Source organism: Marinifilum sp. N1E240, assembly GCF_009295825.1.
In the GTDB taxonomy this organism is placed as follows: domain Bacteria; phylum Bacteroidota; class Bacteroidia; order Bacteroidales; family Marinifilaceae; genus Marinifilum_A; species Marinifilum_A sediminis.
Map to the genome: position 1 here is coordinate 346,028 of NZ_WHKF01000003.1, position 115,343 is coordinate 461,370.

General features: G+C 35.5%; 76 protein-coding genes and 1 other RNA gene (2 of these 77 running past the window's edge). 23 read left to right on the forward strand and 54 right to left on the reverse strand.

Translation table 11 applies throughout. The features are described 5' to 3' along the window. The 3 genes from nifJ to rho all read right to left on the reverse strand — a co-directional run. Window positions 1-2,390, reverse strand: the 5' portion of a protein-coding gene (gene nifJ / locus GCQ56_RS10510) for a pyruvate:ferredoxin (flavodoxin) oxidoreductase (protein WP_152734421.1). Its footprint begins 1,150 nt before the window's first position; 2,390 of the gene's 3,540 nt are visible here — the first part of the coding sequence; it begins with the start codon at window positions 2,388-2,390; its stop codon lies beyond the left edge, outside the window. Between the two features lie 60 nt (window positions 2,391-2,450). Beyond that, a complete protein-coding gene (locus tag GCQ56_RS10515; protein WP_152734422.1) occupies window positions 2,451-3,638 on the reverse strand; it encodes an ATP-binding protein in 1,188 nt (395 codons plus the stop codon). 298 nt (window positions 3,639-3,936) lie between these two features. Then, window positions 3,937-5,682: a transcription termination factor Rho gene (rho, locus tag GCQ56_RS10520; RefSeq protein WP_152734423.1), complete on the reverse strand. Its 1,746-nt coding sequence runs from the start codon at window positions 5,680-5,682 to the stop codon at window positions 3,937-3,939. A 304-nt stretch (window positions 5,683-5,986) separates the two neighbouring features. Here rho and GCQ56_RS10525 point away from each other — a divergent pair, with 304 nt between their 5' ends. Beyond that, window positions 5,987-6,853, forward strand: a complete 867-nt coding sequence (locus GCQ56_RS10525) for an RNA polymerase sigma factor RpoD/SigA (RefSeq protein WP_152734424.1) — start codon at window positions 5,987-5,989, stop codon at window positions 6,851-6,853. A gap of 116 nt (window positions 6,854-6,969) precedes the next feature. After that, window positions 6,970-7,620, forward strand: coding sequence for a ribulose-phosphate 3-epimerase (gene rpe, locus GCQ56_RS10530; RefSeq protein WP_152734425.1), 651 nt, complete (start codon window positions 6,970-6,972; stop codon window positions 7,618-7,620). Window positions 7,621-7,661: 41 nt separating this feature from the next. Here rpe and GCQ56_RS10535 read toward each other — a convergent pair whose 3' ends face one another. Beyond that, window positions 7,662-8,894, reverse strand: coding sequence for an NAD(P)-dependent oxidoreductase (locus GCQ56_RS10535; protein ID WP_152734426.1), 1,233 nt, complete (start codon window positions 8,892-8,894; stop codon window positions 7,662-7,664). A gap of 249 nt (window positions 8,895-9,143) precedes the next feature. On the opposite strand from GCQ56_RS10535, the gene ssrA reads away from it, so the two are divergent. After that, window positions 9,144-9,545: a transfer-messenger RNA gene (gene ssrA / locus GCQ56_RS10540) on the forward strand. A gap of 64 nt (window positions 9,546-9,609) precedes the next feature. Here the strand turns inward: ssrA and GCQ56_RS10545 are convergent. The 12 genes from GCQ56_RS10545 to bglX (GCQ56_RS10600) all read right to left on the reverse strand — a co-directional run bounded on the left by GCQ56_RS10545 (window position 9,610) and on the right by bglX (GCQ56_RS10600) (window position 33,928). Then, window positions 9,610-11,181 (reverse strand): sulfatase, encoded by a 1,572-nt coding sequence (locus GCQ56_RS10545; protein WP_152734427.1) that lies wholly within the window; start codon window positions 11,179-11,181, stop codon window positions 9,610-9,612. Window positions 11,182-11,197: 16 nt separating this feature from the next. After that, entirely contained in the window at window positions 11,198-13,825 is a 2,628-nt protein-coding gene (locus GCQ56_RS10550; protein ID WP_152734428.1) for a glycoside hydrolase family 2 TIM barrel-domain containing protein, read from the reverse strand. 38 nt (window positions 13,826-13,863) lie between these two features. Then, on the reverse strand, window positions 13,864-15,669 hold the full coding sequence (locus tag GCQ56_RS10555; RefSeq protein WP_152734429.1) for a family 43 glycosylhydrolase: 1,806 nt from the start codon (window positions 15,667-15,669) through the stop codon (window positions 13,864-13,866). A gap of 27 nt (window positions 15,670-15,696) precedes the next feature. Further along, complete coding sequence (locus tag GCQ56_RS10560) at window positions 15,697-16,497, reverse strand: prolyl oligopeptidase family serine peptidase (protein ID WP_152734430.1); 801 nt, start codon at window positions 16,495-16,497, stop codon at window positions 15,697-15,699. Continuing rightward, window positions 16,487-17,872: a glucoamylase family protein gene (locus GCQ56_RS10565; protein WP_152734431.1), complete on the reverse strand. Its 1,386-nt coding sequence runs from the start codon at window positions 17,870-17,872 to the stop codon at window positions 16,487-16,489. The genes GCQ56_RS10560 and GCQ56_RS10565 overlap by 11 nt, the downstream gene beginning before the upstream one ends. A 12-nt stretch (window positions 17,873-17,884) precedes the next feature. Next, window positions 17,885-20,269, reverse strand: a complete 2,385-nt coding sequence (locus tag GCQ56_RS10570) for a glucoamylase family protein (protein WP_152734432.1) — start codon at window positions 20,267-20,269, stop codon at window positions 17,885-17,887. A gap of 215 nt (window positions 20,270-20,484) precedes the next feature. After that, window positions 20,485-22,212, reverse strand: a complete 1,728-nt coding sequence (locus GCQ56_RS10575; RefSeq protein WP_152734433.1) for a LamG-like jellyroll fold domain-containing protein — start codon at window positions 22,210-22,212, stop codon at window positions 20,485-20,487. A gap of 144 nt (window positions 22,213-22,356) precedes the next feature. Further along, window positions 22,357-23,898 carry a RagB/SusD family nutrient uptake outer membrane protein gene (locus tag GCQ56_RS10580; protein ID WP_227006047.1) on the reverse strand — a complete coding sequence of 514 codons (1,542 nt, stop codon included), beginning with the start codon at window positions 23,896-23,898 and terminating at the stop codon, window positions 22,357-22,359. 47 nt (window positions 23,899-23,945) lie between these two features. Then, window positions 23,946-27,023: a TonB-dependent receptor gene (locus GCQ56_RS10585; protein WP_227006048.1), complete on the reverse strand. Its 3,078-nt coding sequence runs from the start codon at window positions 27,021-27,023 to the stop codon at window positions 23,946-23,948. A gap of 100 nt (window positions 27,024-27,123) precedes the next feature. Then, entirely contained in the window at window positions 27,124-29,412 is a 2,289-nt protein-coding gene (bglX, locus tag GCQ56_RS10590) for a beta-glucosidase BglX (RefSeq protein WP_227006049.1), read from the reverse strand. Window positions 29,413-29,435: 23 nt separating this feature from the next. Next, on the reverse strand, window positions 29,436-31,664 hold the full coding sequence (locus GCQ56_RS10595) for a glycoside hydrolase family 97 protein (protein ID WP_227006050.1): 2,229 nt from the start codon (window positions 31,662-31,664) through the stop codon (window positions 29,436-29,438). A 14-nt stretch (window positions 31,665-31,678) separates the two neighbouring features. Beyond that, the gene (gene bglX / locus GCQ56_RS10600; protein ID WP_152734435.1) at window positions 31,679-33,928 is read right to left on the reverse strand and encodes a beta-glucosidase BglX; all 2,250 of its coding nucleotides are present in this window, start codon (window positions 33,926-33,928) and stop codon (window positions 31,679-31,681) included. Window positions 33,929-34,297: 369 nt separating this feature from the next. On the opposite strand from bglX (GCQ56_RS10600), the gene GCQ56_RS10605 reads away from it, so the two are divergent. Then, window positions 34,298-37,093 (forward strand): triple tyrosine motif-containing protein, encoded by a 2,796-nt coding sequence (locus tag GCQ56_RS10605; protein ID WP_152734436.1) that lies wholly within the window; start codon window positions 34,298-34,300, stop codon window positions 37,091-37,093. A 214-nt stretch (window positions 37,094-37,307) separates the two neighbouring features. Here GCQ56_RS10605 and GCQ56_RS10610 read toward each other — a convergent pair whose 3' ends face one another. The 24 genes from GCQ56_RS10610 to GCQ56_RS10725 form a co-directional block, all read right to left on the reverse strand. Then, a complete protein-coding gene (locus GCQ56_RS10610) occupies window positions 37,308-40,238 on the reverse strand; it encodes a GH92 family glycosyl hydrolase (protein ID WP_152734437.1) in 2,931 nt (976 codons plus the stop codon). A 24-nt stretch (window positions 40,239-40,262) separates the two neighbouring features. Further along, window positions 40,263-41,342: a basic secretory protein-like protein gene (locus GCQ56_RS10615; protein WP_193323765.1), complete on the reverse strand. Its 1,080-nt coding sequence runs from the start codon at window positions 41,340-41,342 to the stop codon at window positions 40,263-40,265. Between the two features lie 71 nt (window positions 41,343-41,413). Next, complete coding sequence (locus GCQ56_RS10620) at window positions 41,414-43,759, reverse strand: GH92 family glycosyl hydrolase (RefSeq protein WP_152734439.1); 2,346 nt, start codon at window positions 43,757-43,759, stop codon at window positions 41,414-41,416. 75 nt (window positions 43,760-43,834) lie between these two features. Beyond that, complete coding sequence (locus tag GCQ56_RS10625; RefSeq protein WP_152734440.1) at window positions 43,835-46,153, reverse strand: GH92 family glycosyl hydrolase; 2,319 nt, start codon at window positions 46,151-46,153, stop codon at window positions 43,835-43,837. 33 nt (window positions 46,154-46,186) lie between these two features. Continuing rightward, window positions 46,187-46,828 carry a basic secretory protein-like protein gene (locus GCQ56_RS10630; protein WP_193323766.1) on the reverse strand — a complete coding sequence of 214 codons (642 nt, stop codon included), beginning with the start codon at window positions 46,826-46,828 and terminating at the stop codon, window positions 46,187-46,189. A gap of 174 nt (window positions 46,829-47,002) precedes the next feature. Beyond that, window positions 47,003-48,505, reverse strand: coding sequence for a RagB/SusD family nutrient uptake outer membrane protein (locus tag GCQ56_RS10635; protein WP_152734442.1), 1,503 nt, complete (start codon window positions 48,503-48,505; stop codon window positions 47,003-47,005). Window positions 48,506-48,516: 11 nt separating this feature from the next. After that, window positions 48,517-51,720: a TonB-dependent receptor gene (locus GCQ56_RS10640; protein WP_152734443.1), complete on the reverse strand. Its 3,204-nt coding sequence runs from the start codon at window positions 51,718-51,720 to the stop codon at window positions 48,517-48,519. A 234-nt stretch (window positions 51,721-51,954) separates the two neighbouring features. Next, window positions 51,955-52,944 carry a FecR family protein gene (locus GCQ56_RS10645; RefSeq protein WP_152734444.1) on the reverse strand — a complete coding sequence of 330 codons (990 nt, stop codon included), beginning with the start codon at window positions 52,942-52,944 and terminating at the stop codon, window positions 51,955-51,957. Window positions 52,945-53,117: 173 nt separating this feature from the next. Beyond that, window positions 53,118-53,702, reverse strand: a complete 585-nt coding sequence (locus GCQ56_RS10650; protein WP_152734445.1) for an RNA polymerase sigma-70 factor — start codon at window positions 53,700-53,702, stop codon at window positions 53,118-53,120. Window positions 53,703-54,032: 330 nt separating this feature from the next. Next, complete coding sequence (locus GCQ56_RS10655; protein WP_152734446.1) at window positions 54,033-55,616, reverse strand: beta-N-acetylhexosaminidase; 1,584 nt, start codon at window positions 55,614-55,616, stop codon at window positions 54,033-54,035. A 134-nt stretch (window positions 55,617-55,750) separates the two neighbouring features. Then, the gene (gene galE, locus GCQ56_RS10660) at window positions 55,751-56,782 is read right to left on the reverse strand and encodes a UDP-glucose 4-epimerase GalE (RefSeq protein WP_152734447.1); all 1,032 of its coding nucleotides are present in this window, start codon (window positions 56,780-56,782) and stop codon (window positions 55,751-55,753) included. Between the two features lie 57 nt (window positions 56,783-56,839). Next, window positions 56,840-57,823 (reverse strand): ROK family protein, encoded by a 984-nt coding sequence (locus tag GCQ56_RS10665; protein WP_299993514.1) that lies wholly within the window; start codon window positions 57,821-57,823, stop codon window positions 56,840-56,842. A 47-nt stretch (window positions 57,824-57,870) separates the two neighbouring features. Further along, a complete protein-coding gene (locus GCQ56_RS10670) occupies window positions 57,871-58,512 on the reverse strand; it encodes a carbohydrate-binding family 9-like protein (protein WP_152734448.1) in 642 nt (213 codons plus the stop codon). 65 nt (window positions 58,513-58,577) lie between these two features. Then, a complete protein-coding gene (locus GCQ56_RS10675) occupies window positions 58,578-60,905 on the reverse strand; it encodes a glucosamine-6-phosphate isomerase (RefSeq protein ID WP_152734449.1) in 2,328 nt (775 codons plus the stop codon). A 130-nt stretch (window positions 60,906-61,035) separates the two neighbouring features. Beyond that, the gene (locus GCQ56_RS10680; protein ID WP_152734450.1) at window positions 61,036-62,139 is read right to left on the reverse strand and encodes a phosphotransferase enzyme family protein; all 1,104 of its coding nucleotides are present in this window, start codon (window positions 62,137-62,139) and stop codon (window positions 61,036-61,038) included. 87 nt (window positions 62,140-62,226) lie between these two features. Beyond that, entirely contained in the window at window positions 62,227-63,540 is a 1,314-nt protein-coding gene (locus GCQ56_RS10685) for a sugar MFS transporter (protein WP_152734451.1), read from the reverse strand. Between the two features lie 46 nt (window positions 63,541-63,586). Continuing rightward, window positions 63,587-64,966 carry a phosphoglucosamine mutase gene (gene glmM / locus GCQ56_RS10690; protein WP_152734452.1) on the reverse strand — a complete coding sequence of 460 codons (1,380 nt, stop codon included), beginning with the start codon at window positions 64,964-64,966 and terminating at the stop codon, window positions 63,587-63,589. Between the two features lie 12 nt (window positions 64,967-64,978). Then, on the reverse strand, window positions 64,979-65,881 hold the full coding sequence (locus GCQ56_RS10695; protein WP_152734453.1) for a sugar phosphate nucleotidyltransferase: 903 nt from the start codon (window positions 65,879-65,881) through the stop codon (window positions 64,979-64,981). A 195-nt stretch (window positions 65,882-66,076) separates the two neighbouring features. Beyond that, window positions 66,077-67,303 (reverse strand): ROK family protein, encoded by a 1,227-nt coding sequence (locus tag GCQ56_RS10700; RefSeq protein ID WP_152734454.1) that lies wholly within the window; start codon window positions 67,301-67,303, stop codon window positions 66,077-66,079. A 194-nt stretch (window positions 67,304-67,497) separates the two neighbouring features. Further along, on the reverse strand, window positions 67,498-70,677 hold the full coding sequence (locus GCQ56_RS10705) for a glycoside hydrolase family 2 TIM barrel-domain containing protein (protein WP_152734455.1): 3,180 nt from the start codon (window positions 70,675-70,677) through the stop codon (window positions 67,498-67,500). A 15-nt stretch (window positions 70,678-70,692) separates the two neighbouring features. Next, a complete protein-coding gene (locus GCQ56_RS10710) occupies window positions 70,693-72,177 on the reverse strand; it encodes a Gfo/Idh/MocA family protein (protein ID WP_152734456.1) in 1,485 nt (494 codons plus the stop codon). Window positions 72,178-72,382: 205 nt separating this feature from the next. Then, window positions 72,383-73,714: a DUF3472 domain-containing protein gene (locus tag GCQ56_RS10715; RefSeq protein ID WP_299993513.1), complete on the reverse strand. Its 1,332-nt coding sequence runs from the start codon at window positions 73,712-73,714 to the stop codon at window positions 72,383-72,385. A gap of 162 nt (window positions 73,715-73,876) precedes the next feature. Beyond that, window positions 73,877-75,580, reverse strand: a complete 1,704-nt coding sequence (locus GCQ56_RS10720) for a RagB/SusD family nutrient uptake outer membrane protein (protein WP_152734457.1) — start codon at window positions 75,578-75,580, stop codon at window positions 73,877-73,879. An 18-nt stretch (window positions 75,581-75,598) separates the two neighbouring features. Continuing rightward, window positions 75,599-78,625: a TonB-dependent receptor gene (locus GCQ56_RS10725; RefSeq protein ID WP_152734458.1), complete on the reverse strand. Its 3,027-nt coding sequence runs from the start codon at window positions 78,623-78,625 to the stop codon at window positions 75,599-75,601. 522 nt (window positions 78,626-79,147) lie between these two features. Between GCQ56_RS10725 and GCQ56_RS10730 the strand changes: the two genes are divergently transcribed. From GCQ56_RS10730 to GCQ56_RS10740, 3 genes are read left to right on the forward strand one after another with little or no spacing between them, the layout of a single operon-like run. Beyond that, entirely contained in the window at window positions 79,148-83,239 is a 4,092-nt protein-coding gene (locus GCQ56_RS10730; RefSeq protein ID WP_152734459.1) for an ATP-binding protein, read from the forward strand. Further along, a complete protein-coding gene (locus GCQ56_RS10735) occupies window positions 83,239-84,627 on the forward strand; it encodes a NapC/NirT family cytochrome c (protein ID WP_152734460.1) in 1,389 nt (462 codons plus the stop codon). Before GCQ56_RS10730 ends, GCQ56_RS10735 begins: the two co-directional genes overlap by 1 nt. A gap of 25 nt (window positions 84,628-84,652) precedes the next feature. Then, window positions 84,653-85,999: a Gfo/Idh/MocA family protein gene (locus tag GCQ56_RS10740; RefSeq protein WP_152734621.1), complete on the forward strand. Its 1,347-nt coding sequence runs from the start codon at window positions 84,653-84,655 to the stop codon at window positions 85,997-85,999. A gap of 316 nt (window positions 86,000-86,315) precedes the next feature. Here GCQ56_RS10740 and GCQ56_RS10745 read toward each other — a convergent pair whose 3' ends face one another. After that, window positions 86,316-87,296 (reverse strand): DUF4097 family beta strand repeat-containing protein, encoded by a 981-nt coding sequence (locus GCQ56_RS10745; RefSeq protein ID WP_152734461.1) that lies wholly within the window; start codon window positions 87,294-87,296, stop codon window positions 86,316-86,318. Window positions 87,297-87,463: 167 nt separating this feature from the next. Between GCQ56_RS10745 and GCQ56_RS10750 the strand changes: the two genes are divergently transcribed. Further along, a complete protein-coding gene (locus tag GCQ56_RS10750; protein WP_152734462.1) occupies window positions 87,464-88,135 on the forward strand; it encodes a ferredoxin--NADP reductase in 672 nt (223 codons plus the stop codon). 20 nt (window positions 88,136-88,155) lie between these two features. Beyond that, window positions 88,156-89,199 (forward strand): 23S rRNA (adenine(2503)-C(2))-methyltransferase RlmN, encoded by a 1,044-nt coding sequence (gene rlmN / locus GCQ56_RS10755; protein WP_152734463.1) that lies wholly within the window; start codon window positions 88,156-88,158, stop codon window positions 89,197-89,199. Between the two features lie 52 nt (window positions 89,200-89,251). Here the strand turns inward: rlmN and GCQ56_RS10760 are convergent, their stop codons facing one another. The 4 genes from GCQ56_RS10760 to GCQ56_RS10775 form a co-directional block, all read right to left on the reverse strand. Next, complete coding sequence (locus tag GCQ56_RS10760; protein WP_152734464.1) at window positions 89,252-90,271, reverse strand: LacI family DNA-binding transcriptional regulator; 1,020 nt, start codon at window positions 90,269-90,271, stop codon at window positions 89,252-89,254. A gap of 194 nt (window positions 90,272-90,465) precedes the next feature. Then, the gene (locus tag GCQ56_RS10765; RefSeq protein ID WP_152734465.1) at window positions 90,466-91,179 is read right to left on the reverse strand and encodes a pirin family protein; all 714 of its coding nucleotides are present in this window, start codon (window positions 91,177-91,179) and stop codon (window positions 90,466-90,468) included. Between the two features lie 175 nt (window positions 91,180-91,354). Continuing rightward, entirely contained in the window at window positions 91,355-92,746 is a 1,392-nt protein-coding gene (locus GCQ56_RS10770) for an aldehyde dehydrogenase family protein (protein WP_152734466.1), read from the reverse strand. Between the two features lie 24 nt (window positions 92,747-92,770). After that, window positions 92,771-94,411, reverse strand: a complete 1,641-nt coding sequence (locus GCQ56_RS10775) for an acetolactate synthase large subunit (RefSeq protein WP_152734467.1) — start codon at window positions 94,409-94,411, stop codon at window positions 92,771-92,773. 234 nt (window positions 94,412-94,645) lie between these two features. Here GCQ56_RS10775 and GCQ56_RS10780 point away from each other — a divergent pair, with 234 nt between their 5' ends. Next, window positions 94,646-95,350 (forward strand): LexA family transcriptional regulator, encoded by a 705-nt coding sequence (locus GCQ56_RS10780; RefSeq protein WP_152734468.1) that lies wholly within the window; start codon window positions 94,646-94,648, stop codon window positions 95,348-95,350. 264 nt (window positions 95,351-95,614) lie between these two features. Beyond that, on the forward strand, window positions 95,615-96,559 hold the full coding sequence (locus GCQ56_RS10785) for a DMT family transporter (protein WP_152734469.1): 945 nt from the start codon (window positions 95,615-95,617) through the stop codon (window positions 96,557-96,559). A gap of 11 nt (window positions 96,560-96,570) precedes the next feature. Here the strand turns inward: GCQ56_RS10785 and GCQ56_RS20285 are convergent, their stop codons facing one another. The 5 genes from GCQ56_RS20285 to dinB all read right to left on the reverse strand — a co-directional run bounded on the left by GCQ56_RS20285 (window position 96,571) and on the right by dinB (window position 101,124). After that, window positions 96,571-97,149, reverse strand: coding sequence for a hypothetical protein (locus tag GCQ56_RS20285; protein ID WP_193323767.1), 579 nt, complete (start codon window positions 97,147-97,149; stop codon window positions 96,571-96,573). A gap of 158 nt (window positions 97,150-97,307) precedes the next feature. Further along, a complete protein-coding gene (locus GCQ56_RS10795; protein WP_152734470.1) occupies window positions 97,308-98,186 on the reverse strand; it encodes a cation diffusion facilitator family transporter in 879 nt (292 codons plus the stop codon). A 37-nt stretch (window positions 98,187-98,223) separates the two neighbouring features. Further along, window positions 98,224-99,171: a bifunctional UDP-sugar hydrolase/5'-nucleotidase gene (locus tag GCQ56_RS10800; protein ID WP_227006051.1), complete on the reverse strand. Its 948-nt coding sequence runs from the start codon at window positions 99,169-99,171 to the stop codon at window positions 98,224-98,226. Continuing rightward, complete coding sequence (locus GCQ56_RS10805; RefSeq protein ID WP_152734471.1) at window positions 99,146-99,925, reverse strand: 5'-nucleotidase C-terminal domain-containing protein; 780 nt, start codon at window positions 99,923-99,925, stop codon at window positions 99,146-99,148. Before GCQ56_RS10805 ends, GCQ56_RS10800 begins: the two co-directional genes overlap by 26 nt. Before the next feature lie 134 nt (window positions 99,926-100,059). Beyond that, window positions 100,060-101,124, reverse strand: coding sequence for a DNA polymerase IV (dinB, locus tag GCQ56_RS10810; RefSeq protein WP_152734472.1), 1,065 nt, complete (start codon window positions 101,122-101,124; stop codon window positions 100,060-100,062). Window positions 101,125-101,278: 154 nt separating this feature from the next. Between dinB and GCQ56_RS10815 the strand changes: the two genes are divergently transcribed. The 6 genes from GCQ56_RS10815 to GCQ56_RS10840 all read left to right on the forward strand — a co-directional run bounded on the left by GCQ56_RS10815 (window position 101,279) and on the right by GCQ56_RS10840 (window position 105,952). Beyond that, window positions 101,279-102,796, forward strand: a complete 1,518-nt coding sequence (locus GCQ56_RS10815; RefSeq protein WP_152734473.1) for an MATE family efflux transporter — start codon at window positions 101,279-101,281, stop codon at window positions 102,794-102,796. Further along, on the forward strand, window positions 102,771-103,454 hold the full coding sequence (gene mnmD / locus GCQ56_RS10820; protein ID WP_152734474.1) for a tRNA (5-methylaminomethyl-2-thiouridine)(34)-methyltransferase MnmD: 684 nt from the start codon (window positions 102,771-102,773) through the stop codon (window positions 103,452-103,454). Before GCQ56_RS10815 ends, mnmD begins: the two co-directional genes overlap by 26 nt. Before the next feature lie 122 nt (window positions 103,455-103,576). Then, complete coding sequence (locus GCQ56_RS10825; protein WP_152734475.1) at window positions 103,577-104,179, forward strand: FKBP-type peptidyl-prolyl cis-trans isomerase; 603 nt, start codon at window positions 103,577-103,579, stop codon at window positions 104,177-104,179. Between the two features lie 25 nt (window positions 104,180-104,204). Next, window positions 104,205-104,906 (forward strand): FKBP-type peptidyl-prolyl cis-trans isomerase, encoded by a 702-nt coding sequence (locus tag GCQ56_RS10830; RefSeq protein ID WP_152734476.1) that lies wholly within the window; start codon window positions 104,205-104,207, stop codon window positions 104,904-104,906. Between the two features lie 215 nt (window positions 104,907-105,121). Continuing rightward, window positions 105,122-105,556 (forward strand): peptidylprolyl isomerase, encoded by a 435-nt coding sequence (locus tag GCQ56_RS10835; protein WP_152734477.1) that lies wholly within the window; start codon window positions 105,122-105,124, stop codon window positions 105,554-105,556. Between the two features lie 21 nt (window positions 105,557-105,577). After that, window positions 105,578-105,952, forward strand: coding sequence for a DUF3127 domain-containing protein (locus tag GCQ56_RS10840; RefSeq protein ID WP_152734478.1), 375 nt, complete (start codon window positions 105,578-105,580; stop codon window positions 105,950-105,952). Window positions 105,953-106,079: 127 nt separating this feature from the next. On the opposite strand, the gene GCQ56_RS10845 is transcribed toward GCQ56_RS10840, so the two are convergent. Beyond that, on the reverse strand, window positions 106,080-106,505 hold the full coding sequence (locus tag GCQ56_RS10845; protein WP_152734479.1) for a hypothetical protein: 426 nt from the start codon (window positions 106,503-106,505) through the stop codon (window positions 106,080-106,082). A gap of 22 nt (window positions 106,506-106,527) precedes the next feature. Continuing rightward, window positions 106,528-107,103: an RNA polymerase sigma factor gene (locus GCQ56_RS10850; RefSeq protein WP_152734480.1), complete on the reverse strand. Its 576-nt coding sequence runs from the start codon at window positions 107,101-107,103 to the stop codon at window positions 106,528-106,530. A gap of 367 nt (window positions 107,104-107,470) precedes the next feature. Between GCQ56_RS10850 and GCQ56_RS10855 the strand changes: the two genes are divergently transcribed. Continuing rightward, a complete protein-coding gene (locus GCQ56_RS10855) occupies window positions 107,471-107,806 on the forward strand; it encodes a DUF6249 domain-containing protein (protein ID WP_152734481.1) in 336 nt (111 codons plus the stop codon). 67 nt (window positions 107,807-107,873) lie between these two features. On the opposite strand, the gene GCQ56_RS10860 is transcribed toward GCQ56_RS10855, so the two are convergent. Further along, complete coding sequence (locus tag GCQ56_RS10860; RefSeq protein WP_152734482.1) at window positions 107,874-109,157, reverse strand: M64 family metallopeptidase; 1,284 nt, start codon at window positions 109,155-109,157, stop codon at window positions 107,874-107,876. A 117-nt stretch (window positions 109,158-109,274) separates the two neighbouring features. Here GCQ56_RS10860 and GCQ56_RS10865 point away from each other — a divergent pair, with 117 nt between their 5' ends. From GCQ56_RS10865 to GCQ56_RS10885, 5 genes are all read left to right on the forward strand, one after another. Beyond that, a complete protein-coding gene (locus GCQ56_RS10865) occupies window positions 109,275-110,513 on the forward strand; it encodes a mechanosensitive ion channel family protein (protein WP_152734483.1) in 1,239 nt (412 codons plus the stop codon). 18 nt (window positions 110,514-110,531) lie between these two features. After that, complete coding sequence (locus GCQ56_RS10870) at window positions 110,532-110,825, forward strand: PQ-loop repeat-containing protein (RefSeq protein ID WP_152734484.1); 294 nt, start codon at window positions 110,532-110,534, stop codon at window positions 110,823-110,825. A 27-nt stretch (window positions 110,826-110,852) separates the two neighbouring features. Continuing rightward, window positions 110,853-111,407, forward strand: coding sequence for a chalcone isomerase family protein (locus GCQ56_RS10875; protein WP_152734485.1), 555 nt, complete (start codon window positions 110,853-110,855; stop codon window positions 111,405-111,407). Between the two features lie 273 nt (window positions 111,408-111,680). After that, complete coding sequence (locus GCQ56_RS10880; protein WP_152734486.1) at window positions 111,681-112,766, forward strand: 3-oxoacyl-ACP synthase III family protein; 1,086 nt, start codon at window positions 111,681-111,683, stop codon at window positions 112,764-112,766. Between the two features lie 405 nt (window positions 112,767-113,171). Then, window positions 113,172-114,482, forward strand: a complete 1,311-nt coding sequence (locus GCQ56_RS10885) for a 4Fe-4S dicluster domain-containing protein (RefSeq protein ID WP_193323768.1) — start codon at window positions 113,172-113,174, stop codon at window positions 114,480-114,482. A gap of 227 nt (window positions 114,483-114,709) precedes the next feature. On the opposite strand, the gene rlmB is transcribed toward GCQ56_RS10885, so the two are convergent. Continuing rightward, window positions 114,710-115,343, reverse strand: the 3' portion of a protein-coding gene (gene rlmB / locus GCQ56_RS10890) for a 23S rRNA (guanosine(2251)-2'-O)-methyltransferase RlmB (RefSeq protein WP_152734488.1). It continues 107 nt past the right edge of the window; only the last 634 of its 741 coding nucleotides appear in the window; its start codon lies off the right edge, out of view; it ends in the stop codon at window positions 114,710-114,712.

Genomic DNA, 115,343 nt, shown 5'->3' on the forward strand with positions numbered 1-115,343 from the left:
TTAGGTAGCAATTCTTTGTAACCAACTGTTTGGTCCATATAGTGCCATCTTTCTTTCTCAGCAGTTTGAGTTTCCAAATGTTCCATAACCAAAGCTTTCTCCTTAGGAGCAGGACAAATATCAGCACAGTTACCACAACCAGTACAGTCTTCAACAGCAACCTGAATACGGAAATGTAATCCTTTAAGATCTTTTCCTGTTGCAGGCTTAACAGCAGTTCCTGCAGGAGCTGAAGCTAATTCCTCATCAGTTAATAAGAAAGGACGGATAGCAGCATGAGGACAAACGTAAGCACACTGGTTACACTGAATACAAGTTTCTTCTTTCCACTCAGGAACGTTAACAGCAATACCACGCTTCTCGAACTTTGTTGTTCCAGCAGGGAAAGTACCATCTTCACGACCTGTGAATGTAGAAACTGCAAGATCATCACCTTTTTGAGCGTTCATTGGATCAACAACCTTAGTGATAAACTCAGGACGATCGTTAGCAGCATCAGCAGCAACCTCATCTTTTAAGTTTTTCCAGTCAGCAGAAACAGCCACTTCAACAACATTTTCTCCACCTGCATCAACAGCCGCGAAGTTCATGTTAACAACTTTTTCTCCTTTGATACCATAAGACTTAACAATCGCTTTCTTCATCTCTTCAGCAGCTTGCTCGAAAGGAATCACGTTAGTGATTTTAAAGAAAGCAGCCTGCATAATAGTATTCGTACGATTACCAAGACCAAGCTCTTCACCCAATTTAGTACCGTTGATAATGTAGAATTTAATCTCATTTTCAGCCAAGTACTTTTTCATGCCATTAGGAAGATGCTTAATCGTCTCTTCAGCATCATAAATAGAGTTCAATAAGAAAGAACCACCTTTTTTCAATCCTTTTAATACATCGTAAAGATATACGTAAGCAGGAACATGACATGCAACGAAGTCAGGAGTAGTTACTAAATATGTTGAACGGATAGGCTCATCACCAAAACGAAGGTGAGAAGCTGTAAATCCACCTGATTTTTTTGAATCGTAAGCGAAATAAGCTTGACAATACTTATCAGTTGATCCACCAATAATTTTGATTGAGTTTTTGTTAGCTCCAACAGTACCATCAGAACCTAGACCATAAAATTTAGCTTCGTAAAGAGACTCTGAGTTCATCTTAACCTCTGGCAATAATGGAAGAGATTTGAATGTAACATCATCAACAATACCTAAAGTAAATTGATTCTTAGGCTCGTTCATTCCTAAGTTCTTGTATACAGCAACAATCTGAGATGGAGTTACTTCTTTAGAACCTAAACCATAACGACCACCAATTACCATTGGAGCATTCTCTGTTCCATAGAAAATTTCTCTTACATCAAGATACATAGGATCACCGTTAGCACCTGGCTCTTTAGTACGATCAAGTACACAAATACGTTTTACTGATTTAGGTACAACGCTTAAGAAATGCTTAGCTGAGAAAGGACGATATAGGTGTACACATACTAAACCTACTTTTTCACCTTTTGCGATTTTGAAATCAACAGCCTCTTTAATAGTTTCATTTACAGATCCCATTGCGATGATGATGTTCTCAGCATCTTCAGCACCATAGTAAACGAAAGGCTTGTACTCACGACCAGTAAGTTTTGTAATTTCTTTCATGTAGTCAGCTACGATATCTGGAACCGCATCGTAAAATGGGTTAGCAGCTTCACGAGCCTGGAAGTATACATCAGGATTCTGAGCAGTACCTCTTGTTACAGGAGTTTCTGGGTTCAATGCACGATCACGGAAAGCCTGAAGAGCCTCTTGGTCTACAAGTTCTTTCATATCTTCCATATCGATAGCTTCGATTTTCTGAATTTCGTGAGAAGTACGGAATCCATCGAAGAAATTCATGAAAGGAACACGTGATTTGATAGCTGTTAAGTGAGATACAGCAGAAAGATCCATTACTTCCTGAACTGAACCTGAAGCCAACATTGCGAAACCAGTCTGACGTGCAGAATATACATCAGAGTGATCACCGAAAATACTTAATGCCTGTGCAGCAAGGGCACGAGCACTTACATGAAATACACATGGTAATAACTCACCAGCGATTTTATACATGTTAGGAATCATCAACAATAATCCCTGAGATGCAGTATAAGTTGTAGTTAATGCACCAGCTTGTAATGCACCGTGAACAGCACCAGCTGCACCAGCTTCTGATTGCATTTCTACCAACTGTACTGTTTCACCAAAAATATTCTTACGACCTTGCGCAGCCCATTCATCAACATTTTCAGCCATAGGCGAAGATGGTGTGATTGGGTAAATACAAGATACCTCACTAAACATATATGCTACGTGAGCTGCAGCAGCATTACCGTCACAGGTAATGAATTTTTTTTCTCTTGCCATTTTACTCCTCCAATTAATTTTAATTAATGGTAGTTTAATTTATTTCTGTTATTTATTTCTCTAATACAAAAAACCGAACAACCACAAAGGAATTTTGTTTCCTTCACCGCGTTCGATCATATCGGCTGCCTCAAAATAATCTTCTGTTCTTAATTTTGATTCAGTAGGATTCGAATTGCCAGTAATGTTAAAATTATATTTATCATTTACCATGAAATGTCCCATATCGGTACTCGTAATCATTCTGCCCGGTCCAACCTGATTGTAAAAAAAGGTTTCACGTAAATTAGCTTCATCCATATTATCAGGAGAAATTGCATATAGAAGATTAGTATTGTGTAAATACACCTTATTAGGTTTCTTCGATGAATCTTTCTGACTCTCTTTAGAATTTAACAATCGAATTAATCTGGCATTCTTTAAATAGCGCAAATAATTCATGATTGTAGCTCGTGATGTTTCAACTTCATTTGCCAATTTACTAACATTAGGTTGAAATGGCACATTACTGGATATTATATATAGTAATTTCTTAAGTTTTGGCAGATATTTCAATTCAATTTGATTCAAGTAGGTAATATCAAACTCCAACATCAAATTGACGATTTTCAACAAGTTATCAATAAAGCTCTTTTCTTCCTGATAACAAGGATAATACCCATATTGCAAATAATCATTAAAATAAGCCAATGGACGTACTTTTTTTAATACATCCTCAACTATTTCTTCATGATTCTCAAGAATCTCCTCTAAAGTGTAACTCGTAAATCTATTTCCAGTTTCATAATTCAAAAACTCTCTAAACGATAAACCATTCAAATAATAAACCTTTACGAAATTTTTTAAAATTTCGTTGGTTTTTACTCTTAGAATTGAGGATCCTGTAAAAATAATCTTAAGATCTTCATATTGCTCATAGCAAATTTTCAAATCCTCTGCCCATTCCGGATATTTATGAATTTGATCAAGTAGCAATAACTTACCACCCTTTTTATAAAACTCATCAACAAATGAAACCAAACCTCTTTCAGTAAAAAAGAGATTGTTCATATTTATATACAAACAAGTTTTATCGTTAGCACAGTGTTCACGAATATAATCCAGCAGGAATGTAGTTTTACCTACACCTCTGGCACCTTTAATAGCAATCAAACGTTGGGACCAATCAATTTGATCAGCCAACTCTCGTCTAATGTTACTCTTTTTATTTTTCAACAAACTGTTGTGAGTCTGTAGTAAGGTGTTCATATTTTATCGAATTTACTTCGCAAATGTATAGAATTATAGCTTACTTTTGCTATCTAGAGATTACAAAACGATTCAGTTTTTGCAATTTATACTTATTTAAAATAAGATACAAAAAAACATTAACAAGCTATTGATGAGTACGTTTTCAGATTGCTAAAATAATATTTAATATATTTTAATTTGTTCAATTCTGACTCCTCCTTAATATCCAACAACACCATTATACAGGGTAAACTGACAAAAAAAAGGCAGTAGGTTTAAAACCTACTGCCTTTATATTTCTATGGAAATATCTTTCCTACTTATCGTTCATCGAAATTAAGAACTCTTCATTTGAACGGGTTTTACGCATTCTATCGCTAATAAACTGCATAGCTTCTACCGAATTCATATCCGTTAAGAAGTTTCGAAGAACCCAAATACGGTTCAACTGTGCTTCATCCAATAAAAGATCTTCACGACGAGTACTTGAGGCTGTAATATCAACAGCTGGGTAAATACGTTTGTTAGACAACTTACGGTCAAGCTGAAGTTCCATATTACCTGTTCCCTTAAATTCTTCGAAGATTACCTCATCCATCTTAGAACCAGTTTCAGTTAAAGCAGTAGCTAAAATTGTTAACGAACCTCCGTGCTCAATATTACGAGCAGCTCCAAAGAAACGCTTAGGCTTGTGCAATGCATTGGCATCAACACCACCCGACAATACTTTCCCTGATGCTGGAGAAACAGTATTGTAAGCACGTGCTAAACGAGTAATTGAATCCAAAAGAATAACAACATCGTGACCACACTCTACCATACGTTTTGCTTTTTCCAAAACAATATTTGCTACTCGTACGTGACGTTCTGCAGGCTCATCAAATGTTGAAGAAATAACTTCAGCATTTACACTTCGAGCCATATCGGTAACCTCTTCAGGACGCTCATCAATTAAAAGGATAATCATATAAGCTTCTGGATTATTGGCAGCAATTGCATTTGCAACTTCTTTCAATAATACTGTTTTACCAGTTTTTGGCTGTGCAACAATCAAACCTCTTTGCCCTTTACCAATTGGTGCGAACATATCAACAACTCTGGTCGACAATGAACTTCTTCCTTTTCCTGTTAATTCAAATTTCTCATCAGGAAATAAAGGAGTCAAATGATCAAAAGGAACTCTATCGCGAATTACCTCTGGCAAACGTCCATTAATTTTAGCAACCTTAATTAATGGGAAATATTTTTCACCTTCCTTAGGAGGACGGATTGTTCCATTAACTGTATCACCAGTTTTCAATCCAAACAATTTAATTTGCGATTGAGAAACGTAAATATCATCTGGAGAATTCAAATAGTTGTAATCCGACGAACGAAGAAAACCATATCCATCAGGCATGATCTCCAAAACTCCAGAACTGTTTATGATTCCATCAAATTCGAAAAGCTTTTCCTTTTCTCTTTTATCGAATCTTTTTCTGTTCTGATTGGATTTATCTTGTCTATCTCCTCTTTCTGGTCTTTCTGGTCTTTCCTGACGATCTTGTCTCTCTGGACGCTCTTGTTTTTCTTGTCTTTCCTGACGTTCAACTTTTTCCTGAACAGGCTTTTCTTCCTGCTTTGCCACAGGTACTTCTTTTTTAACAGGTGCCTCTTTTTTAACAGGAGCTTGTTCCTTTTCAGAATTTTGTTTCGCTTCAACAGGTTTCTGTTCTCTTCTGTTTTCCTTAACAGGAGATTCAACCTTTTCCACTTTTTCAATTTGCGCAGCAGCTTCCTTCACAACCTCTTTAACAGGTTGCTCAGTTTTTCTTCTTCTACGTAATTTCAATTTTGGTTGATCTTCCTCAACCTTTGTCTCTCCTTCTGCCTTCTTAACTCGTTTACGAGTAGGTTTTTTCTCAGAAGTTTTCATTTCAGAAGCTACAATTGCCTGTTGGTCAAGGATCTTATAAATTAAATCTTGCTTTTTGAACGACTCAATTTTTTTAATTTTGAGTTCTTTAGCGATTTCTCGCAATTCAGGCACAAGCTTCTTGTTTAATTCAAGAATATCGTACATAAAAAATTTATTAATATTTTTTGGGTAATGTTTTAGATAGAATTGTATTAGAATAATACAGAACCTGATCTTTCGACCTCTAAATGAGAAGAATCAATCGGAATTCAAATGCAATATTACACATTTACTTATAATTAGCAAAAAATAATCGCAGTTTTATCACTGTATTGATTTTAATCACATTTATATAACTGAATTTTAACAAATGACATCTCCAAGCAATTTCATTTTTTAAATCATTTTGCTATATTTAAATATTAATGAACAAGCTAGGCTTGAACATTTAATACCATTTAATCCCACTATGAGACAATTAAAAATTACAAAACAAGTAACAAACAGAGAGACTCCGTCGCTTGACAAGTATCTGCATGAAATTGGAAAAGTCGATCTAATTTCAGCGGAAGAGGAGGTAAAACTTGCCAGGTTGATAAAAAAAGGAGACAAAAAAGCTCTGGATCGACTGATTAAATGTAATCTACGTTTTGTTGTATCCGTTTCTAAGCAATACCAAAATCAAGGGCTTAGTTTACCGGATTTAATTAATGAAGGAAATTTAGGATTAATTAAAGCAGCCCAACGATTTGATGAAACTCGTGGTTTCAAGTTCATCTCGTATGCTGTTTGGTGGATTCGCCAATCTATTTTGCAGGCATTAGCCGAACAGGCAAGAATTGTTCGTTTGCCTTTAAATAAAATTGGATCCATAAATAAAATTAACAAAACATTCTCTCAATTAGAGCAAGAATATCAGCGTGAACCTTCAGCTGAAGAAATTGCCAATATTTTAGAAATGAGCCCTAAAGACGTAAAAGAAGCACTTAAAGCTTCCGGAAGACACGTTTCTATGGATGCTCCAATCAATCCGGACGAAGAAAATACTTTGTACGACATCTTATTAAGTAACGATGAGATAAGTCCGGATAAAGCTTTAATTAGGGACTCCTTAAGAAAAGAAATTGAAAGATCACTTTCTACCTTATCAAAAAGAGAAGCTTCCATTATCCGCTTGTACTTTGGATTAAACAGCAAACCTCCTTACTCACTGGAAGAAATTGGAAAAGAATTTGGGCTTACCAGAGAAAGAGTACGCCAAATAAAAGAAAAGGCGATTAAAAGAATGAAAACAACCTTTAGAAGTAAAATTCTAAAAACCTATTTAGGAGAATAAATCACACAACTACTAAGGATATTAAAAGGATAAGAGTTTTGAAATGTTAATTTTCATCTCTTGTCCTTTTTTAATTATATCTTTGCGCCAAATATAAAATTAATACTAAACAATCGATGCAAACAATTATTTCACCATCCCTTTTGGCAGCTGATTTTACAAATCTAAAAGCTGACATCGAGATGGTTAACAATAGTCAAGCAGACTGGTTTCACCTTGACATTATGGATGGAGTTTTTGTTCCAAACATTTCTTACGGTTTACCAGTTGTGCAACAGATAAACAAGATTGCTACCAAGCCTCTTGATATTCATTTAATGATCGTAGATCCAGACAGATATGTAGAAGCATTTCAAAAAGCTGGAGCGGATTACCTTACTGTTCATTACGAAGCTTGTACTCATCTTCACAGAACTATTCAGAATATTAAACAACATGGAATGAAAGCTGGTGTTTCATTAAATCCACATACACCTGTTTCTGTTCTTGAAGATATTATTGCTGATCTTGATTTAGTTCTGCTTATGAGTGTAAATCCAGGATTTGGTGGACAGAGTTTTATTGAGAACACTTATAAAAAAGTTGGACAGCTCAAAACTATGATTGCCGAACAAAACGCTAATACGATTATCGAAATTGATGGAGGCGTAAATACTGAAACCGGTAAAAAGTTAGTTGAGGCTGGCGCTGATGCTCTAGTTGCCGGAAGTTTTGTTTTTGGAGCAAATAATCCAAGCGAAACCATATCCGATTTGAAAAAACTATAAGACAAACAGAAAGACCAAATGAATTCATTTGGTCTTTTTATCTATACTGTTACTGCATCTTTTCCTTCCAAATAACTTTGCAGATAAGAAAACTTCGACGTCAACTTTCCTGCTTTGGTAATTGTTGCTCTTTCCAGAATTCCTTCCGAATCCTCATCGAACAACGCCTTATACACATTCCCATAAAGCCCTTCTCCAAAATCTATTGAAGAATCACGAGGCAATTCACCAGGCAAATTATCTACTGCCATAACTGTAACATTTCTCTTATCAACAAAAGGAATGGTTTCTTCTTCGTTAAAACGATCGTATCCGTAAAACGAGGAGGCAATTGTCGATGGTCTTAGAGTGGAAGGAATGGGTCCATTGATATCACAACTCACATCTGCAATTACTGATATGTTAAAATCATCCTCTTTATAATCATCAGGAGTTATAAATTTTGGTGATTTTGGATCCCAATAATGACAAGCAATGAATAAATCGGCAACTCTGGTAAATTTTTTAAAAGTGGATCGATACATACCAGGATTCTGGTAAAAATGATTCATATCAAATTCACTACCATCAATTCTTTCTACGTACTGATCCGGATCAATTCGACAAACCACAGGTTCAGCATAATCATTATTTAAAAACTCTACCGCACTTACCTCTCTCAAATTTAAAGTACGAATAGTTTGCATGGCACCATTAGCCACCCGACCGCCACCAGTCACCAAAATTTTAATCGGTTTTAGTGTAATATTTTTCAAATGCTCATACATTTCGTACATATCTTTGCACGATCGAGCAGGTGGCAAATCAAAAAAATCTGTTCTCATCCCTCTTGCACGCAAAGCCTTATATGCTCCAACTACTCCAGCCCAATGACCAAAAGCTACCAATCGTTTATTGCTCTTATCAGTTAGATATTCATAATCGATTAGTGTAATATTTCTCTTGATTGCTTGCCGTAATAATTCTCTATTATGAGGCTGTTCCTTTGCTGTATGAGAAAAAAACAAATAGGTTTTATTAGGAATTAAAGTGGGAATATTAACTTCTTTTACACCAATTAGAATATCACATTCTCGTAAATCCTCAGTTAAAAAGTATCCTTGTTCTCTATACTCAGCATCGGTATAACATCTAATATCACTTGGCTGAATAAAAATGCTAACATTTGGATATTTATCTAATACTTTCAATCCCGTTTGTGGCGGTATTGCCACTCTTCTATCTGGTGGATTCTTTGTTTCACGAAGTACGCCTACTCTAATTCTATTTTTCATTAAACTCGTTTTTAGGTGTGAGTAATAAAGCTTAAATGAAAGTTTTAATACTCTTCATTTTCTATAGTTTCGGGCTTGTACTTCTAATTTAATAAATTCTTAACGGATTTAAGGATTTTATTTAAAATTTTAACAATTTTCTACTTACTGATAGTAAAGAATGTAGCAGCTGGATGATAAATAAAAAGTGAATTCCTAGCCAAAAGCTTACGCAATGAATAGTTTTTTACTAATTTTGCATGAATTCTAGGGGCTGACGTGGTTTTGACAGCATGTAGAATTGATATGTAAGCATGTCGAGCGTTGTGATTCCAGCTCGTAAATATCGGATCTCACACTTTTTAATTGGCGAAAATAACTACGCTCTTGCTGCTTAATCGAATCATAGTAGATTAAAGCTTCATCATCACTCTAGGAGTGGAGACGAGACATCCAGCTTATGGTTCCACCTTGTTCCGGTAAGTAATTGGATGCTATCAATTCGAGGTTAGTTGATAATTTACTTCGGGTTATCGGCGAAATTTAGAAGATAAGCTAAGACTTCGGGTGTGATTTCCCTAACCTTGGTCGAAAATTAATAAATCACTAAGCGTGTAGAAAGCCTATTGGTCGCATGTTTGGACCAGGGTTCGATTCCCTGCAGCTCCACATAACATAAAAGCCCTTAAGTTGTTAACTTAAGGGCTTTTGTAATGTTATTTCAAATTCCTATTACTTATTGTTCAGAATATTTCAAACCTTCAAAATCTTTATAATATTTTTGAATCTCAATTAATCTCTTTTTCATGTTTTTAACAACATCTTCATAAGCAGGATCACCAAATACATTATGAATTTCATTAGGATCTTTTTCCCTGTCATATAGCTCCCATTCATCAACATCATTATAGAAATGTATTAATTTATATTCCTCAGTAACAATAGCATAATGACGTTTCACCATATGAATTGATGGATATTCATAGTAATGATAATAAACTGCATCTCTAAATCCTTCTGATTGACCTTTAAATAATGGCAACAAACTTTCTCCTTGCATATCTTCTGGAGGTGTAATTCCTGCAGCCTCAAGAAAAGTTTGTGCAAAGTCTAAATTCTGCACCATTTGAGTATTTGTGATTCCAGATTTTATCACATTTGGCCATTTTATTAGCAATGGTGTTTTAAAGGATTCATTATAAGCAAAACGCTTATCAAACCATCCGTGTTCTCCCAAGTAAAATCCTTGATCGGATGTGTAAACAACAATTGTATTTTCATCCAATTTATTCTCCTCTAGATAATCCAATACACGTCCCACTCCTTCATCAACAGCAGCAATACATCCGAGGTAATCTTGCATATATCGCTGGTATCTCCAATGCATTAAGGAAGTTTCATCCATATTCGGATACTCTTTCTTAAATCTCTCATTAATTGGACCATAATGTTTATCCCATGATTCTCTCTCCTCATCAGTCATTCGATTGTACTCTTTTAGGAAGGCAGATTTATCCCATTTCATGTATTCAGGAATACCCAATTCATCCATAACTTCCGGATATATCTTAGAGTCTCCAGCATAATTCATATGCTTTACTAGATTCATCTCTGCAGTTCGAGCGGCAGTTCCGCGATTATCAAACTGATCAAATAAAGTCTCAGGTTCCTTAAATGTCTTTGATGTATACTCAGCCTGGTGTCTTGGAGCTGGAAACCATTCCCTATGGGGTGCTTTATGCAAATACATCAATAAAAAAGGCTTAGTGTCATCACGATCTTTTTCAAGCCAATCAATAGTCATATCAGTTATTAAATCGGTAGTATAACCTGTAACATTAATTTTCCCTTCATGAGCTGTGAAAAAATCAGGAGCATAATAACTACCCTGATCGTCAAGAATTCTGAACTGATCGAATCCTTTAGGATTGTTTCCAAAATGTAACTTCCCGAACATAGCAGTTTGGTAACCTGCATTTTGTAATATTTGTGGAAAGGTTACCTGTGTCGTGTCAAATGGGACCTGATTATCAATTTTTCCATTTAAATGACTGTGTTTCCCTGTCAGAATAACAGCTCTCGATGGAGCGCATATTGAATTGGTTACACATGCATTTGTAAATCGAATTCCTTCGGATGCAATACGATCAATATTTGGAGTCTTCGTAAGATCTGAACTGTATGCACTAATAGCTTGATATGCATGATCATCTGACATGATGAACAGAATATTCGGACGTTTATCTTTGATTTTTTCTTCACAAGAAAGAAGTAAGACCAATATAACAATGCAAATAAAATATCTCATATAATGAATTTTTTAATTATCTGATTTTTCTTAAACTTATTCCACTCAGTATTGTTGTTCCCTCAATAGGTGCAAATTTCACTGTAATACCTTTATTATCTTTCACATGAACAACTATCTTTTTTTCAATTGCGGATCGAGCTCCGGCATTCTCCAAAATATTGAAGTCCTTTAATACGATCTGTCCATTTACCAACAAGTTAAAAACCCTTTTTTCATTTGTGTTTTTGTTACTAGTTCCCTTAATCAATTCATATACCAATGGCTGTCTTTTTAACCTGGTATTTGGTTCCATAAACAGAAGACTAACTTCAAAACGTCCATCCTGTACATCAAAACGGAATTCTTTTATTCCTTCTCTATGGCTCTGGTAAACCGGATCATCTTGTGTGTGAAATATGTTTAAAGCCGTACCAACCGATGGCAGTCCATTTTTGATAATGGCCTCTCCTCCAATATACCCCCAACTTCCTAGGGTATATTTCTTTTCAGGCACATAACATTCACCAGCCGGTTCCCTGGATATAAACTGACGATGATCTCCAAGAGAAATATTCAGCTTGCCTCTAAACCTATCTGCATCGATTGGTATTAGATTAAATTGAATCTCAACTTCATCAGATTTATTTCCACATTTAGCAACCAAGCTGTTCGATCCATCAACAAAAGGAACCTGAAATATAGCTGAATGATGTTCATCTGTCGATTTAACACCAATCTTCTGATCATTATTAAAGAGGGTAATCTCCCCACCTTTCCCAAACACTTCAATCTTTTGATTACATACCTCAGCCCCGGAATTATTCTCAATACCTATTCGTTTTTTAAACTCACGCGAAGCAATACGAACAATAGGTTTATCAGACAACAAAACATAGTAATAATGATAGGCATCCTTAGCAATTCTATCATTGGTCATCAATCCTTTTGAATTGATATTAGGATCGGTATCCTGGCGAACACCCGATGCAAAATCTGCAAAATTCCATACTGCTCCACCCATTACATCCTCTCTTTTTAGAATGGTTTCCATAAAATGTTTATGCACTTTTATCTGATACTCGCGACTAAAATCCCATCGATGCGGATCTTCACAACTGATTCGTGGATCTGCTCCAGCTCCATATTCTGTGATCATCAATCCTTTGCCAGGGAACTCCTGATGCATTCGAGTAATAAATTTATTCAATGAATAATCAAACTTTTCTTCTCCATACCAACAGTGATACAAGTTCCAACCAATAATATCAGGGGTAAATCCTGTTCCTGCTGCAAGATGAATAGCTGGTTTTTCACTATTCACAATCATAGTCAAGCGATCGGGATCTTCCTCTTTTAGTAAAGTATTAATAGCTGCTGCAAATTCTCCCGTTTTTTTGAGATAGACATTTTCTGGATCGAATGGAGGTCTCAGTTTAGTACGCAGCAAACATTCGTTTAGCATAGCCCATATTACTATAGATGGATGATTGAAAGATTGACGTACCATCTCCCTCTGACGTAACATTGTATTACTCCAATATTCGTCTGAGAATACATTATTCCTATTGTTTAAAGGAACCTCTACACAACACAATAAACCTAAACGGTCGCACTCCTCAAGAACAATTCTGTCCTGCGGATAATGAGCAATACGCAAAAAATTACTCCCCATATCTTTTATCAGTTGTAAATCTTTCAGGTGTACTGCATCAGGTACAGCATTTCCATAACCTGAGAAATCCTGGTGGCGATTCACACCAATCAATTTTAATGGCTGTCCGTTCAAGTAGAAGCCATTTTCAGCATTGACCGAAAACCAACGAACTCCTAGGGGTTCAATTCTACTATCTAGTTCATGATTTTTTTCATCGAAAATTTCAACAACTACTTTGTACAAATAAGGATGATCGGGCGACCACAATTGAGGATTTTTCAAAGAAGAAAATTTACCTTCTACATCAACCTTATCCTTAGCCTTTACCTTTATTTTTTTTAAGAAAGTGGATACCACATTATTCTTGGCATCTAATATTCTGGCTCTTAATTCAAGTGTATGTGAAAATTGATTTTTATTAACCAGCTTGGTTTTGATGATAATGTCGGCACTTTTCTCTCCTACATTCTTCTGGCTAATAAAAACGCCTGATGATGCCAAATTATCCAAATCTATATGAAGTTTATGGGTTTCAATAATTTGTACATCGCGATATATACCTCCAAACATGGTAAAATCTCCATCCAAAGGAGGATAGTTAGTGTTAAATTCGTTATTTACAATCATTCGAATGTGATTCACTCCTTCGTGCACAAAATTTGATATATCAAACCTAAATGCAGTGTAACCACCTTTATGCTGACCAACAAATTGATCATTGATGAATAAATCTGCGAAAGCATTAACACCATCGAATTGAATAAACAATTCCTTTTGAAGCTGCGATGCATGAATATGAAGTTCTTTTTTATAAATACCTGTTCCACGATAATAGGCTTCATCATCAAATGCATCTTTCGCATTCCAGGTATGTGGCAAATTCACACTTCTCCAAGATTTTCCCTCTAAAGCAAATTGCCAATTTTCATTAATTGTATAGGAATGAAATGCATTACACAAATGATAATTAAAAACAAATAAAAGTGATATTAGAATAATTCTACTCATGCTTTCAATATTAAAATAGATCTTAAATTAGCTCCAAATTATTTTATCAATAATGGTTTTGTTCTATCCGAAATTCCATTTTCGTTAAATGCTTCAATAGAAAAATAGTATGGTGTATCACGATCTAAACAGCGCATAAAATGATCACTAACATCATAAAGCAACCATGATTGATACATTTTATTAGGAGCAATTCCCCAACGAATATTGTATCCCTGTGCACCCTTTACCTCTTTCCATGAAAAACTAACATCTCGCCTGTCGCCTTCTCTTTTAATTGAGAAATCCTTCACCATTGAAGGTTTTTTCCCATGTCCGACACCAAACACTCTGACTTCAGACATGGCCAGATTAGCACCTGGAACTTCTATATTCCTATACCTTACATACTTCGCAGTAATTGGTTGTTTTAACACAATATATGCGTTTGGTGAATCTTTGTATGATTTGCTACGATCCACTACAGTGTGCCAGTTTTCGTTATCCTTAGAAACCTCAATTGTGAAGCGATGTCGCAAACCTTTGGTACGTGTATAAATTCCTGTTTCATAATCATGATAATTCAATTGAATTGCATAGATTTTACCTAGCTTCTGCATTTCTATTTTTACCCATTGCTTATCATCATTATCATCAGCCACCCAAAATGATTTTGGACTTTCATCTGTCAAGACTTCTGATAAAATCTCTCCCTCACCGTTTTTTTGGAAAGGCATTTCGTTAATAACAAACTCATCGTCAGTAGAGGTACTTTTCCTAATCTGTGTTTTTGAAGATGATACTGTTGTTTTTCCTTTATAGGATAAAAGCATCCATCCACAATGTTCTCCTGCTTTATTAGGATGGCTGGGAGCATAACGCGGGTAATCCCCATAATGAGTTTTAGAATACATCAAATCATCAGCATCAAAATAAGTTGGGAACATACACAAACGACGCTCCCAATGTGAGTTCGAGGCCAAAGCCATTGTAGCAAAATGCCAGTACTGACCGTTAGTTTGTTGCATGGTAATACCATGCCCAGCCCCATTAGTAAATCCACCAGGCTTAAAACTCATAGGATTACTTTTCATATAGGTAAAGGGTCCAAAAGGTGAATCCCCAACATAAACCCCGTCGGCATATACATTGAATTGTGTTCCAGGAGCTGCATATTGCAGATAATATTTGCCATTGTATTTGGTCATGGATGCACCTTCCATATAACCTTCCTTTAAAGTGGGATGAAAATTATTTTCCCCGAATCGTTCCCACCCATGCTCTTCTTCAACAAGGTTTATCAATTCTTTTGTATCTCCAACAACCAGCATTCTATCATCTTTATTCAACTGCTTAACTTTTATTGGATAAACATTCGATGATCCCCAATACAAATAAGCTTTACCATCATCATCAATAAACAATTCTGAATCCTGAATACCATTGGTGATAGAAGCAGTAGGAGTCCATTTGCCACTTTTTGGATCATCGGTATATAATATACTGCCATACCCAGCCGGATCACCAGCAAAATATAGTAGTGAATCCTTATAGTTATAGGCAGTAGGTGCATTACAACCTTCGAAAAACCATTGCTGCGGCTTGATAAAATCCCAGTTGACCAAATCACGCGAGTGCCAGTAACCAAACGAACGAGTAACAAACATATAGTATTCATCACGAAATTCTACCACAGCAGGATCCGCACCCGATCGATATGAAATGTTCTTGCTTGAATTGTATACCATATAGGTATAGTCGATATCCAAAGGATTACAATAAGTTTGAGGTATAATTTCCTGGGCATTACTCATCGCCGAAAGGCATAAACCAATCACTAAAAAAATGCTTTTTATTGCCTGCATTTGCTTTGTATTTTTGATATTTATCTTTCAATTTACTGATTTCGAGAATTGGAACAGCCAGTACAACAAGTCTTTTTCTTCGAAGGCTGGTGTCCAAATACTATGTCCCATACCGGGATAAATCTTAAAACGAGTATTCTGATTCAATGGAGATAATTTTTCATATACTGATCGAGAATAATCAATGGGTACCACTTGATCCTTATCGCCATGTGCAAACCATATTGGAACATTAGCATAATACCTGGCTAAATCATCATTATGTCCACCACACACAATATAGGCTGCAGCATACTTGTCGGACCAACGGTACAAGTATTCCAATGCTCCTATTCCTCCCATCGATATTCCCATCACATACATCCTATCAGCATTTACCTTTTTATTTGCCACAAATTGCTCTACCAAGGCATTCACCAATTGAGATGGGCGAGGTGCAGGGGCGCTTACGGGAAACTCAAATACCATACGATCTGGCTTTTTAAATTTTCTGCGATTAGTCCACATCACATCTTTTGAACACTGCGGAAAAAGTACAATGGCTGGATAATCTTTTTGATTCTCCTTATCTCTGAAAATATGCGAACCCAATTTCATCTGACGTTCATTATCATTTCCCCGCTCGCCTGCTCCATGCAAAAAAAGAATAAGCGGATACTGCTTTGATTCGTCATAATTAATCGGATACATAATTTGATATTTCAAAGTATCTCCATCTTGGACAAATAAAGATTTTTGAAATGTACCTCCTTTTTGTGCCACACAAGTTATTGCTCCCATAAAAAAAATGAAAACTGCAATCCCCTTGTATATACTCTTATTTATCATTCCCTACCATTTCTTTAAGAGAACTCTTTTGAACACTAAAATCCAATTTCTTCAATCCCTCTTGAACATCTTTGTTCCTCATAAAAAGATTCCACAATAATCCGGTCCTGTAATTTTCTATCATCACAGGAATTGGTCCTTGATCGATGGCAAGATATCTCGGCATATACCATTCATTAGAATGGCTATACGCATCATATGGACCAAATTTTCCTACCAAAGAATCCGCTTCAGTGTATAGGTATCTAAGAAATTGCATAGATTCTTTTGGAGTGTAAGGAAATGAGCTTAAAGCAGCTGTAGGTGCAATAACTCCCAGATCACTTTCTCCAGGATGATGACCAGAATATCCTTTCATAGAATAGCTCGAGGTCAATCCCCATTGTTTTTCCCCATAACCTTTGTAACCTTTAGGATTATCAACACAATACCTGTAATGTATTTTAGCATGATTTCTTGTCAATTCTCCATAATCAGCGTATTTGTCCTTTAATCCATTCGGATTTAATCCTAAGTAAGAATAATGTGCCCAAAACAGAGGACCAATCGGATCATCACTATGTTCGTAATAGTTAAGGATGGTTGGCAGGTTATAAAAAACGGTATCCTTGCTAATGTTTCCATTACAAGTCCAGCCCTGATGGTAAACTTCTGGTTTAACCGAATGTGTAGGTGATGATGAAGCGAGAATGTACATGATCAGACACTCATTGTATCCACCCACTGGAAAATTCATATCCCAGCCAAAATTTGGCGACCAATGCCAATACAAAACATTTTCTCCCTTTGTATACCAATCCCACTCTACCTCCTGCCACAATTCCTCAATGTCTTTAACCAGTTGCTGTTCCTCTTCACTACCATCTCGATAATACTCTGCCACTGTCAACAATCCCTGAATCATAAAAGCAGTTTCAACCAAATCGCCCCCATTATCTTTACGACCAAATGGTTTTACATTACCTGTATCGCCTTCTAGCCAATGTGGCCAAGCTCCATGAAATCGATCTGCAGTACTTAAAAAATTCACAATCTTTTGAAAGCGTATAAATGCCTCTTCCCTGCTTACAAATCCCCTTTCAACACCAACTAAAATAGCCATAAGTCCAAACCCGGAGCCACCTATAGTAACAACATTCTGATCCTTGTGAGGATAATCTCCATCTAAATGGATTCGCTCACAAGCCATACCCGAATTTTCTTCAGCTCCTTCCCAGAAATATTGAAAGGTTTGATATTGCACAGTATCGAGTAATTGCTCATCGCTTAAAGCAGATTTATTGGCAGCATTCGAACTCTTTGATTTTTTTGTTGAAACAACACAGGCATGCAGTGTTATAATCGTAAGTAAATAAAGTAGTATTTTGATTCGCATTGTAATGCTGTATTATTTGATAATTAGTTTTGTAGTAAAAGATTGGTCGTTAACCTGAAGCACAAATACATAACAACCTGCACTTAGGTTCGAAGCATTTACTTCAAGTTCAGAAGATAAAGAGTATGTCTCCTCATAATAAACCTGTTGTCCTTGTAAATTATATATCCTAATACTTATGCCCTTTGATGCTATTTCAGGAAACGATAACTTAAATTGTCCTTCGCTTGGATTAGGATAAATTGCCAAGTCTGATTTAGTTTCCCAATCGGGTACAGAAGTAATTTGGTTAAAACCAAGTGTGGAAAGACCTTCCTGCACATCGCTATCGTTCATCACAGATTCCCAAAGTAGACCAGTTCTATAATTTTCCAACATGATTAGGATTGGTCCCTGATCAATTCCCAGATAATCCTGTTTTACCCAATTCTGATTGTCATTGAAAGCATCATAAAAACCATATCGTCCAAATAAGTCACTGCCCCGTTCGCGATAGAAATATTTTATTGCTTTCATCGATTCTTCGGGTGCATAAGGCATAGATGCCAAGGCAGCAGTTGGAGCGATAGTGCCATTATCTTCATATAAAGGTTTATGAGAAGAATATCCTTTATCAGGATCATCGCTTGAGGTTAATCCCCAACATTTATCACTATAATTTTTATGTCCTTTGGGATTATTGACTGCATAGGTATGATGAATTTTCACTGTATTTACATGCTCCTCCCAGTAGTCAGCATAAGCATCGTATAGATTATGTGGATTGATACCTAAATGTGTGTAATGAATCCAGAAAAGAGGTCCCCCGTAATCTGGAGCTAAGCTAATATCATATCCATAAAAGGAACGCGAATTGACCATCCCTCCATTATTAGCCCAGCCATTATCATATACCTCTTTTGAAATACCATATGTAGGTGACGAAGCAGCCATAATATAGGTAATCAAACTTTCGTTCCATCCCCTGATCCTCATATTCATTTCAAAATCGTAATTTGGCGACCAGTGCCAATAAAGCTGATCTTCTCCATTATTCTGATACCAATCCCATTCTATTTCCCGCCAAAGTTCATCTGCCATTTCTCTGATCTGAATAGATTGATTGTCATTCGAAATGAAATAATTCTTTAAAGCAATCAAGGCTGATGCAACAAAAGATGTTTCAACCATATCGCCTCCATCATCTTTAGTACTAAAAGGTTTTGTAACTCCTGAATTCCCATGGTACCAATGCGACCAAGCTCCATGGTGTCTATCGCAGGTTTTTAGAAAATTAAGCATCTGCAGTATACGATCTTTTACCTCACTCTGGGGACGATAACTTCTTTCATAAGCCACAATCATAGCCATTAATCCCATTCCTGAAGCGCCTGATGCAACAGCTGTCCCTGATGTCCTTTCCTTGGTCATGCCAGAGTTCGGGTCCGCTCCTTCCCAGAAATAACGAAAGGTATACTCTTGAACCATATTCATCAATTCATCATCTGAGTAGTCTCGAACACTGGCTTGATTTGTAACCGCTGCCGATTTATTGCCGCCAGCTATAGTGTAAATTCGATATTGGATGGAAGTATTGCGAGCTTTTTGAGGAATAAAATCAAGTAAATAATTATCTGCCGTTTCAGCTCTTAATTCATAGTTATTACCACCATCAAATGATGCTTCAATTCTGTAGTTTAAATCTTCCTGTGGAGTCTCCCATTCCAATTCCACATGCGAATCGTAACCTGTAGTCTTAAAATCTGTAACTTCCGGTACAAATTCCATATATTCATAAGTGGTAATTTCATCAATATATATCAATCGGCTGCTATTATCGCTTTCCGATTGGTTAAAAATAATTCCTTTACTTTGGGTAAAATCCAAGTCTGAGTTCTGACTGTCGTTCAGAATATTTCCGAGAGGGAAACGGATTTGTATCCATTGTCCGGCAAGTGCGCTTTCGTTGTAATCGCTTAATGTATATAAGGCTGTAGTTTGATCGCCGGAACCACTTTTCAGGTTCGCTTTTATGGCAATTTTTGGAAGGGCTTCTGCTGGAAAATCTTCCTCACAATACAAATAAAAGGAAAGCGAATCGCTGGATGTAATATCAGCTGTACTCCATGATTTTTTATAGACCGTTACTTTCCAATTTCCATCAGAAGAAGAAGTGTAGTTAAATTTTAGAGCAGTACTTCCTTTGTAGGAACTTGTTACACATGGAATCTTATCATTCCATTGTGGATTGCCCGGAGGATAGGTGTGCTCAAATTGGCTATTCCCCAGATTATTAATATCAACGATTCCCTGATCGTAGTAGGATGAAGTGGTACCTTCGTCAAAAAAGACAACCTGTGCTTTTGCCAAAAAGCTTGATAACAGACCTATTATTATTATTAGTAAATTTCTCATCATACAATTCCTTATTCTACTGTGCTTGATTCAGGCTCATCTAACAACCCAACTATTTTTCAATGAGCTATCGAATAAAGTTCGACATACAGCTCTAATTTTTAATACAAATCATATTTAATTCGACTGTATTTTAAGAAATGAAGGCTACTCAAAAGAGTTCTTAAGTAGCCTTCATCATTCATAACAATATGCTTATTTAAAATTCACAATCATTTTTATTGCATAGTTGCCATTACTTCAGCTTGAGTTAATGCTTTATTATAGAAGCGAAGCTCATCCATGATACTTGCATCAGACTTATGTCCCCATTCATTGAAATAAGGATCACCTGACATGATAGACATGATTTCACAATTCTCCCAGCTTACTCCTGTTATATCATTTTGATTAACTGATTCGCCATTGATATAAATTACAGAATTTGTTGCCGAAATTGTAAATGCAATATGAACCCATTCACCGTTTACGTCAATTTCGCCACCATCGTTCCATGCATCGCTTTCGCCATTTCCAACATTCAGCTTAATTCTTTGCTTTTCGTCAGTACCTTCACGGAACAAACGGAATCCATATTTACGATTATTTTGTGCATCTATAGCTTTTCCTTCATCAGGAGCACCTACTACAAGAATACCCGAGCGATCAGGCGTACCATTCACCTTATACCAGAAAGTTGCAGAAATTTCATCACTTAGGAATCCTAAAGCAGGAACAGTTAAATATGCATCCTCAGCTCCCAAATATGCTTCACGTGAATAACTGTCTTCAGTATAAGATGGCAATCCAATTGTAGATGCGACCTGTTCTGGTAAATAAGTTCCATTAAACGACAAATAGAAGGACTCACTTTCCAAAACATCCGGAACATCAGCCATAATAGCACTTACCTCTTCTGTTGTAAGAGCCTTATTAAACAATCTTAATTCATCCATTAAGCTTCCGTCTGATTTATGTCCCCATTCATTAAAATTTGGATCACCGGACATAATCGACATAATTTCACAATTATCCCAGCTCACACCTGTTATATCATTCTGATTAACAGCCTCACCATTAATATAAATCACAGAATTAGTAGCAGAAATTGTAAATGCAACATGAACCCATTCATCGTTTACATCAATTTCGCCCCCATCATTCCAAGCATCTCCTTCTCCGTTCCCAACATTCAACTTAATTCTTTGCTTTTCTTCATTTCCTTCACGGAATAAACGGAATCCGTATTTACGATTATTTTGAGCATCTACAGCTTTTCCCTCATCAGGAGCACCAACTACAAGAATACCTGCTCTATCAGGTGTAGCATTTACTTTGTACCAGAATGCTGCTGAGAACTCATCGGAAGTTAATCCATTTACCGGAACTGTAAGATAAGCATCCTCCGCACCTTCATATGCTTCTTTTTGCCATCCTGAATCATTAAATAATGGTGAACCAAAAATGGATACATTATCCATACGATAAGCAAAACGATCAATATCATCACCATCAAACGGCATGTAAAAACTCTCATCAGGAAGTGGTCCTACCATTCCAAAATCAGTTACACGCAAAAAATTTACCGTTGATGTTGTTGTTTTATCAGTCAAGTCAGTAGCTGTAACAGTAAGAGTATGTGCTCCTACTTCAAGTGTAGGATAAATAATCTCTTTTTTCACCACCATATAATCGGTAAATGATGTATAATTTTCAATTTCCTGTCCATCAAGCTCTACAACCACCTGTTTCATTTCAACATCATCTTCAACTGTAATTTTAAAGGTAACAGGAGCAATCTCAAGAGAATCCTGTACCAATTCACCTTCTTGAGGATAATTTATAGTGACCATCGGAGCATTTTCGTCAATACCCTTTGGAGCATGAGTAATAGAATCCAGATCATTGTCGCACGCAAATGCAACAAACATCAATACTCCAACTAATAATTTATATATATGTTTCATCTGTTTATAATTTATATGTATTTGTCAGATGGAAGTCGCAAGATCAAAATAATTATTACCGTGTTTGTTACTAATTATTTTAATCATGTTCGTTTCATAATTATTTATAAAAGCATGTAAAAGTCAATCTCCTACACCAGATTTTTATTCTTGAATCGCATCCTTAAGAATTGGTAAGGCATCCGACTGTTCCAATGGATATGGCATAAATGCCTTATCAGCGGTAAAGGTTCTACCTTCATAACTTAACTCATCATATTTGCCCAAACGTACCATATCATAAAAACGAATTCCCCACTCCATAGCCAATTCTGCAAATTTTTCATCCATTACCTGATCTAGAGTAACGCCAGATAAATTCCCTAATCCTGCTCTTGTTCTCAAGGCATTAACCGCCTGATCTGCTGATATTTCAGAACCGGTAGCACCTCCTACTAGAGCTTCTGCATGCATCAGTAATATTTCGGCGTAACGAATTACAGTATAGTTTTTATTTGAACCGTATGAGGTTCTTCCAGAAATCAATTGATCGGAAGGCAAATAATGCTTACCACTTGCGAAAAATGCACGTGCATAATCATTAATTACATCTCCATCTCTAGTGGTATTTGATACAAATGATGGCAAATTAGGGTATTCTCCATCTTTTTGAATTTCAGCAATTCCTCTGTCCGTAAACAAAACGCTAGTTTCTAAACGAACAGTCTCACCTCTGTCAAGCATAAACTTGACAAATTTTAAACTTGGCTCATAAAATCCCCAACCAGATTCAGCTCCATCAACCGCAGGGGTCCAGTTTTGTGGTCCGTAAAACGCAAATAAGTGACTAATCTGATCACCAGTACCTTCGCCAAAATCAGAATATTGTAATTCTAATATATTCTCAGAGCTTAGTTTCCCAGGAATTTTGAATAACTCGTAATAATTATCTTCCAATTGATAAGCACCACTTGAAATAATTTCAGATGTTGCATCTGCTACACCTTGATAGTTCTTCAACTCTAACTGAGCAATTGCTTCAATAGAAAGGGCTGTATATAGATTTACACCACCAGGGATATCGCTACGATCGGCAGGATGAGTTTTTACCAAACTACTTTTTACTTCAGAAATTTGATCAACGATATACTGCATTACTTCAGCCTTCGACTTTAATCCCAAACTATACAACTCACTAGGTTGAGATGTCTCAGGTGTCATTATTGTACCGAAAGAACGAGAGATCTGCAACAAACAAAAAGAACGCAAAACTTTTGCTTCTGCAATGTATTGATCAACTGTGTTCGAACTAATACCAGCTTCTCTATATTTCTCGAACTCTTCGATAGCAGCATTGAATTTAAAAATATCGCCATAGAAATTTTTCCAAACCGAATTGATCATCCAATATCCATTATCATATTTAAAGTCATCAATATCAGCAAATCCCTGCTGGTCACCTTCTCCACCATGATTTACATCGTCACCACGAACAGCTATTGTTGGAATATCTTCCCATCCTCTTGAAGAGAACTCGGCATAAACACCAACAAGAGCACCATACATATTCGCTTCATTCGTATAATCAATCTCCTCAACAAAAGTTCTGTTTTCAGGCAACTCATCAAGATCGTCGTGACACGATGTAAAGGCTATACTCATAGCAAATAATAGTGTCACTATCATTGTTTTATATGTTGTTTTCATTATCATATTTTTATATGTTATCCTTTTTAATAATGCAATCTGATTGCTTAAAAATTAATATTTAGCCCTAAAGTATAAGAAGCAGGAATTGGATACGTTTGTGTATCAATACCATTAGCTATCTCAGGATCAAATCCATTGTAATCTGTAAATGTTACAGGACGATCGGCTGTCAATATTATTTTAGTATCAGGCATGTTTACACCCCATAAAGATTTTTTAGAGAATAAATAGGATAGCTGAATATTTTGGATTCTAAAGAATGAACCATCTTCAACAAAATAATTACTCATTTTTTGATTCCACCCTTTACGCAATCCTGCAGAAGAAACATATTTATTAGAAGTACCTTCTCCTCTCCAAAGGTTAGAAGCTAAATCAGCATCCATATTACCATCTGCAGTCCAAAGAATTTCACCACGCTTACGGTTTAAGATTTTATTCCCTTTTTGTCCGTAGAAACTAGCCGATAGATTCCAATTCTTATAATTCACTGAAAAATCAAATCCATAAGTTAAATCAGGAAAATATGATCCAAGAAATACACGATCTTTATCATCAATAACATCATCGCCATTTTGATTTACATAGCGGTAATCCCCTGGTTCCAAACCATTGGCAACAGCAATAGGATCAGCATCAATTTCCGCTTGATTTTGGTAAATCCCATCGGTCTTCCAACCATAGAAGGACATCAATGGCTCACCTACTGCACTTCGCTGGCGAAATTCAGCCTGTCCTGCATCAATATATGGTTGACCATTCAAATCTCTTACTTCATTTTTCAATGTTGACACATTAAATCCAACACTATAACTCCAGTCTTTGGCAAAACTATCATTCCAATTTACCGCCAATTCGAAACCTGAATTACGAATAACTCCAACATTTCTTAAGGTAGAAAAGCTTGTGAAAGGTTCTTTTACACTAATGGCTGCATTATCTGTATCACGTACATAGTAATCTGCATCCAATGAAAGTCTTGAATTTAGAAGTGTAGAAGTGATTCCAAAGTTAGTCTCTGTACTCACCTCCCATTTTAGGAAAGAGTATATATTCTGAGTTACCGTACCTGGGATTTTGTTATCTCCAAGAGCAGCATCTACAACATTAGCAGTAGAAGTACCATCATTTGCCTGAACATTGTTATTACCAAGTTCACCCCAACTAGCTCTTACTTTTAAGAAATCTACAAATAAAACATCTTTCATAAAGTCTTCTTCAGAAAGAACCCAACCTGCACCAATTGTAGGGAAATAACCCCACTTTTCCTGGTATTTAGAACTACCATCAGCTCTAAATGTACCATAAATTAAATACTTACTATCGTAATTATATGATACACGACCAAAATATGAGATCCCATAATATCTCGATCCATAATCAATAACAGATCCTTCTTCAATAGTTTTAGCTTGACTTAAGTACCAAGATTTTTCATCCTGATAAGGAAAATCAAGTCCTTTTGCTTCAAAACCAACAAAACTATCATCGCGATATGAATGACCTGCCATTACCGTTAAATTATGCTTGTCGAAAGAGTCTGTATAAGTTAAAACATTATCAATTGTTTCATTCTTATAGTTCTTGTCAACACGCTTAATAGAAGCTTCCTCAGGTAAACGTTGAGTCTGATAACCAATATCATAAGGAAGGCGCACGTAACGCTCTGTAAGATTTGAAACATTCTTGCTATATGATGTCTTGAAATTAAGCTTATTAGGTATAATATTGATTTGCGCATAAAAGCTTGCCAATGTTTTTTGAATATTTAATTCATTGCGGCTATAATTCATAGCAACAAACGGATTTTGAGATCCTCTATAGCCCATCGATTTAGCGTTCGCCAAATTATCACCATCATATACTGGCATTATTGGCACAGCAAAATATGCTTCCCTCCAAGCTCCTGATTCAGGTGCATTTTTATCTGCATCACTAAAAATTACATTACCTCCAACTTTTAGCACTTCATTTACATCGTAATCTATCTTTGCTCTCAGGTTAAGACGGTTGTAATCATTCTTCATATCTAAAATACCTTCCTGATCAAAATAACTAAAACCTAAAGCATAAATAGCTTTGTCTGACCCACCAGCAACATTCAAACTATGGTTTTGTATTGAAGCTGTTCGCATCACTTCGTCGTACCAGTTTGTGTTTGTTGCAGGAATATTTGGGTTATCATGGCTTCTACCAAATTGTTGCATCGATTCGTAAACCTTTGCGATATCGGCACTAGATCCAGATTCCATGATCATTTGTGTATATTGTTCTGCATTCGCCATTTTTAAAACATCAGCCGCAACCTGAACACCATAGTATCCATCATATGTAATTGTGGCTTTTTGATTTTTTCTACCACTCTTGGTCTCGATCAAAACAACACCATTAGCAGCTCGAACACCATAAATTGCAGAAGCAGAAGCATCTTTTAACACTGACATTGACTCGATATCAGAAGAATTCAGAAAGTCTATATTGTCGTATAATACACCATCCACTACAAATAATGGATTCTCGCTATTGTTTCCCGGGTAAGAACCAATACCTCTAACACGCATGGTTGGGGAATCACCAGGAGAACCAGCGCTAACAATTTGTACACCGGCTACTTTTCCCTGCAAAGCTTGTATCGCTTGTCCGGAAGGAGTTTTCATTAAGTCTTCAGATTTAACTGTTGTGATTGATGAAGTCAAATCTTTTACATTCATTTTTCCATAACCAACAACAATAACTTCTCCCACAAGCTCACTATCTTGTTGCAAGACTACATTAATAGTTGTTTGTCCGTTTACTGGATAGGATTGTGGAATCATCCCGATAAATGAATAAACCAAAGTTCCATCTACAGGCACATCAGATAAGGTATATGAACCATCAATTGCTGTCGAAGTTCCATTAGTTGTACCTTCAACAATAACAGTTACACCAATTAGTGGTTCACCACTAGCATCAGTAACAATGCCATTCACAGCATGATTCTGAGCTATTAGAACGTTGAAAGGAACTAACAGCATTAAAATCACAACCAACATCCTGGCATAATTTTTCTTGATTGCGCCTATTGTTCCAATTGATTTGAACAATTGTGCAAAAACGCTCTTTAGAATTTCTCTTAACATAGAATTACTTTTTATGATTAGAATTTAGGTAATTTCAATCCATTATAACATACTACAGACTATTTATTTTATCTGTAGCATGCTATACTTTACACTTTTATCACTCCATTATTAGTTCAAATTCAGCACTTAAAACTTCATCAGCTGAATGTGATCCAATCCAAAGTCGAAACTTACCAGGTTCAACTATTGACTGTTTATTCAAGCCCAAAAATTCAATTGTGCTTCTATCAATTGTGAAATTCACAATTTGTGACTCTCCCATTTCAAGATGTATTTTCTCAAATCCTTTTAGTTCTTTAACCGGTCTGGTAACAGATGCTGAAACGTCCTGAATATATAATTGTACAATTTCCTCTCCTGCATAATGACCAGTATTCTCCACCTCAGCAGTAACCTCTATCTTACCATCTTCATTCAATGAGGTAGCACTCAACTTTAAAGACTTATACTCGAAATTGGTATAACTTAGTCCATATCCAAAAGGATACAAAGGAGAGTTAGGTACATCTCTGTACGATGAAAGATAGTCAGCACCACTACCGTCAATATATGGTCTACCGGTATTCTTATGATTGTAATAAATTGGTATTTGTCCAATATTTCGAGGAAATGTTAGCGTTAGCTTAGCCGAAGGATTATATGCTCCTGAAAGAACATCGGCAACAGCTAACCCAGCCATAGTTCCCGGGTACCATGCCTCAACAATTGCATCTACATTTTCATCTTCCCAGGAAAGATCTAAAGGACGTCCATTAAAGAGAACAAGCACAATTGGTTTATTGGTCTTCTTTAATGCCTTCATTAATCTTAATTGAGGTTTCGGAAGTTTCAAATTGGTTCGACAAGCAGCTTCACCAGACCAGTTGTAGTCTTCTCCTAGCGCTAAAACTATAACATCACTGCTAGTAGCTACACGCATTGCCTCATTTAATCCTTTCATATCATCCTCTTCATCAAGACCACACCCTTTGGCATAGGAAAAGGAGACACTACTTTTTGCATAACGATCCATTAGTCCTTCATAAAGAGTGATACTTTCATTACGATCACCTCTAATAGCCCATTCACCGTTTAAGCTATTTCGTTCTTTAACCATTGGTCCGATTAAAGCCACACGTTTTTTATTTTGTGGATTTACCGGTAACACCTGATCCTTATTTTTCAATAATACAATAGAACGCTGAGTCACCTCCAAAGCCTGATCAAGATGTGCTGGATTTCCCACCATTTCTTTTGCTCTTTCTTCATTAAAGTACTTGAATGGATCTTCAAAAAGTCCAAGCATGAACTTCATTTCCAGAATTCTTGCAGCTGCTCTGTCAATTGTTGATTCAGCTACTTTTCCTTCCTTTACCAACTCTTCCAGGTGCTTAGTAAAAGCCATACTCTTCATATCCATATCGATACCAGCATTCACCGATTGCATACCAGCTTCTTTCAAGTCTTTGGCAGAACCATGATCTATCATTTCCTCAATAGCTGTATAATCGGTTACAACCATTCCCCTAAAATCCCATTCATCCCTAAGAACATCAGTATATAAATATTTACTTCCTGTACATGGAACTCCCGCAATTTCATTAAAGGCAGTCATAAAAGAAGCTACACCTGCATCAATAGCCGCTTCAAACGGAGGGAAATAAGTCTCACGTAAACGATGATCCGAAATATCCACAGTATTGTAATCACGTCCTGCCTCTGCGGCACCATAGGCAGCAAAATGTTTGGCACATGCAATCAATGTGTTAGTTTGTGCCAAATCCTTGTAACTACTAATTCCCTGAAATCCTTTAACACGAGCACTTGCCACCAGACTTCCTAAATATGGATCTTCTCCTGCTCCTTCCATAACACGTCCCCATCGTGGATCACGTGCAATATCTACCATTGGTGCAAAATTCCAGCTAATCCCATCTGCAGTAGCTTCTATTGCTGCAGTTCTGGCACTTTGTTCCATCAATTCCAGATCCCAGGAACAAGACTCCGCCAAAGGAATAGGAAAGGTTGTTTTATATCCATGAATTACATCAGCTGCAAAAAGCACAGGAATATTCAAACGTGACTTTTCAACAGCATATTCTTGAATCTTTCTTAAAGCATCTACCGAAAACACATTGAATATACTGCCAACCAATCCCTTATCAACATACTCGCGAAAATCATCACCTGTTGCAGGTCCGGTTAAGTTAGTATGTCCCGAGAATTGAGCCATTTGACCTATCTTCTCCTCAAGGGTCATCAGTGCTAGTAATGAATCCACCTTGTATTCAATCACAGGGTCCTGACTATAACTTTTCCATCCACTGTTCACCGTACCATTATTGGATTGGCATCCAAATAATGACATTCCGGCAATTATTGCACTATAAATAAACTTATTCTTCATTATTCCTTTTTACTAAATCTGTATTATAATTTTTTCAATCCTTTTATTTCTGCTTTATCACGTGAACAGATAATGCTAATTGCATATCCTCCACCTGGTGCACAAAACTGTCTTAGTTTTGATTTTGAATTTACTTTGAACTTATTAATGGTATATGATGCAGGATTTTGTTTAAAATGAGCGTCTTTACCATCAGCATAAATTGTTGCAACGTATTTCTTATCATTATCCAGAAAATCAAAGCTAATCTCTGAATAGCGCTTCAACTCATCATTTGTTCTTCCTACAAACCAATTATCTGAACCCTTTTCTTTTCTGGCATAAGTGATATAATCACCTGGTTCTGCTTCCAGAATTCTTGTATCATCCCAGTCTAACGCAACATCTTTGATAAACTGAAATGCATCCAAATGTTCTTTGTAGTGTTCGATCACATCGGCCGCCATTTGCAATGGACTATACATGGTTACATATAAAGCCAACTGATTGGCTAAAGTGCTATTGACCTGAGAATGATTGTTGGGATTCAGCTTTGTCAAATCCATTTGGAAAATTCCTGGAGTGAAATCCATAGGTCCTCCCACTAACCTTGTAAAAGGTAAAATAGTGGTATGATCCGGGTTGTTTCCACCAAAAGCATAAAACTCGGTACCTCGGGCAGATTCATTCCCAATCATATTAGGAAAAGATCTGCACAAACCTGTTGGTCTCACGGCTTCATGTGCGTTCACCATAATTTTATAATCAGCAGCTTTACGCACTGCATGTAAATAATGATTCACCATCCATTGTCCGTAATGATGTTCTCCTCGTGGAATGATATTTCCAACATATCCACTTTTTACCGAGTTATAACCATTATCCACCATAAATTGATATGCCTCATCCATATGACGTTCGTAATTTCTTACCGATCCGGAAGTTTCATGATGCATCATCAATCTAACATTTTTAGACTCAGCATATTCATTTAAGGCTTTCACATCAAAATCAGGATAAGCAGTCATAAAATCAAACACATAATCCTTGGATTTATCGAACCAATCTTCCCATCCCTGATTCCAACCTTCTACCAACACAGCATCAAATCCATGCTCTGCAGCAAAATCAATATATTCGCGAACATGTGCATTATTAGCCGCATGTAGTCCATTAGGTGTAACTGATGAATAATCTGTTACACCTAATTTTACACTAGCCAAATTGGAATATGACCAAGTTGATTTACCTGTTATCATTTCCCACCAAATACCAATATATTTTACCGGCTGAATCCAATCCGTTTGCTCAAATTCACATGGTTCATTGAGGTTAAGGGTCATATTTGACCTTAGAATATCAGCGGCTTCATCACCTACAATAATCGTTCGCCATGGTGATTTGTAAGGCGTTTGCAAATAAGCTTTATTTCCAAGAGCGTCTGGAGTAAGATGTGAAATGAACTTTTGTGTGTCATTCTTCCAATCCAGATGCATGGTAGAATACTCAATAAGTGCAGCTTCGTGCAAGTTGATATACAAGCCATCTTCAGTGCGCATCATCAATGATGTCTGTACTCCAGTCTCCGAAAAAATTTGTTGTGATGCATTGGATGTAACTGCTGTTGAAATGTATTCCTTAATTTCAGACAGCTTACTCTCTGTATACTTGTATTCTTGCGTATCGTAATCTCCAGGTATCCACCATGCCGTATGATCACCAGCCATAGCAAACTCTGTACATTCTTCTTTTATAATGAAATGTTGCAGATTCTGCTGCTGTGGAAACTCGTAACGAAATCCTAATCCGTCGTTAAACACACGAAAATGTACATTCATTTGTCGACCTGAATTTTCCTGGTACAATTGGATAATCATTTCATTGTATTGATTGCGAATACTTTTCCATTCACCCAATACAGGTTCCCAAAAATCATCATGTGCCGAATACACTGGCTCATCTTTGATTTGAAAGCCTTCACATAAAGATGAAGTACCCCTATTTTCGCCGGATTTAACATCCATATGACTTGTATTAATTTGATTATCTACCAATTCAAATCCAAGAAATGATTCATTAATCACAAACTTTTGTCCAAAGGACAATTGATAAGCTGGTTTACCATCCTTGATATAAAAGGTCATCAACACATTTTCATCCGGAGAGTACAACTCATAGGATTGTGAATAGCCATAGTTAACTAATAACAATGCGAAAACTATAACGCTCAGAATTTTTCTAGAAATCAACTTCATATCCATTCTTTTCTTCATCTTTTCTTATACAATTATCTACCTTTCAATTCAAAGCTTATTTCTTGCACATCTCTTGAATTGCCACCTACGTATATATTGAACTTTCCAAAATCATAATCGTAACTTAAATCAGAGTGATAATACTTCAGATCATCTGTTGTAATTACAAAATGTAACACTTTCGACTCTCCAGCCTTTAGATTGACTTTTTGGAAGTTTTTTAATTCTTTAACTGGTCTGGATATCTCTGCTACCGGATCATTGATATAAAGCTGTACTACCTCGACTCCATCAACATCTCCTGTATTTTTAAGTTCTACAGAAACTGTTAGCAATTCACCTGGAATCACATTCTTTTTATCAATTTGTATAGTTCCATACTCAAACCGTGTATAACTTAAACCATATCCGAAAGGAAATAAAGGTTCGTTAGGAATATCCAGATATTTGGAAGTGAATTTGTAAGTCTCATCATACGGTCTACCTGTTCTTTTCTGATTGTAATAGACCGGAATTTGTCCCACCGAAACTGGAAATGAAACAGTAAGTTTAGCAGAAGGATTCACCTCTCCAAACAATACATCAGCTAATGCTTCTGCTGCTCTGGTTCCTCCGTGCCATGCCTCTACAATAGCATCCACATTATCATTTTCCCATTTCAATGCCAAAGGACGTCCGTTGGCAAGCACCAGTACTACTGGCTTATTTAAAGCCAATAAGTCTTTTAATAAATCTTGTTGACATTCTGGAAGAGAGATATCAGCGCGACTGGCAGCTTCTCCACTCCAATCGCGAGATTCGCCCATAACAGCAAGGATAACGTCGGATTTATCGGCAACCTGCAAAGCTTCCTTTTTCATCTTTTCCAGCTGCTGAGTATCTATATTAATGTGATCCTTTTCTTCTTTATTTCGATTGAGCAAATATTCATCGGTAGTAAATAAAGTTCCTTCAGCACCTAATACCTTTGCTTTGCCAGCAGCTGCTTCCTTTATCGCTGTATAAATTGTTTTTAGGTGATCGGTTTCATTGTGGGCACACCACATGCCAAGTAAATCACTTTTGGTAAATGCAAGAGGACCAATCACCCCAATGGTTCCACGTTTCTTTAATGGAAGTATTTCATTCTGATTTTTCAACAACACAATCGATTGTTGAGCGAGTTCCAAAGAAGCATCCAAATGTGCCTGACATAATACAACTTTTTTTGCCAATTCCGGCTGGAAATACTTAAAAGGATCATTGAACAAGCCTAATTTTTGTTTGGCTTCCAATATTCTTCTACAAGCTATATTTACCTGGTCGATTGTAACCTGATTCTTTTCCAAAAGCTTTGGAATTTCTTTCATGTAACCCTCTCCAACCATATCCATATCTACACCGGCTTTTAATGCCTTTTTTACTACCATAGTCAAATCGCCAATACCATGGTGTATCATTTCATTAATTGCAGTATAATCAGTAACAACAAACCCATCAAAGTTCCACCTATCTCTCAATAGGTCGTTCATTAACCATGAATTTCCCGTTGCTGGAATTCCCTCCACCAAATTGAATGATGTCATCACCGAACCAACACCTGCGTCAACAGCTGCTTTATAGGGTAACATATATTCATTAAACATACTCACCCGACTCATGTCAACAGTGTTGTAATCGCGACCTGCTTCCGAAGCACCATACAAAGCAAAATGCTTCATACATGCCATCATTGTATTTGATGCAGAAAGATCATCACCCTGATAACCTCTTACCATAGCCTTTGCAATTTGTGCTCCATACCATGGATCTTCACCAGCACATTCAGCAATACGTCCCCATCGTGGATCTCTGCTTATATCTACCATAGGTGAATAATTCCAGCAGGTTCCACTTACAGTTGATTCAATTGCTGCAATTCTGGCACTTTTCTCAATCAATGGTAAGTTCCAGGAACATGCACTTGCTAATGGAATAGGGAAAATTGTAGTATGTCCGTGTATGATATCTCTTCCTGCTATAAGCGGAATTCCCAAGCGAGATTCATTAACTGCAATACGCTGACTTTTAATTCCACCTGAGCAACCTATTAAGCCTTGTCTGATGTAATCTTCACGAGCGTCGCCTTTTCCTATTACTGGTATTCCTGCTGCTCCACCTGATAAGTTCAATTGACCAATCTTTTCCAGTAGTGTCATTTCTTGTAAAAGAGAATCAAGAAAATCAGCATCCCCTTTAGAATTTTGAGAATAAGTACTAAAGCTTATTAGTAAAAGCAATATTATGCAGTAAGGTTTATTCATAGTTGGTTTGGGTTAGTAAATTTCAGCTGCCTGAAATAATTTTTAGTAAAAATAAAGCCGATGTAATTGGTAGCCAAAGAATCCCTGACACACGAACCATACACCTCCTACAAGCACCACTACAACACTACAACACATATCACATTATTATTTATTTTCAACCACTTACAAAAAACACATTTGAGATATTTTCTAATTTAATATCAAAATTACTTGTCGCTATTATATGAATATTTTATATTTGACTCGCTTGTAAAACTATGGGATGCTAAAATTTTACGTCCAATTCCTTATTCATGAAATTCAATTCTCAATATTTTGAGCTATAAATCTTCCAATAAAATCCTAATCTTTCTCCTGTATCTCCTGATGCCGATATTAAGCCTTGCTAAAGATTACAGTCCCGTAATTATCTATTACCCTAGAAATGAATACCATTCCAAAAGTCAGAATTGGAGTGTTGTTTCCGATAAGAAGGGTAACATATACTTTGGCAATAATGATGGACTACTGGAATATGATGGATTCAACTGGAAAATGCACAAGCACCCTAATACAGTTAATACAAGATCACTTTATTACGACGCCGAAAATGATCGAATCTATTCGGGACACTACGAGGAAGTTGGCTATTGGGAAAGAGACATTTATGGAAATCTTGGCTACACTAGCCTGAGAGATAAAATTAAACAGGAATATTTGACTGACAATAGCTTCTGGTCAATTACCAAACAAGATTCCATTGTGTATTTTCAGTCTTTTTCTGCCATACTTTCCTACAATGAATCTTCGAACAAAAGTAAACTAATTACACACCACGGAGCTTTACTGTTTTTAGGAAAGGTCAATGAAAAAATATATTCCAAATCGGGCGGATTGGGAATTATCAAGATTCAAAATGAATCATTTGATGCACTCAATTTAAAGGACTCAATAAGCAGTTCAACATTGCGCTTTTATCTTGATCATCAGGATGGAGTAATTGTTGGAAGTGCAGAACATGGTCTATATCTTTTAAAGGACAAAAAGCTAAAAGAATGGAATCCGACATCAAATGATTTATTAAAAACTCAAAATATTAACTGTGGTGTTAGGCTAAAAAATGGAAACTATGCAATTGGTTCAATCTCCGGTGGTTTATTCATGCTTGATAATAATGGGAATATTTTATACCAAATCAACCAACACAATGGTCTCGAAAACAATACAGTACTTAGCATCACCAAAGATCACCAAGAGAATCTATGGTTAGGTCTTGATAATGGAATAGCCCATATAATTATCAACTCTCCTCTACATTATCGGGTCGATAAAAAGAACATTCCCTATTCTATTTACTCAGTTATCGAACATCAAGGTTATTGCTATTTGGCCACTAACACTGGCTTACTTTACGCCAAAGCCGAAAGTGCTAAACATTTAAATTTTAGCGATCTTAAATTAATGCCCGAATTTAATGAACACATTTGGAAACTGGATGTAATCGAAGGTGAATTGCTCTGTGGTAGTAACAATGGATTATATGTAATCAGGAATAATAAAGCAATTAGTATATCTGGCAAATCAGGAGTAACTGATTTCTCGTTAACCAGACACAAGGAAAAAAAATATCTAATAGCTTCAACTTATAATGACTTGTATGTATTTCTACTGAACAACAACAAATGGCAGTTTAAACATAGCATTGAAGGTTTTTCAGGCACTTGTCGCTTAATCGAAATTGACAATTATGATTTTGTTTGGTTAAGTCATGAAGTGAAAGGATTGACTCGACTTAAGCTCGACGAATCATTTAAAAAAATCCTATCCTCAAAATCTTTTGGAATTAAAGATGGATTACCAAGCAACTATCATTTAGATATTTTTAATGCAAATCAGCACATTGTAATTTCAACAGATAATGGTTTATATACATTTGATCACATACACAACAAAATAGTACCATTTGCAAAACTAAACCGAATATTGTCTCCTTCTGAAAGAATCAATAATATCATGTCGGATGATAATAACCATTTATGGGTAGTGGGTGACAGAAAAATCTCCTTGATTAAAAGTGATATCGACAGTGTATATATTAAGCAAAATTATACTATCGAAGAGCATTTTAGCTTAACGGATAAGTTCCAAAGCTTAACAACTGGTGGTAGCAATACTTATTTCTGCCTCGATAATGGATTTGCAATGATTAATAAGGATTATCATCGAAGTGAAATAAAAGATGAATTGTTCTTCACCAAAGTTGAAATTCAACAATCACCTTATAAAAATCCTGTCTTATTACCACTTCAACCTAAATCAAAAATTAACCTTAAAAAGAACAGAAGCAATATCACCTTCTCATTCAACACAAAATTTATAAAAACCTATAAACCGATATTTCAGTACAAACTAACACCTGAACAAAACCAATGGATAGATTTAAAGCAGGGCAACACACTTAGTTTTCAACAATTAGAAACGGGTAACTATAAACTGTATATACGATTTATGAACGAATCGGGTGAATACTCAGATGAAATTAGCTATCGATTCACCGTTTTACCATTATTACTGTCTTACACCTATATTCCAATTGGATTAGTCCTAATTGTTCTATCAATAACCTTAATATCCGTTGCAACCTACAAGAAAAGAACAAGCAAAATTAAGGTAAAACATAACAAACAATTAAAGAAAAAAGAACATTTGGTAGAGGTACTTAAAGAAGAGGTAAAAAGAAAGGAACTTGAAAATCTGGAAAACAAATTGACCATATCCACTAATGAGATTCTTAAAAGAGATGAAGCAATTGGAGCCATTAAAAATGAACTAACAAAAGCATATGCAGATTTAAGAGGAAGATTCCCTCAAAAAAACTATAAAAAAATACTTGAAACCATCGAGTTGCAAATGGTGAATAGCGAAAAAGATCGGTCGAACTTTGAGCAATATTTTATGGCCTCCCAAAACAGATTCTATGACAAATTAAAACAAGATTTCCCAAAGCTTACCACAACCGATTTGCGACTTTGTGCACTCCTAAAAATGAATTTAAGTTCTAAAGAAATTGCAACTTATCTCAACATTGCTCATCGTAGTGTAGAAGTAAGTCGATATAGATTAAGAAAAAAACTTGATTTAGATCCTGAAACCAGTCTATTACACTTTTTGCTTAAATACTGAAAAAACAATTCCAATTCATTAATCAATTCCCCATTAAATCTTATACTTAAAACAGTTCTATTCAAATTATAAAATATGAATTGTTTCATACTTCAAATGACTAAAAATCTATTTAGTTTGAGCACTTACTATTAAGCTATAAATCCTGGTAGCTCCTAAGATAAAAAAGTGCATAATTCATATGAATCAGGCACTTTTTTTAAATTATTCAGGATTAATAATCTATGTGTTTAAATACTCTCTTCGGAATTTTTTGTCGTTCAACACCAGGACCTTCCCACTCAACGACCAAATCAATATTATCTGAACATTGATAGAATCCCATCCGTATTTGATGCAATCCTTTCTCTAGCTGCAAACTCGCTTGCTGACCAAACGAAACAGACTTTCTTCCATCACTTTCAAACAATTCTTCCCCGTCAATACTCAACTTACACCCATCGTTTGAAGACATATAAAAAGTATATTCTCCTGATTTTGGAATATCAATCAATCCTTTAAAATCAATTCCAATCCATTCCATTCGATCACAAATATCAAGAGTCGGAATTGCAACTATTCCAGTTTTAGCAGGGATATCTAGTTCATAATCATAAACTGAACGATAAATTCCCTCAAAATAAGAATACCGCAATCCACTTTTTACAGCACTAAGGGTATAAGCTAATGCCTTTTGCTTTGTCAAATTACGCTTTACAACAATTCCGGGTTCACAAGCTTCTTTATATGTTCGAAAACTTAAATCTACACTTTTATCGATTTCAAAAGGTTTTAGAAACTGATTACCTTCTTTGTTTGGTTCACTTCCATCAAGTGTATAATAGATTTTCACATCAGGGTTATCGCTTTTAATATCGACCAAAAATCTCTCAATAAATACATCTGATGATTCTGTTAGGTATGCTATTGGAGCTGCATTATATTCTTTTTTTAAGTCAATGTTTACTGCCCATTCTTTATTTGGAGCACTTCCCATTTCCAACACAAGACTACTACCATTTATAATATCAGCATGCAATAATGAACTTTTGTTTAAAGGTTTTCCATTCAGCATAGCCGATTGTATGTACTTGTTTGCCTCACTATTGTTATTTGCCGCAAGAGTAAAAGTTTTTCCATTATCCAAATGGATTTTAACATTTGAGAATATTGGAGAACCAATTGAATAAACAGCTTTACCCGGGCAATCAGAATAAAATCCCATAGCACTTAGAACATACCAGGCAGACATCTGACCACAATCTTCATTACCACAAAGCCCATCTGGAGTATCATGATATTGTGTCGACATTATTTTACGAACCATTTGTTGAGTTTTCCATGCTGCTCCTGAATAATTATACAGATAAGCCATATGGTGACTTGGTTCATTGCCATGTGCATACTGTCCGATTAAACCACTTACATCGGTATCATCTCCCAATTCATGTTTCATTTCAGTTGTAAAAAGATTATCTAACCAATTTTCCAATTCTTTTTTCCCTTCTAATAATTCGGTTACACCTGGAATATCATGAGGAACAAATAAGCTATATTGATAAGAATTTCCTTCAGTATAATTGTAACCTACAGCAGTTGGATCAAAATCTTTAACCCAAGTATGATTATCGGTTTTTCCGCGCATGAAACCAACACCTAAATCGTAAATATTACGATAATTGCTTGCACGATTCATATAGTAATTATATCTATCCTTCTTATTTAAAGCTTTTGCAACTTGTGCGATACACCAATCGTTATAGGCATATTCCAATGTCTTGGAAACAGCCTGACTACTTTTATTCGAGGGAACATATCCTAAAGTTCTGTAAGCTTTTAATCCCCTTTTATCGAGCATTGCCGTACGCTCCATTTCAATGTAAGCATCCTCCAAATTAAAATTTGTAATCCCTTTTGCATAAGCATCTGCAATTAAGGAAACGGCATGATAACCAATCATACAACGTGTATCGTTAGAAGCCAATTCCCACATTGGGTATTCACCAAACTCTTTACTCTTTTGTACCAAACATTGTGCAAAATCACCAGATCGCTCTGGCTCGATAATGGTTAGTAATGGGTGTAATGCTCTAAAAGTATCCCATAAAGAAAAAACTGTGTAATTCGTAAAACCCTCTGCCTTATGAACTTTTCCATCCATACCTCTATACAAACCATCAACATCCTGCGAAACATTCGGTGTTAATAAAGTGTGATAAAGTGCAGTATAGAAATTGCGTTTTTCCTCAATGCTCCCACCTTCAACCTCAATTTTCCCCAAGCTTTTACTCCATCTCTCTTTTGCAAAAATTCTTGCCTTTTCAAAATCAATTCCTTTTGCTTCCGTTTCTAAATTTTTACGTGCTCCTTCGATACTAACATTCGATAGAGCAACTTTAATTTCTATAGGTTCACCTTCAAGAACATTAATAAATGCTATAGTTTGAAGTTGAGTTCCTTCGGCTTGCTTCTTTGCTACAATTTCCTTTTTATTTTCGAAAATTTTAACCGAATCAAAAGGTTTAGAAATTTCCATTGCAAAAAACAATTGCTGATCGCCAGCCCAATATTTAGATCTTCTTTTCCCCTCAATTCGAATATTATCTACAATTCTGATTTCAGATTCAATAACCGGATCACGGTGAATTAAATCCAATAATAGCTTAACTTGACCTGCTTCATCAAAAGTATATTTGTGATATCCTAGTCTGTTTCCAGAGGTTAATTCCACTTTCACCTTGTAATCATCCAAATAAACAGAATAATATCCAGGTTCTGCTCTTTCCGAGTCATGAGAAAATCGCGAGCGATAACCTGTGTCAGGATTTTTACTTGTACCTGAATTAAGATTTACTTTTCCTGTAATTGGCATCAATAGAACATCTCCATAATCTGACACACCAGTTCCAGATAAATGTGTATGGCTAAAACCTATAATGGATGAATCGGAATAATGATAACCTCCGCATCCATCCCACGATTCGTCATTGCGGGTATCTGGGCTTAATTGCACCATTCCAAATGGCACTTGTGCTCCCGGATAAGTATGACCATGAGCTCCTGTTCCTATAAATGGATCAACGTACTGCGCATTATCTTTAGATTCATAACACGAAGAAATCGTTATTAGAATCGTAAGAAATACTATTATATATCTCGCTTTCATATGTAATTCTGAAATTAGTTAACCTTAATTTCTTTGTTCTTTCAACTGCTGATCAATTTGATCAATCTTTCCACTTTTCAAGTCATTTTGATATTCTTGCCAAAGAGAAGAAACGGAAACTTGTAATATTTCCTGAGTTGCTGCCTCCCAAGACCATGGATTGATTGTTTTCGCCGTTTGATTAAACTTGTGCAAAAAATTAGAATCTTTGGAGTGCAACCAATCTATAAAGAAACCTGAAGTCCTGTATCCATCTTTCCAATTGCCTCCAATACTACGACTTTCAGTAGTAAAATAACCACTCACATATCGTACATAATCTGCCATTCCTTCAATAAAACCATAAAAATCGGTACCGCTTTCATATGATCCTGCTCCTAATGGAGAATATTGATATCCATGAGTAATTTCATGAAACAAGACGCCTTTAATTTCTTTCAGTAATTCTTCATCTGATAAACCTTCTTTTTGTTTGGTTTCTAAATATCTCGAACTAAAAAAGATACTAATATGAGGAGGTTGTCCGCCTTTGGCTGAGATACCATCTGTATCCTCAATTGTATAAGTAATTTTATCCAATACATCAATTTCTTCCACATCCATAAACAACCAGTTACATACATCAAAACATACTGATCGAATCAATTCTTCAGGCTTTGGAACCAATTGAGCATATAATGCTCCATTACCACTTAAACTTGTATTCTTAAAATCAATAGTTGGATAAACAAATTGACTCCAACTTTCCTTTGAATATACTGTAATGTAATCGCTTTTAACTACTTCATTAGTTTCATCTTTATCATTAAATGCTTTAAGACTAACTTTATATTTTCCTTTGTGAGCAAATCGTACAACAGGATTTTCTTCGGTGCTTGACTCGGGATTTCCTCCTTCAAATGTCCAAATATAAGAAGTAGCTCCCTTTGATGAATTTGTGAATTGTACCAGATCGTTTAAGTACACAACTTCTTTATCTGCCGAAAAATCAGCATTTATTTCGGTTTCTAATTTCGAGATATCAAATTTCTCATCTTTACTGCAACTGCATATGAAAATCTGTGTTAAGAATATTAACAGTATTCCTTTATTTATAAGCTTCATGTTATAATTATTTAAAGTGGTAGAAATGGTGACGATAAAAGACCTGATCATTGACCAGGTCTTTTATTGATCTAATTATGGGTAGTAGATTTTGGCTTTGATTCAGGCCCTGTTGCCCACTTTTTATTTGGGTATTTACTCATCTTAAATATCAGTTCACCACCATTTACAATGTCGCTATGATTTATGAAACTTTTATTCCATTTTTCACCATTTATCATTACTGATTTAATGTAGGTGTTTTTAGCTGAGTAGTTTTCTGTCTTAATTGTAAACGTCTTTCCATTCTCCAAATTAAGAACTGCTTTGTTAATTGATGGTGTTCCAATTGCATACTGACCAGAACCTGGACAGACTGGATAAAATCCTAAAGAGGAAAAAATATACCATGCAGACATTTGTCCACAATCATCATTTCCGCACAGACCATCTGGCTTGTTCAAATATTTGGTAGTCATTATTTGATTGATGCGTTCCTGAGTTTTCCATGGTTTATTTGCCCAGTTATACATATATGCAACATGATGACTTGGTTCATTTCCATGAACATATCCACCCATAATTCCCTCTCGAGTAATATCTTCATTATGAGCAAAATATTTATCAGGAATATGCATGGTAAAAAGCGAATCCAAATGTTCTGAAAATCGCTCTTCACCACCCATATTACTAACCAAACCACTAACATTCTGTGGAACATACAAAGAGTAGTTCCATGAATTTCCTTCAATAAAACCAGCTGCATGCGTATCTAGCGGATCAAACGGTGATACCCACTCGCCATTTTTATATTTTGCTCTTACGTAACCTGTTTTATCATCGAATAGATTTCTCCAATTCTCCGATCGTTTCAAATATTCTTTTTCCAAATCTGATTTTCCCATGCTTTTAGCCAATTGAGCTATAGTCCAGTCATCGTAAGAATACTCTAAAGTAATAGAAGCTCCTACATTGCTTGTTTCGTATGGCACATAAGCATATTTCAAATAATCGCCTATTCCGTCATACTTTTCGTAATTGGCACTGGCAATGCAAGCCTCCAAAGCCTTTTCTTTATCGACTCCTTCCAATCCGTTAACCAAAGCATCCGCAATTACTGGCACTGCGTGATATCCAATCATGCACCAGTTTTCATTGCCAAAATGACTCCAAATTGGTAAGATTTTGTGAACGCTTTGCTCGTAATGTGCCAACATGGAATTGATCATATCGGCAGATCTTTTAGGCTGAATAAGAGAGAGTAAAGGGTGCTGCGCACGATAAGTATCCCAAAGTGAGAAAACTGTATAGTTTGTAAAACCTTCTGCCTGATGAATATTATGATCCAAACCTCTGTACTTTCCATCTACATCCATATATTCGATTGGATTGATGAATGAATGATACATAGAGGTATAAAAGGTTGTTTTTTTCTCTTCTGATGCAGCTATTTTAATTCTGTTTAACTCCTTGTTCCACTTTGCTTTTGTTTCTTGTCGTATCTGCTCGAAATTAAAGTGAGGAACTTCGGCTTTCAGATTTTTCAAAGCACCTTCGGTACTCACAGCCGAAAGAGCAAATTTCACTTTAATTTTCTCCTTCTCTTTCGTAGTAAAATTAAAGTTAGCAGTTAAAGCCTTTCCTGCCATTTCAGGAAAGTTCTTTGTTTCATCGAACTTGCGCCAAAAGCCATTATAAACAACCTTTTCATTATTTTTACAGGCATAACTTTCGATAGGCTTGGAAAAACTCATAGCAAAGTACTGATAGTTAGATCTTGCCCAACCTCGTGTAATTCTATAACCAGTTACTAATGTATCATTTTCCACACGAATAGTCGACCATAATACCTTACCATCATAATTATAAATACCATGAGTTAGATCTAAAACAATATGAGACTCATCAGAAGATGGAAAAGTATACTGATGAAAACCTACACGTTGTGTAGCTGTTAGTTCCGCTTTCACCTTGTAGTCGTCCAATTCAACAGTGTAATATCCGGGTTCTGCTTTTTCCGTTTCTTTTCGGAACATTGAACGATACCCTTTAGAAGTGTCGTCAATTGTACCCGGATTGTAATGTACTTTCCCCACAGTTGGCATGATTAAAAAATCTCCCAAATCAGAATGTCCTGTTCCGCTTAAGTGAGTATGACTAAATCCGACAATAGATTTATCTTTGTATTGATATCCGGCACAATACCGATAAACTTCTTTATTGTACTTTCCCTCATGCATAAATTGCACACTATCTGTATCCGGGCTTAACTGAACCATTCCAAATGGAGCACATGCCCCAGGAAAAGTATGTCCCATTTCTTCTGTTCCAATAAACGGATCTACATATTGAGTCAGGTCTTTCTCCTGAGCAAAACCTGCAGAGGCAAAAACAATGCTACAACAACAAGTATAAAAGGCAAAAATTAAAGATCTCATATGTCTGTATTTTAATGATTTGCTAACAACTAAAATTAAGTGATTTTTATCTATAGCAAATTAAATTTTCATTTTTTAATTAATATCTGAAAAAGAAGGAGGACGAGTCGAATCAGTTGATGCAAAGCCTTTATTAATAACATCTCCTAAGACAAACTCGATTGTCCCTCCATTCACTATGTCCGTATAATTGAACCAACTTTTATTCCAATCGACACCATTAATTTTAACAGATTGGATGTAAACATTTTCTTTTGAATAATTTTTTGCAATAACTTCAAGAGAATTGCCATTACTCATATTCATTTTAACATATGGAACGGCAGGTGATGTAAGGACATATTGATCGCTACCTGGACAAACTGGATAAAATCCCATTGCATTAAAAATATACCATGCCGACATCTGCCCACAATCATCATTTCCACATAGAGAACCTGGCTGGTTACCATATTGCGTTTCAATAATCTTACGTGTCAACTCCTGAGTTTTCCATGCCTGTCCAGCATAAGAATACAAATAACTAATATGGTGACTTGGTTCGTTACCATGCCAATAATCACCTATTCTTCCATGAATATCATCTACACCCAGGTAATCTTTGCCTTTTTTATTTGCAAAAACAGCATCTAACTTATTCGTAAAATTCTCGTTCCCTCCATAAAGATTTATTAATCCCTGAACATCATGTGGAACTGTCCAGGTATACTGCCAAGTGGTTCCTTCAGTAAAAGCTCCCATGTGCTTAAAAAAGTGAGGCTCAAAATCCGGCAACCACTCACCTTTACTATCCTTAGGTCTCATCCAACCAATTTCAGAATCGAATAGATTTTGATATGCCATTGCTCTTTTTGAGAATCTATGATAATCTTCTATTTTTCCCATTGCCTTTGCCATACGCGCAATGCAATAGTCGTCGTAAGCATATTCCAATGTCTTTGATACCGATTCGTTCTCAAGATCATAAGGAACGTATCCTAAATTCTCATATTCTTGAGTTGCATCATACTCGGGGTGTGTAGCTGAATGAATACAAGCTTGATAAGCCAGTTCCCAATCAATACCCTGTACACCCTTAAAGTAAGCATCTACAATCACAGGAACTGCATGATAACCAATCATACACCAGGTTTCGTTGTTCCAAAATGACCAAATTGGTAATAAGTTATCCGGACTTTGCTCATAATGTTTCAACATCGATTGAATCATATTTGCGTTTCTATCTGCCTGAGTTAAACAAAATAAAGGGTGTGTTGCTCTATATGTATCCCACAAAGAGAAAACCGTATAGTTATCAAAATCTTCCGCAGTATGAATATTTTGATCTAAGCCTCGATAGGTTCTGTCAACATCAAAATAATTTGTAGGCGACATAAATGCATGATAAGCTGCAGTGTAAAAAGTTTCTTTTTGTTCTTTAGATCCTTCCACTTCAAATTTTGCCAATTCCTTATTCCAAAGCGTTTTTCCTTTGTTTTTAATGTTTTCAAAATTCCAATTTGGAATTTCTGCATTTAAATTTTCCATTGCATTGGAGGTACTAATTGCAGATATACCAACTTTCACCATAATCTGCTCAGAGTCTTTCGTTTGGTAATCTGCCACAAATTGTATATCTGGTCCAGCGCTTTCAATACTACTTCTAAATCGGTAAGTTTTATAGGAATCATACTTTTCCTCTTTACCATTCGAGAAAATTCTGGTATTATCGAAAGGGCGAGAAAATTTAGCTGCAAAATATACATACCTTTCTTTTGCCCATCCTTTTACCTGGTGCATGCCGGTAATGGTTACCTCGTCTTCAACTCGAACATTAGACCATATTACTTTGTGTCTTAATACATGACTTAGATCCAATACAATATGGGCACTATCTGTTTTTGGGAAAGTATATCGCATAAGTCCTGCACGATTCGCTGCAGTAAGTTCAGCTTTTACATCATAATCATCAAGAAGAACAGAATAATAATTCACCTCGGAAATTTCATTATCGTGTGAAAAACTTGAAAGATAGCCTTCTTCGCTAAGATCTTTCTCCCCACTTCTAATATGAAGTTTTCCTACTGTAGGCATGAATAGAATATCCCCCATATCAGGGATACCTGTTCCATGCAAATGAGTCATTGAGAATCCATAAATAGTGCTATCTGAGTATTCATAACCAGAAGCTGCTCCCCAATTCCACTTTTCTGTATCTGGACTAAGTTGAACCATTCCAAATGGAACTTGTGGTCCTGGATAAGTATTTCCTTCACCCAATGTTCCAACCAAAGGGTTTACATATTGGCAATAATCTTTTTGTATGCTTGTATCTGTTTTAGTTTTTGTAGAACAAGCAAATAGAGTTAGAAAAACAAGGATTAAAAGGCTGATTTTATTGAGTAATAAGTTCATTCTATTGTCATTTTAAGGAAAATACATCCACATTTAAATTAGATCTAAGTGCATTTCATTTTGATATTGCTCCCATAGTTTTTCTACCGGAGTACCAGTAATAATCTCAACTTGCTTCCATGTCCATTTTACTCCATCATCAGGAAGCATACTTTGGTTCAACTTGTAAATAAAATCTTTCTGAATATTTCTTTCGATCCAAACAAAAAAGAATGCAGAAGTAGAATAAGCATCCTTATAACTTCCACCAGGTTTTTTAGAATTGTAATCTTTATAGCCTAAAAGAGTTCGAACTGCATCTGCAATTCCTTCAATTACTCCTCCAATTTCACTATATCTGTCACCATCATCCCACTGGTAGGCATGAGTTAATTCGTGAGATAAAACTCCAACAATCTCATTCAAAAGCTGCAATGTATCTCGATTTGTTACATTGTATTTTTTTTCTAAATATCCTGAGCTAAACGAAATATTAATAACTGGTGGAATACCGCCTTTAGCAGATATCCCATTATAATCCGAAACGGTATATTTAACCATTTCTACATTTGGGATTTCTTCTACATTTCTATACAAAACCTGACAAACCTTGAAACTTGTTTTCTTGATTAAATCCTCTGGATTCTTGGTAATATCAACATATAAAGTCCCTTTGGAAGTTGAATCTAAGTTCATAAAATCAACCCTAGGTTCCTTAAAATCAGCTTTATTAATTTGCGAAAACAAATTCAGACAAGTGCACGAAAACACTATAACAAGAGTAATCTTGCTAATTACATTTGATTTAAACATCTGCGATTAAAAGATAAAGTATCCGAGCTGAACATTCATTCAGCTCGGATGTAAAATTTAATTTTTTAAATTTGGATTGTTATCAGTTGCAGAAAGAGGATATGGGAATATCTCACGATCCTGTGCTGATGTTTGCTTATCCCACCAGGTTCCGCCAAACTTACCGAAACGGATTAAATCCTGACGTCGGTGACCTTCAAATGAAAACTCTCGAGCACGTTCATTAATTAACTCATCTAATGTTAATGAAGATCCATTATAGTTGTGATCTACACTTTCAAATGCACGCTCTCTGATAGTGTTTACAAAAGGTAAAGCTTCTGCTGTTTTACCTAAACGAACCAATGCTTCTGCTTTCATCATTAAAGCATCGGTATATCGCCAAATAACAAAATCATTATTCAGTCCCCATGCTTCACCAACAACCACCTCGTACTTAACACTCCTAGCACCTTCATCTTCTCTTGATTCTGCCATATTTTTAATATCAACAGTTAAAACCAGAGGTTCATCTTTAGCTTCTTCCACACCCAACAAAGGATTACCATCCTGATCGAATTGAGGTCCAACAAGAAATTGATTCAAACGAGTATCTTCTGCATCAAATACCCGATAATGATCTGGTTGAACAACAATTCCATTCCAGGGACCATATTGCAAATTAAAACCTTGCTGATGACTATAATGCAACATAAACGCGTGGTGATAAAAACCTCCAATTTTGTTTTCTTCAAAAGGAATAACAAAAATATTCTCATCACAATTTTCATTTCTTGCTAAGAATGGTTCTTGCCATTTGTCTGCCAAAGTATATCCTGTAATTTTATCAATTTCATTGATACATTCTTGCCAACGATCTTGTCCTGTATAGACTTTACTGTTTAAATAAACTTTTGCTAACAGCATATGTGCTGCAGCCTGGGTAAAATGTCCATATGCCGAAGGCTCACCTTTTGTAGGCAAATCATCAATAATTTCCGTAATCTCCTGCTCTATGAATTCAATAACTTCAGAAGCTGGTACAGGTGCAGGAGAAGTAGGTTCTCCAACCTTAGTTACAATAGGTACGTTTCTAAAATTATCCATCAATAAATAGTAATGGTAAGCACGCATAGCACGCATTTCAGCTCTCATTTGATCTAATGAAACAGATAATTGCATATTCGAAACATCTATTCCTTCTGTATTTGTCAGAAACTCATTACAGTAACCAATTGCCTGATAGGTATTATTCCATGCACCTTTTATTTCGTGATGCTCAGGAGTCCAATTGTGCCAGTGTAACTGTTGCCATTTCCCCCCATCATATCCATGCTTTCCTTTTTGAGGCCATGCGGCACAATCACCACTTAATTCACCACAAATCCAATGAGCCAAAGTAGTCGTTACATACAAACGAGTATATGGTTTTAAGTAATTAGCTGTTACTTCCTCACCCGACTTATAAAAAGTTTGAGTGGTTATTTCAGAATATACTTCTTCATCAAGATTAGTACACCCCACTAGTCCTAATAATAAGAATACGACTGAAATACCTGTATATATTTTATTCTTCATCATTTTTATTGCAATTAGAATTTAACATTTACACCTAAAGTATAGGTAGTTGTTCGTGGATAAAAACCTCTCTGATCTACACCTGCTTTAGCTCCCAAATCAAGTTCCGGATCCAATCCTGAGTAACCTGTAAATGTTGCAACATTCAAGGCAGAGAAATAGATTCTTGCATAATCAAGTCCAAACAGTTTTTCTTTAGGTATGGTGTATCCCAATGTAATGTTGTCGAGTTTAAGATAACTTCCATCTTCCAAGTAATAATCAGAATATTGCGGATCTGCATTCACCGGAGAATTAACTGCGGATTTCAACATATTTCCAGAATACCATTGCGGGTTTCCATAGTACATTTTATTTACATTCAATACATCAAAACCGAATGCACCTCTAAAATTCATTGTAAAATCAAACCCTTTAACAGAAATGTGCGGACTAAAAGAAATATTATATTTAGGATTTCCATTTCCAATGAATGTCCTATCTGCATCAGTAATACCTTCTTCTCCATCTAAATCTTCGAAAATCCATTCACCATCAGCAGTAAGCCCTTTATATTTATAACCATAAAAAGATCCAATCGAATGTCCTTCTTCATATCTAAAAATGGTTCCTAATTGACCCGGCGCTGGAAGATCTTCATAGTTTACCGCCTGAAATTTAAATGTTTCATTAGATAAGCTTACCAATTCGTTTTCATTATAGGAAAAAGTAGCATCTACCCCAATTTTCCATGTCTCATTATCAACAATATTGGCATTTAGAGCTATTTCAACACCTTGATTTGTTATTTCTCCAATATTAGACAATACTTCACCATGAATCATTGATGGAACCTGAGCAACCAATTTCCATAGTAAGTCTTTGGTTTTTCGTTGGTAAACATCAACAGATCCACTTAGTTTATTATTAAAAACTCCAAAGTCTAAACCTAGGTTGGTCTCTTTTTTAGTTTCCCATTTTAAATTTTCATTTGGATTTGTTGTTGAACCATACGATTTAAGATATTGATCATTTAATATCCACAATCCTCCTGAACCCATTCTAGGAATTGATTCATACGGCTCATCAACAATGTTTCCAGTAACACCATAGCCAATTCGTAATTTTAGGTCGTTTACCCAACTCACATCAGACATAAAGTCTTCTTCAGTTAATCTCCAACCTAAAGAAGCTGCTGGAAAAGTAGCCCATTTGTTATTGTCTCCAAATTTTGAAGATCCTTCTCTTCTTACTGTTGCCGAAAACAAATATTTACTTTCATACGAATAAGTTACACGTCCAAAAAATGAAATTAATTTCTCAGTTTTTTTATAACTATCCATATCTGCCTTTCCATCAGCCAAACCCGCACCTGAACCTAAATCATGATACTGTTGAGCGTCACTTACAAAATCTTTGTTTTCTGCCCAAAAATCCTCATATGATTTATCTTCATAACTGTATCCACCTAACACGGTGAAAGCATGATTATCTAAAACCTTTTTATAATTAACAGTGGTTTCAAACATCTTTTTATATCTATGCCAGGTTTTCTGTTTAGCTCTTCCCTTATAACCATCTCTATCGGAACTTTTTGAATCAATATCATCATATTCATGTTCCAAAAGATCACGTACATCAATAGCTCCAAAAGCTCCTATTTTTAAACCCTCTATCAAATCAAAATCTGCTCGCAGACTAATCTGATTGTTTTTCTCCTTACCACCTCTGCGTTCCTGATTTAAATTTGCCACAGGATTAAATTCACCATAACCATTTGGCTGCCAATAAGTACCATCCTCATTCCTAACAGGCATTGTAGGATTAAGAATCGCAGCCATATCAAATGCTGAATAAGAAGTATAATCTTTCTCCATTAAAGTAGAAGACATATTAAACTGAAGCTTCAAACGATCGTTATAACCTGTATGAGTTAAATTAACACGTCCATTCAAATATTCTTGTCCCGTATTAAGAACAATTCCTTCCAGATTACGATAATTTAAAGATGCACGATAGGTTAAGTTATCTTTTCCTCCTGAAAATGATAAGTTATGAACATGTGAGATATTCTTTCTAATAATCTCCTCTGACCAATTCGTATTAGCACCACCGTCAACATAAGCAATCCCTTTCACATCTCCGTAAGCACGATATTCATCAGCTGAAAGTACATCTGGTAAAGCTGTTGCGTCTTCAGTAGATACATATCCAGAGTATTCTACTTTTAATTCACCAGTTGAACCTTGTTTTGTTGTAATAATAATAACACCATTGGTTCCTCTTGTACCATAAATTGCTGCTGCAGATCCATCTCGCAACACATCCATACTTTCAATATCTTCTGGTGCAACCGAACTAATATCAACACCTGTAATTCCATCTACAATAATCAACGGATCACTTGATGCATTTAAAGATGAAGTCCCTCTTAATCTAATTCTTGGTGAAGCATTAGGATCAGTACCTGCGGTACGTACAATCTGCAGTCCTGCAACCTTACCTTCAATCGATTGTAAAGCATTAGTCGCAAAACCTTTATTAAAATCATCACTTGAAACATTGGCAATAGAGCTTGTAATTTCTGTTTTTTTCTGGATTCCATACCCCACAGCTATCACCTCAGCCAAACCAATGGCATCCTCTTTCATTTCAACCTCTAATTTCGAAATTCCATCAATCGAAATCGATTGTGTAAGCATGCCAACAAAAGAAAAAACCAAATTTTGATTTTCCTCTTTCACATCAATGGAGTAATTCCCATCAATATCTGTTACAGTTCCCAAGGTAGTTCCTTCAACAACCACGGTTACTCCTGGCAACCCTAAACCTTGTTGATCAACTACGATTCCTTTTATTGTACGATCTCCATTTTTTTGTTCCTGTGGAGCAATTACAATATCCTTATCAACAATCTTATAACTTAATCCGGTATTTTTAAACACAAAATCAAGCACCTCTTTAATTGATACATTTTGCATATCAACATCCACTCTCTTATTTTGAGGTATTTGCTCATTCCTATAAAAGAAATCAAAATCCGATTTAGCTTGAATTAATTTGAATACCTCTGTAATTCGAGCGTTCTTTAAACTAACTGAGATTTTATTTTCCTGATTTCCATTCGTTGCACTCGCACTGGTAACGCCAGTCAACATTAAACTTAGCAAGAAAACAATTGTAATTTGTTTCCAACTTTCCTTCCAGAAAGAAGGCACTAAAAACGATTTTTTTTTCATAAATTTGAAAGGTTATAATTAATGACTCGATGTTTCTTCACAAACATCGTTTACTCGGGGAATGTTAGCGCATTTCCCGTTTTGTTTTTGGTTCATTATTACATCATTGGCATTATACATTTTAAGGGTTAAGTTATTATATATTCCACTTTTTTTTGTCTCTGATCTCAACATACTAAATCGATTTAGTTTTTATGACAAATTACATCCTTTATAATACTTTAACACATGAAATTATAAAGGTTTGATTATTATCCTATCTCCGTCTATCTGATAGCTAATAGGTGTAGTATGATTAATTAATTTTAGAACATGTTCAACAGGTTTTGTTCTCTTAATTACACCCGAATAATGTATATTTTGGAAAAACTTTTTTGGGTAGATAAATTCAACATCATACCAGCGTTCCACCATTGCCATCAATGTTTCAAAGTCCTCATTATCGAATATGTAGCGACCATCACGCCATACAGTATAGTAACTCGTTTCTACTTTTTTCAGAGATAACCTATTACTAATCCGACTATAAATCAATTGCTGATTGGGCTCTATAACAACTGTTCTCCCGGCAGCTTTTACTTCAACACTACCTTCTTCTAATGTTGTGTAAACATTCTCCTCATTTTCGTAGGATCTCACATTAAAAACAGTCCCAAGTACCTTTAAACTTTGTCCTTTCACATTCACAATAAAAGGTTTTTCCTCATCTCGGCTAACATTAAAAAAAGCTTCACCACTTAAGGTTACAACTCTCTGTTTTTTATCATCATCAAACGAAAAATCCAATTTAGAATCAGAATTTAACCATACTTCTGTTCCATCAGCCAAAGCCAGCTTAGATCTTTGTCCTTTTGGCACCTCGAGTTTATGAACAAGCTGCTTTGGAACATTAAAAGAATCTAAAATCATATTAGAACCCCAACCCAAGCCAAACACTACTATAATTATTGCGGCAATCCTCATCCACAAAGTAAAATTCCTCTTTAAGGTAAAGGTTTTTGGTATTTTTATCAGGTTAATACGATTGGATAGAACCTTCCATTCTTTCTTTAGATTTATATTTCCTTTTTCAGAATGCATTTTATAGGAATCCCAGATATCTTTTTGCTGGAAATACTCCTTTTTATTCTCTGCATTTGAATAAACCCAATCGAGAAACTGAACCTGTTCTTCTTCACTAAGCTGTCTCTGAAGGAATTGTACTATTTTATCCTTATTATCCATCGTTAATTATCGGTTACTATACTACATGATCGGAAAAATAGATTTTACCCTACCCCCAATTTTTATTTTTTTACATTTTTATAATGTTACAGTAATATAAGGTGGTCAGTTTATTGTATGAATAAATACGAAAGGAGTATTTTTAAATCACAACTTAATTTAATCGCATGACCTTATAAAAAATCGGATCCATTAAAGTACAAATACATTAAAAGAGGAAGATATTCTTTAAGCTCAAGCCTAAGAATTTTAAGAGCTTTAGTTATTTGTTTTTCAACTGCTTTTAAAGAAATTCCCAACTGTTCTGCAATTTCCTTATTCTTTAAGCCATTAAAACGACTCATGATAAACACCTTACGGCAAGCATCTGGCATCTTATCCATAGCTTCTTTCAGTTTTTCTTCTAACTCTAGTTCAATTATACTTTTTATTCCATCGTTATAATAGGCGAGCTCATCAAGATTTAATGCTTCTGTGCTATAATTGTTTCTAACTTTTTGTCTCTCGATTTCCTGAAGACATTTGTTACGAACCATTCTAAAGAGGTAGGCAGATAGAGAGGATTTGATCGTGATGTTTTCTTTGTTCTGCCAAAATATCATAAAAACGTCGTGAACTAAATCTCTTGCCAAATCATCATCTACAAATTTACAGGCATAGAAATACATCGAAGTGTAATACTCTTCAAACAATTCTTGAAAAGCATTTTTATCTCCAGCCTTTAGTTTTGTATACAATTGGTTGTGTAGATCAGTCATTGACTTTTTTTCTTGCAGTCAAATTTAAAAATCTTTTTCTATTTTAAGAATGACATGAATTTCCAAGTTGATCGATATATCTATTTCTAAGACCAATTGTACAGGTATAAATGCTAAACTTCTTTTTTTGAACTATACAATAAGAATACATCCAAAGCATTTTCATTTTTCACAATACTCAAATACCTAAAAGCCTTCATTTCAAATATTTATTTGTCATTTCTGATTCTCAACAATTCGACCAAAATAACAAAAAAAGGCACCCATATGGATGCCCTTTATATTTTCAAAACTTGCTTAGCAAGTAATACTAATCAACCAATTGAAATATTATTCTTTTACTTCTTCTAGTTTCTCCTTACTCCAAGGTACCAATTTCGATTGGTAGTAGTTGATGTTTAGAATTTCGAATCGTTCCTGTTGTTTGCCCAAACGAACTTTATATTCGTCCCATGAGTTGTTCTCATCTGGCGACCAGCCCAATTCTGCATACCCCAACAGACGAGGGAAAACAAGGTATTCTATGTCGTCCATAGTTTCGATCGTTTCTGCCCAAAGTGGCGCTTCAATACCAATAATATCTTCTTTGGCAATTCCTTCCACATTGCTTTCCAATGTCCAGTTGTATGCCTTATCTACCTCAAGGTATCCTGCCCAGTGCAATCCAAGCGGAGAAATTGAATCGTACTGCATATCTAAATAGGCACGTGTTGCAGGAGACATTATAATCTTAACATTTTGCTTCACTGCCTTTAATGCATTTTTTGGTTTGGTTTGCCAAAACTGTGCTACCGAACTTTCGTCGAGTGTAGCAGCAGCCACATCGGCCCAACCCATCATTTTCTTGTTGTGAGATTGAACAATCTTCTGCACCTTATTCACAAACTTAATGTAGTCCTTTTTCTTGGTAACATGCGATTCGTCGCCACCAATATGAATGTACTCACCCGGAGTAATGGCTGCCAATTCACGAATGACATCATCAATAAATTTATAGGTAATCTCTTTATCCGTAGCCAAAGTACTAAAACCAACCCTTGTACCAGTATACAATTCGGTAGCTTTGCCATTAGCATTTAGTTCAGCATAGGAAGCCAATGCAGCATTGGTATGACCTGGCATATCAATTTCAGGAATAATGGTAATAAAACGATCCTGAGCATATTTTACAATCTCCTTGTATTCTTCCTGAGTGTAAAATCCACCTTTACCACCACCTACTTGAGTGCTTCCACCAATTTCGGTTAGCTTAGGCCAAGATTTGATCTCAATTCTCCACCCCTGATCATCGGTAAGGTGTAAATGCAGAACATTCATTTTGTAGGCAGCCAAATAGTCGATGTATTGTTTCACATCTTTAACACTAAAAAAGTGACGAACCACATCTAGCATGGCACCGCGATATCCGTATTGCGGAGCATCATGAATGGTTCCGCTGGCAATTAGCCAGGGACCTTCCTGAAGTTTATCCGCTTCGATTTTAGCTGGCAATAACTGACGGATGGTTTGCACACCACGAAAGATACCTGCCGCTTGAAATGCCTCTAAAGTTATCTTTCTTGAATCGATACTTAGATTGTAACCTTCTGCACCTAAATCTTTCTTATCCGGGTTGATAACTAAAGCAATTCCTCTGCTACCTACCGGTTTCTTTAATTCTTTGATTTTTGCTTTAAATCCTGTAGAAGGTTCAATTAATTCAGCAAGGTAATTAGCAATTTGCTTAAGTTCCTCGTTTCCTGTTTGAACCAAGATTTGAGTGTTTTTTGTCCATTCAAATGAACTTCCGGTTGCTGTAAGGCTAACTGGTTTTGGGATTAAGTTTTCTTTGCTCAAATCTTTGGGGATAGGTTTTGTACAGGAAAATAGCATAAGGCTAAGAGCTACTATTCCTATTTGTAAAGTTTTACTCATGGTATCGTATTTTGGTTTTTATTCAGTTTCGAAGAATTATACTAGTACTTGGAATTAAAAAACTAGACTATTTAATGAACCAAATGCGCAAAAAAAATCGCAGTAAAGCAAGCCTTACCACGATTGTATATATTCTATTTTTCAGTCTCCATAATGTTCGTTTGCCATTTCCAGGCAGAAGAGAGTGTTTCGTCCAGCGTACTTTGAGCTGTCCATCCTAACTCCTCGTTTGCAAAAGATGTATCGGCATATATCTGCTCGATATCACCTGCTCGGCGATCAACTATCTTATGAGGAACTTTCTCTCCTGTTGCTCTCTCGAATGATTCAATAATTTCAAGTACTGAAACTCCGTTTCCAGTTCCAACATTAAAATACTCGTAGTTCGCTTTGTTTTTATCGTTTAACAATCTTTCGATTGCAACCACATGGGCTTTTGCTAAATCAACTACATGAATGTAATCGCGAATGGCTGAACCGTCAGGTGTATTGTAATCATCACCAAAAACACTAAGCTCTGGTCTGATACCAGCAACTGTTTGTGTTAAAAATGGAATTAGATTGTTAGGCACTCCTAATGGCAATTCTCCAATTTTAGCTGTAGCATGAGCTCCAATTGGATTGAAATATCTTAAGGCAATTCCTTTTAATTCATTATTTGCAGCTACTGTATCACGAATGATATCTTCACAAATACTTTTAGTATTTCCATAAGGTGATTCAGCTTCCTTACGAGGTGTTTGCTCAGTTACTGGAAGTTGATCAGGCTGACCATAAACAGTACATGACGATGAGAAAACCAGATTTTTAACATTGAATTCGCTCATGCATTCCATGATGTTCATTAGTGAATTCAAATTGTTACTGTAATACATTAGAGGTTTCTCAACCGATTCTCCAACGGCTTTTGATGCCGCAAAATGAATGATAGCATCTAGGTTAGAATATTCATTGAAGAAAGCTTTCACTTTATTTTTATCCGTTAAATCAAATTCTTCAAACTTTGGGCGCTTGCCTGTAATCTCTTCTATTTGATCTAAAACCTCAATCTTAGAATTGGAAAGGTTATCTACAATTACAACTTCGTATCCATTGTTCTGTAACTCTACAACTGTATGAGAGCCAATAAATCCTGTACCTCCTGTAACAAGTATCTGTTTTGCCATTATTCTTCTGCTTTTATATCGAATATTATAAAACTTAATCGTATTAAATTCCTTTTATTACAAAGTTAACTGATCGTTCCAAATTAATGCAGCCGATCCTAAAATTGCAGCATCTTCACCCAATTGAGAAGGTAATAAATCGATCTTATCTTTGTAAAGAAATAAGATGTTCTTTTCCATCGCCTCACGAACCGGATCGAATAATAAATCTCCGGCTTTCGCCAAGCCTCCAAAAAAGAAAATTGCCCTCGGACTGGTTACCGATGCGACATTGGCTAAAGCCTCACCTAACATTTTTCCCGTGTAGGCAAAAATCTCCATGGCTAACAAATCACCCTCGTTTGCTGCATCCGCAACCATTTTGGCTGTCAACTGATTGTATGGCACATCTCGCAAAGAACTATTCCCCATGTGCTTTGCCAGCATTTTATATGCTGTTCTTTTTACTCCTGTTGCCGACACATAAGTTTCCAAACATCCTCTTCGACCACATCCACATTCTCTTCCTCCCGGACGCATGATAATGTGTCCAACCTCACCTGCAAATCCATCGTGTCCATAAAGCAAATCGCCATTCACAACAATACCACTACCTAAACCTGTTCCAAGAGTAATTACCATGAAATCACTCATGTCTTTTGCACCACCAAACATTCTTTCGCCCAAAGCTGCAGCATTGGCATCATTAGTTACTTTAACCGGAACATTTAAGGCATTAGATAATGTCTCGGCAATTGGCAAACTGCCCTTCCAACGAAGGTTAGCTGCATCTTCTATTGTTCCTGTTCTGAAATTTGCATTTGGAGCACCAACACCTACGCCTATTAATTGAACAGGTTCACTTATCTTCTTTAATGCCTCTCCAATTTCAGCCAATAAATCCTTGCAATAATCTTCAAATGTTTCTCTGGTTTGAGTTGGGATACTTCTAGCAGATAACGATTTTCCGCTATTGTCGATACATCCGAAAACGGTATTTGTACCTCCTATATCTATTCCTAATGCAATTTTAATCATTATTTTCTCAATGTCTTTTCTCACTTTTGTTCAATACTTCAGAACAAGAGCTAAGTTCTCTTTAAGGCTACTTATTCTAAAATCAGTTTACCAAAGGATGATGGTATATGAAAATCAGGCTCTGGAACCTCTGGATTTACCCAAGAAATCCATCTCAATTCAGCCTCTTTCTGATCAGCAGGTAACTTCATACAGTAGCCTCTATACAAGCCTGCTTCTAAAAGATTGTCTTTTAACAAACCTAAATTCTCTAATGAGGATAGATTGATAAAGCCTTCTACTACATATCCTTTCCCATTCTTAGATGCTTTTACCTCCATATTTTCGGCTGGCCATTCCCAATTAAAATCAAAATCCCGATAATAATTCGCTTTATAATCCAGCACTCTTGCATGGGCATCCATCTCCAAACAGTAGTAAGGAGTTAAGTTCTCATCTTTTCTGAAAAATATTTCCACACGATCCGAGTCAACCACTTCCATTTTATGGTTCTGATCAACAAATGTAAGTACATTTTTATCTTCTACATCGAATCTAAAATAAAATTTCTTATCGTCATGTAAAGCTCTAAATGATGTAAGCGGAGCTTTAAACTCCTCCCAAGAATAGTTAAATTCGGTATTTACATTGGCCATATCCCATACAGGATGCATTTTATCTCCTGATATTTCCAAAATATCAGACTTAATTCTTTTTACGATATATTCCTTCATCAACTAAGAAAAAAAAGGGCCGAAGGATAAGAATCCTCCGACCCAGAGGTATTTATGTGTGGTACTTAAAACGGATTTTCTTCAACTGCTTTTTCCAAGTCTTGTGCCATTGCAACGAACTCATCGGCAGTCATTTCTTTCATGTAAACCAAACCATGAGTAGCTCTTACCAATGGGTGATTGTTCTCGTAAAAGAAATTCTTACCTAATAACAATTGAATTTGCTTTAATTGTTGAACCCAAACCTTTTGAGTCAACTCATTAAATTTGCCATCGTACTCGTAACTTGGGAAAGATGCATTTACCTGACTCATGTAACTTTCGGTAAATGAATTTTCCAATACATCTAATGCATTTAATGATACTGGCACAATGGTATCAGCTTCAGCTGGATGATACTTAAACCAAACATTACGATAGCCAATAATTCGTAATTTCGACAAATCTTCTTCCTCTTTCCACTCTTTAACAGCTCCTGCAATTGCTTGCAAAACTTTATAGTGAGTATCAGGACCACTTCCTTCAGGATCCATAGCCAAACTGATAATACTTGGCTTGTGCTTTCTAAATTCTTCCAAAACAGGAAGCATATCTCTATTCTTCTCAGGCAATTCTGTAAATACATCACCTTTGTAGAATCCAAGACGTAAATGATGAATATTTTTAACCGGAGTTCCAAAGTGAGCCCAAACTAGCTCCTCTTCAAACTCACGAATCATTCCTTTCATTTTCTGAACCTCAGGAGAATTTTTTCCTCCATCGTAACTGCTTTCCAAATCGTTAATGATAAAAGCAATAGTTTCATTCAGGTGCTCTTTATTTTTAACTTTCCAGGTTTCAACAATAGAACGAATTACACGGTGGCAAAGACCTCTTCTCTTTCCATTAGCATTTCTTGCTGCAACAGAATTCAAAAAGTGATAAACATCCTTATCCCACTTCTTGCTATATCCAATCTCGAAGAAATCAGCATAATCCAACATTTGGATTGCACCATTGGCAATAAATTCCTGACACTCTTTCAATACACCAATAACGAATCCATTAGTTACGGCAGTAAAACCAGAAGTAAGTACTGAAAAGTGAATATCATTACTTGCTGAACGCATCTGACGATTTGTATAAGGCATCATTCCCAACATGATATCATCGTGGTGAGGTCCTGTATGATAAATCACCTCATTGGTATCAGGTTTCATTCCTTTTTCCAACTTCCCTTTAATCGAATCGATAACTGTTTGAACAGTTCCTTCATTTAAATTTGGAATTTGGCTAGTATATGGATCAGCTTTTAGATCTTCCATTGTTAAATGGTGACCATACTTATTTATCTTCTTACAAAGATCAATTACAGATCTTTCAGATTTAGCATGAGACCAATCTCCTTTTTTGTAAAACTGATCTACACTATCAGTCAACTTGCAAGCTGCACCTGTAGTCAGGTAAAAACGGCTATTTTTCTGACGTTGTAGAACCGAAGCAGGATAAACCGCATCTGGTTTACTTTCCAGTGAACCTTTTACAATATCCGCCTTTGCTTCTCCTGCCGCAAATATAATTGAAACAGCATCCGGGTCGTGAGTAATGGTATCCAATCCGATAGTAATTACCAAGCGGTTTCTCGATACCTCAATACCACCTAAGTCACCAGCAGCAACTGCTTGTGTTTCAAAATTGGTTTTGGTTAGTCTTGTTGTTGAATAATGATCCGAACCACGTGTGTTAAATGCAATGTGACCATCAGGTCCAATTCCTCCAAGGAAGAATCCAATTCCTCCCTTATCACGAATTTGCTGTTCGTAAGAAGTACACCAATTGTCAATCATGAAAATTGATTTTTGCTGCATTTCTTCTACAACGCTTGTCGCCTCGCGATAACGTAATGATAAGTCAATATTATAATCAGGGAAAACTTCCAAAAAGTGCTTGTTATCCACCAATGGAATTTCCTCAGAATTAATAAGCAATGAATTGGATTTCTCCAAGCCAAAACCATCAATGTAGTATTTCATCACATAGTTGTAGAAACTATTGTGCTGACGTGGATCAATTGGGTAAAATTCATCGATCTGAACAAACTGCAATCCTCTTAAATCAGGCTTAGCCATATTACCTAATCCGTATTGTCCACGGATATCCATACCTTTGGCATTGTTCCAGTTCTCTAAAAGATACTGCGTGTACTTGATAAAATACTCAGGTGTTTTACCTGTTGGCAAACTGATTACTCCCTGAGGATTTTGCTCTGCCCACTCCAAAAATCGAAGTGAAGTCATTAAACCCAATTTTGGAAAATTATCAACTGTTACATAAGGTATTTGAGTTGTAATTTCCGGCACTCCTGATAAATCATGAAATGCTTGCTCTACTTTTGATGTAAATAATGTTCCCATTTTCTTTTTTATTTCTATAATCTCTAAACCTTACTCGTTTAAAACTCGCAGTTTTAATAGCAACTACCTGTTTTAAAATTCGCTACCACACGATTAAATACCGGGTCTGGTATCAGAAATAAAATTCTAATTACACTGACAATTCTTTGCTATATTCAATAACCACTTGCTTCATTTGCTTGAACTGATCCTCCATACTTCTCAACAGTTTGTATTGAGCATGAGTTCTTATCAAGTTGTGCTGTGGCGATTTAATTTTATAATATTGATCTCCGTTGATGTAATCCATCAAAAATCGAAGAACTTGTTCAAAAGTGATATATCTCGCAGAAAAAGCCAGATACTCCAACTCTGTATTGGTTAAAAATAAGACTGTTTCTTCCAAATATCCTTTAGTATAAGCTTTGAATATTTCCATATCCATACTTACATTTTCCAGATTCTCATCATCTTCCAATCCTGTATTTGTGTAGGATCTCATAGCATCGCCATAATCGTTTAGTACGGTACTATTCAATACTGTATCTAAATCTATTACACACAAATCATTGCCATCCTTATCGAAAAGAATATTGTTGATTTTGGTATCATTATGAGTTACTCTTGAAGGAATTCTTCCATCCTCAACCAACTCCCAAAACTCAAGCATTTCAGTTCTTCTCTCCTCAATCCAGGAAATCTCTTTGGCTAAATCTTCCTTTCTGTTCACAGGATCTGATTCTAAAATCTCATCCCATTGTTCAAAGCGAAATCGGATGTTGTGAAAACCCGGTAGAATATCTACCAAAGGCTCTTTCATATCAGCTAACATTGCCTGAAATTTCCCTATTCCTTTTCCACCTGCATAAGCCAATTCCGGACTATCTGCTGATTCGTAGGTGATATTGTCCTTTATAAATAGGCAAAGTGTCCAAAAATCTCCCTTCTCATCCTGGAAGTATGGGTTACCATTCTCCACTTCAATAATTGTCATTGCCTCACGACTTGGATCCCCTCCAGCAATTTCAATTTTTGATTTAAGATGAGCCGATACTTTTTGGATATTCCTCATCATTCCGGGAACATCCTTAAAAATATTTTTATTTTTTCTCTGAAAAAGATAATCAGGATCGTCTTGAGCCTTGGTCTTCACCAAAAAAGTATCATTGATGAATCCCTCTCCCAATGGTTGAATGGTTTCAACCGTTCCTTCAGTCTTAAACTTCGATACTATTGTATATAAGTTCTTGTTCATTTGATCTTAATAATTCTGGATGTGACAAAAGAAGAATTCTGCAATTCCAATGGTATTACCAACATTACAATTGCAGAACTATATTCTTTATTTTCCTAATTCTGCACTTGTTTCATTACTATTTACACTACCTGGTTTCCAAGAGCGTATTTTATATCCCTTAACGGCATAGAAAAAGATGAACATGTAACATGGAACAACAACCCAATAGGCTTGTTGTGTGCTAAATACATCAGATAAACGTCCCCATATTAATGGTAAAATTGCACCACCCGAAATTGCCATTACCAATAAGGCTGAACCTGTATTGATAAAACTACCTAAACCAGATAGAGCAAGAGGCCAAATTGCAGGCCAAACCAAAGCGTTTGCCAATCCGAACATTGCTACAAAAATCACGGAAGTTATTCCTGAAGTGAATATTGCTCCAAATGCAAATAAAATACCTAAAACAGCAGATACTTTAAGAGCAAAACGCTGATCAATTACTTTAGGTATAAGTGTTACACCCAACAAATAACCAACAACCATTGTTACCATAGTGTATGATGTAAATGCTTTTGCCGTATCCAATTCGATACCTAATGAAAGTCCATAATTAATTATTGTATCACCAGCAATCACCTCGGCTCCTACATAAAAGAACAACGCAAGAACTCCCAAAATAAGGTGAGGGAATGCCATAATTGAATTCTTCTTTTTCTCGCCATTTTCTGCTTTAGCATCTTCCTCATTTGTTTCAATTTCAGGAAGTGGAGCCAAACGAACACCAATTCCCATCACAACCAAAACAATAGTCATTACAATATATGGATTGATAACTCTGGCAGCTAATGAATCCAATGCAGCAACACGTGCAGTTGCATCCATTGCTTTCAAACTTTCAACAAAAGCATCGCCATCGTTAAGAATGTAATAAGCTAAAATTAGTGGAGCCATTGCGCCTGCAAACTTGTTACAGATACCTAAAATACTGATTCTTCTAGCAGCACTTTCTTTAGGACCAATAATGGTAACATAAGGGTTCGATGCTGTTTGCAATAATGCTAATCCGGTTCCCATTACGAACAATCCGGTTAAGAAAACACTAAAAGTTCTCGACATAGCTGCAGGAATAAATATCATCGTTCCAATGGACATAACCAATAATCCGATCATCATACCATTTTTAAAGCCCGTTTTTTTCAAAACCCAGGCAGATGGTAAAGCCATAATCGTATAAGCGATATAAAATGCAAATGCTACAAATAATGCCTGGAAATCGGTTAACTGACAAGCAATTTTCAAGTATGGAATTAAGATTCCATTCAACCAGGTTACAAAACCGAAAATAAAGAACAATGCTCCAATGATAATCATTGGTAGAATGAAGTTCTTAAATGAAGATTTAGAAGTACTCATATTGGTTTAAGTTTTAAAAATCAATCTTTTACAATAGATTATTTCGTTATTTTTTTATTTTAATCAACTGTTTTATACAGGCAACCAAATCATTGGCATATTCCTGAGTTTTAGCTTCAGAGTAAATGCGAATAATTGGTTCTGTATTCGACTTTCTTAAATGAACCCATCCTTCCGGAAAAGTTATTTTAACACCATCGATAGTATTGCATGGATAATCAATAAATTTTCTTCTTATTTGCTCAAGAATTCCATTAAGATCACTTACGCCTTCCAATTGTATTTTATCTTTTACAATCTTGTGATCAGGATATTTAGCACGCAATTCGGAAGAAGTCATTTTAGATTTAGCTAAGTAGGTTAGAAATAAAGCTACTCCAACTAATGCATCTCTACCGTAGTGTAGCTCAGGATATATAACGCCACCATTTCCTTCCCCTCCAATCACAGCTAATTGCTTTTTCATTTCGTAAACAACATTTACTTCACCTACGGCTGATTCGAAAAATTCAACACCATGCTTTTCGGCAATCTCGCGCAAAGCCATTGTTGATGATAAATTTGCAGCAAGACTTCCCTTTTTATTTTCAAGAACATAATCAGCTATTGATACCAAAGTATACTCTTCTCCAAATGGTTTTCCATTATCACAAACCATTGCCAAACGATCCACATCAGGATCGACAATAATTCCCAAATCCAAATTCTCATTCTTCACCAATTCAGAAATTTCTACAATATTTTCTGGAAGTGGTTCTGGGTTATGAGCAAAATTACCATCGGGATTACAGTTGATTTCTTTAATGTTTTTTACTCCAAGGGACTTTAACAATTGAGGAATAGCAATACCTCCAACCGAGTTTACTGCATCAACAGCAATAGAAAAATTTGCTTCTTCGATCAACTTTGCATCAACCAAAGGTAAATTAAGAATATGCTGAATGTGAGTCTCTAAGTAATCCTCGTTTAAGGAATATTTCCCTAAATCATCAACTTCATTGTATTTAAATTCCTGTTTTTCAACAAGATTTAACAAATCCTTTCCATCCTGATCGTTAATAAACTCACCTTTATTATTTAGTAATTTTAAGGCGTTCCAATTCTTTGGATTATGACTTGCGGTGATAATAATTCCACCACCAGCTTTCATATCTACAACTGCCATTTCAACTGTAGGTGTAGAGGCTAAGCCTAAATCCACAACTTCAACTCCAACAGAAAGTAAGGCTCCTACTACCAACTGGTTAACCATTTCGCCACTCATTCTGGCATCACGACCAATTACGATCTTTTTATTCGCTCCACTATTTTGAAGCCACATTCCAAATGCACCTGAAATACTAACAATGTCCATAGGAGTTAAGGCTTGTCCAGGACGACCTCCAATAGTTCCTCTAATTCCTGATATCGATTTTATTAATGTCATAGGTTCGTCCTCTTACTTATCCCAAAGTTTTGCTGGGTAAACTCCAGATTTAATGAGTGCTTCAATAGCTTTAATGGCCTTTTCTTTATCTTCTTTGTAGGTTACTCCAAACCATTGTGCATTTGATTTTAGCACTTTAAATTGTGCCTCATCATTACCAATAATTTCAGCTACTACTGATGGAATGTAGAATTCAGATTTCAACTGATCTCCTTGTTCTTTTAGAAAATCTTTAAATTGATTTTCTAAATGCTCGAATAACTTTGGAGTAAATCCCCAAAAGTTCATCGACACCGTGGTTGATTCTTTTAATGGATACCATTTCTCATTCTCAAGGTATGCGATATCTTCAACTAGTTTTTCAATATGAGTACGTTCCACAATAGTAGTCAATTGCTCCTTATCATTTGTAGAACAAACACCTCTTGAAACCGATCCGTTCTCAGAAATGGTATTCGCTAAACGATAACCAACCATGCAATTCTCAGCATCACTAATTGAATTGATAAGGTAATCTGCTATTGTTTTAAAAGCTTCAACTCCGTAATAATCATCTGCATTAATCACTGCGAAAGGCTCATTAATACATTCCTTTGCCATAAGAATAGCATGACCAGTTCCCCATGGCTTTTCTCTATCTGGATGATATGAAAATCCTTCAGGCACATTAGCTAAATCCTGATTAACGTAATCTACCTCTATATTTCCCTGTAATTTTGAATTGTATAATTCTTTAAATTCCTTTTCGAAACTTTCACGAATAACAAAAACAATTTTTCCAAACCCTGCTTTAATTGCATCATGAATTGAATAATCAATAATAGTTTCGTTTGATGGTCCGATAGGATCCATTTGCTTTAAGCCTCCATATCGACTTCCCATTCCCGCAGCTAATACCAATAATGTGGGTTTCATATCAATCTTCTCCTTTGTTAATTTTTAGTTTCATAAAAAGTGAAAGGTAATCATCCGGCAAACACTACTACTACAATATTTTTTACCTAAAATAACAGATGATTACCTTAATCACTTATCTTATAAAATTGATTCCTGCAAGAACACTACTTCTACAATTTCACCAAATGAAAAACCGCAGGAATCAATTTTCACCTAATTATTACTGAATGTTTTTTTCATCACATTAGCCATCGTACCCATTAAAGCAGCATCCTCTAACAAGTCGGAACTAACAAGCTCAGTTTCCGAGCTAATTCTATCCATGGCATATTTATTCATCGACATGCTTACCGGATCGATAATATATTTTCCGGCCGGTGCCAATTTTCCTCCAATTATTATCATTTCAGGATTTAACAAGTGAATTAAAGTCACGAGTCCTTTCCCAAGATATTCGCACATTTTATTCAACTGGTCAATAGCGAATTGATCTCCCGACAAAATAGCTTCAACCACTGCTCTCAAGTCTATTTTCTGATCTCTCTCTTTGTATTTTGCCAAAAAGCTTTCCTGTCCATTATCAATAGCTTCACGAATTTGTCTAACCAAAATCTTACCAGATGTTAAGGTCTCTAAACAGCCAATTTTACCACAATGACAAAGTTTACCATCAGGATCAATTAAAATGTGCCCGAATTCACCAGCAAAACCATTCTTCCCGCTATGTAATTCTCCATTTAAAATCATTCCCAAACCAATACCATTGCTAAGGTTTAAACACAAAACATTTTTCTTATCCTTAGCTTTACCAAAGGCTTTTTCTCCCAAAGCCATCGTACGTGCATCATTATCCATAAGTACACGACATCCAAACATATCTTCCAAATGCTTAGCCAATCCTTCTTGAGCAAAAGATAAGTGAGTATGACTAAGACCTTTCTCAGCATCAACCAAACCTGGAATCGAAACTCCTACAGATAAAATCTTCTCTTTAGAAATATCCATTTTGTCAAGAGCTAATTTCACTTTATCTCTTAAGCTATTTGTATAACGAATTGTATTTTCAAGTTCACAATTCTGATATTCTTCACGATAAACCAATTGATTATTCAAATCAAAAATGGCTACATTCAAAGTATGTAAGTTAATGTCAACACCAACTACATATTGATATTTTGGGTTAATACAAAACAAATTTGGTCTTCTACCACCAATCGAATCACCAATACCATTGTCCAATATCACACCAAAACCAATTAAATCTTCAACAAGAGAAGCAACCAATGGCTGACTCAATTTTGAGGATTTTACAATTTCCGCAATCGATGCCGTTTTGGTATCATATAAATGGGATACAATTTTTCGATATTGCTCCTGCTTCCTCTTTTTTGAATTAACGGTTCCCGTTAAGCACTTTTCGTATTGAAATTCTGGCTTCAATTCAATATCTGTTTTAAATTAATATTATTTTCTGCCATAAAAATAGATAATTTCTTTTAAAAATACTCTCTTCTTTTATAATTTATTTTAAAAGTTTAGGGTTATTATAAAATAATACATATTATTATTCAATTGAAAATATCCGTACGCCAGTGTACACTCCAACTTTCAATCATCAACAAACAAACTGAATATCAATAAACTGGCACAAAACTAAATTCAAACTTATAATTTTTAGCTGGTACTGAGTATTCTTTATACGGAGTAGCTCCCCAGGAATTATCTCCAGCAACCCCCATCATCTTTAAATCAAAATTTACAAAAACACCATCCTCTTTAGTGATATCATTAGTGTGTCTATAATCTTCGTGGGTATTCTGATCAAAGTCTTCCAATGGATTATGATGTACTGAGAATCCTAATTTTTGCTTCGAACTGATTCTTATTCCTACTCCATTCTTATTTCTAAGTTCAAACCACCGAACATCTGTTTTGTAGGCGTTCTCTTGCGGGCGTACATATTTGAAATACTGATCGCCAACTTTTCCTTTATACAATCCCACAAAAGCTCCACGATTTCTATCCACATAATTTTCATGAGGACCTCGTCCAAAATATTCCAAATTTTCAAAGTTTACAGGAAATTCTGCTCGCAAACCAAATCGTGGCAAATCTGGTAAATTCTCTTTCCCAAGTTTAATATTAGTTGTAACCTCAATTTCACCAGTACCAGAAATTTTGTATTCAACGGTTTGTTCTGATTCTATTTTAGAATGATTGTGTATGGCTTTAATAAAAACCTTATCATTCCTTTTTACACTTTCAATGCTCGATAATTTGACAGACTTACTCACCTCTCTCCAAATTCCAAGGCGTTTAATCATATTACTGCCCTTATCATTATCATTAGGTGCTCTCCAAAAATTAATCGTAAAACCCTTTTGAAATAGTTCAATTCCATCCATTTTATAAGATGATAGTAATCCTGTCTTTTTCTCGAATGAGATTTCAAAATTCTTTCCTGTAATTTGGATCACATCCGGCTGTTCAGCCAATTTCAAATCAGTTTGCTCTCTAATTACAGGTTTGTTTTCTGTAAACAATGGCAATTGAAATTGATCGTGTGCTATCTCAAAACCTTTTGACCTAAATGGTAGATCAACAATAGAAACAACCGAGAAATCAACGAAATATTCACAGTCTGCTTTTATTTTGATATCATCAATAGGAATTTGAACCAACTCGTTTTCCTGTGGTGCTAAATTAAAGTCATTTAATTGTCCCAATTTTACAATTTCTCCATTCTCTGATATGCTCCAATTAATTTGATAATCTTGTAAATCAATAAAATCGTGGTAGTTCTTGATTCTAAAAATTCCTTTTGCAGGATCTTCAGCATAAAACCTAACATTCTGATAGGCATACTTCACTTCCCACATGGCAGGATGCGGTATATAGTCGGCTGAGATAATTCCATTTACTACAAAGTTTGCATCCGATGGTAAGTCTTTGGAACCATAATCACCACCATAAGCCCAGAATTCATTTCCATTCTCCGCCTTTTTCACAAGAGCCTGATCGATCCAATCCCAGATGTAACCTCCTTGCAACTGAGTATTCTTCTCATCATAAATTACATCCCACAAATCAACCAGATTCCCATTACTATTTCCCATTGCATGCGAATATTCACTAATGATCATTGGCTTTGTCTGCTTTTTAGAAGCATAGGCATTCAAGTGTTTCACTCCCGGATATTGCGGGCAGTACAAGTCAGTATTTTCGCCCATTATTGCACGTTCATAATGAATAGGACGAGATGGATCACGATCTTTTATCCACTTATAGACTGCTGCAAAGTTCTCCCCATCTCCAGCTTCATTTCCCATAGACCACACAATTACAGAAGGATGATTTTTATCTCGTTCCACCATTCTGATATTGCGATCTAAATGAGCTTTTTTCCATACTGGATTTTTCGCCAAAGAATGCTTTCCATAGTACATGCCATGAGATTCAATATTGGCTTCATTGGTAACATATAAGCCATACTGATCGCACAATTCATAAAATCGTTCGTGACAAGGGTAATGACTCGTTCGAACTGCATTGATATTAAATTGCTTCATCAGGGCAATTTCCTTAATCATATTCTCCTCACTAATCACATGTCCTTTATATTGATCGTGCTCATGGCGATTTACTCCTTTGATTAAAGCCGGCTTACCATTTACATAGAAAACTGCATCTTTGATTTCGATTTTTCTAAAACCTACTTTGCAGGTCACAATCTCGCTTATAGCAGATTTTTTATCTTTTAAAAGAATTAAAAGTGTATACAAAATTGGAGTTTCTGCTGTCCATTTCTTTGGGTTCTGAATCTCCGTAGCAAAATTCAGTTTCAAATCCGGTTTCTTATGAATATCAGCCTTCTGAATTCCTTTAGCGATAAGTTTTCCTGTCTTATCAAGCAAATTATATTCCACTGAATAATTACCCGATTTCAATTGATGCTTATGATTTTTCAAATCCACATCTAAAGAGAACAATCCATTTTCATATTGAGAGTCTAAATCTGCTTTAACGAAGAAATCACGAATGCGAACTTTGGATGTAGAATACAGGAAAACATCTCTTTCTATACCACTAATTCTCCAAAAATCCTGGCATTCCAAAAAAGAACCATCGGACCAACGATACACTTCTACTGCCAAAACATTTTTGCCTTTTTTAAGGTATTTGGAAATATCCCATTCGGCAGGAGTTTTGCTTCCCTGACTATATCCAACTCTTTGCCCGTTTACCCAAATGTACATGGCAGATTTAACCGCTCCAAAGTGTATGAAAATATGTCTTCCATTCCAGTTATCAGGTATTGTAAAGCTTCTTCGATAGGAACCAACAGGATTGTAATCGTGCGGTATTTTACCAGGATGTTTCGGATAAATTTTTTCGGTAAATTCTATCTCATCTGAAACGGGTGCTTTGTAATCTGCAAATTCATATTGATGATTTACATAGATAGGATAACCATATCCTTCCAGTTCCCAATTAGATGGAACATTTATATCATTCCAATTGGAATCATCATAAGAAGTCTGATAAAAATCTATTGGTCTGTCAGATGGTTTTCGCGTCCAACTGAACTTCCATAATCCGTTTAAACTTTGATAATAAATCGATTGCTGTTTTTTCTTAGAAAGAGCTGCATCAATACTCTTGAAAGGCAGAAAGGAGGCATGTTCTGCCTCCTTGTTCTGATCAAACATCTCTGGATTTTCCAAATCATTCCAAATATTCTGTTTTTCTTGTCCAATGCTATGAGAAATGGATATCATCAACAAAATAAAAGCCAAAAATGTTGTTCTTCGCATCTAAATATTTTTTAATTAATGAACGTTCAATTGACCTTTTGAATCTGCTTTTCTCAAGTTACGAACACTTGTACTTCCAGCTCCCTTCATACTCAAATCAATTGGTTGATTCGTCTTCCAAGCTCCTCTGGTAAAATCTGGAATATCAATTGGTCGCGAACCATTGGCAATAGACCACTCGCTAAGCGGTGTAATACAACTCCAGGAAGCTGCATCGTAAACATCCATATCTACTGGCAATCCATTACGTAAGCAATCAATCAATCGCCAATCCATTACAAAATCCATTCCTCCATGACCTCCAACTTGCTTGGCCATTTCACCTACTCTACGAATAATTTCCGGAGTGTACTTATCTTCCAACTCCTTAAATTGAGCTTGATCAATTACATTGTGTCCAAATGCAATGTGTTGTTTAGGCCATTTTTGTGCAAAACACTTGGTTCCACTCAACATGTGAATTCTAGAATAAGGACGAGGAGAGCTGATATCATGCTGAATCATAATGGTTCGTCCTTTATTGGTACGAATCATCTGCATATCCATATTTCCACGCATTTCCCATCCCACAAACTTTTCGAAGAATGGATCCTCTTTTGCCATTTCAGCAATTCGATGTTTTAAGGTAAAATCATCAGACATCATTGAGGTTAGATAGTCCATTTTATCTCCTCGATTGATATCCATAGCCTGACAAATAGGTCCTAAACCATGAGTTGGATACACATTTGCCTTACGTTTATTTTCATGTAAACGCCACATTCTTGTATATGCACCATCACTCATTTTATCATCTTTTGGCTTATTAAAGTGCCAGTAATCTAAATCATGAATATAAGCACCTTCGCCATGTATCAAATCTCCAAACGCTCCTTGCTGTGCCATGCTGATGGTCAACATTTCAAAAAAGTCATAACAACAATTTTCCAAAATCACGCAATGCTTTTTGGTTCGTTCTGATGTTTCGACCATTTGCCAGCATTCGTCCATGGTTTTTGCTGTTGAAACTTCTACAGCTGCATGTTTATCACCTTCCATTGCTGCAATAGCAACAGGCACATGCCATTCCCATGGAGTAGCAATATACACCAAATCAACATCTCCACTCTCACAAAGTGCTTTAAAGCCCATATCACCGCCAACATATTCTTTAGCTTTTGGCAATCCTGCACTGGCTAATATTTTCTGAGCTCCATCAACTGCCGCCTGGCGAATGTCACAAACAGCGGTAATTTCAACTCCCTCGATATAAGTCATGCGTTTTACAGCTCCTGAACCTCGATCTCCAATACCAACAAAACCTACTCTTACGGTATCCAATTTAGGAGCGGCATAACCACACATATTAAAGTTCATTTTAGGCTGCTTTTCAGCATTCTTCTTAATGTACGATAATTTACTTTCTTCTTTCGATTCTGCACATGATGCTAGAGGTGCAGCTGCAAGTACTCCTGCTCCAAGGGCAAGATTACTTAAAAATGATCTTCTGTTTGTTGCCATTTATTGTCTGTTTTATTTAGTCTATCGTAATCTGATCCAAAAAATCATGACCATTTAGTCTTATATCTGGGTAATCTCACTAAAATTAAGGTTTTCTATTTCAATCTTAACCTTCTGTGTATCTTGATTCAATAATTTTTATCAGATCTAATTTACTCTCAACTATTAATTTACCCTTTAAAAAGGAGGAAGATCCCCCTTTTTATTAGGGCAAGGTTGAGAAATCTATAATTGGTTGTGTTTGTGTTTTCTCTCTTGTATATTCTGTATCATAAGGAACTCTCTCATTAAAGAATCCGCAATTCTTCAAATAAAATTTCCCATTTTCAACTCCTCCTGCATAATCTCTTCTGGCATCTTTTCTTGCCGTTGCATCAGCTGTAAATTTTACTCCTGTTAACTCATGCCAATTTTCATTAGTATCAACAAGCCATTGGTTGCTGTAATAGGCTTTTCGACTAATCGTGCCCATTTCTGTAATAAAGTTCTCTAAAAAGGAATGAGGTCTTGTAATATAAGTTGTGGTTTTTGGTCTTCTAAAACTGGCAATCAATTCCCATTTATCTTTCTCGGGAGCATAAAAATATGCTGTATAGTCTGTGGAATTATTTTCTGATGGATGTCCTTTTAAAAGAAATTTATAAGTACTGCCAGCCTTCCAATTGTATATCTTATAACTTTGTCCTCCTGAACCTTCATTACCAAACTCTCCTGTATTAACACCTTCTCCCTTTTTAAGTAACTTGATTTTATCCTCATCGGGAATGCTATTTGGATCATCCGTTTGATATGGGCTCCAAACTGAAAATAAAATTCTCCTCTCTGCTGAGGAATTTACCTGAATTCCAAAATATCCTTCTCCAAATCCATTAGCCATAAAATAAGATCCAACAACATCTTCTCCTTCAGGAACTGTAATTTCATTGTAAAACCATTCTACATCGCCAATACTTTCCGGAACCTGATAGCCTAAATGTACCGATGGACCTCTTCTTCCCCAGTAAAAATCATCCTTCACGTAAAACACATCACCACCTGTAACATCTCCTCCTATAAGAATATGACTCAATTCACCAAAGTTGTTCCCTGACTTATCCAAACCTTTTACATCAATATAATAGTATCCTGGTTCTTCAATAGTATAGGTTCCTACATCAATTGTTGAAAAGGATGAAGCGTTAAGTTTGACTTCAGTAGATTCCGATCCAAATGAAAAACGTACGGTTGATTCGCCTGAACTCTGTCTGGCTTTTACCCCAATTTGAAGTGTTCCTGCTTTTTCAAGTCTAAACCAAGTTCTGATTACAGCATTTTCATCGGTCCAATTTTTAACCGCATCATCAGCAATCATACTTTTATTCAATGTAGCATCGTTTACTATCCATGAATTTCCGCCCATTGGCACTGATATTGAATATTGAATCGGATCAACCTTCTCATCTTCCTTATCTGAATCTTTACTGCAACTGCATGATACTATTAAAAGTATTGTTACGAATGCGAACAATAATGATATTTGGGTATATATTTTACTCACCTCAATAATTGTTTAATAAAAGCTTTGTCTTTTTTGGATCTCTTTTTATAATCTGCAAGACAAGAGACAACATTTCAACTTACTAATGAAATAACAGTGTGAGGTCAATCGAAACTACTAATTGCCGCCTCTGTCTTGCAAATAATCACTAACTACTACTATCTATGGATTTTGTTGTAACACAATTGGATAGGCATCGATTTCACGTTGTGGAATAAAACATACAACCTCATTAGCTGTATATGGTACCTCCAAGCGAACAGCAGTTGCTGATCCCAAATCATGAGTTCCTGGATACCTTCTGTTTAAAGTCATTTTATTTCTGAAAACATCATATTTTCTATGCCCTTCATAAGCCAATTCTACTCTTCTTTCCTGCAGAACAACATCTAAAATTGTTTGTCCTGTTGGTACAGCTGTATAAGATGGAATACCAGCACGATCTCTAATTAAATTGATATCTGCCAAAGCGTTAGCTGCATCATCTTTTTTAGCAAAACTTTCAGCTCTATTCAAATACATTTCCGCTAATCGAGAAACTATTGGTGACCAGTTCTGAGTTTTACCTTCCTGGCGAGAACATTTTACAACATAATACTTTGGATATCCGTTTCTAGCCTTCATCTGGTAAGTCAATTCAACGTACTGCTTATCGCTTCCCAGCATGATATAATTGCGAGTGATATCACCTTCAACTTCAGTTTCCACATAAGTCTTACTTCCACTTTCTTCAAAGAAATATTTCATTGTCCCGCTTACATCTTCTTCCTGAACATCTTTAACTACGTAACGATATCTCTCATGACCTTGGTTGGCGTCATCATACTCTTCTGACCACTGAATCGTTCTGGTTTTATTTCCATTTTCATCTTCCACAAACTGCGGCTCAATAAATGCATGGCGTAAATCTTGAGGATATTGCATCATTACATCACGTAATGATTTAGAGGCATACATTTCCCCCCAACCCATTCCATCAATATGAGAATACATGGCACCAACTGTTAAGTAAGCATTCCATTGTCCCCAACCTTGAGGCAAATCAATCTCAGTTAAGTGACGCAAAGCAAAAATGGTTTCTGCATTATCCTCTGGTAAATGCTGAGGATATTTCTGATAGTCATCTCCCTGAATCAATTCGTATCTGTCTGAATCAATTACCTTATTTGAATATTCAATACACTTGTCATTATTCTCCATGTACAAATAAACACGAGACAATAATGCTTGTGCTACTTGTTTTGATGCATAAGCAGAATTTTTACTTTCTTCCAATAAACCTTCAGCTTTCAATAGATCAGCCTCAATTTGAGCGTATACTTCAGAAACTTTTGCTCTTGGAGGAAACTCATTAACATCTGAAGATGTTTTCAATGGAACTCCTAAACTTGCGCCAGCATCCTGAGCATAAGGTCTACCAAAAGCATTTACCATTGTGAAATACAAGAATGCTCTCAAATAATAGTTTTCACCAATAAGATTATCCATTTCAGTACTCTGACCTTCTGCAGCTTTTTCAATTACTTTATTACAAGCAATTATTACTTTGAAAGAGTTAGCCCATAAACCAGATAAATGTCCATTATCCTTATTTCTTTGTAAATTATACAAATAGAACAACCCATCTGTAGTTGATCCACTCAAAGCCACATTATCACTACCAAACTCTGGTATGTAGTGAAATGGTTTTACAAAATACTCTGATTTAAGGAAAGAGTAATTCCCTAAGGTTGCTGCATAAAGTCCTTCTTCTGTGCTCAAAGCAACCTCATCGCTCATCGACTCATAAGGAAGCTTCTCGATATCACAAGAAGATAAAATCCCAACAGTCAAAACGAACAATAATATGTATGTAAGTTTTTTCATTATTTTTCCCTTTATTGATTAAAACTGAATGTTAACTCCAAACAAGAATTTACGAGACATTGGATACAATGCTCCTGCTGTTCCTTCAGAATAATATCTACTTGCATAGTCATTTGTATCTCCAATAACAGCAACTTCAGGATCCGTTCCTGAAAAATCTGTCAAGGTCCAAAGGTTCTCACCTGTTACAAAGAATTTCACTGACTTTAATTTCATCTTTGTCAATACAGATTCTGGCAAATTATAGCTAAGAGTTACATTACGTAGTTTCAAATATGATCCATCTTCCAAATATCTTGAAGAAGGCTTGTATGCTTGGTTATTTCCACCTTCAATCGCTTTTGGATGAGTTGCTTTATCCCCAGGCTTTTCCCAACGACTCCAACCATCATACATTTTCATGTTATTGAAAGTAGGGTAACCTCCATCGCTATCAAAAGTTTCACGAGCGCTATGGTAGATATAGTTACCGTATGCATATCCGAAATTTGCAGAAAGATTTACATTCTTATAACTTAAAGAAGTTGAGAATCCACCAAAGAAATCAGGAGCTGAAGATTTGTCTAACAACTCACGAGTTGCGCTGGCATAATCCGTTGTAGTCTCTTTTGTTCCATCTTCGTTATGAATGTACCACATTGGAGCACCGGTTGCTTGATCTACACCAGCCCATTCTCTCATGAACCACTCATTCATATCATGACCTTCAGTATAATTTTTCTTCCCGGTTATCTGAGATTGTCCATTATACATTTCTTTAATTTCATTCTTATTGAATCCGATATTAAAATCTAAATCCCAATTGAAATCATCACCTCTAACAATATCAGTATTCAAAGTGATTTCTACACCTCTGTTGTTTAATTTACCAACATTTTGCCATTGATTTTCTACTCCTGTAATCGAAGCCAATCTTACGTAGTACAATAAATCTGAAGTATTCTTATCATAAATATCAACACTCAAATTCAATCGATTAAATAAGCGAGCATCAATTGCAAAATTACTCATATATGACTTCTCCCAAGTCAAATTATTATTAACCAATTGCTGCGGGAAAGCTGCAGGTGTACCTACATAGTGTCGATCAATTGCATACAAACCATATGAGCCATAGTAAGCCGTCGGCATATTTCCCACAGAACCATAACTAGTTCTCACTTTCAAAGTGTTTAACCATTCAATATTCTGCATAAAATCTTCCTCATGAACTGACCAACCAGCACTTACAGTAAAGAAATTACCAAAGCGCTTGTTTTCGCCAAACCTTGAAGAACCATCTCTACGGAATGAGAATTGAGCCATATATCTGTTCTTAAAAATGTAATTGGTATTAAAAAGATAAGATTCCATAGCCCACTCTTGCTTGGTACCATCTACAGATTTAGGTTCTGCTGCAACGCCAAGCACTTCAGTTGCTTGTGGTATTCCTTTCCCAACAGCATCTGAACGTTCGTAAACATAGTCAGTAAACTCATAACCAACCAAAGCTGTCAAATTGTGATCGTCACCAAACGCCTTATTAAACTTCAACATTTGATTCGTAAACCTCTTAGTGTAAGATCTATTATCATTTTCCAGCGAACCTTTATCAGACTCTCCTGCTGTAGATCTGGCATCTGTATAATGTTCGCCAAAATAATGCTTATAATTATAATTATTGGTAGATACAAAAGTCAAGAAAGGAGTAATTTTATAGTCAAATCCCATATTTACATCCCCTCCAATCTGTCTAGATCTAGACCAATTCCACTGCAGATTATACATATAATTTGATCCATCACGACCGATCCAGTAATCTCCTTCAGTACTATTTTCCAAACTAGCTGTTCCTTCATCACCTTTTCTTACTGAACCATCCAAATTCTTTGGACTATCCCAAGGCAAGTAGTGATACATTGCATAAACAGAGTGTTGTTGGTCATCTGTTTTTTTCACGAAGCCTGACAATTTTGTTTTTAATGTCAGTTTATCATTCACTTTGTAATCCAAATTCACACGCATGGTGTATTTGTCATACTCATATCCTTTTACAGAACCAGTTTCGTTATAATAATCACCCATAATAAAAGTGCTTACCTTTCCTGATGTTCCCGAATAAGACATGTTGTAATTTTGTACAGTACCCGTTTGTGTTCCTAAATCAAACCAGTCCGTATCAGTTTCCAACAATTTTTCCGTAAACCACGGCTTACCATTCCATGATTTGTGATAATCATACAACTCTTGAGAATTCATGACTTCAAAATTCCCTAAAGACAGTATATTCACACCATAATTAGCATTTACAGAAAGAACTTCTCTCCCTTTTTTTGCAGTTTTTGTTGTAACGATGATTACACCATTTGCTCCACGAGATCCATACAATGCAGTCGCAGATGCATCTTTTAAAATTGAGATATTCTCAATCTCATTTGGACTGATAGAAGAACCATCAGCTCCAACTACACCATCAACTACCCATAGAGGGTCAACTTCCGAGCTTAAAGATCCTTTACCACGAATTCTAATTTTCGCCTTACTTCCTGGTTGTCCACTAGCTGTAGAAACATAAACTCCGGATGCTTTACCTTGTAATAGGTTTTCAACTCGTGGAGTAGTAACATCCTTCAACTTGTCAGCTTTTACAGAAGCCACCGAACCTGTAAGGTTTGATTTCTTTTGAGTTCCATAAGCAACAACAACAACCTCATCAAGACTTTCGGTATCAGCTTCTAAATTAAAATTGATTGTTGTTTGCTTAGCTATAATTACCTCTTGAGTTTGATACCCAATAAAAGAAACAGCCAAAACATCCGATTCATTTTCAGATTCGATAGTGTAATTACCGTCAAAATTTGTTGTGGTTCCTACGGTTGTTCCTTTAATCCACAGGTTTGCCCCAATGATGGTTTCACCAGTTTTGGCATCGGTAACAGTTCCTGTAATTGTTCTTTTGTCTCCATTTTGAGCTACAGCAGTTGCAGCAAATAGAACAAGAACGAGTGCAGCACTTAAAATATGCCTAAGTCCTTTGCACGATTTCTTCACATGTGTCATTAGCATTTTCACTTAGATTAGTTATTAAAAACGGGTTAATAAATTCAAAACTTCCGATTTCAAGACTGCTTTCGATCAATTAATAGCAAATCAAAAACGATCTCATAATTCATTGAAATTTTTGAATCCTGTCAAAATTGAAAATTAGAGATGAAAGGGAGGTGTAAATTTTCGGCTATGGAGGGGAGATTATTTTAAGACAAGTAAAAAGAATGAATTCTCTTCAATTCAAAAAGACTAACAAAAACTCACTAACCGCTGATTATCTAGCACTTAAAACTATCATTCACATATTTAATAACTATTAAAACTATTCTTACATGTCTACTAAGTGTAATTTTTAAGCAAATAAGTGGATATTCTCTGCAAGCCTTAAATTAGCTCAGAAATTAAAAGGTAGTCGTCAATCTTTAGAATTATATTGTAGAGCTTTTCAATTAATGTGCTGAAAAAGGAGAATTATAGCTTGACAGGCTTACTTGCGATATGTATTTTTGAAAATACTTCTGGATTGATAAAAAATTGAATATGAAAAAATGGTGTCGAAACATTGTAAAGTCTGTGCTTTTGATAGCAATTAGTTTTTTGACAGTATTTTGCTTCGCCGATGAATCTACGAATTTTATTCATTTAAAAGCCGAAATAAACCGTCAACATACCAATGCCACCAATGTAATTGAAGATTCTCTTGGTTATTTATGGCTTGAATCACATGCCGGTTTATTACGATTCGATGGTTATGACTACAAGGAGATTCCTTTCTATAGTATTTTTGGTAAAAAAGCTAACCCCTCTTCTCTTCTACAACTAGCAAAAGATAAAAAGGGACATATTTGGGCGGTTTCGAAAAAAGGCAATATATCTAAACAAAATCACCACTCAATATTTATCCCTCAATATTCTTGCTTTAACAAATTAAAAGAAGAGCAAGAAATTAAATCCATACATATAGGAAAATCACACCTCTGGTTAGGAAGTAATTTTGGAGTATTAAAAAGGCAATCACGTACTGATTCAACAAACGTTGTATTTAATATTCATTCTTCTAATGAGGGAATCACTTCAATTTCAGAATGTAAAAACAACACAGTATGGTTCAGTACAGATAAAGGACGAATTTTTAAAATCAACACAAAAACAAATGATTTAGAAGAACTTAAAGGACCTTTCAGTAATCCTTTTAATACCATCATCTTAACATGCGATAACAATGATAAATTATGGATAGGGACTGAATTGTATGGTTTTTTCTGCTATGATCCAATTAGTGAAACCTACCAACAATATCACAACCAAACTGAAGGGCTCAATTTTGTTCCTTCAAATATGATCATCAGAATATTTAAGGATAGTAAAGGATTTATTTGGCTAGGCACTGATGGAGGTGGTTTGTTTAAGGTAAATCCTGATAACAAACAGGTTCAACATTTTAACCATTCAAAGACCAATCAATTATCCTTACAAAGCAAATCGGTAATTGGTATTGGAGAAACTAATAATCATGATATATGGATTTTCACCAATTATGGTAATATCAATATTCTTCCTCATGAATCCAATACTGTAGGTTATCACAGTGGAAGTATTTCCGGATCTCCTACTAGAATCCTATCTGTTCTAAAAGCAAAAAATGGAAACCTTTGGATTGGAACCGATGGAGAAGGACTTACTCTTATTGATAAAAATGGTATTCAAAAAAAGCAATTTATAGCAAAAACAAAATCTGCAAAAGGTTTATCTGGAAACTATATACAAGCTATTACTGAAGATAAAACTGGTAATCTTTGGGTCGGTACCTATTTAAATGGATTAAATTATTACGATCAAAGAAAGAGTACTTTCTATTCTATCCAAACGGTGAATCAATCTGGACAAAGGGCATCAGATATCCGATCTTTATATGTAGACAACAAAAACAGAATTTGGGTTGGAAGTAACATTGGTTTATTTGTTTATTCAGCCAATAAGGTACAATTAGCCTTTTTCCCATATAACAAACAAGATTTGCAAGGAACAATAGCAGAATTCTTTTTGGAAGATGAATTGGGACAATTTTGGATCGGAATGTATGGTGGAGGAATCTGTTTATTCGATGAAGCTGCTAAACTACAAAATTCCCGATTTACAACTTACAAACTATCTACATCTAACAACAATAACGAAAGCAGTTTAATTCATGGTTCTTCGGATAAGGCTGGTCATTTATATTTGGTTAATTCTTATTCTAAACTATTAAAATTTGATATTAAGCGTAAAGAAGTTCTTCCTATTAAAGAATTTACAAATAGCCAATTACACAAAACAGTTGCTATAATTTCGATTGATTCTTCAAATCTTTGGCTTTCGAAAAGCAATGGAATATCTCACCTGGATTTGCAAACAAAAAAAGATTACTTCTACACTTGGAAAAATGGAACCATTAAAGGAAGTTACCTCTCAGGAAGTTCATTTATCGATGAAAATGGAATACTTTACTTTGGAGGTATTGGTGGCTTGAATTATTTCAATCCCCATAAAATGAAAACTTCCAAAAAAGATTTACATCTATACATTAACCAATTGCAAATCGTAAACCGAGATGCGAACGACTTAATTCCCACTCAATTAAAATCTGGAGTTGAACATTTAAAACATTTAAAATTAAATCATCATCAAACAGCATTTTCTTTTCAGTTTGCGGTAATTAACGATCACGTAGATCCCAATTATTACTATGCATATCGATTAAAAGGATTCGATAAGAACTGGATTACCACAGAAAACAAAAGAAGTGCAACTTATACCAACATCCCTTTTGGTGATTACACCTTTGAAGTAAAAGCAGGAACCAAGCGAGATCTTTGGGACATTAAAGCAAAATCAATAAAAATAAGTATTATACCACCTTTTTGGAAAAGATGGTGGGCATATTTAATTTATACAACTCTTTTTCTGATAATAAGTTTCTTTATCATTAGGTACTATATCATGTGGGCAAGATTGAAGCACAAATTGGTAATAGAGGAACTTCTAAATGAAAAAAATAAAGAGCTTTATGCTATGAAAATGAATTTCTTTGCAAAAATGTCACACGAAATTCAAACGCCACTTACCTTAATACTATCACCTATTGAAAACATGATTGAACGGGCTGAAGGAAATCTTTTACTTACTCAACGCCTTCATGTAATTAAGAATAATGCAAAACGTTTGTCTAGAATTGCTATGGAATTAATGACCATTCGAAATCGGGAAATGGGCAGACTACGAATCAATGCTAGTGAAAACAATATTATATCGGATATTAATAAAATAGCCCTTTCGTTTAGAGAACAAGCGCGATTTAAAAATGTAGATTTTATTGTAGAAAACAATAAACTAAACGAATTAAATCTATGGTATGATCAGCAAAAACTGGAGCATATCATTTACAATTTACTTGCCAATGCATTTAAATTTACTCCCAAAGAAGGAAAAATAACATTAAGCATAGAACCAAAACATGCTGATAATAAAGTAGAATTAAAAATTACAGATACAGGAATTGGTATACCTAAGGATGAATTGCAAAATATTTTCAATCTTTTTTATCAATCGAAAGATGGTAAAGCTGTTGGTGGTACAGGAATTGGGTTGGCTCTCACAAAAGAGTTAATTCAACTGCACAAAGGTGAAATAGCTGTTAACTCAAAAATTACTGAAGGCACCACTTTCACAATAACCCTACGAACAGGAAAGAAACATTTTAGCTCTGAGGAAATAATAAATACTGAATTAAAACCAGAAAAAGAGGATAAAACCTATACACTTCCTCAAATTAACAATGAAGAAGTTTCAATATTTAAAGATGATAAAGAATACAGAAATTTATTAATTGTTGAAGATAACTTCGAAATGCTCCTATTTCTGGAAGATAGTTTCAAATCTGAATACAAAGTAAAAACCGCTCAAAATGGTCATGAAGCCTTAGAAGTTATTTCTGAATTTACACCAGATATAATACTCAGCGATGTAATGATGCCAATAATGGATGGCATAACACTTTGCAAAAAACTTAAGGATCAAAAAACTACACGTCATATTCCTCTCATTTTATTAACAACCAAAAATGCAACCAGCTCAAAACTGGAAGGACTTAAATATGGTGCAATAGAATACATCAACAAGCCATTCAATGTAAAAGAGCTAAAACTTAAAGTATTTAATATTCTGGATACTCAAAATAAAATGATTGAAAAATATCGAACCGAGATATTAACTGAGAGTAAAGAAATACAAGTTGAATCGCCCGATGAAAAATTTATTGAATCGGTTATACTTGAAATGGAGAAGAATTTTGAAGATCCGGAATTTAAACTCGAAGAATTAGCCGATATGCTCAACATGAGTTATTCGAATATCTACAGAAAATTCCAAAGTCTTACGGATAAAACATTGGTTGATTTTATGCGATCATTTCGATTAAAAAAAGCAGAATCATTACTTATCAATCACAATTTTTCCATTTCTGAAATTGCCTATCAAATAGGATTTAACGATCCAAAATATTTCTCAAAATGTTTCAAAAAAGAGTATGGAATGACACCTAAGCAATACAAACAGGAAAAACAAATCATCTCCAAAGACAATTCTATCAATTAATGAAAGTATTCTTCCAACGAAATAAATTTCTAGTATTTATACTCGCAGTGTTATTTTTTGCGATTGCATTTGTCACTAGTTTAGAAGGCATTGATCGGGTGACTTCAACTGATAATTATTGTATGTCCTGCCATATTCATCCGCATTCAGAAAGCACATGGAAGCAAGCTTCGCATCACAATAATAAAAGTGGAGTTGTTGTTCATTGTATCGATTGTCATTTACCTCCAAAACATGAGAATAACTATTGGTCTGAGAAAATAAATGCAGCATCTCGCGATTTGTATTCTTATTGGTTTAAAGATCTTAATCAAATTAATTGGGATCAAAAATCAGAACTCGCACATGCAAAAAAGCATGTTTTTAACGAATCATGTATCAACTGTCATGAGAACCTCTTTCCTCTTCATTTATCAAAGGAAGGTGATGAAGCACATCTGCATTACAAACACAACCAGGATAAATTGGATTGTATAAATTGTCACTTAGATGTTGGTCACGGAAGCAATAATACTCACAAAGCCAATCCTTCTTTTTTACAAGTCGATAAGCAGAACAAAATATTCAAAAATGCCACAAAAGTAGATGATTTTTCAAATTTTGAGGAGCAAATTCCTGGTACCGATGTTTCTTTTGAGATGATAGCAATTCAACCCAATAATAAATTTGATTCGTTCTTTATTGGCAAAACAGAAATATCATGGAATGAATACAAGATCTTTCTATCCGAAACCGAATCAGAAGGTAGAATTGATGATTTAAAACCAGAAGTAGATGCAATATCAGGAGCAACTCCACCTTTTGGAGATCCTTCTCATGGCTGGGGAATGGAAAAAAGACCAGCAATTACTATGACCTGGCATGCAGCCAACACCTATTGCAAATGGTTATCGGCTAAAACAGGAAAAAAATACAGGCTTCCTACAAAAGAAGAATGGATATATGCATGTAATGGTGACTCAACTGATGATTTCTTTTTTGGTGGACAACTTGAAGATTATCAAACTAAAAACTTCCCGGAAAACCTCATCAAAAAACCTAGTGAAAAGATAAATGATTTTGTTGTTTGGAGTGCAAATAGTAAAGGTAAAACAGCTTTACCAAAGGATATTAAAAGTAACCCATTTGGTTTACTAAACATGCTTGGGAATGTGAAAGAATTCTGTTCGAATACCATTTTAATAGATAACAAAACAGAGCACATAATTATGGGTGGTTCGTTTAAAAGTGAACTTACAGATTTATTGCTTACAAAAGTTGATTACACCAAGCACGAAACCTGGTTAATCACCGATCCTCAAATTCCTAAAAGCATTTGGTGGTACTCCGATTGCAATGATGTTGGATTCAGAGTCGTTTGCGAATTCAATAAAGTTCCTGAAAATTAATACCAATTGTTAATTCAGATATCAGATGAATAAAGATTATTACAACAGCAGAAGAAAATTTATAAAGAATGCAACAGCAGCTGGTCTCATTGGTGCAATAGGTACCAATGCTCTTTTTTCCTCATGTCAGAATGGTAAAAAGCAAGATTACACTTTTCCTCCCATGTTGGAAAAAGCTCCTGACGGTTCACTTTTAAAAGCTGGTGTTGTAGGCTGTGGCTATAGAGGAACAGGAGCTGCAATTAATTTTTTAAATTCTGGTCCTAATGTTGAAATATCTGCTCTTGCAGATGTGTTTCCCGATCGTGTTGAAGCCTGCCGAAAACAAATTAAAGAACAAAAAGATCTTGAAATTCCTCCAGATAAATGTTTCTCAGGAATTAACTCATTTGAAAAATTAATGGAGTGCGATATTGATATTGTTATTTTAGCAACTCCACCACATTTTCGCCCTCAACATTTCGAAGCCTGTGTAAAAGCAAAAAAACATGTTTTCATGGAAAAACCTGTAGCGGTCGATCCTGTTGGTGTTCGTTCTGTAATGGTATCTGCCGAAAAAGCAAAAATGCTTGGTTTATCTGTGGTAACAGGAACAATTAAACGTCATCAGCAGGATTATATCGAAACTTTCAAACAAGTTAACAATGGTGCCATTGGCGAAATTGTTTCGGCAAATAGTTATTACAATGTTGGAAAATTGTGGCATCGAAATCCACGTGCCGACTGGTCGGAATTGGAAAACATGATTCGCAACTGGGTAAATTGGTGCTGGCTTTCTGGAGATCACATAGTAGAACAACATGTTCACAACTTGGATACAGTAAACTGGTTTGTAGGCAAACATCCTGTTAAAGCACTTGGCTTTGGTGCTCGCCAGAGAAGAATTACTGGTGATCAGTACGATATGTTTAGTGTTGATTATGTATATGACAAAAACATCCATTATCACAGCATGTGTCGTCAAATTAACGATTGTTCCAACAATGTTTCAGATCGAATTCAGGGAACCAAAGGAGCTACTAATTGTGAAAACACTATCTATAATCCAGATGGATCAATCGAATGGACCTACAAATATCCAAAAGAAGGAACAGGCAAAAACATTAGTCGCTTAGCAACAAATCCCTACGATCAGGAACATATTGATTTGGTAACAGCCATTCGAACAGGCATACCTATAAACGAAGCCTTTCAAATTGCAGAATCAACACTTACAGGAATAATGGGCAGAATCTCTGCTTATACTGGAAAAGAAGTAAGTTGGGAAGAAATGATGAATTCTGATTTGTACTTAGGACCCAAAAACTATTTAATAGGATCTGTTGACATTCCTAAAGATATTCCAAAACCAGGGAAAGCCCCTAACAATTAAAATAGGAGAATTTAGGGCAAAGAAAAAGGGTCCAACAAGACCCTTAATCAAAGAAAACCAATTAATTATGCTATTAAAACCAAAATCCCGGGACACCACTCCCAATTTTTGGGAAACCATTGTAATAATGATTTCGCATATACAATCACAAGCAGCGGACCAAAAACTCTTTTGTATTGATTTTCTGAGACTTATACTGTTTCGTGAATTATTTCACATTTTAAAAGTGTCCGTTAACATCACACTCCCTGTACGTAAACGCACAAAAAAAGAGGATCTTCATCCTCTCTTTTCTATTTTAAATAATCAATTTCAATTATCGATACGACTGATCGCCTGAACTACTCTTTCCATGAATCCAAATATCGCCGTTTGCCATATAAAGTTTCTTATCTGCAGTTCTATTTCCAGCTCTTAAATTACCCGAAGATGCTCTAAGATCGAAACTCAGTTGATCGGGGTCATTTCTCAAACTTAAAGTTACATTGCCTGAAGTCGTATCAAAAAATGATTCTCCTACTAAAACAAGATTATCACCTTGAATATCTCCTGATGTTGTAGTCAAATGTAAAACCGTTTTTGAATCGCTTATTTCAATGCCTCCTGAAGAAGATACATTTTTCAATCTTCCAGTCAATCGTTCAATTTCAATATCACCCGAAGAAGTTCTAGACTGTATATCACCTTCAATATCCTTAAATTCGAGATCGCCCGAAGAGGCTTTACTAGTTACATTTCCAACTATATATTTAATTTCCTGATCTCCTGATGATGATTCGCTAGTTAAATTTCCTATTAAATCTTTAACTAAAATTTCACCTGAACTAGTAACGATATCGAGATCGCCCTTAATTTTCTGAATATTTAAATCTCCAGATGAAGCTCGAAACTTAGAATATCTTGAAACAATATTCTCGCAATACAAATCTCCAGAGGAATTTCTAATGTTTAACTTGATATCAGAAGGAACTTTTAGACTAAGCTCTCCATTAATATTCCCATAAAACGAATTGGGAGATTCAATCCAGATACTTAAAACTCCTCCATTTAATTCATGTCGGATTGCAAACTTTTTCTTTTTGGAGGATTTCCCTTTAATAACACCTTCAAATCTAACATCAGATCTATCTTCACCATTTATTTCCACATCACAAAACGATCCTTTTAGCTCAATACTTTTAACTCCTTTGTAAGTTTCATTCGCATCAGCAAAAATGGTCTGTGAAAACAAACTGTATGATCCCAACATAAAGACTAACAAAAGAAAAATAGGTTTTATTTTTTTATAAATTTTCATACGATATGATTTTTAAGATTGAATGAGTAATTTCAAGAACACTATATATGAGACGCTTCTATTTATAGATTAGTTACAATTTTTTGAAAGGATTTATATTTGTGTACGTTTCTATTTAGAATCTTTTTAAATAATTATTATCTTTGCCCATTCAAAAGAAAAAAAATATGAATTCAAATACAGATCAGCAAAACAAACTTTCAACCACAACTATTATCGAAAATAAAGCTATCGCTCCTGGAGTGTACGTCTTAAAATACAAGAAAATAAAGGATTTTAAAGCCGGACAATACATTGGCTTAACCACCGATTTAGAAGTCACTCCACGTTTATATACAATTGCTAGTGGCGTAAATTCGGATGAAGTACAAGTTCTCTATAATATTAAAGACGATGGTTGGTTGACCCCAAGATTAAGCGAAATAAAACCAGGTTCTGAGTTGTACATTACCGATCCGGATGGTGATTTTATTGACGATGCATCTCCTGCATGGTGGATAGCATCTGGAACAGGTATTGCTCCTTTCTCAGCGATGTTTCGATCTGGATTAATCGAAAATAAAAAATTAATTCACGGAGGTAGATATACACATTCATTCTATTTCGAAGATGAGTTTAAACCAGCATTTAAAGACAATTACATTAGATGTTGTTCTCAAGAGAGTGGTGATGGTTTGTATAGTGGAAGATTAACACGATATTTGCAGGATATTCCGGAATTACCTGCTAAATGCAAATTCTTTTTATGTGGTAGTCCGGAAATGGTAGTAGAAGTAAGAGATTTACTAATCAACCGTGGAGTTGCTTACAATAGAATCGTTGCTGAAATCTACTTTTAAGATAATATCAAAGCTACAAAATGGGTAAAGAAATCCTTTTAGGAAAAACACTTACGGAACTAACAGAAATTGTAAAAGAATTAGGTCTTCCGAAGTTTACAGCGAAGCAAATTGCTGACTGGTTGTATAAAAAAGATGTGAATAAAATTGATGAGATGTCCAACCTTTCTCTTAAGGCAAGAACTGCTCTAAAAGAGAGATTTGATTTTGGAACAACATTAACCACAAAGGAGCAAGCTTCGGTTGATGGAACTAAGAAATACCTTTACCCAACGAATCATCCTGACAAATTCATAGAAACCGCATATATTCCAGATAGGGAAAGAAATACACTTTGTGTTTCGTCCCAAGTAGGTTGTAAAATGGGTTGCTTGTTCTGTATGACAGGGAAGCAAGGTTTTCAGGGACAATTAACAAGTGGTGAGATTATCAATCAAGTTCGCAGTTTACCTGAGAGAGACAGCTTGACCAATATTGTATACATGGGAATGGGCGAACCATTGGATAATGTTCCTGAAGTAATGAAATCACTTGAAATTCTTACTTCGGAATATGGAATGGCAATGAGTCCAAGAAGAATTACCGTTTCTACTATTGGCATTATCCCAGGTATGATAGAATTTCTGGAGAATAGCGAATGTCATTTAGCGGTTAGTTTACACACTCCATTTGATGATGAGAGAAAGAAACTGATGCCGGTTCAGAATGTTTATCCAGTTAAGGATGTGCTTAAAATTATTAAGGATTTTGACTTTGGCAGACAAAGAAGAATATCCTTTGAATACATCATGTTTAAAGGAATTAACGATACCGCTAAGCATGTAAAAGAACTTTGTAAGATTCTTGATGGAATAAAATGTAGAATCAACCTGATTCGTTTTCATCCTATCCCAAATACTCCTCTTGATGGTTCTGATGAAGAAACCATGGAGTATTTCAAAGAGCAATTGAATAAGAAAGGAATTACTACAACCATACGCCGATCACGAGGTTTAGATATATTTGCCGCCTGCGGACTACTCTCTACAAAAGAGCTGGTCAAGCGACAAAACGAAGATTTTTAAAACAAAAAATCCTGCTCAATGAGCAGGATTTTTTTATATCTGAATTTCAAGATTATTTTTCACTTGATGTTCTTACCAAAAGATCGGCATGAACCACAACCTCTTTCGCATCTTTTGCTCCTGGCTTGTCTTCCATTTGATCGAACAGCAATTTCGCAGCCTCACGACCTACTTGTTTAGGATTTTGATCCATAGTAGACATAGAAGGTTCCATATAACGAGAACGACGACTATTCGAGAATCCTACTACAGCAAGCTCTTCCGGAATTTTAATTCCCAATTCTTTTGCCGCAGCAATTGCTCCAATTGCCAATTCATCGTTAATTGCGAAGAAAGCATCAGGACGATTAGAACGACTCAATAATTCCAATGAAGCCTTTTTTGCATCCTCTACTGTGAAATCACAACGAGAAATTAAAGTTTCATCCAGATTCATTCCCTTATCAGCTAAAGCTTTTTTATAACCACGCATACGGTTTCTACCATATAGCATGTATTCTGGTCCGGTTAAAAAAGCTACACGCTTTGCTCCACCATCTATTAGATGATTTACAGCAGTATAGGCAGCAGCAGCATCATCAGCAACTACTTTCGAAACCTCAAGTTCTTTCGAAGTTCTATCGAAAAGTACCATAGGTACTCCCAAATCCTGAATTTTATGAATGTGATCGTATGTACTTGTAGCACGAGAAAGCGATAGAATAATACCGTCCATTCTCATATTTAAAAATCCGTTTACATTCTTCTCTTCCTTCTCCATTTTTTCATTTGAAGAACTCACGAATACCTGATAACCAAACTCATCTGCAACCTGTTCAATTCCCTTTACCACTGAAGCATAAAATGAACTTACAATTTGAGGTACTACTACACCAATTGTATTCGATTTCTGTGTTTTCAATGCTACTGCTAATGGATTTGGCTGATACTTTAACTCTTTCGCTAATTTCTGAACCGATTCTCTGGTTTGAAGACTAATTTCGGGGTTATTTTTTAGAGCTCGAGAGACAGTAGAAACAGAAATATTCAATTTTTCCGCAATGTCCTTGATGGTAACTGGTCGGTTTGCCATAGTATATAATTTTGATACTTACTTTGTATAAATCAGACAACTGATATTAAGGTAATGACTTTTATCAGTTTTTCCAACATCACACAAAGATAGTATAATTACGATAGCATCCACCTTGAAGAACTTACTTTTTAAAGCTGTTTCCTGATATTTTACAGCACTTCCAAAAGCTTAACATACTAATAACAATAATATTAACTCATCGGAACTTCTAAGACTAGAAACTCCGAATCTCTTATTACATTCAGCTGAATTTCATTCTTGTTATACAAACCAAAACCATCTCTGGATCTAATTATTTGTCCTTCAATTAACAATTCTCCATCAATCAAAAAAATATAAATTCCATTTGATTTTGAATACCTTACATAGTCAATACTTTCTCCACTTTTCAGTATCCCTTTAGAAATAAATGCATTTTGATTGATTTCAAGTACATCTTCTTTTGAATTCATGGGAGCCACAATAAGATGTATACCACTTTTATCTCGAGAAATGGAGAAAATTTTCTGATCGTATCTTGGTTTTACTCCTTTACTTAATGGTAAAATCCAAACTTGTAAAAAATGAGCTTCCTCTGTTAAAGAGGCATTGTATTCAGAATGCATTATTCCAGTTCCTGCACTCATAACCTGCACTTCATTCTCAGATATAATTTCCTCATGTCCTGTGCTGTCCTTATGTAGTAGCCCTCCTTTTATTGGTATTGATATGATTTCCATATCCTGATGCGGATGCGTTCCAAAACCCATTCCACCCTTTATCATATCATCATTTAGTACTCTTAATGTGCCAAAACTAATTCGCTCTGGACAATAATAATCTGCAAAACTAAATGTATGCCTACTATCTAACCAATCTAATCTTGAAGTGCCTCTCGAATCTGCTGAATGATACACCTTTTTCATCTCAAACCTCCTGTCTTAAAATCATTTACTACAAATATATGGGATAGTTATCTTGAAGTAAATGGACAATTCTCAGTTTCAACTGTACTTTTAAAAGATTAAAAGTGTAGCACATACATATCTAAAAAGAAAGCCCGAATATCAATCCGGGCTTCTACATTATTTATGATTATTCTTACAACACTTTTGATTTTATTACCATTAATTTTTCGCGTGTCATTTCATGCATTGAATAAGGGATTCCTCCTGTTCCAATACCCGATGCATCTCTTCCTCCAAAAGGCATCCAGTCTACACGAAATGCAGTATGATCATTCACCATTACAGTGGATGCATTAAATTGGTTCACCGCATTCAAAGCCAAATCAAGATTTGAGGTAAAAACTGCAGATTGAAAAGCCAAAGGCAGTGAATTCGATCGATGGATAGCCTCCTGAATATCCGAATAGGAATACACACAAATAACAGGACCAAACACCTCGTGTTGCGATACTTTCGAATGCTGACATGGATTTAGTAAAACAGTCGGTTCATAACAAGTATCTGAAATTCGCCTACCTCCACAAAGCAATACTGCTCCATCTTTCACAGCCTCATCAACCCATTGTTCTACTCTATCCGCTTCGTAAGTTTGAATTAGTGGTCCAACTTCAGTAGTTGGATCTAAAGGATCTCCAACTTTTAAAGCTTTAGCATTCTGCACCAATTTCTTTGTGAACTCATCAATAATCTGTTCTTGTACAAATACCCTTTGCACCGAAACACAAACCTGACCAGCATGATAAAAACCACCTTTTGCTAACAAAGGTACGGTTTGATCCAAATCCGCATCAGCTTCAACAACAACTGGAGCGGATCCTCCATGCTCCAATGCACATCTAGTTCCTGGCGCAAGCTTTGACCTTAGACTCCAACCTACCTCTGCCGATCCAATAAAAGAAAGATAATTTACTCTTGAATCTTTCACCAATTTTTCAGCATTTGCTCGATCACAGATTACCGCTTCTGCCCAATCATCTGGCAAACCAGCTTCTTTCATCATCTTTACCAATTCAATAGCCGACATGGGAGTTGTTGTTGCAGGTTTGATTAATACAGGACAACCAACCGCAAAAGCAGGAATAATTTGGTGAACAGCTAGATTTAGCGGATGATTAAATGCACTCACACTAAGAACAACACCAATAGGTTCGCGCATGGTAAAAGCCCAGCGATTGATAGAAGCTGCAGTGGTTCCCATAGGAACCTGTTCTCCCTTCATCTGACCAATGTGCTCAATTGCCAATTGAACTCCATTTATGGCTCTTAAAACCTCTACTTTACTATCCTGATATGGTTTTCCACCTTCTGCGGCTGCAATTTTTGTAAGCTCCTCAACGCGAGTCTGCATAATTGCCTTGGTTTTTTCCAATATTTCAATTCGTTGATAAGGCTCTAACCATCGAGATCTATCCTGAAAAAGAGCGTATGCTTTTGATATCTTTTCCTCCACTTGCTGTTCATTCAATAGGGGAATTTCTTGTATTAAACTACCATCGAATGGCGAATTTACTTTTATTGTGTTCATTGTTTGTGTGTGTTTATTTGTGCATTACAAAATACATGTTTTTGCGTAAAGTTCTTCGTTCAGTACTTTATGATTTTCGGAATAATCAACAGGAACATCAATCAAATGAACGCCTTTGCTTTCGATGCACTTTTGTAGCGTTTGAGTAAAATTTTCGGGACAATTCACTCTGTGTCCAATTGCTCCGTAACTTTCTGCGTATTTCACAAAATCAGGATTACCGTAATCCAAACCAAAATTCTCGAAATTCTGAGCTGCCTGTTTCCACTTAATCATACCATAAGCACTATCGTTCAAAATCACAATTACCAAATCCAAGTTTAAACGAACCGCTGTTTCCAATTCCTGAGAATTCATCATGAATCCGCCGTCTCCACATACTGTAACAACTGGTCTATCGGGATGCACCATTTTTGCCGCCATAGCCGAAGGAAATCCTGCTCCCATGGTAGCCAATGCATTATCCAATAATATGGTATTGGGTTGATAAGCTGGAAAATTTCTGGCAAACCAGATCTTGTAAACTCCATTATCTAAAGTTAGAATACCATTTTCGGGCAATGCCTTTCTAACTTCCGAAACTAAAAATTGAGGAATTAAAGGAAACTGTGAGTTATCTGAATTAGTAGAGATGTGTTTGTCTACTTCCTTCTTTATCCTTTCATAGTAATCGAATTTCCAATCTTGCTGAATCTCGATTAAACCTGTTAATTCTTTTATCGAAAATGCAATATCTCCCACCACATTCAGTTGCGGAAAATATACCTCATCAACCTGTGCGGCGAAAAAGTTTACATGAATAACCTTCTTGCCACCATGTTCCATAAAAAATGGAGGTTTTTCAATTACGTCATGCCCAACATTTACGATCAAATCAGCTCGTTCTAAAGCGCAATGTAAATAATCATGATCCGATAAGGCTGCAGTTCCCAAATAAAGTGGATGACGCTCATCAACAACGCCTTTTCCCATTTGAGTATTGAAGAAGTACATTCCTGTTTTATCAATGAATTCACATAAAGCCTCTGATGTTCTTTTACGGTTTGCTCCAGCACCAATTAGTAACAACGGACGTTTGGCTTCCTGAATCATTTCCACAGCTTTTTGTAAGGATTTAATTTCAGGATTTGCACGACGAATGTGATTGGTCTCAAATAAAGTTTCGATGGTATCCTCTGCTGCCACATCTTCGGGCAATTCCAAATGCACAGCTCCAGGGCGCTCCTCAACAGCGACTCGAAAAGCCTCCCGAACCAAGGCAGGAATATTATTTCCATTTACTATTTGGCGGGTAAATTTTGTGATGGGTTTCATCATATCTACCACATCTAATATCTGAAAACGACCTTGTTTGCTTGTTTTTATTGGTTTTTGACCCGTTATCATGATCATGGGCATTCCGCCCAACTGAGCGTAAGCTGCTGCTGTTACAAAGTTGGTAGCTCCCGGACCCAATGTTGCCAAACAAACACCAGGCTTACCAGTTAATCTGCCATAGGTAGCAGCCATAAATCCTGCAGCCTGCTCGTGTCGTGTTAAAATCAATTTTATATCTGATTCTTTTACAGAATTCAAAAAATCCAGATTTTCTTCACCTGGAATTCCAAAAATATACTCTACTCCCTCGTTCTCTAATGCTTTTACAATTAAATCTGATGCCTTCATATCACATAACCTCCATTAACAAGTACAAAATCAATTCTTAACTCAATATTTTGATACAATTATTTATTGCATGCCATTTTTCATTGAATCTATAATTTACTCAATTAAAATTAGTTGGAAGAATCTGATTGGTAAATGGACAGTTTTAAGAATCAATTGTACTTTTTTGAGGTCAAAAGCTTAACACAAAGCATTACATTTGTTGTCCGAAATTTTTAATTACCGACTTTACACATGAAGAACTTAAATAACAACTTAAAACATTTACGACTAAGAAAGCGATTGTCTCAAAACGGATTATCAGCTCGAATTGGCGTGGGTTCGTCATCTATCAGCGCTTACGAAAAAAGAAGAAGCGTACCCAAAATTGCTACTCTTTTAAAGTATTCGAACTACTTCAACCGAAATTTAGAAGAGTTGGTGAATGGTAATTTAAATTTAGCCGATAAAGAAGCCAAGCAAGACACCAAAGGAGAGAAATTAAGAGTTCTGCCAATTCTGGTTGATGATAAGAATGAGGAAATGATAAGCCTTGTTCCTGTAAAAGCTGCGGCTGGATATCTTAACGGACACTCCGATGCAGAATTCATTAGCGAACTTCCGAATTTCAGAATGCCATTTGCCGAGTTATCGGAAAATAAGACTTACCGTGCTTTTCAGATTGAGGGCGAAAGTATGCTTCCTGTTCCCGCCGGCGCTTATATCATTTGTGAATACCTGCAGGATTGGGAAATGATTAAAAATAATAACAGTCACATTGTTGTTACTACTGATGATGGTATTGTATACAAGCGTGTAGTAAAAGATTTCGATAACAACCAGCTACTATTGAACTCCGATAACAAGGAATATTTATCCTTTGAGGTAAGTCTGAACCAAGTGGTTGAGGTATGGAAAGCATTGGGTTTTGTTTCGTTCCAATTGCCAGAGATGGTTTAAATAATTAATAGCATTCAGCTGACAGCCAACAGCTGTCAGCACAATAAACCACATGTCTAGCATCTTCGAGATGCTAGACATGTTACTGCCTGGTTCCATAAACCTGAGGTTCGAGATATGGAAATCATAAGCTTTTGAAAAGCTGAATTACCTGAAATAAATCATATTAAATAATTCAAAACAAGGCATTTTCGAATCGTTCTTTTTCATACATTTGCTTGCATTTATTAATTCTAAATAAAGAAACTGTAGAACTGCAAACAAATGAATAAACTCGTAAATTCAAGCAATTTAAAGGGCGTATTGTACGCCATGCTTACCGCATTATTATGGGGATTTCTTCCCATTTTTCTTAAGGTTGCCTTAAAGGAAATCGATCCAATAAGTATCGTTTGGTTTCGCTTTACATTTGCCTTTGCCGTGCTGTTTATTTATTACTTGCTAACCGACAAAAAGCAGTTAAAAATATTTACCCGTCCTCCACTGATATTAGTGATTGCAGCCGTAGCACTTGGAGTTAACTACCTGGGTTTTTTACAAGGATTGAATTACACAAGTCCAAGCAATGCTCAAATCATTATACAAACCGGTCCCATTTTACTTGCCCTGGTAGGTGTAATTTTCTTTAAGGAGAGACTAAATTACAAGCAAATGATTGGTTTTGCCATTGCAGGTTTAGGCTTGTTCCTTTTCTATCGCAACCAACTGCAAACTTTCATTCACGATACCGATGCCTTTAACAAAGGATTTTTCTGGGTAGAATTGGCTGCCGTGACTTGGGTTTTATATGCTGCATTACAGAAGAAACTGGTTCAGCAATATCCTGCACAGGTGCTTAATATGGTCTTATATGGTATTCCTGCATTAATCTACACGCCAATGGCTGATTTTTCAGCTTTCTCTGGTTTATCCTTCAACACTTGGTTAATTGTTATTTTTCTTGGCATAAATACCTTAGTGGCTTATGGGAGTATTGCCTTGGCTTTTAAATATACCGAAGCCTATAAGGTAAGTATCATTGTTACCCTCAACCCAATCATCACTTTACTAACAATGGCTGTTCTTACCGAAATGCAGGTAGACTGGATTAAGGCAGAAAACCTTACCATTTATTCTTTATTAGGAGCGGTTTTGGTTATTGGTGGTGCTATTACAGCTGTGTTCTTTTCCAAGAAAACGAAAGTGTTAAAAGAAAAACAAATCGCTTAAACAATAAATCCTTACTTATTAACGATCTCCATTACACGAATGGCATCTGTAATCGGAAGAATTTTCACTCTCTGATTTACCCATAAGAAAATAACATTGTTGTTTTTTCCTATCAGGTTACCACTAATGGTTTTGCTATCGATATAGTGAATTTTATATTTCTCCTTTGAATTAATTGAAGAGTGAGATAGTTCCCCGTAATAGTCTGCTGCAAAATACAAATAAGCCATTAACCCCAACATAAAGGTTATTTTCTTATACGTTGTGTGCCACGATTTTCTACTTAAACCAAAAGAAAAAACAGAATAAGATTTGGGGAATTTTTTCTCCAAAAATTTATCGAATTTGTAAAGAAGATAAATCAATGTTAATGAAGCAAAAGTAAACAACACGATTATAAAATCTTGAAAAGGAGCAATAAGAAAATCGAACACATCAGCATATTGAAAAATATTTATACCAAACTCAGAAAACTTTTGATGCTTAAATAACATTCCCATTCCCACCATAAAAAGGTAAAAAACAGTTACTACAGATTGCAATTCTTTAATTATAAGCTCATAAGAATCCTTAATTAATCCTTCTTTCATTTCCATAGTTGCTAAGCTAGTGTGAGATCATGAAAGTAAGAAATTATTAAGAGGAAAACTATACTGATAATTATTATGAGTCCCCAAAACACCTCCCCCCGCTTATGAAGTAAAGGTATAATCTCTGCAATATTTAGAGTTGAAGTTTCTGTTACAAACTAAACATGATCTCTGGGTTCAATATGAATTGTGGCTACAAATCCGTATTTCTTTTTAATCTCCTTTTCAATTTCAGTAGAAATATCATGCGCAATTTTTATCGACATATCGTGAGGTAATTTGATATGAAAGGTTACTTCGGTAAAATCGCCATAATTGTGCACATGAAAATGGTGCGGATTAATTGCATGCGGATATACCTCTTCACAGGTTTTTTTCAGATCATTCAGCAATTCCTTATCCGGACTTTCGCCAAGCAAAGAATGGATGGAATCTCTAATAATTTCGTAAGCTGCATAGCCAATCATAATGGCAACAATTAAGCCCAGAGCACCATCAATCCACCAGAAATACTTCCCTAAAAATATTCCAACTAAGATTACAAGCGACGAAACAGCATCGCTTCGGTGGTGCCAGGCATCGGCTTTAAGTACTTTCGAATTGGTTTTTCGTGCACCATAAAATGCAAACTGTGCCAATGCTTCTTTCACAACAATGGATATAATCATCACCACAATAGCAATGGTTCCGAACTGAGAGGACTCACCATTTTTTAAGGTGTGGTATGATTCGATAACAAAATCGAAGGCTACTAAAAGCAGAAGAATTCCAATGATGAATGCACTTATTAAATCGGCACGACCATGACCAAATGGATGATCTTCATCGGCTGGCTTTTTAGATATCTTAGCTCCAATCAATACAATCACAGAACTCAAACTATCGGATAAGGTGTGCCAGGCATCGGCAATAATTGCAATGGAACCGGTAACCAAACCAGCCCAATACTTCAATATAAAAAGCACAACATTCCCCGCAATGGAAAGCCAACCCTCCGCTTCAGCCCAATTCGACTTATCTAGTTTGAATTTATTCAAATTTATATTGGATTTTACTTTTCTAATTTACTCAATTTTATGCTAATTTTTCACCAACTCTTATTAGTTCTGATGAAGTAAGCTTCTCATTTTTATCCTTATCGATATAAAAATCGAGACGTCCAAGAGCGATACCTGCCCATCCGACCTGGTTGATCAGTACTTCTTCTCCATCAAGATTTAAAACTTTTTCTGGTTCTTCCAATAAAGTGTGCGAATGACCTCCTAAAATCACATCAATTCCTCTGGTATTTTTGGCAAATTCCATATCGCTATCTTCTCCAAAATGACTCGTATGTCCCATGTGAGAAAGGCAAACAATTAGATCGCAATGATTTTGATTCTTTAAAATGTCCACCATTTTTTGTGACACATCCACCGGATCGATATATTCAATTGGTCCTCGGTTTTGTGGTTCCACATATCCATCCAGATTTACTCCAAGACCAAACACTCCAATTTTTAAATTTCCTCTCCTAAAAATTTTATATTCCGGAATTTTACCCTCCAATTCGGTTCCTTTAAAATCGTAATTGGCATTCAACAATGGAAATTTCAAATTCTTCAATTGCGAGGCAATTCCCTCTATCCCATTATCGAATTCATGATTTCCAATGTTACCTGCATCGTAACCAATTTTCGACATTAGTTTGTATTCGGCTTCACCTTTAAAAAAATTGAAGTAAGGCGTTCCTTGAAAAACATCACCAGAATCGAATAATAGGACATTCTCCTCTTCGCGGCGAATTTTATTTACCAGTGCATTAATTCTTGCGAAACCACCTAATCCACCAAACTTTGGATCGTTAGCTGGAAAAGGTTCTATTCTACTGTGTAAATCGTTGGTATGTAAAATCGTTATTTTCTGTAAGGTTTTTGAAGAAGCAAAAGAGTTTTTCCATGCTAATCCTGCACCAATAAAAACACCAGTTAATCCTAATTTCTTAACAAATTCTCTTCTATTCCACATGATAAATCCTCCCATCAAATTTTGAAGAAATATTTTGTCCTTGCTGGTATTTCTCACTCATATATTTTATAATCTCTGATCTTAATTTCTTATGCAAATGCCTAAAGGTTTCACGATTCTCGAAAGCCGTAAATCCACCTCCACCATTCACCAAATAATCAACACTCATTACATGATAAATTTTAGAATCATCAATAGCTTTATCATTAATAAGAACATCCACCGCTTTTTCGTTTTTAATTCCCATACGTAAACCACTAACTCCTTCTCCACCAAATTCGGCAAGTTGATCAATCAGTACTTTCACATCACTTCCTTTCATTCCAACAACAACCAGTTTGTTTTTAAAAGGCAGCATTTCGAAAACTCTACCGGTACTAATTTCACCTTTTGGCATAGCTGTTCGAATCCCGCCCATATTCATCACCACAAAATCAACGGAATGATTCAAATCATTTTCTTTGCAGAATGTTCGTCCAATTTCAAGCATAGCATCCGCAATATAGTTGGATAGCTTGCTTTCTGGCTTTCCAGTCATCATAGCCTCATCCGAAACAGATATTACTGCATTCATCTGATCATCAAGCTGAATTTTATAAGAATTTATAAGGTTCGAAAAAGCAGTATCTACTTTAGCCACCTCATCATAAACAGAATTTACTGTGTAGGCATTCTTTACTTCTTGAGTTTGTTTATTGGATGTACCACAGGCTGTACCAATTGCTAAAACAATAGCAATACTAAGAGTTCTTATTAGATTTTGTGTCATTCTACTTATAATAAAATACAAATTGGTCTTTTATTGAATTGCAAAATTAAAAATATATCGCATATCACTGTCAAATAAATGATAACAATTATTTACAATACACTAATAATACATCAATAAAGTTTCTTAAGCTATTAAAAATTAAGAGTTAACTGTACAGGTTCTGTTTCGTCAATTCTATTCGAAACCGTTAAACCAATCAGGCGAACGCTGTTTTTTAGCTCTCCCTGATTGAGCAGATCGTCAGCTAAATTCATAATAAAATCTAACCCGTGAATTTCATGTAGCAAAGTTTTGCTTCGTGTTTCCTGTTCGAAAGTGCTGTACTTCAACTTTAGGGTAAGAGTTCTGCCTCTAAATCCACTACGTTTTAACCTTTTGTGCAGATCCTCAGCAGATTTCATCATATCCTTTCTCACCTCCGAAATCTCCGCGAGATCTTTCTCAAAAGTATGCTCTGCTCCAACTGATTTTCGAATCCGATTCGGATTTACCGGTCGATCATCAATTCCTCTGGCAATTTGATAATAGTAAGCTCCTTGTTTTCCAAATAGTCTTGATAATTCCAAAAGAGATCTTTCTCTCAAATCTTTACCTTTAAAAATCCCAAGCTTATGCATCTTGTCTGCAGTAACTTTTCCTACACCAAAAAACTTATCAATATTTAAATCGGCAATAAAATCTTCAACCTTTTTGGGTGGAATTACATAGATGCCATCAGGTTTACGGTAGTCGGAAGCAATTTTTGCCAGAAATTTATTTACTGATATTCCTGCTGAGGCTGTCAAACCCGTTTCCTCTTTAATTCGTTTTTTTATTTCTTCGGCAATTATAGTTGCCGAAGGTAGATTCTTTTTGTTGTGAGTTACGTCTAAAAATGCCTCATCGATTGAAAGAGGTTCTACCAAATCTGTAAATTCATAAAACACATTCATTACCTGATTCGAAATCTCTTTATATCGGTCGTGACGCCCCCGAACAAATATCAAATGAGGACATCTTTTCGCAGCAATTTTCGATGGCATAGCGGAACGAACACCAAACTTTCGAGCCTCGTAGCTTGCTGCGGCAACCACGCCGCGATCTCCCGATCCACCAACAGCAACAGGCTTACCTTTTAGTTCTGGATTGTCCTTTTGCTCAACCGAAGCAAAAAAAGCATCCATATCGATATGAATAATTTTTCGAATTTCGTCCATAGTTTATCAAGGCAAATATTTAAAATATTCAACGAGCAATCAAAAAATAATCCTATCTAATTTCGTAATTTTACACTCTTATTAAAAACTCTATGGAACCTTACTTAACAGTGAAAACTGTAGCATTACTAAGAACCAAAAGCATACTTATCTAGTGAATCGAATTAAAGATCTTACTTCGGGAAATATATTCCCGCAAATTGTAAAGTTGGCAATACCAATTATCGCAACCTCTTTTGTGCAAATGGCCTACAACATGACCGATATGGCCTGGCTAGGTCATGTTGGTAAAGAAACTGTAAGCGCAGTAGGGATGGCACTATACTTGGTCTGGTTTGGAACTTCTCTTATGTATATTACCAAGATAGGAGCCGAAGTAGGTATTTCACAATCTATAGGCAGAAAAAACTTTGATGATGCCAGATCTTTTGTGAAAAATGCTTTTAGCTTATCGCTACTTATTTCAATAGCCTTTGCAATTATTGTATGGATTTTTGCACATCCCATCATTAGCACTTTTAATATTGAAAATGATTTTGTGAACCAAACAGCAGTAAATTATCTCAGATTTATTGCATTTGGAATGCCTTTCACATTTTCAAATATTAGTATTTCTGGAATATACAATGGAATTGGGAACACACGTACTCCTTTCGTTGTAAATACAATTGGATTAATAATAAATATCATTCTTGATCCAATTTTGATATTTGGCTGGGGAGACATTCCTGCTATGGGAGCTAAAGGAGCAGCGATTGCAACGGTAGGCTCACAATTCACCGTTTTTGTAATATTCATTTACAATTTATATATCCGACAAAACCCTTTGTCCATTAAAAATTACATTGGTAAACTTCAAAAACAATACTTACGTCCTATTGTAAAAGTGGGAGGTCCGGTAGCTTTACAATCGGTGTGTTTTGCTTTTCTTGCGATGATTTTAGCCAGGGTACTCAATAATATCGCAGAAGGGAATGAAATACCATTTGCAGTTCAATCTATTGGAGCGCAAATAGAAGCACTCTCCTGGATGACGGCATTGGGATTCTCAACCGCTTTGGGAACTTTTACAGGACAAAATTATGGTGCTGGCAAATGGGATAGAATTCAAAAAGGATTTTTTATTACTCTGGGAATTGCCAGTTTCATTGGTTTGATAAGTACTGCTTTATTTTTATTCTTGGGTGAGTCTATCTTTGGATTATTCTTAAAAAACACAGAACATGAAGTTGTTCAACTCGGAGCTGTTTATCTTATTATCCTAAGTTTTTCACAAATTTTTATGAGTATAGAAATAACTGCAACAGGCGCCTTTAACGGAATTGGTCGTGCCATTCCTCCTGCAATAGTGGGAATTATCGGAAATGTTCTTCGAATTCCTTTTGCCTTCTTGTTCAGCTATACTTTATTGGATTTATTACCACTATTTCAAAGCTGGATAGCATCAGAATCTGTTCAAGTTACAGGTGTTTGGTGGGGAATTACACTTTCCAGTTTCTTAAAAGGAAGTATTCTCTTCATTTGGTTTTTAATTTTACTGTATAAACATCCTGAAAACGAACATCCTTTACCTTTTCAAGAGTTTTGGATTCGTCTAATACCTAGCCGATTGAGACAAACTTCAATCATCATCAATCCTATGGAAAATGAAGAAATTAAAAAGAGAACTTAAAATAACAGAAGACGGCTCGCATACTTTTTACATGCCTGATTTGGATGAACACTATCATTCAACTCATGGTGCGGTACAAGAATCCAAACATGTTTTCTTAAATGCCGGATTTCATTTTTGTGAAAAAAATCCGATCCATATCCTGGAAATAGGATTTGGTACCGGATTGAATTGCTTTTTAACTCTCCTGGAGTCTCTTAAAACCAATCGAAAGGTCATATATCATTCCATTGAGCTTTATCCGCTGGAAAAGGAACATGTTAACAGCTTAAATTACGCCGATAAAAACAATCAGGTTCAAAAGGATTTGTTTACTGCCCTACACAAATCGGAATGGAATTCTGATGTTGAAATCACTGATAATTTCACTCTCCGAAAGTTATTAGGTGATTTAAAAACCTACAATTTTCCAACTAAATACGACTTGGTATACTTCGATGCATTTGCTCCTGAAGTACAGCCAGATTTATGGACTGAAGAAATTTTCACAAAAATTTATCACTCTTTGAATTCAAATGCAATACTAACCACTTATTGTTCCAAGGGAATTGTAAAGCAAGCCTTAAGAGCATCTGGCTTCGAGCTTAAACGATTGCCAGGACCTCCGGGTAAACGACATATGCTAAGAGCTACAAGAATTGATTCTAACAATTTATAAAATGTGAAAAAACTTTAAATTGACTGTGATTTTCGAAAATTTGCAGGAAAAGCCTTACCTTAGTCGACCTTTGTGATCTTACTGATCATAAATGAAATCAGAAATCATATAATAAAATCATAATGAAATACACAGAAGAACAAGATAAGGTAAGCTATTGCCTTGGTTTAAGTATTGCAAGTAACCTAATTACTTCAGGAGTTAAATCTATTAGTGTTGATCCTTTTATGGAAGCTTTAGATGCTGCCTTTAACGGAAAAATGCCAGAACTTTCTCCAGAAGAAGCAAATAATATTCTACAGGAGTACTTCGGTAAAATTCAAGAAGAACAAGCTGGAAAAGCAATTGAAGCTGGAAAGAAATTTTTAGAAGAAAATGCTAAAAAAGAAGGTGTAACAACAACTGACAGTGGTCTTCAGTACGAAGTAATTACAGAAGGAAAAGGTGATACTCCTAAAGGAACTGACAGCGTTAAATGTCACTACCACGGAACACTTATCGACGGAACAGTATTCGATAGTTCGGTTAACAGAGGTGAGCCTGCTACATTCCCGGTTAATGGTGTAATTGGTGGATGGATTGAAGCTCTTCAATTAATGCCTGTTGGATCAAAATGGAAATTATATGTTCCTTCTGACTTAGCTTATGGTGCTCAAGGTGCTGGTAACCTAATCGGTCCTCACACAACTTTGATTTTTGAAGTAGAATTGCTAGAAGTAGTGTAATTATTAACCAAAAATACAACACAAAATGAAACTAAAAGTTTTGTCTCTAGCCCTAGGATTAGGAGCTATGACCCTTGTTTCTTGTAATCAAGTTGGAAGTAAAGATGCTTCATTAAATACTGCTATTGATTCAGTAAGTTATAGTTTAGGTGCTAATTTCGGTAGTAACCTAGAACGTAATGGTCTTACTAATATTAACGAAGATGTATTCTTAGCTGCAATGCAAGCTGCGATCAATAAAGATTCGTTGACAATTGATCCTCGTGAAGGAAATACAATTATCAACAATTACTTACGTGATTTGCAAGCCCAGAAAGGTGAAGCAAATCTTGCTAAAGGGGAACAATTCCTATCTGAAAATGCAAATAAAGATGGTATTGTAACTACAGCAAGTGGCTTACAATACAGAGTTATTAGCGAAGGTACTGGAGCTAGACCAATGGCAACAGATCAGGTAAAAGTTCATTATAGAGGAACCACAATTGATGGAAAAGAATTTGATTCTTCTTACAAAAGAAATGAACCAACTACTTTTGCGGCAAACCGTGTAATTAAAGGTTGGACTGAAGCCTTAACATTAATGCCTGTAGGTTCTAAATACGAACTTTTTATTCCATCTAAATTGGCTTACGGACCACGTGGTGCAGGAGGTAACATTGGACCAAACGAAACTTTGATTTTTGAAGTTGAGCTATTGGAAATTGTAAAACCAGATCAAAAAAAATAATTGAGCCTGTTGAAATAATCAGGACAATATATTAAAAACGTCAACCCCTTTTGATGAAAATCGAAAGGGGTTCTTTATTAGTTTTTTTTTAGCCAATATCTTTTTTTAGATTTGCATACTTTTGCAACTCACAAGTCGATGTTGTAAATTTAGAATCTTGTTTTTGAAGCTCAAAGGCAAATAAATCTGTAAATAAACCAATAAAATAAATAGTCATGTACGCTGAAATTCATACCGAAAAAGGAGTAATGAAAGTAGAATTCTACGAGAAAGATGCTCCAAAAACTGTTGAAAACTTTGTTAATCTATCGGAATCCGGATTTTACGACGGACTTAACTTTCACCGAGTAATTCCTAATTTTGTTGTTCAAGGTGGATGCCCTGATGGAACAGGTGCTGGTGGTCCTGGATACTCAATCGACTGCGAGTTAAATGGTGAAAACCAATATCACGACAGAGGTGTTTTATCAATGGCTCACGCTGGAAGAAACACTGGTGGTTCTCAATTTTTCATCTGCCATGGTCGCGAAAATACTTCTCACTTGGATCGCAACCACACTTGCTTTGGTAAGGTTGTAGAGGGAGTTGAAGTAATCGATGCAATTCGTGCAAATGACTCAATTGAGAAAATTGTAATTGTTAAAGAATAAGTCCAAAATCAAATAAATACTATGAATTTTGAAATCAATGGTAAAGTAATTGCTAAAGATGATACTCAACAAATTAGCGATCGCTTTAAAAAAAGAGAATTTGTTATTGAGGTAGAGAATGAAAGAAATTCTGATTGGAATGATTTTATCAAATTCCAACTAACTCAAGACAGATGTGACCTTTTGGAAACTGTTTCTTTGTACGAAGAGGTAAAAGTTTCTTTTAACATTCGCGGTCGCAAATGGGAAAAAGATGGAAAAACCAACTACTTCTCAAATTTAGAAGCATGGAGAATTGAAAAAATTCAAAATGGACAATCTCCAGTTCCTGAAATGCCAGAATTTAAAGCTGAGGATGTTCCTCCAGCTCCAGAAGAAGATGATCTTCCTTTCTAGAGATAATATTTCAAGAAGCCGTTCTACAAAGAGCGGCTTTTTTTATGCAAAAACTGCCCTTCAAAATGAAGAGCAGTAAAGTCAAAAAATATTGAAAATTCCGGCAAGGCTGCCGGCTGTGTTTGTACTATCTAAATTGAATTAATTTATTTACAACGCGATCGAAAGCAGCTAAACTTGCCATAGCTACAACCACAATATACACCATGATAGGCAATTTCTTTAAGCTAAGAAATACACTGTTTAACATCTGATTAAGCGGTTTTAGAAGTATTGCATCCAATTGATTAAAGAACGGATGATTCAAATCACTTATCAATGTTCTAACATCAGTTCCTAAAACTACAAGAGTTAAAAGAAACAAAACTCCAATCATTCCAATCCATTGTTTTCGCGAAATAGGTTTCTTAACCTCAATAGGTTTAGCCAACCAATCTTGCATGACATTATCCATAACCTGATTGGTAAATCGGTCTGATGGTTCCTCCAATTTCGCATCCTTCATTAATTCTTTAATGAATTCGTCTTTATAGATATCTTCTTTTTTCATCATGGTTTTCTTATATTTTCGAAATCTATAGTATCGTTTTTAATTCCCCGTGCAATATCAATTCCAACTGCGAATACAGTTTTTTTCGTGCACGATGTAATTTCACTTTCACATTAGAAGTACTTAATCCGGTAATGGAACAAACTTCTTCAACCGAATTCTCTTCTAAATAAAACAGAGTTAACAATGTCCTGTCCTCGCCACTCATCGATTGCAATGCTTTGTTAATGTATTGCTTTCTTTCATCACTTTGCAATTCCTGAACAGCTGATTGAGTTGATTTCACATTCACTGATGCTGAAAAATCATCATCAATTGAACTAGTGTCTAATTTTTTTTTTCTCAACCGTGATATTGCGGTGTTATAAATGATTCGATAAATCCAGGTTGAAAATTTCGATTCTCCCTTATAAGTATCCAGTGCCTGGTATGCTTTTAAAAACGAATCTTGCGCAACCTCTTCTGCATCCTCACGATTTCCCATTAATTGCAAAGCTACATTAAATCCCATCTTCTTGTATTTATCTACAAGAACAGCATATGCTCCAGGGTCGCCTGCCTTTATCTTTGTAATATAATAGCTATCGTTTCTAAATGCCATACTTAAATAATCTTTTCAATTCAATGATATAAGATCCTCATCATCTATAAAGATAATCATTAGTTCCAATATGTTGCTTTCAATCTAAAAAATTTACTCTTTTATCGAATCTTCTACAACTTAGACGCACATCTACCCAATTCGGTTACAGCTCTGCTTAAATAATAATTGAATCCTTTTTTTCTTATCAATTACATGCAAGTTAAGGCAATGATTTTCATTACAATAATTGAAAGCGTTAAAAGTTTCTTAATTTTTTTGTAACCGATTTTTATTTGGTGGCGTCATAAAGTTGAAAGCAAAAAACAAGAAAGCTTTTCAAATTTTATAATAGAATTAATAGAAGTTTAACCTTAAATCACATATCATGGATATTACAGGAGTAGTTGCAATCATATCAGTATTTGGCGTAATCCCATTGGTTGTATTTTTAGTACATCGCCACAGAGAAAGACAAGCATTAATTGAAAAAGGTATGGACATTAGTATTTTACAAGGAGAAAAAAAGTGTAGCACACTGCAAAGTTTAAAGTATGGAATTCTTCTAATTGGACTTGCAGCAGGAATTTTAATCGGAAATATTCTTGATGCCTACACTAGACTAAGCGAGGAAGTTTCTTATTTCTCAATGATCTTTTTATTTGGAGGGCTTGCTCTACTGATTTTCTATACAATTGCTAAAAAACAGGAAGAGGTAGAATAATTCCTGAATAAAAAGCATAAAAAATGCGCTTCAAATTGAAGCGCATTTTTTGTTTTATTCATCTGATTTATTTCCCAATATGAAATAAGATCACTCGTTCTGCTGCTCTTTCGCAAACCGGACAAAAATGTTTTTCGTTATTCGATTTCATTTTACAATCTTGCACAGGAGAGTAAATTCCCTTCGACATGTAACCTCCACCTTCAAACACACCTAAAGTTTTAATAAATTCTTCGATACGTGGAGTTGGAACCGGTGTTGATTCCTCCAACATGTCTTTCCACTTGGAATCAAAATCAACCATAGTGGTAATGTTTGGTTCCCATGGTTCAACCTCTAAATTGTAAAAATCCTCATAAGCTGTTTCCGATGAGTAATATTCATCTCCTAAACCTACAAATCCATGTCCAAATTCATGACTCGATACTTCGTATGATAGTGGATGATCTGCCGAACAACTTGAATAATAATTGTAAAATCCACCTCCACCATATCGATCGGTATTGATTAATACAAAAATTTGATCGTAAGGAACATTCGCGCTTATATCATGTAAAGATTTAATATCAAAGGTTGTAAGATATCTGTCAACATCAAAAGTATAAAAGGTAGTATTTACTGCAGTGTTTTTATATACATTCTCTCCTGGAATATCTGTTCCTGAATCTTGCGATACAGATTCCAAGGCATATATATTAAAGCGCTCCGCATATTTATCAAAGGGAGGAACATCCAATAAGTAACCAGCAACACGTTTGGCATCTTCCCTAAACTTGCCCATTTCTTCAGTAGTGTAGCCTTCAGCTATAAAAGCAATATCAACACTTTCATCAGGATTACCTTTTCCCATTATTTTGGTAAATGGTACACTAACTGGTTTTTCTTTACCAATAAAATAATTTTCAGGATCAATTTCATGCTCCCAAATGGTTTCCATTTCACCATTCCATTTTCTCGATTCCAAAACAAAACGAGCTTTACTTTTAGGATATGGCATTACATTTACCTGATAGAATGCTCTCTTTAATTCTTTTGCTTCGGCAGTTGTTTGCCATTCCTGAAACAAGGAATTAAATCCCTTAGAATACATAAGATCTCCTGATTCCACATCATACAATTTGAATCCAAATGTTCCATATCCGAAAATATCAATCAAGTTGGTTTTGCTTCCTCCCCAGTGCGGTTCTTCTTTCAGTTCTTTAAGAAATACGGTTTGCGATTCGGAGTCTCCCCCCATCATGTAATCTATTCTTAGTGTTTTATCTTCAAAATATTTTTCAAACTTCGATTGCCCCTGACACACCGAAACAAATAAAAATAAAACAAATACGAATACGGATTTTTTGATCATGCTAGTTGTTTTAAAATTTCAATCCTTAAAAATACAAAATATTGCCAATTGCATTTTTCTTTTCCAATTCGAATTAGATATCTTAGATTTTTAATTCACACACTAAAAAATATCAATATGAAAGAGCTTTTGGGCGCTCAATTGAAGAACTGGCTAATTAATGAAGGAATTTCAGAATACTGGGCCGTAATTTTTCAATCTGCAATTGCCATTGTTGTGGTTCTTATTGTAGCATGGTTATCCGATTTAATCGCAAAAAGAATTTTAATTGCATTCATCACCAAAGTGGTTCGTAAAACAAAAACGCATTGGGATGATATCATGCTGGAGCGAAAGGTTTTTAATAAAATATCTCATTTTGCTCCTGCTTTAATCATATACTCCAGCGCAAGTTTTATAGACCGTGAAACTTGGAGTAATTTTGTTGAAAATGGAGCCTATGTGTACATGATAATATTGGCAATTATGCTATTGGATACTTTCCTAAATGCTGGAAATGATATTTACAATACCATGCCTGTTAGTAAAACCCGACCTATAAAAGGCTATCTGCAAATCGTAAAAATCTTCTTTTATTCGCTTGGTATAATTTCAATAATTGCCAAGTTTATTGATAGAGATCCTTTGACAATTATTGCTGGAATGGGAGCATTTGCTGCTGTTATTCTGTTAATTTTCAAAGATACAATCTTAGGTTTTGTTGCTTCTATTCAGCTCTCAGCAAATAGAATGGTAAATATTGGCGATTGGATATCAATGCCTTCGAAAGGTGCTGATGGAACTGTTATTGATATCAGTCTAAACACCGTTAAAGTACAAAATTGGGACAAAACAATCAGCACAATCCCTACTTACGCTTTGGTTTCTGAGTCGTTCAACAATTGGAAAGGAATGGAAGAATCAGGTGGTAGAAGAATTAAACGTCATTTTAATATCGATGTAAAATCTATTCATTTTCTTTCTGAAGAGGATATGGATCGATTTGAGAAAATTAAATTGATTCAGGACTATGTTATTAAGAAAAAAGAAGAAATTCGCTCTTTAAATCCTGAAGGTGAAATTCCGGTGAATCAACGAAGATTGACCAATATTGGAACCTTTAGAAAATATGTAGAAGCTTACTTACATAACAATCCTAAAATTCATGAGAATATGACTTTTTTGGTACGACAACTTCAACCTTCGGAAAAAGGTTTGCCTATTGAAATATATGTATTCTCAAACGATCAGGCTTGGGCAAACTATGAAGCTATTCAGGCTGATATATTCGATCACATTCTAGCCATTGTTCCTGAGTTCAACCTAAAGGTATTTCAAAACCCTACAGGCGATGATTTTCAGAAATTAGTCAATTAATATTTCCTTAAAATACATATGAAAAAAATATTCGGTAAGTTCGATTTTTTCGAATCTTTAGGTTGGTTTGGTAATATCATTCTAAGTATTGGTGTTATTCCACAAGTAATACAAACATGGAAAACACATGATGTAGGTAGTTTTAATTGGCCATTTCTACTCATGTGGGCTTTTGGTGTACTCTTTACTTTTATCTATATTGTAAATGGTGATCTAAAATCTGATAAAAGACAATATCCGCTTTGGCTAAACTATCTGGTTAACATTATAGCAACTTTCTATCTGTGTTATGCCAAATTAATTTATTCGTAAACCATTTTAAAATCAAGCAGAAATAATATGAAACAATTCTTTACTCTCCTATTAATAATCTCAAGTTTAGGTTCCATCGCTCAAACCAAAGTAGGCGATGTTGAATTGCCAAACGAAATGGCAATTAAAGACAATCAAATGCAATTACAAGGTACTGGAACACGAGTAAAATTGTGGATGGATATGTACGCAATGGGCTTATATATAAATAAAAAAATGAGCAATGCTGACGAAATCATTAATACTAATGAATGCATGGGAATTCGTCTGGAAATTATCTCTGGCTTAATTACTTCAGAGAAAATGGAGAAAGCTACAAGAGAAGGATTTAAGAATGCTACTAAAGGAAATACTGATCCTATAACAAAAGAAATTGAAGAATTTATAGCTGTTTTTTCGGATAAAATAGAGAAAAAAGATGTGTTTGAATTTGTCTATTCTTCTGAAGAAGGTACACTATTATATAAAAACGATGAGCTTAAAAAAACAATTAAAGGTTTGAATTTTAAAAAAGCACTTTTCGGCATTTGGTTATGCGATAAACCTGCCGATAAAAACTTAAAAGCCTCACTTTTAAAGTAACAACACAAAAAGGGAATGTAAATATTCCCTTTTTTTATATTCTTCCTCCGCTTAAATTATTTTAATCGGATTAAAATGATGACCTTACATTCTAAATAAGTAATTATTTAATCCGATATAAAAAAAATATTTACCTTAGCGCACACACCAAACTTATTGCCGTTCATGGCAAAACTATTAAAATAGCCTATCGGATTGCTAAGAATCAGTTTCTTAAGGTATTACTGAATACAATAAAATTGTCTTCAGTTTTGTGAAATAAAAACAATAACAATGAGTACCAAAAGATTTTCTAAGATTGTTGGATCAGGTAGTTACCTTCCTTCAGTTCAGGTTAAGAATGAACATTTTATCAATCATGACTTTTTTGAGCCTGGTGGGCAAAAAATAGAAACTCCGAATCAGGAAATAATCGAAAAATTCCAGGAAATAACTGGAATTGCAGAAAGAAAATATGCCAATAAAGATCAACAAGCATCTGATTTAGCATACCTGGCTGCAAAAGACGCACTTGATTCTTCTAACATAGATAAAGAAAGTATTGACTATATATTAGTAGCTCACAACTTTGGTGATGTTAGTCCAGATTCAACACTTAGCAACCAATTGCCTTGTTTGGCAGCAAAGGTTAAAAACCTTCTTCAAATTGAGAATCCCAGTTGTATTGCGTATGATCTACTTTTCGGATGTCCTGGTTGGGTTCAATGTATGATTCAGGCAAACTATATTATTAAATCAGGAGATGCCAATAGAGTATTAATTATTGGATCCGAAACTTTATCGCGTGTTTGTGATCCACACGATCGTGACAGTATGATTTATTCTGATGGAGCTGGGGCCACAATTCTAGAAGCGTGCGAAGCAGAAGAAAAATCAGGAATTCTTTCTCATGCGATGAGAACAGATACCTTAAACGAAGCATTTTTCCTTAGAGCTGACAAATCAGATAATGCTGATTTTGAAGGAAATGGTACAAGCCACTTTATTAAAATGTATGGTCGTAAGATTTATGAATATGCAATTACCAATGTTCCTGGTGTAGTTAAGGAAAGCATTGATAAAGCTGGATTGGACATAAAAGATATTAAAAAGATATTGATTCATCAGGCAAACGAGAAAATGGATGAAGCAATTGGAAAACGATTATTTAGGCTGTACAAAGAAAAAACTGTACCAAAAGATATTATGCCTATTATTCTTGAAAAAATGGGTAACAATTCAGTAGCTACTGTGCCTATTTTATATGATCAAATTGCAAAGAATCAATTAACAGATCATAGTTTAAATCCTGGTGATTACGTTGTTTTTGCATCTGTTGGTGCAGGAATGAATATCAATTCGTTTGTATACCAGGTTTAAACCTAGAAAACAGATTCATTTAGACTCAAAAATGTTAAAAATCACACCAAGCTGTGAAAGAATTCAGAAAAAATATTGCATTCAAAAAATATTTTTCTAAATTAGCAGGGCTGAATCTGATAGAGGCTAGAAGATAAGAGGGATAGAGGAGATTGAATATTTATCGGATTTCACATTTAAATTGCATTCTAACCCTAAAATTACTATAATAATTACCCGAATCAACTTGGTTTGATTCGGGTAATTTTTTGCCCATTCTTTCCGAGAAAGAATCCAAATTAGTTACAAGTAAAGGTTTAGCAGAAAAAATAATTTATCTTTCCGACCTAAGCTAACCCGACCATGAACAATTTATTATTACACTCACCTCTCGTTTGTTTATTCCTATCGATAATTTTCTTAATCATGATTACTTACGCATTTTTTGTGTTTGTAAGAGAAAAAGAAAAAAAGGCTGCGAGTAGAGCACTGCTAATTGCAATTCTATTGCCTCTTCCCTATTTCTTCTCATGGTATTACAATTGGGAAATTGTTACGATAGTTCTAGTCGCTGATTTAATACTTACAGGAATTTTATTTCTGATTCCTTTTCCAATCGATAAAACAATTACCGATGATTATCCTAAATCAAAAATAGATGAACGTGATATCATGTTCTCAAGAAATGAACTAAAAGAAGGAAGTGTAAATTTTGAGAATTACTACTCAAAAAATCCTGATAAAAGATTACTCGATGATGAATTTAGAAGAGAACCAGGCTTAACTGCAGAAAAATCTATTTTCTACAATCAAATGGCTTATGCGGCAGCCAATTCTAGTTTTTACGCTGTCGATCAATTTAAAGATGCCGTTGATGGCGAAGTCAATCCCAATCAGGAAAGTGTTTCCCCAAATGAAATGGCTAAATTCATTAAATCATGGAGCAAAAAGTTAGGTGCTTTAAATACTGGAATTACAGAATTAAGTGATTATCATTTTTATTCACATAAAGGAAGAGGTGAAGAATACGGTAAAGAAGTAAAAAGTAATCATACTCATGCCATAGCTTTTACTGTTGAAATGACACAAGAGATGGTTGATGCTGCTCCACAAGCTTCCATTGTCATGGAATCAGGACAACAATACCTCGAAGCCGGAAGAATAGCAGTACAAATAGCACAATTTTTACGCAGTTTGGGTTATTCTGCAAGAGCACATATCGATGGTAATTATCAAGTGGTCTGTCCTTTGGTAGCCAGAGATTCAGGCTTAGGAGAAATTGGTAGAATGGGCTTACTCATGACACCAAAACAAGGTCCAAGAGTTCGGTTAGGTGTTGTTACCACCGATTTTAAGCTACCATCTACAAAATGGGAAAAAGATTATTCCGTTCATGATTTTTGCAATCGCTGTAAAAAATGTGCTGATGTTTGTCCAAGTAAATCCATCTCGTTTGATGAACCAAAATTGATTAATGGTGTAAAGCGCTGGCAAATCAATTCCGAATCCTGTTTTACCTACTGGTGTAAAGCTGGCACCGATTGTGGACGTTGTATGGCAACCTGTCCCTACTCTCATCCCAATAATGCATTGCATAACTTTATTCGTTGGGGTATTAAGTATTCTCAACTATTTAGGATACTTGCCGTACATTTAGATGATTTCTTTTATGGTAGAAAACCGAAATCAAAAGAAATGCCGAAATGGATACCTGAAGAGAATAAAAGCGAAAAATAATAAACGTGCTTCCATTTTGGTAAAAACCTACTGTGGTTTTCCTTAAAACCTGCTGTGGTTTCGAATAAAACCTAGTTAGGTTTAGTGCAAAAGCTGCTGTGGTTTCTTTCAAAACCTAAGCAGGTTTTTCAAAACAGTAAATCTACCTTATTTTCAACACAAGTAAAGTCATAAAAAAAGGTGTAAAAGCAATGCTTTACACCTTTCAAATAATTTCAGTATTTATTTTATTTTCTCTGACGTACAGCTTCATAAACCATTAATGAAGCAGCCACAGATACATTTAACGATTCAATAGAACCTAAAATTGGCAATTTTACTTGCTCATCTGCCAATCGTAGTAATCCCTCATCAATACCCGTATCTTCCGATCCCATGATAATTGCTGTAGCCAAGGTCAAATCAGCTTCAGTATACAATTGTTCCGCTTTCTCGGTTGAAGCAACAATTCTAATTCCTTCTTTTTTCAAAGCTCTAACCATTGTTTTAAGGTTCTGAACTCTACAAACAGGAATTGAATACAAAGCACCTGCTGAAGTCTTAATAGAATCAGGAGTAATTTTTGCCGAATTTTTAAATGGGATAATTATGGCTTGTACACCTGCACATTCTGCAGAACGAGCAATAGCACCAAAATTACGAACATCAGTAATCTGATCGAGAATTAAGATTAAAGGATTTTTACCTTCAGCCAATATCTGTGGAATCACATCTTCAAGCTCCTGATAAGCAATAGGAGCAATTAAAGTCACCACACCTTGATTGTTATGCTGATCTAAAGATTTAATTTTCTCGGCAGGTACGAATTGATATTCAACTTCTTTCTCACGAATTAAATCGAATAATTCATTGTATAATCGT

Excerpts from the sequence above, each read along its gene's own strand:
- GCQ56_RS10515 (WP_152734422.1), bottom strand. The coding sequence starts at position 3,638 with ATGAACACCTTACTACAGACTCACAACAGTTTGTTGAAAAATAAAAAG.
- rho (WP_152734423.1), bottom strand. The coding sequence starts at position 5,682 with ATGTACGATATTCTTGAATTAAACAAGAAGCTTGTGCCTGAATTGCGA.
- GCQ56_RS10525 (WP_152734424.1), top strand. The coding sequence starts at position 5,987 with ATGAGACAATTAAAAATTACAAAACAAGTAACAAACAGAGAGACTCCG.
- rpe (WP_152734425.1), top strand. The coding sequence starts at position 6,970 with ATGCAAACAATTATTTCACCATCCCTTTTGGCAGCTGATTTTACAAAT.
- GCQ56_RS10535 (WP_152734426.1), bottom strand. The coding sequence starts at position 8,894 with ATGAAAAATAGAATTAGAGTAGGCGTACTTCGTGAAACAAAGAATCCA.
- GCQ56_RS10545 (WP_152734427.1), bottom strand. The coding sequence starts at position 11,181 with ATGAGATATTTTATTTGCATTGTTATATTGGTCTTACTTCTTTCTTGT.
- GCQ56_RS10550 (WP_152734428.1), bottom strand. The coding sequence starts at position 13,825 with ATGAGTAGAATTATTCTAATATCACTTTTATTTGTTTTTAATTATCAT.
- GCQ56_RS10555 (WP_152734429.1), bottom strand. The coding sequence starts at position 15,669 with ATGCAGGCAATAAAAAGCATTTTTTTAGTGATTGGTTTATGCCTTTCG.
- GCQ56_RS10560 (WP_152734430.1), bottom strand. The coding sequence starts at position 16,497 with ATGATAAATAAGAGTATATACAAGGGGATTGCAGTTTTCATTTTTTTT.
- GCQ56_RS10565 (WP_152734431.1), bottom strand. The coding sequence starts at position 17,872 with ATGCGAATCAAAATACTACTTTATTTACTTACGATTATAACACTGCAT.
- GCQ56_RS10570 (WP_152734432.1), bottom strand. The coding sequence starts at position 20,269 with ATGATGAGAAATTTACTAATAATAATAATAGGTCTGTTATCAAGCTTT.
- GCQ56_RS10575 (WP_152734433.1), bottom strand. The coding sequence starts at position 22,212 with ATGAAACATATATATAAATTATTAGTTGGAGTATTGATGTTTGTTGCA.
- GCQ56_RS10580 (WP_227006047.1), bottom strand. The coding sequence starts at position 23,898 with ATGAAAACAACATATAAAACAATGATAGTGACACTATTATTTGCTATG.
- GCQ56_RS10585 (WP_227006048.1), bottom strand. The coding sequence starts at position 27,023 with ATGTTAAGAGAAATTCTAAAGAGCGTTTTTGCACAATTGTTCAAATCA.
- bglX (WP_227006049.1), bottom strand. The coding sequence starts at position 29,412 with ATGAAGAATAAGTTTATTTATAGTGCAATAATTGCCGGAATGTCATTA.
- GCQ56_RS10595 (WP_227006050.1), bottom strand. The coding sequence starts at position 31,664 with ATGAAGAAAAGAATGGATATGAAGTTGATTTCTAGAAAAATTCTGAGC.
- bglX (WP_152734435.1), bottom strand. The coding sequence starts at position 33,928 with ATGAATAAACCTTACTGCATAATATTGCTTTTACTAATAAGCTTTAGT.
- GCQ56_RS10605 (WP_152734436.1), top strand. The coding sequence starts at position 34,298 with ATGCCGATATTAAGCCTTGCTAAAGATTACAGTCCCGTAATTATCTAT.
- GCQ56_RS10610 (WP_152734437.1), bottom strand. The coding sequence starts at position 40,238 with ATGAAAGCGAGATATATAATAGTATTTCTTACGATTCTAATAACGATT.
- GCQ56_RS10615 (WP_193323765.1), bottom strand. The coding sequence starts at position 41,342 with ATGAAGCTTATAAATAAAGGAATACTGTTAATATTCTTAACACAGATT.
- GCQ56_RS10620 (WP_152734439.1), bottom strand. The coding sequence starts at position 43,759 with ATGAGATCTTTAATTTTTGCCTTTTATACTTGTTGTTGTAGCATTGTT.
- GCQ56_RS10625 (WP_152734440.1), bottom strand. The coding sequence starts at position 46,153 with ATGAACTTATTACTCAATAAAATCAGCCTTTTAATCCTTGTTTTTCTA.
- GCQ56_RS10630 (WP_193323766.1), bottom strand. The coding sequence starts at position 46,828 with ATGAACTTAGATTCAACTTCCAAAGGGACTTTATATGTTGATATTACC.
- GCQ56_RS10635 (WP_152734442.1), bottom strand. The coding sequence starts at position 48,505 with ATGATGAAGAATAAAATATATACAGGTATTTCAGTCGTATTCTTATTA.
- GCQ56_RS10640 (WP_152734443.1), bottom strand. The coding sequence starts at position 51,720 with ATGAAAAAAAAATCGTTTTTAGTGCCTTCTTTCTGGAAGGAAAGTTGG.
- GCQ56_RS10645 (WP_152734444.1), bottom strand. The coding sequence starts at position 52,944 with ATGGATAATAAGGATAAAATAGTACAATTCCTTCAGAGACAGCTTAGT.
- GCQ56_RS10650 (WP_152734445.1), bottom strand. The coding sequence starts at position 53,702 with ATGACTGATCTACACAACCAATTGTATACAAAACTAAAGGCTGGAGAT.
- GCQ56_RS10655 (WP_152734446.1), bottom strand. The coding sequence starts at position 55,616 with ATGAGTAAAACTTTACAAATAGGAATAGTAGCTCTTAGCCTTATGCTA.
- galE (WP_152734447.1), bottom strand. The coding sequence starts at position 56,782 with ATGGCAAAACAGATACTTGTTACAGGAGGTACAGGATTTATTGGCTCT.
- GCQ56_RS10670 (WP_152734448.1), bottom strand. The coding sequence starts at position 58,512 with ATGAAGGAATATATCGTAAAAAGAATTAAGTCTGATATTTTGGAAATA.
- GCQ56_RS10675 (WP_152734449.1), bottom strand. The coding sequence starts at position 60,905 with ATGGGAACATTATTTACATCAAAAGTAGAGCAAGCATTTCATGATTTA.
- GCQ56_RS10680 (WP_152734450.1), bottom strand. The coding sequence starts at position 62,139 with ATGAACAAGAACTTATATACAATAGTATCGAAGTTTAAGACTGAAGGA.
- GCQ56_RS10685 (WP_152734451.1), bottom strand. The coding sequence starts at position 63,540 with ATGAGTACTTCTAAATCTTCATTTAAGAACTTCATTCTACCAATGATT.
- glmM (WP_152734452.1), bottom strand. The coding sequence starts at position 64,966 with ATGACATTAATAAAATCGATATCAGGAATTAGAGGAACTATTGGAGGT.
- GCQ56_RS10695 (WP_152734453.1), bottom strand. The coding sequence starts at position 65,881 with ATGAAACCCACATTATTGGTATTAGCTGCGGGAATGGGAAGTCGATAT.
- GCQ56_RS10705 (WP_152734455.1), bottom strand. The coding sequence starts at position 70,677 with ATGCGAAGAACAACATTTTTGGCTTTTATTTTGTTGATGATATCCATT.
- GCQ56_RS10710 (WP_152734456.1), bottom strand. The coding sequence starts at position 72,177 with ATGGCAACAAACAGAAGATCATTTTTAAGTAATCTTGCCCTTGGAGCA.
- GCQ56_RS10720 (WP_152734457.1), bottom strand. The coding sequence starts at position 75,580 with ATGAAAAAACTTACATACATATTATTGTTCGTTTTGACTGTTGGGATT.
- GCQ56_RS10725 (WP_152734458.1), bottom strand. The coding sequence starts at position 78,625 with ATGCTAATGACACATGTGAAGAAATCGTGCAAAGGACTTAGGCATATT.
- GCQ56_RS10730 (WP_152734459.1), top strand. The coding sequence starts at position 79,148 with ATGAAAAAATGGTGTCGAAACATTGTAAAGTCTGTGCTTTTGATAGCA.
- GCQ56_RS10735 (WP_152734460.1), top strand. The coding sequence starts at position 83,239 with ATGAAAGTATTCTTCCAACGAAATAAATTTCTAGTATTTATACTCGCA.
- GCQ56_RS10740 (WP_152734621.1), top strand. The coding sequence starts at position 84,653 with ATGAATAAAGATTATTACAACAGCAGAAGAAAATTTATAAAGAATGCA.
- GCQ56_RS10745 (WP_152734461.1), bottom strand. The coding sequence starts at position 87,296 with ATGAAAATTTATAAAAAAATAAAACCTATTTTTCTTTTGTTAGTCTTT.
- GCQ56_RS10750 (WP_152734462.1), top strand. The coding sequence starts at position 87,464 with ATGAATTCAAATACAGATCAGCAAAACAAACTTTCAACCACAACTATT.
- rlmN (WP_152734463.1), top strand. The coding sequence starts at position 88,156 with ATGGGTAAAGAAATCCTTTTAGGAAAAACACTTACGGAACTAACAGAA.
- GCQ56_RS10760 (WP_152734464.1), bottom strand. The coding sequence starts at position 90,271 with ATGGCAAACCGACCAGTTACCATCAAGGACATTGCGGAAAAATTGAAT.
- GCQ56_RS10765 (WP_152734465.1), bottom strand. The coding sequence starts at position 91,179 with ATGAAAAAGGTGTATCATTCAGCAGATTCGAGAGGCACTTCAAGATTA.
- GCQ56_RS10770 (WP_152734466.1), bottom strand. The coding sequence starts at position 92,746 with ATGAACACAATAAAAGTAAATTCGCCATTCGATGGTAGTTTAATACAA.
- GCQ56_RS10775 (WP_152734467.1), bottom strand. The coding sequence starts at position 94,411 with ATGAAGGCATCAGATTTAATTGTAAAAGCATTAGAGAACGAGGGAGTA.
- GCQ56_RS10780 (WP_152734468.1), top strand. The coding sequence starts at position 94,646 with ATGAAGAACTTAAATAACAACTTAAAACATTTACGACTAAGAAAGCGA.
- GCQ56_RS10785 (WP_152734469.1), top strand. The coding sequence starts at position 95,615 with ATGAATAAACTCGTAAATTCAAGCAATTTAAAGGGCGTATTGTACGCC.
- GCQ56_RS20285 (WP_193323767.1), bottom strand. The coding sequence starts at position 97,149 with ATGAAAGAAGGATTAATTAAGGATTCTTATGAGCTTATAATTAAAGAA.
- GCQ56_RS10800 (WP_227006051.1), bottom strand. The coding sequence starts at position 99,171 with ATGGGAGGATTTATCATGTGGAATAGAAGAGAATTTGTTAAGAAATTA.
- GCQ56_RS10805 (WP_152734471.1), bottom strand. The coding sequence starts at position 99,925 with ATGACACAAAATCTAATAAGAACTCTTAGTATTGCTATTGTTTTAGCA.
- dinB (WP_152734472.1), bottom strand. The coding sequence starts at position 101,124 with ATGGACGAAATTCGAAAAATTATTCATATCGATATGGATGCTTTTTTT.
- mnmD (WP_152734474.1), top strand. The coding sequence starts at position 102,771 with ATGAAGAAATTAAAAAGAGAACTTAAAATAACAGAAGACGGCTCGCAT.
- GCQ56_RS10825 (WP_152734475.1), top strand. The coding sequence starts at position 103,577 with ATGAAATACACAGAAGAACAAGATAAGGTAAGCTATTGCCTTGGTTTA.
- GCQ56_RS10830 (WP_152734476.1), top strand. The coding sequence starts at position 104,205 with ATGAAACTAAAAGTTTTGTCTCTAGCCCTAGGATTAGGAGCTATGACC.
- GCQ56_RS10835 (WP_152734477.1), top strand. The coding sequence starts at position 105,122 with ATGTACGCTGAAATTCATACCGAAAAAGGAGTAATGAAAGTAGAATTC.
- GCQ56_RS10840 (WP_152734478.1), top strand. The coding sequence starts at position 105,578 with ATGAATTTTGAAATCAATGGTAAAGTAATTGCTAAAGATGATACTCAA.
- GCQ56_RS10845 (WP_152734479.1), bottom strand. The coding sequence starts at position 106,505 with ATGATGAAAAAAGAAGATATCTATAAAGACGAATTCATTAAAGAATTA.
- GCQ56_RS10850 (WP_152734480.1), bottom strand. The coding sequence starts at position 107,103 with ATGGCATTTAGAAACGATAGCTATTATATTACAAAGATAAAGGCAGGC.
- GCQ56_RS10855 (WP_152734481.1), top strand. The coding sequence starts at position 107,471 with ATGGATATTACAGGAGTAGTTGCAATCATATCAGTATTTGGCGTAATC.
- GCQ56_RS10860 (WP_152734482.1), bottom strand. The coding sequence starts at position 109,157 with ATGATCAAAAAATCCGTATTCGTATTTGTTTTATTTTTATTTGTTTCG.
- GCQ56_RS10865 (WP_152734483.1), top strand. The coding sequence starts at position 109,275 with ATGAAAGAGCTTTTGGGCGCTCAATTGAAGAACTGGCTAATTAATGAA.
- GCQ56_RS10870 (WP_152734484.1), top strand. The coding sequence starts at position 110,532 with ATGAAAAAAATATTCGGTAAGTTCGATTTTTTCGAATCTTTAGGTTGG.
- GCQ56_RS10875 (WP_152734485.1), top strand. The coding sequence starts at position 110,853 with ATGAAACAATTCTTTACTCTCCTATTAATAATCTCAAGTTTAGGTTCC.
- GCQ56_RS10880 (WP_152734486.1), top strand. The coding sequence starts at position 111,681 with ATGAGTACCAAAAGATTTTCTAAGATTGTTGGATCAGGTAGTTACCTT.
- GCQ56_RS10885 (WP_193323768.1), top strand. The coding sequence starts at position 113,172 with ATGATTACTTACGCATTTTTTGTGTTTGTAAGAGAAAAAGAAAAAAAG.